This is a genomic window from Cupriavidus sp. 207A1 (assembly GCF_057798955.1).
Genome location: NZ_JBYOJO010000003.1, coordinates 333,591 through 445,994, shown reverse-complemented (window position 1 = coordinate 445,994; position 112,404 = coordinate 333,591). Strand labels below are relative to the sequence as shown.

Here is a 112,404-nt window from a genome sequence, read left to right as displayed (position 1 = left end):
ATTCCGCCGCCGGTTCACGGGCGTGCTGATCCTTGCCGGAGGCATGACGCGCGCACGCGCCGATGGCCTCATCGCCGATGGCCTGATCGATATTGCGGCATTCGGCGAGCCGTTCATTGCCAACCCCGACCTGGTCGCACGCCTCGAGAATGACTGGCCCCTGGCCATGTCCGATCGCGCGCTCCATTATGGCGGCGGCGCCGAAGGCTACACCGACTATCCCGCCTACGACGGCAAGGCCGCGGCATAAGGCACCTGCCAGGATCTGCCACGATGAAATCCAATACCGCACTGCTAGCGCTCGCCATCGGCGCCTTCGGCATCGGCACCACCGAATTCGCCCCGATGGGGTTGCTCCCCGTGATCGCCGAAGGCGTCGACGTCAACATCCCCACCGCGGGGATGCTGATTACGGCGTACGCGGTTGGGGTGATGGTCGGCGCGCCGGTGATGACCCTGCTGTTCAGCCGCTTCGGCAAGCGCACCGCACTGATGGCGCTGATGGCCATCTTCACCGTCGGCAACCTGCTGTCGGCGCTGGCGCCGGGATACGCCACGCTGCTGGCGTCGCGCCTGGTCACCAGCCTCAACCATGGCGCCTTCTTCGGCCTTGGGGCCGTGGTGGCCGCCAGCGTGGTGCCGAAGGAAAAGCAGGCCAGCGCCGTGGCAACGATGTTCATGGGACTGACCATCGCCAACATCGGCGGCGTGCCGGCGGCAACCTGGATCGGGCAGCAGGTCGGCTGGCGCCTGGCATTCGCGGGCACCGCGGTGCTGGGGCTGGTCGCCATTGCCGCGCTTTGGCTGGCGTTGCCGCAGGGCGAGCGCGGCACCCCGCCCAATGTGCGCCGGGAACTGGCGGTGCTCACCCGCCCGCCGGTGTTGCTGGCGATGGCGACAACGGTGCTGGGCGCGGGCGCCATGTTTACGCTCTACACCTATATCGCGCCGGTGCTTGCCGATCTCACCGGCGCATCCGACACCTTCGTCACGCTCTCGCTCGTGCTGATCGGTGTTGGCTTCACGGTCGGCAATCACGTGGGGGGACGGCTCGCGGACTGGTCGCTCGATGGCGCGACGAAGATCGTGCTGTCGGCGCTCGCCGTCATCATGCTGGTGCTCCCCTTCGCCCTCTCCCACCACGTTACCGCGGCCCTTGGACTACTGGCATGGGGAGCCGCGACCTTCGCCGTCGTCCCGCCGGTGCAGATGCGGGTGATGGAAGCCGCGGCGGAAGCACCGGGACTCGCCTCGTCGATCAACGTCGGCGCGTTCAATCTCGGCAATGCCCTGGGTGCCGCGCTGGGTGGCGGGGTCATCAGCCTGGACCTCGGCTACAGCGCAGTGCCAGTCGCCGGCGGCGTGCTGGCTGCGGCGGGATTCCTGGTGGTGTGGCTCAGCCGGGCAGACAGGCGCGCCCTGGTCACGTCGTGAGTGCTGTGCCGGCGCCCACGCGGCGGCAGGAGAAGTGAGAAGTGAGATGTCGCAGACGAGCGCCGTCCAACGCCGCAAAAAGCTATAGTGTCGGCTTTCGGTCCTGTCGTTGCCATGAAGCCGCTGGCTGTCCCTTCCCTCGCCAACATTGCATCGCGCCTTCGCCTCAAGCAGTTGAGGCTGTTGATCGCGCTGGAGAACCATGGCTCGCTGCACAAGGCGGCCGAGGAAATCGCCATCTCGCAACCCGGCGCGACCAAGGTGCTGCGCGAGATCGAGGACATCCTTGGCATGCCGCTGTTCGAACGGCAGCCGAAAGGACTGGTCGCCAATGATCTCGGGCGCTGCGTCACGCGCTATGCGCGCCTGATCTACAGCGACCTGGAACACCTGCACGCCGAGGTCACTGCCCTGACGCAGGGACACGGCGGCCACCTTGCGGTCGGCGTCATCATGGGCGCGGTGCCGCTGCTGACACGGGCGCTGACCGACCTGCGCCATCGTCAGCCGCATCTTTCGATCGAGATCGTGGAGGGGACCAGCACCAGCCTGCTGGCCCTGATCGACGAGGGGCGCGTCGATCTCGCCATCTGCCGCAGCGGCGGCAGCCGGCGTCCGGAGGCTTACGACTGCGTGCCGCTCGAATCCGAGCCGCTGGCGGTGGTGGCCGCGCGCGCGCATCCCCTCGCCCGCAGGAAGACGCTGAGCTTGCGCGACCTCGCGGAGGCGTCATGGGTAGCCTACCCTGTCAACACGCCGATGCGGTTCGCGCTCGAGCGCGCGCTCGCCGATGCCGGCATCGACGTGCCACGCTATCCGATCGAGACCGCATCGACGTTTGCAGCCCTCACCCTGTTGCAGGCGAACGCCGAGCTGGTCGCCGTGATCCCGCGCGAAGTGGCGGCGTTTGGCGAGCAGTTCGGACTGGTGGCGCGCCTGCCGGTCGCGATCCCGGTCATCGAGGAGCCCTACGGCGTGGTGACCCGCGCCGGCGCGCACCTGTCACCAGGTGCAAGGCTGCTTGCCGAGGCGCTGCAGCAACATCTCATCTGATCGGCGAGAACGCCGCCGGCATCAGCAGCTTCGACTCCATCTTCTCGAGCATCGGGAAGGCCTTGGGAATGAATTTCTCGAGCCAGTCGCGATCTTCATAGAGTGCCGCACGCCGCTTGATGCGGTCGTCCAGGCTTTCGTAGGCCCAGATATGGACCACCTGGTTGAGTTCGCCGATCTCCGTGTACCACCAGCCGACGAGCGTGGCATAGCGGGAAATCACCGGCAGGCCTTCTTGTTCGAAGTGCTGCAGGTATTCCTTCATCTTGCCGATCTGGACCGTATAGGTCCGCATTTCATAAAACATGGAGACTCCTGTTTGCTGGGATGATGGATGAAATGACCCGGCCGCTGCGGGCCGCTCAAAGGTTGCCGGCATGCGCGGCGAGGATGATCCGCTCGATATCGCCCGCCGTGGTCAGGCGCGGGTTGACCAGGACGTTGCCGCTGCGCATCGAATCGGCGACCATCTGCGGCAGGTGCTCGAGGTCGACACCGAGCTCGCGGATGTTCGAAGAAATGCCGAGCGCGCGGTTGAGCTCGACGATCTGCGCCACCAGGCGGCGCGCCGCGGTTTCGGCATCGACGCCCGCCACCTCGGCACCGAGCGCGTCGGCAATGTCGCGATAGCGCTCCGGGCAGGCGGGCCCGTTGAACGCGATCACGTAGGGGAGCAGCGCCGCATTGGCGATGCCATGGGCGATGTTGAACACGCCGCCCATCGTGTGCGAGATCGCATGGACGTTGCCCAGCTTCGACTGCGAGAAGGCGACGCCGGCCAGGAACGACCCCAGCAGCATGTCCTCCCTGGCCGCGAGGTCTGAACCGACGTAGTAGGCCTTGCGCAGGCTGCGCCCGATCAGGCGCACCGCGCCCAGCGCCAGCGCCTGGCTGACCGGATTCGCCTGCTTCGATACATAGGATTCGATCGCATGGGTGAGCGCGTCCATGCCGGTCGCGGCGGTGATGGCCGGCGGCAGCTTCAGCGTCAGTTCGGCGTCCAGGATCGCCAGTTGCGGAAACAGCCGCGGACTGATGATCACGGTCTTGAACAGCGTCTCCTTGTTCGTGAAGACCGTCGACGCGGTGCATTCGCTGCCCGTGCCTGACGTCGTCGGAATCGCGAAGATCGGCAGCGGCGCGTTGGGAATCCTGTCGTAGCCTTCGTAATCCAGGATGGTGCCCGCGTTGGTCGCCATCGCGGCGACACCCTTGGCGGTATCGATGCTGCTGCCGCCGCCGACGCCGATCACCGCGGTGCAAGCGTGGTCCTTCAGAAAGGCCACGGCGCGCTCCAGCACGGTGGTGCTGGGATTTGCCTCGACGCCCGAGAAGACGTCATAGGCCACGTCAGCGGTGCTGAGGGAGGCAAAGAATCCTTCCAGCACACCACTCTTGATCAGGCCTTCGTCGGTCACCACCAGCAGCTTGCCGCGGAACAAGGGCTTGAGCAGCTCGCCGGCCCGGTTGGCCAGGCCGTTGCCGAACTTCAGCGTGGTCGGGAAAAAATATTGAAATGGAATCATGGGGCTTTCTCCGTTCGATGTCTCCGAGCCCCGAACAGTACAAAGCCCCCCGCCAATCCCGGTAATGAAAAGAATGGATTGGCCGATAACGGTCCCTTATGCGGTTACCGTGCGGCTACCCGTGCTGCCAGCCAGCGCTGGCCAGCGCCATCCTGCTGGTTATCACGCAATCACGAAGAGTCATTAGGCAAGGCCTGGCGGCGGCCCTACAGTGCCCGGCGGCAATGAAGCAACACGCCGCACCATCACAACGAAGCGAGACAACCATGCCGTCCTTACCCTCCCCTGCCCTGTCATCGCCATCGGCCAGCGAAGCCGTGCGCCCCACCAGCGTGCGCTGGCGCATCTTCCTGATCATGCTGCTGCTGACAGCGATCAACTACATCGACCGGGCCTCGCTGTCGGTCGCGCTGCCGTTGATCGCGCCGGAATTCAATTTGTCTCCGGCGCTCGAAGGCCTGATGCTGAGCGCGTTCTTCTGGTCGTACGCACTGATGCAGATCCCCGCCGGCGTGCTGCTGGACCGGTATCACACGCGCGGCATCATCGCCGCGGCGACGGTTGCCTGGGGTGCCTTCCAGGCGCTCGGTGCCGCCTCCCACAACTGGATCGTGCTGCTGCTCACGCGCATGGGCCTCGGCGTGTCCGAGTCGCCGATCATGCCGGCCGGCGCCAAGCTGATCGGTAGCTGGCTGACCCCGCACGAGCGCGGCCGCGGCGCCGTGCTCGTCGACGGCGGCGCCCCGCTTGGCAGCGCCCTGGGCGCGATCCTGATCTCCGGGTTGATCGCCTGGTTCGGCTCGTGGCGCATCGCGTTCGTGATCGCCGGCGTCGGTACGATGCTGGCGGGCGTGCTGGCGTGGCGCTACATCCGCAATCATCCGTCGGACCACCCCGGCGTCAACGCTGCCGAGCTGGAGCACATCACGCGCGGCAACGCGCGCGCCAGCGCCGCCGCCGCGCGCGTGCCGCTGCGCGAACTGGTGCGGGACCGCTCGGTGCTGGCCATGTTCGCCGGCTACAGCTGCATCCTCGCGGTCTTCTATGGCTTGCTGACGTGGATGCCGAGCTATCTGCACAAGGCGCACGGCTTCAACATCGCCGCCATGGGCGGGGCCACCTTCATCATCTTCATGTCGGGCTTCGTCGGCGAGCTCATCGGCGGCTACATCGGCGACCGGTGGAAGGCGTCGGGCGCATCGCCCAATGTCGTCATGCGCACGATGTTCAGCGGCTCGTCACTGGTGGCAGCGGCCTGCATCCTCGCGGCGGCCTACATCCCCGACTCCGGCACGGTCGTCGTGCTGCTGTGCGTGGCGATGTTCTTCATCCGCTTCTGCGGCATGTACTGGAGCCTGCCGGCCATCGTCGGCGGCCCGGAACGCAGCGGCGTGCTGGGCGGCACCATGAACTTCTGCGGCAACATGGCCGGCGTGGTGGTGCCGATCCTGATCGGCGTGATCGTCCAGTGGTCGGGCTCCTACTTCCTGGCGCTGCTGTTCTTCGTCGTCATGGCGGTGCTGATCGCCGTGTTCTCGAGCCTGATCGACTACCGCCCGCGTGCGCACGGCTAGCCGGCACCGGCGCCTGGCAACGGATATCCGCCACCCCTGCAAAAGGAGAGCAACGAAATGGATCTGGGACTGCATGGCAAGCGCGCGCTGGTCTGCGGCGCAAGCAAGGGCCTCGGCTTTGCCTGTGCCGACGCACTGGCCGCCGAGGGTGTGGATGTGGTGATCGTGGCGCGCAATGCCGATGCACTGGAGCAAGCCGCCAGCGACATCCGTGCGCGCCACGGCCACCGCGTGGTCGCGGTCGCCGCCGACATCACCAGGCCCGAGGGCCGCGCCGCCGCGCTGGACGGGGTGGCTGGCCTGGGCGATCTCGACATCCTGGTCACCAATGCCGGCGGCCCGCCGCCGGGCAACTTCCGCGACTGGGAACGCGACACGTGGATGGACGCGCTCAACGCCAATATGCTGACGCCGATCGACCTGATCAAGGCCACCGTCGACGGCATGATCGCGCGCAAGTGGGGCCGCATCATCAACATCACCAGCGGCGCGGTCAAGGCACCGATCGACGTGCTGGGCCTCTCCAACGGCGCGCGCTCCGGCTTGACGGGCTTTGTGGCGGGACTGGCGCGCGAGGTCGCCCGGCACGGGGTCACGGTGAACAACATGCTGCCGGGGCCGTTCCGTACCGACCGCCTCGGCAAGACCATCGAAGGCGCGGCGCGGCAGGCCGGGCTGACCGCGCAGGCCATGGCAGAGCGCCGCGCCGTCGAGAACCCCACCCGCCGTTTCGGCGATCCCGCCGAGTTCGGCGCCACCTGCGCTTTCCTGTGCAGCCGCCAGGCCGCCTACATCACCGCGCAGAATATCCTGCTCGACGGCGGCGCCTACCCTGGCACGTTCTGAAGCCCCGCGCGGGAACCGGCAGACGGCTGGCGGCCCGGCCTCCAGGTTCTACCGCCACTCACCGCCAACCTGTTCCGCTGGCCGGTGATGATCATCGATAGGTGCCGCAACGCATCTTTGAAAATCAACGCGTTACGGCAACCTTTCGATAGCTGGCGATAGCCCCGAAAGACGTCTTTTCACTCCCACTCGATCGTCGCCGGCGGCTTCCCCGACACGTCATACACGACCCGGTTCAAACCCCGGACTTCGTTGATGATGCGGTTGGAGCAGCGGCCCAGCAGCGCATACGGCAGGTGCGCCCAGTGCGCGGTCATGAAGTCGGTGGTCTGCACCGCGCGCAGCGCGACCACGTAGTCGTAGGTGCGGCCGTCGCCCATCACGCCGACGGACTTGACCGGCAGGAACACGGCGAAGGCCTGGCTGGTGAGGTCGTACCAGCTCTTGCCGACCTGGTCGGGTTCGCACAGGCCGGCGGCGGCGTCGTGTTCGGTGGCGATGGTCTTGCGCAGTTCTTCGATGAAGATGGCATCGGCGCGGCGCAGCAGGTCGGCGTAGTCGCGCTTGACTTCGCCGAGGATGCGCACGCCCAGGCCCGGGCCCGGGAACGGGTGGCGGTAGACCATTTCGGGCGGCAGGCCCAGCGCCACGCCCAGTTCGCGCACTTCGTCCTTGAACAGGTCGCGCAGCGGCTCCAGCAGCTTCAGGCCCAGCGTCTCCGGCAGGCCGCCGACGTTGTGGTGGCTCTTGATGGTGGTGGCCTTCTTGGTCTTGGTGCCGCCCGACTCCACCACGTCCGGGTAGATGGTGCCCTGCGCCAGCCACTTGGCGTTGGTCAGCTTGCGCGCCTCGGCCTGGAACACCTCGACGAACTCGCGGCCGATGATCTTGCGCTTCTGCTCGGGATCGGTGACGCCGGCGAGGTGGCCGAGGAACTGGTCGGAGGCATCGACATGGACCACCTTGGCGTGCAGCCGGCCGACGAACATTTCCATCACCAGCTTGCCCTCGTCCTGGCGCAGCAGGCCGTGGTCGACGAACACGCAGGTCAGCTGGTCGCCGATGGCGCGATGGATCAGCGCCGCGGCCACCGACGAATCGACGCCGCCGGACAGGCCCAGGATGACCTCTTCATCGCCGACCTGCTCGCGGATCCTGGCGACCGCTTCCTCGATATGGTCGCGCATGACCCAGTCAGGCTTGCAGCCGGCGATCTGCAGCACGAAGCGCTCCAGCATCTGGCGGCCCTTGACCGTGTGCGTGACCTCGGGGTGGAACTGCACGGCGTAGTAGTGGCGCGTCTCGTCGGCCATGCCGGCGATCGGGCAGCTCGGCGTGGAAGCCATCAGCTTGAAGCCGGGCGGCAGGCCGGTGACCTTGTCGCCATGGCTCATCCACACCTTGAGCATGCCGTGGCCTTCCGGCGTGCGGAAGTCCTCGATGTCCTTGAGCAGCCCGGTATGGCCATGGGCGCGCATCTCGGCGTAGCCGAACTCGCGATGATCGCTCCACTCGACCTTGCCGCCCAGCTGCACCGCCATGGTCTGCATGCCGTAGCAGATGCCCAGCACCGGCACGCCCAGGTCCCACACCGCCTGCGGCGCGCGCAGCTGGTGGTCTTCATAGGTGCTGGCGTGGCTGCCGGACAGGATGATCGCCTTGGGGGCGAATTCGCGCACGAACGCGTCGCTGACGTCGTTCGGGTGGATTTCGCAATAGACGTGCGCCTCGCGGACGCGGCGGGCGATCAGCTGCGTGACCTGCGAGCCGAAATCAAGAATGAGGATTTTGTCGTGCATGATGGGCCGATGGCGTGTCTTCCGGGATGGGCTCGGTCACGACTTCCGTGCCGGGGCCATAGCCCGGCGGCGGCGTGATGACCGGCTCGCGCCGGTATTCTGGGGTATTCGTGGGGCGCGCCGCGGGGGCAACGCCGGGTTCCTTCCTGCTTTCCTGTTCCTGCAGCGCGCGTTCCATCTTCCGTTGCTGTTCGCGCACGCGCACGCGCTTGGCCGCCGGGATCTGCACCACGGCAAAGAACAGCAGCACCACCGCCATGGTCGGCAGCCAGAGCTTGCCGGCGCCTTCCAGCGGCAGCTCCAGGAACACCATCCAGGCGATGATGAGCACCGCGCTGGCCAGGTTCACGTAGCCTGCGGTGCGCGCCACCGGCACCGTCAGCTGGCCATTGAAGGCGGCCTGCCACAGCAGTACCGACAGCCCCACCAGCGCCACGCCCAGCAGCTGCCCGAACAGCGCCGGCTGCGGCTGCGGCAGCTGCAGCGCCGCGTACAGCGTGGTGAACGGGGACATCAGCAGCAGCACGCCCAGCAGCAGGTCCACCAGGGCATCGAAAAACAGCACGGCTCGCAGCAACACCTTCATTGGCGCTCCTCGTCTTGGCCCCGGCCGGTGGTGCGGCGGGCATCAGGACAACGCCTGCGTGGCGCGCGGCCAGGTTCGGATGGGATGGCGGGTCGGGCGCGGGCACGCGCCGGCGCGCCCTCGCCCCGATGCCGGCGGGGGGGCCCCCCCCGGGCCGGCCCGGGCGCGGCGCCGGGGGGGCGAGCGTGGAGTGGGTGGGGGCGCGCCCTCGCCCCGATGCCGGCGGCCGCGCACCGCCTGCAGGGACGGTGCGCGGCCGCGGGGCATCAGTCGATATGGTAGTTCGGCGCTTCCTTGGTGATCTGCACGTCGTGCACGTGCGATTCACGCATGCCGGCCGCCGTGATCTGGACGAACTGGGCGCTCTCGTGCCAGTCGGCAATCGACTTGCTGCCGCAATAGCCCATCGAGGCGCGTACGCCGCCGGTCAGCTGGTGGATGATGGCCATCACCGAACCCTTGTACGGCACGCGCCCTTCGATGCCTTCGGGCACCAGCTTGTCGACGTTGGCGGTGTTGTCTTCCTGGAAGTAGCGGTCGGCCGCGCCGTCCTTCATCGCGCCCACCGAACCCATGCCGCGGTAGCTCTTGAACGAGCGGCCCTGGAACAGGAAGGTCTCGCCCGGCGCTTCCTCGGTGCCGGAGAACATGCCGCCCATCATCACGGTGTGCGCGCCGGCCGCGAGGGCCTTGGCCACATCGCCGGAATAGCGCACGCCGCCGTCGGCGATCAGCGGCACGCCGGTGCCCTTGAGCGCTTCGGCCACGTTGGAGACGGCGGTGATCTGGGGCACGCCGACGCCGGCAACGATACGCGTGGTGCAGATCGAACCGGGGCCGATGCCGACCTTGACGCCGTCGGCGCCATGCTCGACCAGCGCGCGCGCGGCGTCGCCGGTGGCGATGTTGCCGCCAACCACCTGCACCTGCGGGAAGTTCTGCTTGACCCAGCGCACGCGGTCCAGCACGCCCTGGCTATGGCCGTGCGCCGTATCCACCACAATCACGTCGACGCCGGCCTTGACCAGCAGTTCGACGCGCTCGTCGTTGTCCGGGCCCACGCCGACCGCGGCGCCGACGCGCAGCTGGCCATGGTCGTCCTTGCTGGCGAGCGGGTTGTCCACCGCCTTCTGGATGTCCTTCACGGTGATCAGGCCGCGCAGCTCGAAGGCCTGGTTCACCACCAACACGCGCTCGAGGCGGTGCCGGTTCATCAGCCGCTTGGCTTCTTCCAGCGGCGCGCCCTCGGCCACGGTCACCAGCTTGTCGCGCGGCGTCATCTTGGCGCGCACCGGCGCGTCGAGCTCTTCCTCGAAACGCAGGTCGCGGTTGGTGATGATGCCGACCACGGCCTTGCCCTCGACCACCGGGAACCCGGAAATGCCGTGCTGCTGCGACAGCGCGATCACATCGCGGATCTTCATGTCCGGCGAAATGGTGATCGGGTCACGCAGCACGCCCGATTCGTAGCGCTTGACGCGCGCGACTTCGCGGGCCTGGTCGGCGGGCTTCAGGTTCTTGTGGATGATGCCGATGCCGCCGGCCTGCGCCATGGAAATCGCCAGGCGCGCTTCCGTCACGGTGTCCATCGCCGCGGAGACCAGCGGGATGTTCAGTTCGATGGAGCGGGTCAGGCGGGTGCGGAGGGAAACATCCCGGGGAAGGACGGCCGAATAGGCCGGGACGAGCAGCACGTCATCGAATGTGAGTGCTTTCTGGACAAGACGCATAGCAAATCCTCTAGGCGCAAAACCGAATTATACAGGAATGCGCGATTTGCTGATGCCCGCCAGCGGCCTTTCCGAGGTGCCGTCTGCTATGCTCGTTGTCTTTTTATCCGGGCACGGCGAAGTATGGGAATCGGCGTATTGTGCGGGCTGCTGGCTGGCGCGTTCTGGGGCATGGTGTTCATCGCCCCCAAGCTGCTGCCCGCGTTTTCGCCGTGGGAACTGGCCATCGGCCGCTACCTGGCCTACGGGCTGGTGGCCTGCGTGGCGGCGCTGCCGCTGCTGCGGCGCATCGCGCGCAAGCTGACCCGCGCCGACTGCGTGGCGCTGCTGCGCCAGGCCTTTACCGGCAACCTGCTCTACTACGTGCTGCTGGCCTTCGGCGTGCAGCTGGCCGGGGTCGGCCCGACCTCGCTGATCATCGGCATCCTGCCGATCTCGGTCACCATCATGGGCCGGCGCGACCACGGCGCGGTGCCGCTGGCGCGGCTGCTGTGGCCGCTGCTGGTGGTGGCCGCGGGCATTGCCTGCATCAATATCGACCTGTTCGGCGGCGGCCCGGGCGCCCATGCGGCGGCGGCCGGCGCGGTGGCGCGGCCGGTGTGGCAGAAGCTGGCCGGAGTCGGTTGCGCTGCCGGTGCGCTGGTCTGCTGGACCCTCTATGCGGTGGACAACGCGCGCTATCTGCAGCGCAACCCGCATTACAGCGGCAATGAATGGTCGGCGCTGTACGGGCTGTCGACCGGCGCCGTGTCCGCGGTACTGGCGGCAGTCGGCTGGTTGATTGCCGGCGACACCCTGGGCGCCGCCGACAGCGGCCGCGACTGGCAGTGGTTCTGGATGGTCAACGCCGCGGTGGCGCTGGGCGCTTCGCTGATCGGCAACAACCTGTGGAATATCGCCAGCCGGCGCCTGCCGCTGACGCTGTCGGGCCAGATGATCGTGTTCGAAACGCTGTTCGCGCTGGCCTATGGCTTTGTCTTCGACCAGCGCTGGCCACGCCCGCTGGAAATCGCCGCGATCGTGTTGCTGATGGTCGGCGTGGCCTGGTCGGTGCGCTTGCACGCCACCGACAAGTCTGCGTAGACTAGCGAACCAGGCGCGGGAGTCACACGCGCCGCACAAAAATACCAGGCATTTACCAGGGTCAGACCGGCGCTACGCATTGCATTGCATTGCAAGCAAGCGCCCGAGCAATTGCCGCGGCTTCGTGCCGCGGCCATCGCTAACGCATGCAGCCGGCGGCCCGTGCTTCCAGAGCCACTTTGAGACGTCCCGCCATGCAACGATCGTCCGCGCCGTGCCTGCTTGCCGCTGCCCTTGCCGCCGTTCTGGCCACGCCTGCACCGGCCCTTGCCTACTGGCAGTGGCGCGATGCCAACGGCCACATGGTCTACAGCGACGTGCCGCCGTCCACGGCTGCGGCGAGGGTCTTGCGCGCACCGGGACGCCATGCCGGCGACCTCCAGCCGGTCCAGGCGGCCCAGGCAGCGGACGCCGCCATAGCCGCACCAGCTCCGGCCAAGGCATCGGCCAAGCCCACCGCACCGACGCCCGAGGAAGCCTTCCAGAAGCGCCGCGAAGCCAGCCTGAAAGCCGCCGCCGAAGAGGCCCGCAAGGAAGCCGAGACGGCCGAGCGCGCCGCCCGTTGCGCGCAGCTGCGCAACTATGCCACCGGCCTGCAGCAGGGCATGCGCGCCGCGGTCGCCGGTCCGGATGGCGCGCTGCAGCACCTGAACAGCGAGCAGCGCCAGGCGGAAATCCTCAGGACCAGCGCCAACCTGGAAAAGCACTGCAACTGAAGCCATGAAAAACGGGCCAGCCCGGGCCCGTTTGCGTTGGCGGCAATGCGCGGCTCAGCTGTTGCCGCGCAGCCATTTCTGGCCCTCGCGCGTGCCGCCGGCGCGCTGCTTCTGGACCCGCTTGCGGCGCGCCTGCTTCGGATCCGCCGTCAGCGGCCGGTACACCTCGACGCGGTCGCCGTCGCGCACCACCGTCTCCGGGGTCTTGAGCTTGCCGAAAATGCCCACGCGCATGGTGGCCGGATCGACTTCCGGGCAAGCCTGCTGCAATCCGGAGTTGACGATGGCCGCCGCGATCGTGGTGCCCGTGGGCACGTCGATGGCCTTCAGGAACACGGCTTCCGGACGCGCGTAGCAGACCGCGATATGCACCGTGGCGGCGCTGCGTTCAGCTGGTGCCATACACCACCTCGGCGCGCTTGACGAAGGCATCGACAAAGGTATTGGCGATCATGCTGAAGACCGGGCCGATCAGCTTCTCCAGCAGCAGGCTGGAAAACTCGTAGTGCAGGTGGAACTCGATCTTGCACGCGTCTTCGCGCAACGGCGTAAAGCGCCATGACCCGTTGAAGGTCTTGAACGGCCCGTCGGCAAAGGTCATGTCGATACGCGTCGGACGCTCCTGGGTATTGCGCGTATGGAAGAACTGCTGGATGCCCTTGAAGTGGATATGGATCTTGGCGTCGAGCGTGGTCTCGGTCTGCTCGAACACCTCCACGCCGCCGCACCATGGCAGGAACTTGGGATAGTCCTCCACGCGGGTGACCAGGTCATACATCTGCGCGGCGGAGTAACCGAGCAGGACGGATTTATGGACGTCTGCCATGTAAGGGGAAATCTGGCTTGCGGCCCTGCCGCGCGCGCTGCGCGGCAGGCATGCGCCTGTGCCGGGGGCTGGTTTGCTAGAATCCCGATTTTAGCCGACCCGCGCGCCCCGCGGCATCCCGCCATGTGGCGCTGCAGCGAACCGGCCAGCATCCACCCTACCGCACCCGACCCGCACGCATGACCATTGCAGACAACAAGAAGGCCTTCTTCGACTATTTCATCGAGGAACGATACGAGGCCGGAATCGTGCTGGAAGGCTGGGAGGTCAAGGCGATCCGCGCCGGGCGAGTGCAGATCAAGGAAGGCTACGTGGTCGTGCGCGACGCCGAGATGTTCCTGATCGGCGCCCATATCAGCCCGCTGCAAAGCGCCTCCACCCACGTCAAGCCCGATCCGGTGCGCACCCGCAAGCTGCTGCTCAAGGCCGACGAAATCAAGAAGCTGATCGGCAAGGTCGAGCAGCGCGGCTACACGCTGGTGCCGCTGAACCTGCATTACACGCGCGGCCGCGTGAAATGCGAGATCGGCCTGGCCAAGGGCAAGAAGCAGTTCGACAAGCGCGAGACCGAAAAGCAGCGCGACTGGCAGCGCGAGAAGGCCCGCATCATGAAGGGCGACAACAAGGACTGAACCGCCGCGCCGCGCGCCCTTCGTTCAGCCGCCCTTCGTTCAGCCCTGCCTCAAGCGGCCTTCTGCTGCCCCTTCACGATCTGCAGCGCCGTGGCGATCATGCTGCTCATGTCGCCCATATTGCCCGGCACGATCAGCGTATTGCCCTGCTTGGCCAGGTTGCCGAACGCGGCGACATATTCCTCGGCCACCTTCAGGTTGACCGCATCCATGCCGCCCTCGGTGCGGATCGCATTGCCGATCTTCTGGATTGCCTGCGCATTGGCCTCGGCCACCGCCAGGATCGCGCTGGCCTCGCCCTGGGCCTTGTTGATGGCCGCCTGGCGCTCACCCTCCGACTTCTGGATCGCCGCCTCGCGCGCGCCGGTGGCCAGGTTGATCTGTTCCTGGCGCTTGCCTTCGGAGGCCGCGATCAGCGCGCGCTTTTCACGCTCGGCGGTGATCTGCGCCTGCATCGCATGCAGGATCTCCTTGGGCGGGGTCAGGTCCTTGATCTCATAGCGCAGCACCTTTACGCCCCAGTTGGAGGCAGCTTCGTCCAGCGCATTGACCACGCTGTGGTTGATGAACTCGCGCTCCTCGAAAGTCTTGTCCAGCTCCAGCTTGCCGATCACCGAGCGCAGCGTGGTCTGCGACAGCTGCGTGATCGCGACCACGAAATTGCTCGAGCCATACGACGCCTTCATCGGGTCGGTGACCTGGAAGTACAGCACGCCGTCGACCTGCAGCTGCGTGTTGTCCTTGGTGATGCAGACCTGGCTGGGCACGTCCAGCGGGATTTCCTTGAGCACATGCTTGTAGGCGACGCGGTCGACGAACGGCACCACGATCGACAGCCCGGGAGTCAGGGTCGCGTGATAGCGGCCCAGGCGCTCCAGCACCCAGGCGTGCTGCTGCGGCACGATCTTGATGCCCTTGGCAATCAGCACGATAACGGCGACAAGGATGATCAGCGGCAGCAAACCAAGCTGAAAAGCGAGCATGTAACGACCCTCCAGGCAGAACACATCGGTACGGCGCCGCCGGTCGGCGGCAGGCGGAACACACCGCGGCCGCGGCCGCGATGCGCAAAGGATTCGGAAGACAGGGCTTCAGCGAGGCGACACCACCAGCGTGCTGCCGCGCACCGCGACGATGCGGTAGCGCCCCGGCGCGAGCGCGCGCTCGGGCGGACAATCGGGCGCCAGCTCGACGGTCCAGTCGGCGCCGCGATACGGCACGCGGGCGCGCCGGTTGGCGTCCCACGCCGGTACCTCGAGTTCCTGGCCGATATCGAGGTTGACGTTGGGATCGGCCGCGGCATTTCCGCGCCGCAGCTTGCCGAAGCGGGTGCGGCGCAGCCCGGCGATCAGCACCGCCGCCACCAGCGCCCCGGTCAGGGCCTGCGCCGCGGGCGAGGCGCCAAGCAAGGCCGCCACCCCGGCGGCGGCCAGGCCCACCGCCACCATCAGCAGATAGAAGGTGCCGGTGTTCAGTTCGACGATCACCAGCAGCACCGCCGCCACGAACCAGATGTAGTACGCCATCCAAGCTCCCGTTCGACCACGGATTTCCCGAAAAAGTAAAAACCCCGCAGCGCCATACAGCGTCTGCGGGGCTTTGCAACACCTGACGCAGGGCCGGTGCTTCCGCCGGCTACCCGAAGCGGCCGGCAGTCGTTATTGTGACGTCAAATGCCTCAGGAAGCCAGCTTTTGCCAGGTCTCGACCACCGAGTCCGGGTTCAGCGAGATCGACTTGATGCCTTCCTTGGCCAGCCATGCGGCAAAGTCCGGATGGTCCGAAGGACCCTGGCCGCAGATGCCGACGTACTTGTCCAGCCGGATGCACGCCGAGATCGCGCGCGACAGCATGAAGCACACCGCCGGGTCGCGCTCGTCGAAGTCCTTGGCCAGCAGCTCCATGCCCGAGTCGCGGTCCAGGCCCAGCGTCAGCTGGGTCAGGTCGTTCGAGCCGATCGAGAAGCCGTCGAAGAATTGCAGGAACTCTTCAGCCAGGATCGCGTTGGACGGCACTTCGCACATCATGATGATGCGCAGGCCGTTCTCGCCGCGCTTCAGGCCATGCTTGGCCAGCAGTTCGATGACCTTCTCGGCCTGGCCCAGCGTGCGCACGAACGGCACCATGATCTCGACGTTGGTCAGGCCCATTTCGTCGCGCACGCGCTTCATGGCCTTGCACTCCATCTCGAAGGCTTCGGCGAAGTCTTCGGCGATGTAGCGCGAGGCGCCGCGGAAGCCCAGCATCGGGTTTTCTTCATCCGGCTCGTAGCGCGAGCCGCCGATCAGCTTCTTGTACTCGTTGGACTTGAAGTCCGACAGGCGCACGATCACGGGCTTCGGGTAGAAGGCCGCGCCGATGGTGGCGATGCCCTCGGCCAGCTTGTCGACGTAGAACGCGCGCGGGCTGGCGTGGCCACGGGCCACGCTTTCCACGGCCTTCTTCAGGTCGGCGTCGACTTGCGGGTAGTCGAGGATGGCCTTCGGGTGGACGCCGATATTGTTGTTGATGATGAATTCAAGGCGCGCCAGGCCGACGCCGTTGTTCGGGATCTGCGCGAAGTCGAACGCCAGCTGCGGGTTGCCGACGTTCATCATCAGCTTGACGTCGATTTCCGGCATCTCGCCGCGCTGGACCTCGGTCACTTCGGTTTCGAGCAGGCCGTCGTAGATGCGGCCTTCGTCGCCCTCGGCGCACGACACCGTCACCAGCGTGCCGTCCTTGAGCACGTCGGTGGCATCGCCGCAGCCGACCACCGCCGGCACGCCCAGTTCACGCGCGATGATGGCGGCGTGGCAGGTACGGCCGCCACGGTTGGTGACGATCGCGGAGGCGCGCTTCATCACCGGCTCCCAGTTGGGGTCGGTCATGTCGGCCACCAGCACGTCGCCGGGCTGCACGCGTTCCATCTCGGACGGGTCGTTGATCACGCGCACCGGGCCGGTGCCGATCTTCTGGCCGATGGCGCGGCCGCTGGTCAGCACGGGCGCGGTGCCTTTGAGCTTGAAGCGCTGCTCGGCCTTGCCGGCCGACTGGCTCTTCACCGTTTCCGGGCGGGCCTGCAGGATGTAGATCTTGCCGTCCTTGCCGTCCTTGCCCCACTCGATGTCCATCGGGCGGCCATAGTGCTTCTCGATGATCATCGCGTAGCGCGCCAGCTCGGTCACGTCTTCGTCGGTGATCGAGTAGCGGTTGCGCAGTTCGGCGGGCACGTCGACGGTCTTCACACGGCCGGCTTCGCCCGGCTTGGTGAATTCCATCTTGATCAGCTTGGAGCCGATCGAGCGGCGGATGATCGGGTACTTGCCGGCTTGCAGCGTCGGCTTGAACACGTAGAACTCGTCCGGGTTGACCGCGCCCTGCACCACCGTTTCGCCCAGGCCATAGCTGGAGGTGATGAAGACCACGTCGGGGAAGCCGGATTCGGTGTCGATGGTGAACATCACGCCGGAGGCAGCCAGGTCCGAGCGGACCATGCGCTGGATGCCGGCGGACAGCGCCACCACGTCGTGGGCAAAGCCCTTGTGCACGCGGTAGGAGATGGCGCGGTCGTTGTACAGCGAGGCGAACACGTGCTTGATCTTGTCGAGCACGTCGTCGATGCCGCTGACGTTCAGGTAGGACTCCTGCTGGCCGGCGAAGGAGGCGTCGGGCAGGTCTTCGGCCGTGGCCGACGAACGCACCGCGAACGAGGCCTCGGCGCCTTCGCGCTCGGCCACGCGGGCATAGAACTCGCGGATTTCCTGTTCCAGGCGCGGCTGGAACGGTGCGGAGGCGACCCAGTCGCGGATCTCGGCACCGGCTTCGGCCAGGGCCTTGACGTCGTCGACGTTCAGGGTCTTCAGGCGCTGCGAGATGCGCTCGGTCAGGTTGTTGTGGGCGAGGAAGTCGCGGAAGGCGAGCGCGGTGGTGGCAAAGCCGCCCGGAACGCGGACGCCGGCTTCGGCCAGCTGGGAGATCATCTCGCCCAGCGACGAATTCTTGCCGCCGACGATTTCCACGTCAGCCATGCGCAACTGCTCGAACGGCAGCACATAGGCGCCGTTATCTGCCTGGTTAGTCATGAGAGCCTCAAAACAAAGTAGAAAACTGGTTGCGCATGCCCGGTATGTTGTTGATGTTCTGTTCCCGGACGGATCGCTTGGCTAAGCAACCCCGAACTGGCGCTGCGGACCTGGCGCTACGGCTCTCATCGCGTAGCGCGCATTGTCGACAATTCCGGGCGCGGTTTGTGGCGTGGGCATGTTGCGCAGCCGGCCACCCTATGGAATTGCTTAGCGAAAAGATCGCCGCTATTCTACCGTGCTGCGCCGCACTTTTCTGCGGAAGATTCAATCTATTTATTCCACCCTCCCCATGTCCCAGCCAGAAGCGCCCGGAACGGCGACACCCGGGTCCACGCCTGGAACGCAAGCCGCAACCCCTGCGGCGCCCACGCCCCAGGCGGCCGAGCGCCCCGCGGTGCGCACCGTGTTTATCGTCTCGGATGGCACCGGCATCACCGCCGAGACCTTCAGCCATTCCATCCTGGCCCAGTTCGAAATGCGCTTCCGCAAGGTGCGCATGCCCTTCGTCGATACCCCGGAAAAGGCACATATCGCCGTCGGCAAGATCAACGAGGCGTTCCACAACGAGGGCGTGCCGCCGATCGTCTTCACCACGCTGGTCAACCAGGAAGCGAACAAGGCACTGCGCCGCGCCAAGGCGATGATCCTGGACATGTTCCAGACCTTTATCGAGCCGCTCGAAAAGGAACTTGGCCTGAAGTCCACCCACGCCATCGGCCGCTTCCACCAGAACGCGGACACCGAGGCCTACAAGAACCGGATCGAGGCGATCAACTTCTCGCTGGCGCATGATGACGGCCAGTCACACAAGAACCTGGAAGAAGCCGACGTGATCCTGGTGGGCGTGTCGCGCAGCGGCAAGACCCCGACCAGCCTCTACCTGGCGATGCAGTACGGGCTGAAGGCGGCCAACTATCCGCTGATTCCCGACGACTTCGAGCGCGGCAGGCTGCCGTCGGCGCTGTATGCGTTCAAGTCAAAGATCTTCGGCCTGTCGATCGACCCGCAGCGCCTGACCGAGATCCGCAACGAGCGCCGCCCGGGCAGCAAGTACGCCGCGCTGGAAAACTGCCGCTACGAGGTCAACGAGGCCGAGGCGATGATGCGCCGCGAAGGCATCAAGTGGCTGTCGTCGACGCACAAGTCGATCGAAGAGATCGCGACCACGATCCTGCAGGAGATCAAGGTCGACCGCGACAACTACTGAGGCAGGAAAAGAAAAGCGGCCGCCCGGGCCGCTTTTTTGTGGCCGCGCCGGCGCGGTCAGCCGGCGCGCCGCTGGCGCACCGCCTCGAACAGGCAGATCGCCGTTGCCGCGGCCACGTTCAGCGACTCCATCCCGCCCGGTTGCGGAATGCCGACCTTGCGCGTGACATGCGCCATCCAGCCCTCGCTGACCCCTGCCCCTTCGTTGCCGACCACCCACGCCACCGGTGCGCGCAGGTCGGTATCGAACACCGCGGCCTCGGCGTGCGACGAGGTCGCCAGCAGCGGGATCGCCAGCCGCGGCGCAAGGGACTCGAGCGTGCAATGCTCGACGATATTCAGGTGGAAGTTCGCACCCATGCCGGCGCGCAGGGTCTTGACCGACCACGCGAAGGCGCAGCCGGTGGCGAGGAAGGCGTCGCGGATGCCCGCCGCCGCCGCGCTGCGCAGGATCGAGCCGACATTGCCCGCGTCCTGCACCCCGTCCAGGATGATGCAGTCCTGCTCGATGCGCGCCGGCAGGTGGCCCGCCGGGGTCTCGATCACCAGCATCAGGTCGATGCCGTTGACCACGCCGCTGATCTGCGTGAACAGCGCATCGGCCAGCACCACCACGCGCTCGCTGTCCATCTGGGCCAGCAGCGGCGCCACTTCGGCGTGGTCGTAGTGGCGCTCCGACACCAGGCAGGTCACGGGCTGGCCGCGCGCGGCCACGTAGGCCTGCGCCAGGTGCACGCCGTCGAGCAGCGACTGGCCGGCCTTGCGGCGCTGGTGCGTGGAACCGGCAAGCGCCTTCAGGTGCTTGAACAGCGCGTTGTCGCGCGAGGTGACGTGCTTCACGATGCTTCGGGTGGCAGGAAGGTGCCGAACTGGGTGGCGGCTTCGGTCGCGGCACCGGCGAGGATGCCGGCGTCAGCGACCGCAATGTCGTCGGTCACCGGCGCGGCGGCGACCATGGCGGTAAACAGCGGCCGCTGCGCCAGCGCCTCGCGCACCGGCGCGAACGAGCGGCGATGGTGCGGGGTTGCGCCGAATTCGGCCAGCGCCGCCATATGCTGCGGCGTGCCGTAGCCCACGTGCGAATCGAAGCCGTATTGCGGGTAGGCCGCGTGCAGTTCCATCAGGGCGCGGTCGCGCGCCACCTTGGCCAGGATCGAGGCGGCCGAGATCGCCTTGACCAGCGCATCGCCCTTGACGATGGCTTCGACCGGGTACGCGACCTGCGGACAGCGATTGCCGTCGACCTGCACCAGGTCCGGCACCACGCCGCTGGCGGCCAGGCCCTGCACGGCCCGCTGCATCGCCAGCATGCTGGCGTGCAGGATATTGATCGTATCGATTTCCTCGACCGTGGCGAAGGCGATATGCCAGCCCAGCGCGCGCTCGCAGATCTTCTCGTACAGCGCCTCGCGCTTGGCCGCGGTCAGGATCTTGGAGTCGGCCAGGCCACGGATCGGGCGTTTCGGGTCCAGCACCACCGCGGCGGCATAGACCGGCCCCGCGAGCGGGCCGCGGCCCGCCTCGTCGACGCCGCACAGGCGCTGGATGGCGCCGGCAGCCGGCGCCAGGTCCAGTCCCAGCTGCGGTGATGCGGCATTGCGCCGTGCCATCAGACGGTCCCCCGGCTGCGCATCAGGTCGACCACGACATCGGCCGCCAGTTGCGCGGTGTTGCACTTGAGCGTCTCGTGCATGCGCGTGAAATGCTCGTACAGGAAGGCGGTATTGCCCTCGTCGTTGAGCTGCAGCAGGGTCTCGCGCGCCAGCGCCTCGGGCGTGGCGTCGTCCTGCAGCAGCTCGGGCACGACAAAGCGCCCTGAAAGGATATTAGGCAATCCCACGTAGGGCAGATAACCCTGGCGCTTCATGATCTGCGCGGTCAGCCAGGGCACCTTGTACGAGATCACCATCGGCTTCTTGTACAGCGCCGCCTCGAGCGTGGCGGTGCCGCTTGCCAGCAGCACCACGTCGGCGGCTTCCATGGCCTGGTGCGACTTGCCGTCGACAATGGTGAGGCACAGTTCCGGATGCTGTTGGTGCAGGTCTTCGACGATGGCGCGCAGCGGCGCGCTCGCCGCCGGCAGCACGAACGCCAGCTTCGGGTCCATGCGCTGCATGCGAGCCATCGCGGCGAAAAAGGTGGCGCCGAGATTGCGCACCTCGGACTGGCGGCTGCCCGGCAGCACCGCCACCACGCGGTGCCCGGGCGGCAGCTTGAGCGCCGCGCGCGCGCCGGCGACGTCGGGCACCATCGGGATCACGTCGGCGAGCGGATGGCCCACGTAGGTGGCCGGAATGCCGGCCCTGGCATAGATCTCGGGCTCGAACGGGAACAGGCACAGGATGTGGTCGACCGCGCGCGCGATGGTGCGAATGCGACCGCCGCGCCAGGCCCAGATCGACGGGCTGACGAAATGCACCACCGGGATGCCGGCGCGGCGCAACGGCACTTCCAGGCCGAAATTGAAGTCCGGCGCATCGACCCCGATAAAGCACAGCGGCGGCTCCGCCAGCAGCCATTCGCGCACCGCGCGCCGCGTGGCGAGGATCTCGCGCAGCGAGCCCAGCACCTCGACATAGCCATTGACCGACAGCGTTTCCATCGGCCAGCGCGAGACGAAGCCCTGCGCCATCATGCGCTTGCCGCCGATGCCGGCGTAGTCGACCGCCTCGCCGGTCTCGGCCAGGCGGGCCTGCAGCCCGCCCATCATCAGCGAAGCCAGCAGGTCGCCCGAGGCCTCGCCGGCCACCATGGCGATGGTGCCGCGCTTGCCCGCGGCGCTGCCGTTGCCCGCGGGCAGGTCCTTCCGAATCGCGGCGTCAGCCATGTGGGACCGGTCTCAGCGCACGATGCCGCGCTGGGTGGCGGCAAGGAAGTCGACAAAGGCCTGCAGCGGCGCCGCGGTGCCGGCATCCACCTGCGCCAGCAATGCGGAAATCTCGTTGCGCGCCTCGTCGAAGCTGAGGTCGGACTTGTAAAGCAGCTTGTAGGCCTGGCGCAGCGCGGCGATCTGGCCGGCATCGAAGCCGCGGCGGCGCAGCCCTTCGACATTGATGCCGTGCGGCGTGGCCTTGTTGCCGCTCTTGTCGCTGGCCGCGATCACGAACGGGGGCACGTCCTGCACCAGCGCCGAGGCGCCGCCCAGCATCGCATGGGCGCCGATGCGCACGAACTGGTGCACGCCGCTCATGCCGCCCAGGATGGCCCAGTCGCCCACCTCGACGTGGCCGGCGATCTGCGCGTTGCTGGAGAACACGGTGTGGTTGCCGACCATGCAGTCATGGGCGATATGGACGTAGGCCATGATCCAGTTGTCGTTGCCGATGCTGGTCAGGCCGCGGTCCTGCACCGTGCCGGTGTGGATCGTGGTGAATTCGCGGATGGTGTTGCGGTCGCCGATCTCGAGCCGGGTCGGCTCGTTGCGGTACTTCATGTCCTGCGGCACGCCGCCGACCGAGGCATAGGGGCCGATGGTGTTGCCCGCGCCGATCGTGGTATGGCCCTCGACCGTCGTATGCGAGCCGATCCGGGTGCCGCTGCCGATCCGCACGTTGGGGCCGACGATCGAGAACGGGCCGACGCTGACGTCGGCGGCCAGTTCTGCCTTCGGGTCGACCAGTGCGGTGGGGTGGATTTGCGTCATGCGTACTGTCCTGTGATGGGTCTGGTGGAGGATGGGCCAATGCGCCGGGCAAAGGTTCCCGTCCGGGCCGTGCGCCCCCGCGGCGCGAGTGGGCGCGGAGGATGCGGCAGTCAGCCCGCGGCAGCGCCGCGGGCCGCGGGCGGCCTCACTCGGCCTGCTTCACGGTGCACATCAGCTCCGCCTCGCAGGCCACCTTGTCGTCGACCGTGGCGAACGCCTTGAACTTCCAGATGCCGCGGATATAGCGCTCGACCGTCACGTTCATGTGCAGCTGGTCGCCGGGGTACACCACCTGCTTGAAGCGGGCGCCGTCGATGCCGACAAAGTAGTACAGCGCGCCTTCCTTGCGCTCCATGTCGGCGCCGAAGGTCAGCAGGCCGGCCGACTGCGCCAGCGCTTCCAGGATCATCACGCCCGGCATCACCGGCTGCTCGGGGAAATGGCCCTGGAAGTACGGCTCGTTGATGGTGACGTTCTTCAGGGTCTTGATCCGCTTCTGCGCCTCGAACTCCAGCACGCGGTCGACCAGCAGGAACGGGTACCGGTGCGGCAGCAGCTTGAGGATCTTGCGGATATCGATTTCGGCCGCGCTCATGATGATTTCTCTTTAGTCTTGTGAGGGTTGGGACCCGGCGGCCTGGCCGCGCAGGCGGCGCTCCAGCGCCACCACCCGTTCGCGCAGCTTGCTCAGGCCGCGCACGATGGCTGCATTGCGCTCCCACTCGCCGTGCGGCAAGAACGGGAACACGCTGGTGAAATGGCCGCCGGGCTTGGTAATGGATTTGGTGATCGAGGTGCCGCCCGACACCGTGGTGCGGTCGGCAATGGTCAGGTGGCCGGCAAAGTTGGCGGCGCCGCCGATCACGCAGAAGCGCCCGATGCGGGTGCTGCCCGACACCGCGGCGCAGCCGGCGATGACCGTATGCGCTCCGACCCGCACGTTGTGCGCGATCTGGACCTGGTTGTCGATCTTGCAGCCGTCCTCGATCACGGTGTCGGCCATGGCGCCGCGGTCGATCGCGGTATTGGCGCCGACCTCGACGTCCTGGCCCAGCACCGCGCGTCCGGTCTGCGGGATCTTCACGTATTCGACGCCGGTCGCGCTGATGTCCGGCGCGAAGCCGAAGCCGTCGGCGCCGATCACCACACCGCTGTGCAGGATGGCGCGGGCGCCGACCACGCAGTGGTGGTAGACCGAGACATTGGCGTAGAGCAGTGAATCGTCGCCGATCTGCGCATGCGCGCCGACATAGCCGTTGGCCAGGATGCGCACGCGCTCGCCCAGGCGCGCGCCGGCTTCGATGACCACGTTGGGGCCGATGTAGCACGAGGCCGGCACCACCGCGTCGGGCGCCACGGTGGCGCGCGCGTCGATGCCGGTGCGCGCGTCGGTATTGGCGGCGCGGTCGAAACGCTGCGCCACGCGGGCAAAGCATACGTAGGGATTGCGCGCCACCAGCCAGTTGCGGCCGTCGGCCTTGCCTTCGGCGCGCACGCGCTCGAGGTCGGCGGCCGAGACGATCACGGCGCCGGCCCTGGCATCCAGCGCCTGCTGCAGGTAGAGCGGATTGGACAGGAACGAGAGCTCGCCCGGTCCGGCCTGGTCCAGGGGGGCCAGGCCGGTGATCGCCAGGTCGGGGTCACCCACAACCTGCGCGCCGTTCTCGGTGGCGAGCTGACCCAGTGTGGGTGTCTGCATGGCGGTACTTCCTGATGAAAGAACGAAGGAACGAACGACGAAGCGGCGCAGGCTTACTTGCCGCCGGCGTTCAGCACCTTCATCACGTCGTCGGTGATATCGATGCGCGGATTCACGTACACGGCTTCCTGCACGATCAGGTCGTACTTGCGCTGTTCGGCAAGCTGACGGATCACGCGGTTGGCGCGTTCCAGCACCTGGGCCAGCTCCTCGTTGCGGCGCTGGTTCAGGTCCTCGCGGAATTCGCGCTGCTTGCGCTGGAACTCGCGGTCCAGGTCAGCCACTTCGCGCTGGCGGCGCTGGCGGTCGGAATCGGCCAGCACGGCCGTGTCCTTGTCCAGCTTGTCGGCCATGCCCTTGATCTTCTGGGCCATGTCCTGCAGTTCGCGGTCGCGCTTGGAGAACTCCTGCTCCAGCTTGACCTGGGCCGCCTTGGCCGGCTGCGAATCACGCAGGATGCGCTCGGAATTGACCGCGGCGATGCGCGCTTCCTGGGCCGAGGCCGGCAGCGCGGCACAGAGCGCCGCGCCGGCGAGCGCGGCGGCGCCCAGGGACTTGACCAGTTTGGATGTTGTAGTCATGAAAACAGATCCTTTTTCAGAATCAGAATGCCGTGCCGATCTGGAACTGGAAGCGCTGGACCTTGTCGTTGGTGTCGCGCCTGAGCGGGAAGCCCATGCTGAGCTTCAGCGGCCCGATCGGCGACAGCCACGACATGCCGAAGCCGGTCGAGTACTTCAGCTCGCTGAAGCTCAGCGGCTCGCCTTCCTGATAGACGTTACCGAAGTCGAAGAAGGTGAACAGGCGCAGCGTGCGGTCCACGCCCGAGCCCGGCAGCGGGAAGATGAACTCGATGTTGCCGATCATCTTGGAGGCGCCGCCCACCGGGTTGCCGTTCTGGTCCTTCGGGCCCAGCGTGCTGGTCTGGTAGCCGCGCACCGAGCCGATACCGCCGGCGTAGAAGTACTTGAACACCGGGAACGGCGTGTTGCCATAGCCGTGGCCGTAGGCGACCTCGCCGTTCAGCGCCAGCGTGAAGGCCTTCGAGATCGGGTAGAAGTACTGCTGCTGCACGCTGGCGCGGTAGTACTGCGTATCGCCGCCCGGCAGGCCGACTTCGAGGTTGGCCTGGGTGTACGGCCCCTTGGTCGGGACCAGTGCGCTGTCGCGGCGGTCACGCGCCCAGCCGATCGTGAACGGGAAGTTGTTGATGCCGTCGCCGGAGCTCTTGCCGATCTGGTTCAGCCAGTTCGTGTACTGGGTCGGCGTGTTGACCGAGGTGTACACCTGGGTGCGTTCGTAGCCGATGCCGAAGAACACGGTATCGACTTCCGAGAACGGCACGCCGAACTTGAAGCCGCCGCCGGCCGAGACGATCTTGTAGTCCTGGTCGCCGGTGTAGTACAGCGGGCGCGAGGTACGGTAGTAGATATCGGTCGAGCGGCTGATGCCGTCCACCGTGAAGTACGGGTCGTACTGCGTCAGCGCGATGGTGCGGAACGACTTGGCGGTGTTCACGTCCAGGCCCAGGCTGGTACCCGAGCCGAACACGTTGTCCTGGCGCAGGCCGGCCTGCAGCACCAGCTTGTCGGTCGACGAGAAGCCCACGCCCAGGCTGATCTGGCCGGTCGGCTTTTCGGTCACGTTGACGTTCACATCGACCTGGTCGGGCGCGCCGGGCACGTCCTCGGTGGTGATGTTGGTGTCGGTGAAGTAGCCGGTTCGGTTGATGCGCGCCTGCGACTGCTGCAGCTTTTCGCTGTCGAACCAAGAGCTTTCCATCTGGCGCATCTCGCGCCGCACCACTTCGTCGCGGGTCTTGCTGTTGCCGACCACGTTGACGCGGCGCACGTAGACGCGGCGGCCCGGATCGACCATCAGGGTCAGCGCGACTTCGCGCTTTTCCTTGTCGATCTGCGGCTGCGGGTTGATGGTGGTGAACGCGTAGCCATAGGTGCCGAGCAGGTCGGTAATGGCCTTGGTGCTCTGCGTCAGCTTCTCGGACGAGAAAATATCGCCCTTCTTCAGCTGCAGCAGCTTTTCCATTTCCTCCTGCTTGCCCAGCAGCTCGCCGGCCAGGCGCACGTCGGAAACCTTGTACTGCTCGCCTTCCTTGATGTTCAGCGTCAGGAAGATGTCTTTCTTGTCGGGCGTGATCGAGACCTGAGTCGATTCGATGGCGAATTCCAGGTAGCCGCGGTTCAGGTAGTACGAGCGCAGCGCTTCCAGGTCGGCGGTCAGCTTCTGCTTCGAGTACAGGTCGTTCTTGGTGTACCACGACAGCCAGTTCGGCGTGGACAGCTGCATCTCGTCGCGCAGCGTGCTTTCCTTGAAGGCCTTGTTGCCGACGATATTGATCTGGCGGATCTTGGCGACCGGGCCCTCGTCGACGTTGAACACCACCGAGACGCGGTTGCGGTCCACCGGCGTGATGGTGGTCTGTACATCGGCGGCATAGTAGCCGCGCGCAACGTACTGGCGCTTGAGTTCCTGCTCGGCCTTGTCGATCAGGGCCTTGTCGTAGTAGCGGGCCTCGGCCACGCCGACCGCGCGCAGCGAGCGGCGCAGCGTGTCCTTGTCGAATTCCTTGATGCCGACGAACTCGAGCTGCGAGATGGCCGGACGCTCTTCGACCTGCACCACCAGCACGCCTTCCTCGGCGCGGATCTGCACGTCCTTGAAGAAGCCGGTATTGTAGAGGGCACGGATGGCATCGGCACCCTTGTCATCGGTGAAGGTTTCACCGACGCGCACCGGCAGGTAGCCAAACACGGTACCCGGTTCGACGCGTTGCAGTCCCTCAACGCGGATGTCCCTGACGACGAACGGATCGGCAGCCCAGCCCGCCGGGCTCCAGGCTGCAATAACGGCACTCGCCAGCAAACCCAGCGAAATGCGCTTATGTCTGATCAATGTTGATCCCCTCTTTGATTCCATCCAGGATTGCGCTCCGATGCCTCATTGGACTGCGCCTGGCAAATGGCGTCCCCGGCGACGGTGTCCGACGACACCACCACCCCTTGCCGACACACGTTTCTAGCCGTTCGCCAGAAACATTCGGCTGACGTCATTGAACAAAGCGAGCGAAGTCAGGAGCAAGATGCAAGCGATGCCAACCTTCTGCAGCATTGCCTGCCAGTGGTCTGGGACGGGCCGGCCAGTCAAAAATTCCACGCAATAATACAGCAAATGCCCCCCATCCAGAACCGGAATGGGTAACAAATTGAGTACGCCAAGACTAACGCTGACCAGCGCCAGGAAGCTGACAAAGGCCTGTATGCCGAGGTTTGCGGCACGTCCGGCGTAGTCCGCCACGGTCAGCGGACCGCTCAGGTTCTGCAGCGAAGCCTGCCCCACCAGCATCTTGCCCAGCAGCTTGAGCGACAGCGCGCTGGTATCCCAGACCTGCCCCACCGCGCGCGCCAGCGCCTGGTCCGGCCGGTAGCGCACGGTCTCCATCTGCACCGCCTGGCTCAGCGCCGCGCCCAGCTTGCCCGCGGGCGCGGGCGCGGCGCCGCTGGCATCCGTGGCGCCATCGCGCGCCGCGGCGGTGTCGAGCGTGACCGGCACGTCCAGGCGCTGGCCGTCGCGCTCGATGCCCAGCGTCACGGCCTGGCCCGGCTGGCTGCGCACCGCCTTGATCAGCGCGCTGGCCTGCGTCAGCGGGCTGCCCTGCCAGGCCACGATGCGGTCGCCCTTGCGCAGGCCGGCGCGTTCGGCGGCCGAATCGGGCAGCACCTCGGTGATCGTCACCGGCCCGCCCTTCAGGTTCAGGCCGAGCGTGGCGAGCGGATCCTGCTCGGGATTGCCGCCGGTATTGGGCAGGCGCGGCAGCGTGACGTCGCGCTCGGCGCCGTCGGCGCCGCGCAGGCGCAGCACCGCGCGCGCATCGCCGAAGCCTTCGGCAAACACCGCCATGCGCAGGTCGTTCCAGGAGCGCACCGGCTCGGTGTGGCCGTTGGCGGTCAGCGACAGCACCCGGTCGCCCTCGCGCACGCCGGCCTGCGCCGCCATGGTGCCGGCCGCGGGCGCCGCCACCACCGGCACGGGCTCGCGCATGCCGCCGGCGAACAGCGCGAAATACAGCACGATCGCCAGCGCGAAGTTGGCCAGCGGGCCGGCCGCGACGATGGCGAAGCGCTTGCCCACCGGCTGGCGGTTGAAGGCACGCGGCAGGTCGGCGGGGTCGATGGGAGTGTCGCGCGCGGGATCGAGCTCGCGCTCGTCGAGCATCTTGACGTAGCCGCCCAGCGGGATCATCGCCACCGTCCACTCGGTGCGGTCGCGGCTCTTCGAGATCCAGCGCAGCAGCGGCCGCCCGAAGCCGATGGAGAAACGCAGCACCTTCACGCCGCAGGCGCGCGCGGCCAGGTAGTGGCCCATTTCGTGCACGTAGATCAGCACGCACAGGGCAACGATGAAAGCGAGTACGGTTTGCATGGTGCGGGGACGTCGGTAAGGTCGCTGGGGCCGGCCCGCGCGGTCCCCGGGGGACCGGCCGGCGCAGCCGCTATTGTCGCAGATGCGGCAGACCGGCCCGCCGGATCAGCGGGCCGTGGCGCGCGCGGTGACGCCGGCCCTGGCCGCCTCGCGCGCCAGCGCGTCGGCCGAGAGCACGGCCTCGAGCGTATCGGCGGGTCCGTTCGGTGCTGCCTCAAGCACCTCGCGCACGATGCCGGCGATATCGGTAAAGCGCACCTGGCCGGCGAGGAATGCCTCGACCGCCACTTCATTGGCCGCATTGAGCACCGCCGGCGCCACCCCCGCCGCGCGCAGCGCGTCGAAAGCCAGCCCCAGGCACGGGAACCGCGCCAGGTCCGGCTTCTCGAAATGCAGACCGCCGGCAAGGGTCAGGTCGAGCGGGGTCACGCCCGCGTCGATCCGTTCCGGATAGGCCAGGCCATAGGCGATCGGCGTGCGCATGTCCGGATTGCCCAGCTGCGCCAGCACCGAGCCATCGGCGTAGGCCACCATCGAATGCACGATGCTCTGCGGGTGGATCAGCACCTCGATGCGCTCGGCCGGGGCGCCGAACAGCCAGTGTGCCTCGATCACCTCGAGGCCCTTGTTCATCATGGTGGCGGAGTCGACCGAGATCTTGCGCCCCATGACCCAGTTGGGATGGGCGCAGGCCTGGTCGGGCGAGATATCGTGCAGCGTGGCCGGGTCGCGCGTGCGGAACGGCCCGCCCGACGCGGTCAAAAGCACCTTGGCCACGCCGCGGCCGTAGCGCGGGTCGTCGGCGGGCAGGCACTGGAAGATGGCGTTGTGCTCGCTGTCGATCGGCAGCAGCGTGGCGCCGTGCTCGCGCACCGCGTCCATGAAGATGCGTCCGGACATGACCAGGGCTTCCTTGTTGGCCAGCAGCACGCGCTTGCCCGCGCGCGCCGCCGCCAGCGTCGGACGCAGGCCCGCCGCGCCGACGATGGCGGCCATCACCGCATCGGTCTGGGCATCGGCGGCGATGGATTCGAGCGCGGCTTCGCCGTAGCCGACCTCGGTGGCCACGCCGGCAGCGCGCAGCAGCGTTTCCAGCTCGCGCGCCGCCTCGGCCGTTCCCACCACGGCGCGTGCCGGGCGGAACTCGATGCACTGGTCGGCCAGCTTGCGCACCTGCCGATGGGCGCTGAGCGCATGCGCGGCGTAACGGCCGGGATGGCGCCGGATTACGTCGAGCGTGCTTTCTCCGATGGAGCCGGTGGCGCCCAGGATGGTGATGCGATGCATAGCAGACGGCTTCAGAGAAAAATCAGCATCAGGGCCGCCAGCGGGAACACCGGCAGCAAGGCGTCGATGCGGTCCAGCACGCCGCCATGGCCGGGCAGCAGCCGGCTGCTGTCCTTCTTGCCGACCTGGCGCTTGAGCAGGGATTCGAACAGGTCGCCCACCACGCTGGCCGCGACCAGCAGCGTGGTCAGCACGGCGACATAACCCAAACCGCCGCGATCGCCCATCGCCGAGAACCAGGTCGGGGCAAAGGCGTGGGTGGCCGCCAGCGCGAGGCCGATCACCAGCGCCAGCACCCAGCCGCCGATGGCGCCCTCCCACGACTTGCCCGGGCTGATGCCGGGCGCCAGCTTGCGCCGGCCGATCGCCTTGCCGGTGAAATACGCGCCGATATCGGCGGCCCATACCAGCACCGCGGCGGTCAGCAGCACGCCGATGCCGGCGCCGCGCAGGATCATGGTGGCATGGACGAACGCGGGCAGCATCACCAGCCCCAGCACCGCGCCCAGCGCGGTGAAGGCTGGGGTGGCGGTGCGCACGCCGCGCGCCAGCAGCAGCACGGCCACGCCCCAGCACACCACCGCGGCCTCGAGCAGCCAGGTGGTGGCGTGGCGCAGCGGCAGGTCATGCCAGGTAATGGTGGCGATCAGGCAGGCCAGCGCATAGACATAGGGCCACGGCCCGCGCAGTCCGATCAGGCGACCGAATTCCCAGCCGGCCAGCAGCACGATCACGCCGAGCAGTCCCGCCAGGCCCGCCGGCGGCGCCAGGAACAGGATTGGAAGGATCAGCAGCAACAGGCACAGGGCGGTGATGACGCGGGTGAGGAGCATGCGCTGCGGTCCCGTGAAGAGTTGGAGTGGCCGGGCTCAGGCCGTGCCGGAAAGTCCGGGCGCGACCAGCTGCGCGCTGGTGCGGCCGAAGCGGCGTTCGCGCTGGCGGTACGAGGCAAAGGCCTTGTCGAGTTCCGCGGCGTCGAAATCCGGCCAGTAGACGTCGGTGAAGTACAGCTCGGAATAGGCGAGCTGCCACAGCAGGAAATTGCTGATGCGCTGTTCGCCGCCGGTGCGGATGAACAGGTCCGGCTCCGGCGCATAGGCCATGGCCAGGTGCGGGGCCAGCAGCGATTCGTCGATGGTTTCGGGATCGAGCATGGGCGAGCGCGCCAGCATCTTGCGCATGGCCTGCAGCAGGTCCCAGCGCCCGCCGTAGTTGGCGGCGATGGTGACGGTCAGGCCGGTATTGCCGGCGGTGCGCGCCTCGGCATCCTTGATCAGCCGCTGGATGCGCGGGCTGAAGCGGCTCAGGTCGCCCACCACCCGCAGCCGGATGTTGTTGGCGTGCATCTTCACCACTTCGCGCCGCAGCGACATCATGAACAACCGCATCAGGAACGAGACCTCGTCGGCCGGACGGCGCCAGTTCTCGGAGCTGAACGCGAACAGCGTCAGGTATTGCACGCCCCGTGCGGCGCAGGCTTCCACCACCGCGCGCACGGCGTCCAGCCCCCGGCTGTGTCCCGCCACGCGCGGCAGATGCCGCTGGGTCGCCCAGCGGCCGTTGCCGTCCATGATGATGGCAACGTGCCTGGGCACGTAGGAAGTATCGGGTACGGCAAGCGTCGAGCTGATGTGCTGCATGGGCGTGAGACGGTCGCTGACAGTCCCGGCAAGGCCGGGACGGGCGTCAGACCGTCATGATCTCCTTCTCTTTTTCCGCGACCATCTTGTCGATCTCGGCCACGTACTTGTCGGTCAGTTTCTGCACCTCGTCCTGGCCGCGGCGCTCGTCGTCCTCGGAAATGGTCTTGTCCTTGACCAGCTTCTTGAACTGCTCGTTGGCGTCGCGGCGCAGGTTGCGCACGGCCACCTTGGCACCCTCGGCCTCGCCCTTCACGACCTTGGTCAGCTCCTTGCGGCGCTCTTCGGTCAGTGCAGGCATCGGCACACGGATCACTTCGCCCATGGTGGCGGGATTCAGGCCCAGGTCGCAATCGCGGATGGCCTTCTCGACCGCGCCCACCATTTTCTTTTCCCACGGCTGCACCGTGATGGTACGGGCGTCGGCCAGGCCGATCGCCGCCACCTGGCTGATGGGCACCATCGAGCCGTAGTAATCCACCTGAACGTGGTCGAGCAGGCCGGTATGGGCACGGCCGGTGCGGATCTTGGCCAGATCGGCCTTGAAGGCTTCGATCGACTTCTGCATTTTCTGCTCGACGCTCTTCTTTGTGTCGGCGACGCTCATTTTTACCTCCGGAAATCAGCCAACCAAGATCCCCTCTGGTGGGGATCGAAAATGAATCATTCTACTCTTTGCCCGGCTGGATACCAGCGCCGCGGCGCGGCATCCGTTACCGGACTCACAGATGCGGCTCAGCGATGAAGATCACACATGCACCAGCGTACCCTCATCCTCGCCCAGGATGACGCGCTTGAGCGCGCCGGGCTTCACGATCGAGAACACCTTGATCGGCAGCTTCTGGTCGCGGCACAGCGCGAACGCGGTGGCGTCCATCACTTGCAGGTTGCGCGAGATGGCCTCGTCGAAGCTGATGGTGGTGTAGCGCGTGGCGCTCGGATCCTTCTTCGGGTCGGCGGTGTAGACGCCGTCGACCTTGGTCGCCTTCAGCACGATCTCGGCGCCGATCTCGGAGCCGCGCAGCGCGGCCGCGGTATCGGTGGTGAAGAACGGGTTGCCGGTGCCGGCGGCGAAGATCACCACCTTGCCCTCTTCCAGCTGGCGGATCGCGCGCGGGCGGATATAGGGCTCGACCACCTGGTCCATGCGCAGCGCGGACTGCACGCGGCCTTCGATATTGGCGTGGCGCATCGCGTCCTGCAGCGCCAGCGCGTTCATCATGGTGGCCAGCATGCCCATGTAGTCGGCGGTGGCGCGGTCCATGCCGGCAGCGCCGCCGGCCACGCCGCGGAAGATATTGCCGCCGCCGATCACCACCGCCACCTGCACACCGAGCTTCACGATCTCGGCAATGTCGTTCACCATCGCCTCGATGGTGGAGCGGTTGATGCCGAAGGCATCGTCGCCCATCAGGGCTTCACCGGACAGTTTCAGAAGGACGCGCTTGTAGGCTGGCATGTTCACCCTCGGAAGGAGCAGTTCGCTCGGTTGAGACGGCTCGGTCGAGACGACTCGGTTGAGACACTGGGACGTATGTTTTGGCACCGGCAGCACGGGTCATCGTGCCGCCGGCAGGAGAAAAGCCGGTTTTCGGCGTGCCCCGGCCGAAACCGGACCACCGCGGAAACAGACTGCTGCAATGCAACGCCGGCCGCGCCGTGCTGCACTACTTATGCAGAGGGGCACCTTGCGGCGCCCCTGCGGCATTATAGGCGCCCGCGCCGGCCCTGACGGCCGGCCCGGCGCGCCCCGGACATCAGCCCTTCTGGGCAGCGGCCACCTGGGCGGCCACTTCAGCGGCGAAGTCGTCCTGCTTCTTCTCGATGCCTTCGCCCACCACGTACAGGGTGAAGCCCTTCACGGTCGTGTTGGCGGCCTTCAGCATCTGCTCGACGGTCTGCTTGTCGTTCTTCACGAACGGCTGGTTGAACAGCGAGACTTCCTTCAGGTACTTCTGCACCGAACCTTCGACCATCTTGGCGGCGATCTCGGCCGGCTTGCCCGATTCGGCAGCCTTCTGCTCGGCGATGCTGCGCTCCTTGGCGATCAGGTCGGCCGGGACCTGCTCGGCCGACAGCGACACCGGCTTCATCGCGGCCACGTGCATGGCGACGTCCTTGGCGGCGGCTTCGTCGCCGTCGAACTCGACCATCACGCCGATGCGGGTGCCGTGCAGGTACGAGACCAGCTTGCCGCCGTTGGCGTAGCGGGTGAAGCGGCGGATCGTCATGTTCTCGCCGATCTTGCCGATCAGGGCAGCGCGGGTGGCTTCGACGCTGACGCCGTCGATTTCCAGCGCCGACAGCGCAGCCACGTCGGCCGGGTTCTGCTTGGCGACCAGCTCGGCCACCTTGGCCGAGAAGGCCAGGAAGTCGTCGTTCTTGGAGACGAAATCGGTCTCGCAGTTCAGCTCGACCAGCACGCCGGTGGTGCCGTCGATGAACGATGCCACCACGCCTTCGGCGGTCACGCGCGAGGCAGCCTTGCTGGCCTTGTTGCCCAGCTTGACGCGCAGCAGCTCTTCGGCCTTGTTCAGGTCGCCGTCGGCCTCGGTCAGGGCCTTCTTGCACTCCATCATCGGCGCGTCGGTCTTCGCGCGCAGTTCTGCAACCATGCTTGCGGTAATTGCCGCCATTTGTCACTCCTTGAATGGTTCGCGCCGGCTGCCGGCAGTCGCCCGCGGCACCCGGTCGGTGGGTCTTCAGCGCACCCGCGGCAGATCTTGCCTGGCGCGGATGACAACAATTCAAATTCGAAAAAAGGGGGCGCCAGATGTGCCCCCTTTTTTGCCCTGCTGCCGAAGTACCCCGGCTTGCGCCCTGCGCGCTGCCCGGCGTGCCGGGCGGCAGGCGATGCCTGCCTTGTCGTGTGTTGACGTGCGCGCTATCGGATTCCTTTCAGCAGCGGGCCGGGAGGCTATCAGCCTTCCTGCACTTCGACGAATTCGTCGTCGCCGCGGGCGGCTTCAACGACTTCCTGCACGGCGTTGGCACGGCCTTCCAGGATGGCGTCGGCCACGCCGCGCACGTACAGGGCCACGGCCTTGCTCGAGTCGTCGTTGCCCGGGATCACGTAATCGATGCCTTCCGGCGAGTGGTTGGTATCGACCACGCCGATCACGGGGATGCCCAGCTTGTTGGCTTCGGTCACGGCGATCTTGTGGTAGCCGACGTCGACCACGAAGATCGCGTCAGGCACGCCGCCCATTTCCTTGATGCCGCCGATCGACTTTTCCAGCTTGATCATCTCGCGCTCGAACATCAGCGCTTCCTTCTTGCTCATGGTTTCCAGCGCGCCGGCTTCCTTGGCGGCTTCCATGTCCTTCAGGCGCTTGATCGAGGTCTTGACCGTCTTGAAGTTGGTCAGCATGCCGCCGAGCCAGCGGGCGTCGACGTAGGGCATGCCGGCGCGGCCAGCTTCTTCAGCCAGGATTTCGCGCGACTGGCGCTTGGTGCCCACGAAAAGGATGGTGCCGCGATTGGCCGCCAGCTGACGCACGTACTTCATGGCGTCCTGGAACATCGGCAGCGTCTTTTCGAGGTTGATGATGTGGATCTTGTTGCGATGACCGAAGATGAAGGGGGCCATCTTCGGGTTCCAGAAGCGGGTCTGGTGGCCGAAGTGGCAACCGGCTTCCAGCATTTCGCGCATGGTCACGGACATGTAAATCTCCAAAGGGTTAGGTCTGAAGCCCGCCCCGACATTCCTGAAAAGGAACACCCCGGATAGGCGGGCCAGCGATTTCCAGCGGCAGGAAAGGACCCTGCCAAGTTAACCGACCTGGCCGGCGCAATTGCTGCGACGCAACCAGATCAGCCCGCTATTCTAGCAACAAAAGTACCGCCCGCTCAAGCCGCCGCGCTCTGTTCCGCCTCTGGCGGCCGATTCCGGGCGGCCCGGAACAGGCTGCGATCCGGCCTCGATGGTGCGATAATCCCACTTTGACCCATCGATTCCGGCGTGGCCAGTGGCCCCGCCATCACTTTTTCTGGCGACGCAGCATGAGCATTTACCTGAACACCGCCGAAGACATCGCCCACATGCGCGTGGCTTGCCGCCTTGCCTCCGAAGTCCTCGACTACATCACGCCCTTCGTGCAGCCCGGCGTCACCACCGGCGAACTGGACCGCCTGTGCCACGCCTACATGCGCGACGTGCAGGGCACGGTGCCGGCGCCGCTGAATTATGCGCCCCCGGGCTACCCGCCCTTCCCCGGCGCGATCTGCACCTCGGTCAACGACGTGATCTGCCACGGCATTCCCGGCGAGCGCGTGCTCAAGAGCGGCGACGCCGTCAACCTCGACATCACCGTCATCACCAAGGACGGTTACTACGGCGACACCAGCCGCATGTTCATCGTCGGCGAGGGCTCGATCCTGGCCAAGCGCCTGGCGCAAGTGACCTACGAGTGCATGTGGAAAGGCATCGCGCAAGTGCGCCATGGCGCGCGCCTGGGCGATATCGGCCACGCCATCCAGGTGCATGCCGAAGCCGCCGGCTACAGCGTGGTGCGCGAGTACTGCGGCCACGGCATCGGCAAGAACTTCCACGAAGACCCGCAGATCCTGCACTACGGCCGCCCCGGCACCGGCGCCGAGATCAAGGCCGGCATGATCTTCACGGTGGAGCCGATGATCAACGCCGGCAAGCGCGATATCCGCACCATGCCCGACCAGTGGACCGTGAAGACCCGCGACCGCAGCCTGTCGGCGCAGTGGGAGCACACGGTGCTGGTCACCGAGACCGGCTACGAGGTGCTGACGGTGTCCGCCGGCACCCCGGCGCCGCCGGCCTTCATCACCGATTCCGTGGCGGCCTGACGCCGCGCAGAAGCCAGGGCGCCTGACCGGGCGCCCTTCTTTTTCCAGCCGTGCCGACGAACCCTTCCGCCCTCTCCATGGACACCACGCCGGAACTGCTGCTGGCCGCGCGCGTGCGCGACCAGCTCAAAATCGACAAGCAGGCGCTGTTTGCGGACTTCAACGCCAGCGCCAATGCCGGCACGCTGACCACGCGGCTGCGCCGCGCCGTCGATGCCGCGCTGGGCGAGGCCTGGCGCGGGCTGGCGATGCCGGCGGACGCGGCGCTGGTGGCGGTGGGCGGCTACGGCCGCGGCGAACTGTTCCCGTACTCGGACGTCGACGTGCTGTTGTTGCTGCCCGCCGAGCCCGACCGGGAGACTGCCGGCAAGCTGGAACGCTTTATCGGCCTGTGCTGGGACCTGGGGCTCGAGATCGGCTCGGCCGTGCGCACCGTCGATGACTGCATCCGCGAGTCGCGCCAGGACGTCACCATCCAGACCTCGCTGCTCGAGGCGCGCCTGCTGACCGGCAACCGCAAGCTGTTCGAGGCGCTGCGCAGCCGCTACCAGGCCGACCTGGACCCGGCCGCGTTCTTCCAGGCCAAGCTGCTGGAAATGCGCCAGCGCCACGCCAAGTACCAGGACACGCCCTACGCGCTCGAGCCCAACTGCAAGGAAAGCCCGGGCGGCCTGCGCGACCTGCAGGTGATCCTGTGGATGACCAAGGCCGCGGGCCTGGGCGACAGCTGGAAGGAGTTGTTCGAGAAGGGCCTGCTGACGCAACGCGAAGCCCAGGAACTGGCCCGCAACGAGCGCCTGCTGAAGACCATCCGCGCGCGCCTGCACCTGGTGGCCGGGCGCCGCCAGGACGTGCTGGTGTTCGACCTGCAGACGGCGCTGGCCGAGGCCTTCGGCTACCGCCAGAATGCCCACAAACGTGCCAGCGAGCAGCTGATGCGCCGCTACTACTGGGCCGCCAAGGCGGTGACCCAGCTCAACAGCGTGCTGCTGCTCAATATCGAGGCGATGCTGTTCCCGAGCGAATCGCAGGTGACGCGCGTGCTCAACGAGCGCTTCGTCGAGCGCCAGGGCATGCTGGAAATCACCAGCGACGACGTCTACGAGCGCGACCCCCACGCCATCCTGGAAACCTTCCTGCTGTACGAGCGCACGCCTGGCGTGAAGGGGCTGGCGCCGCGCACGCTGCGCGGCTTGTACAACGCGCGCACGGTGATGGACGCGCGCTGGCGCAACGATCCAGAGAACCGCCGGCTGTTCCTGGCCATCGTGCAGGAGCCGCAGGGCATCACCCATGCGCTGCGGCTGATGAACCAGACCAGCGTGCTGGGCCGCTACCTGATCAACTTCCGGCGCATCGTCGGGCAGATGCAGCACGACCTGTTCCACGTCTACACCGTGGACCAGCACATCCTGATGGTGGTGCGCAACATGCGCCGCTTCGCCATCGTCGAGCACACCCACGAGTTCCCGTTCTGCAGCCAGCTGATGGCCAGCTTCGACAAGCCCTGGGTGCTGTGGGTGGCGGCGCTGTTCCACGATATCGCCAAGGGTCGCGGCGGCGACCATTCGCGGCTCGGCACCGTCGATGCGCGCCGCTTCTGCCGGCAGCACGGCATTGCGCGCGAAGACGCCGACCTGATCTGCTGGCTGGTCGAGCACCACCTCACCATGAGCCACGTCGCGCAGAAGCAGGACCTGACCGATCCCGACGTGGTCCATGCCTTCGCCGAAGTGGTCGGCAGCGAACGCTACCTGACCGCGCTCTACCTGCTGACCGTGGCCGATATCCGCGGCACCAGCCCCAAGGTGTGGAATGCGTGGAAGGGCAAGCTGCTGGAAGACCTGTACCACATCACGCTGCGCGTGCTGGGCGGCGCGCGGGTCGACTCGCATTCGCTGTGGTCGCAGCGCAAGCAAGACACCATCTCGGAGCTGCGCCTGAAGGCCTTCGACCCGGCGCTGGGCAAGTCGCTGTGGGCGCAGCTGGACGTGGCCTTCTTCCTGCGCCACGATTCGCACGATATCGCCTGGCTGACGCGCCACCTGTACAACAAGGTCGACAGCCCGGTGCCGGTGGTCAAGGCGCGCGTGTCGCCGGCCGGCGAAGGCCTGCAGGTGGCGGTCTACATCAAGGACCAGCCTGACCTGTTCGCGCGCATCTGCGGCTATTTCGAGCGCAAGGCGTTCTCGATCCAGGACGCCAAGATCCACACCACGCGCCACGGCTACGCGCTCGATACGTTCCAGGTCACCGACCCCGGCATGGCCGGCGATGGCGGCAATTACCGCGACATCATCGCGCTGGTCGAGCACGAGCTGTGCGAGCGGCTGCGCCTGCAGGGCGCGCTGCCCGAGCCCACGCAGGGGCGGCTGTCGCGCCAGTCGCGCAGCTTCCCGATCAAGCCGCGCGTCGACCTGCGCCCGGACGAGCGCGGCCAGTATTACCTGCTGTCGCTGTCCGCCAACGACCGCACCGGCCTGCTGTACGCCATCGCCCGCGTACTGGCACGGCATCGCGTGTCCGTGCACACGGCACGCATCAACACTTTGGGCGAACGCGTCGAAGACGTGTTCCTGGTAGACGGCAGCCGCCTGGCCGCCGACAACCGATTGCAGATTCAGCTTGAACAGGACTTGCTCGCCGCCCTCGCCATCTGAGGCGGGCGGGCATCATCAACCTATGACCGACAGCAATTCGCCGAAGCGCAAGACGCTAGGCATCAAGGCCGCCAGCGATACCGGCACGGCCGCGCGCAAGGGCGGCACCCGCCCCGTGCGCGTGTCCGACCTCAACCGCAAGCGCGTGCAGGCCGTCTCCGAGGGCATCAAGCGCGCCCAGCAGCGTGCCGGCAAGACCGGTGCCAGCGGGGACCAGGGCGAAGCGCCGGCGCAGCCGCGCCAGCCGCGCGCGCCCCGCCCTGCCGACGCCGAACGCCAGGCGCGTCCGCGCCGCTTCGAAGGCGGCGAGTCGCGCCCGCCGCGACGCTTTGGCGACGACGACAACCGTCCGCGCCGCACCGGCGACGAGCGCGGCGAAGCGCGCCCGCGCCGCTTCGAAAGCAACGAGTCGCGTCCGCCGCGACGCTTCGGCGATGACGACAAACGTCCGCGCCGTTTCGAAGGCAGCGAATCGCGCCCGCCGCGCCGCTTCAGCGATGACGACAAACGTCCGCGCCGTTTCGAGGGCAGCGAAGCGCGCCCGCCGCGCCGCTTCGGCGACGACGACAACCGTCCGCGCCGTTTCGAAGGCAGCGAATCGCGCCCGCCGCGCCGCTTCGGCGACGACGACAACCGCCCACGCCGCACCGGCGGCGAGCGCGGCGAAGCGCGCCCGCGCCGCTTCGAAAGCAACGAGTCGCGTCCGCCGCGCCGCTTCGGCGACGACGACAATCGTCCGCGCCGCTTCGAAGGCGCCGACTCGCGCCCGCGCCGCCCTGGCGACGACGAACGGCGCCCGCGGCCCGCGCCGTCGGGCGAGCGCCGCCGCGAAGGCACGGTGCCGGCACGCCGCTTCAGCGACGCGGCCGACCGCATCCGCACCGCCGGCCCCGCACGCTCGGAACGCCCGGAACGCGCACCAGCGCCGGCTTCGCGCCGCGAAGCGCCCGCGGCGCCGCGCGACGAATCCAGCCACGACGACGGCCTGGTACGCCTGTCCAAGCGCATGTCCGAACTCGGCCTGTGCTCGCGCCGCGAGGCCGACGAATGGATCCCGCGCGGCTGGGTGCTGGTCGACGGCAAGCCCGTGACCGAACTCGGCAGCCGCATCCGCCCCGACGCCGAGATCGAGATCCTGCAGGAAGCGCGCTCCGAGCAAGGCGAGCGCGTCACCGTGCTGCTGAACAAGCCGGTCGGCTTCGTTTCGGGCCAGGCCGAGGACGGCTACGAGCCCGCCGCGGCGCTGTTTGCCCCCGAGAACCAGTGGGAAGGCGACCCCACGCGCAAGCGCTTTGCGCCGTGGCAGCGCAAGAACCTGGCCCCGGCCGGCCGCCTCGATATCGACTCCACCGGCCTGCTGGTGCTGACGCAGGACGGCCGCGTCGCGCGCGCGCTGATCGGCGAGGATTCGACCGTCGAGAAGGAATACCTGGTGCGCGTGGTCTGGCACTCGCCGCACGGGCCGGTCGAGCGCAACATCAGCGCGGAATTCCCGGCCGATGACCTGGAGCTGCTGCGCCACGGCCTGTCGCTGGACGGCGTGCCGCTCAAGCCGGCCAAGGTCAGCTGGCAGAACGAAGAGCAGTTGCGCTTCGTGCTGCGCGAGGGCCGCAAGCGCCAGATCCGCCGCATGTGCGAACAGGTGGGGCTGCAGGTGGTGGGCCTCAAGCGCGTGCGCATGGGGCGCGTGGTGCTGGGGGATCTGCCGCCGGGCAAGTGGCGCTTCCTGGGACAGTTCGAGAAGTTCTGATAAAAAAAAGCGGCCTTGATGGCCGCTTTTGTTTTGAGGGGTCTTGGCAAATCGCCACCACCTCATCCCTGTACCGATTTGGTACTCCCTCTCCCGCCAGGGGGAGAGGGGAGCAAACCAGCAGCGTGCCGATTGGCATCGCCCTTCAATCGTCGCTGTTCGCCGGCAAATCCGGAAACAGAACCTCGGTAAACCCGAAGTTCGAAAAATCCCTGATCCGCATCGGATAAAGAATCCCCTGCAGGTGGTCGCACTCATGCTGCACCACGCGCGCATGGAAGCCCTCGGCCACGCGTTCGATGCGGTTGCCCATCAGGTCGTAGCCGCTGTACTTCAGGCGCAGGTGGCGCGGCACCACACCGCGCAGGCCCGGCACCGACAGGCAGCCTTCCCAGCCGTCCTCCATCTCGTCGGACTGCATTTCCAGCACCGGGTTGATCAGCACCGTCTTGGGCACGGTGGGCGCGTCCGGGTAGCGCGGATTGCGGTCGAAGCCGAAGATCATCACCTGCAGGTCCACGCCGATCTGCGGCGCGGCCAGCCCCGCGCCGTTGGCGTGGTCCATGGTGTCGAACATGTCTTCGATCAGCGTGCGCAGCTCCGGCGTGTTGAAGCGCTCCACCGGCCGCGCCACCTGCAGCAGGCGCGGATCGCCCATCTTGAGAATCTCGCGGATCATGGTTCCGTTCCCCGGTTATTCCTCGGCCGGCGCGGCGCCGGCTTGCGCCAGCAGGGCCAGCATGCCGGCCTCGTCCAGCACCGGCACGCCCAGCGCCTCGGCCTTGTCCAGCTTGCTGCCGGCCTCGGCGCCGGCGACCACGTAGTCGGTCTTCTTCGACACCGACCCCGCCACCTTGGCGCCGGCGGCTTCCAGCAGTTCCTTGGCGTCTTCGCGCGACAGCGTCGGCAGCGTGCCGGTCAGCACAAAGGTCTTGCCTGACAGCGGCGCCGGCGCCTTTGCCACCGGCTCGCTTTCCGGCCAGTGTACGCCGGCGGCGCGCAGTTGCTCGATGACCTCGACGTTGTGCGGCTCGGCGAGGAAGTTGGCGATCGACTGCGCCACCACCGGGCCGACATCGTTGACCTCGAGCAGCGCCGCTTCGTCGGCCGCCAACAGTGCATCCAGCTTGCCGAAGTGCCGGGCCAGGTCCTTGGCAGTGGCTTCGCCGACGTGGCGGATGCCAAGCGCGAAGATAAAGCGGTTCATGGTGGTCGCGCGCGACTTGTCGATCGCCGTCACCAGGTTGGCGGCCGACTTGTCGGCCATGCGCTCCAGCGCAGCCAGCTTGGCAATGCCGAGCTTGTACAGGTCGGCCGGCGTGCGCACGATGCCCTGGTCAACCAGTTGCTCGACCAGCTTGTCGCCCAGGCCTTCGATATCCATGGCGCGCCGCTGCGCGAAATGCAGCAGCGATTGCTTGCGCTGCGCCGCGCAGATCAGGCCGCCGGTGCAGCGGGCGATGGCCTCGTCCTCGAGCTTCTCGATATGCGAGCCGCACACCGGGCAGGCGGTCGGCATCACGAACGCGCGGGCGTCGGCCGGGCGCCGCTCGGCCACCACGGCGACGACTTCCGGGATCACGTCGCCGGCGCGGCGCACGATCACGGTGTCGCCGACATGCACGTCCTTGCGGCGGATCTCGTCCTCGTTGTGCAGCGTGGCGTTGGTCACGGTCACGCCGCCGACGAACACCGGCCTGAGCCGCGCCACCGGCGTGATCGCGCCGGTGCGGCCGACCTGCACCTCGATGTCCTCGACGATGGTGGTCATTTCCTGCGCCGGGAACTTGTGCGCCAGCGCAAAGCGCGGCGCGCGCGAGACAAAGCCCAGGCGCTCCTGCTCGGCCAGCGCGTTGACCTTGTAGACCACGCCGTCGATGTCGTAGGGCAGTTCGTCACGGCGCTTGCCGATGTCGCGATAGAAATCGAGCAGCCCCTGCGCGCCCTTCACCACCGCACGGTCCTTGCACACCGGCAAACCCAGCGCGGCAAAGCCGTCGAGCATGGCGCTGTGGGTCGGCGGCCGCTCCACGCCCTGCAGTTCGCCCAGCCCGTAGGCGAAGAACGACAGCGGACGCCGCGCCGTGATGCGCGGATCGAGCTGGCGCAGGCTGCCGGCGGCAGCATTGCGCGGATTGACGAAGGTCTTCTCGCCGGCCTCGGCCTGGCGCGCGTTGAGCTTGTCGAAGTCGCGGCGGAACATGAAGACCTCGCCGCGCACCTCCAGCACCGCTGGCGCCTGGCCCCGCAGCTTGAGCGGAATTGCCTTGATGGTGCGCACGTTGACGGTGACATCCTCGCCGGTCTCGCCATCGCCCCGGGTCGCGGCCTGCACCAGGCGGCCGTCTTCATAACGCAGCGACATGGCCAGGCCGTCGAACTTCAGCTCGCACGCGTACTCGACCGCGTCGGCGGCGCTGAACAGGTCGGCCTCGCCCGCCGCGGGCGCGCTGCGGCCCAGCCCCTGCGCGCAGCGGCGGTCGAAGTTCAACACATCGTCGTCGGCGAAGGCGTTGTTGAGCGACAGCATCGGCACCCGGTGCCGCACCGAGTCGAACGCCGCCAGCGGCTCGCCGCCCACGCGCTGCGTGGGCGAGTCCGGCGTCTGCAACTCGGGATGCTCGAGCTCCAGCGCCATCAGCTCGCTGAACAGCGCATCGTATTCCGCATCGGGAACGGTGGGCGCGTCCAGCACGTAATACTGGTAGTTGTGGCGGTCCAGCTCTTCGCGCAGCCAGGCCACGCGGCTGGCGGCGGCGTCGGCCGGCAAGGCGCCGGCGGGCGCGGAGGCATCTGCCTGCGCGCCGCGGTGTGTTGCGGTCATGGCAGGCTCCGGCTAGTTGCTGAACAGTCGCAGCGCCACCGGCGAACCGGCCGGCATGCCGCGCGCTTCCAGCTTCTGGTACAGCGCCTCGAGCTGGTTGAAGATGGCGACGAACGACGCTTCGGTCAGCGGCCGCATATTGTCGTCGACCAGTTGCGCGCCCATGCGCTGGGCCAGCGTATGGCCGTACTCGCACACGGTCTTGAACGGCCTGGCGGCCTGGTCGGCCACCGGCACGTCGAGCAGCAGCGTGATCTGGCGGCCGGACTTGACGGTGAGGTCGTCGCGCAGGAAGTTGGTGTCGCCGAACTGCAGCGTGAACAGCGGGCGCTGCACGCCCTCGGCATTGGCCTGGTAGCGGATAAAGCGGGTGCCGTCGCGCGACAGCACCAATCCGTCCTGCGTCGCCACGTTCTGCACGTAGGCGGCCGACCATGGCGCGCCGTCGGAGATCACGTTGACGCCCAGCTGCACGTCGCAGGCGGCGGCAAAGGCGTCGAGCTCGCGCGCGTTGGCGACGGTCTCGCCCATGTCCGGCAGGTCGGCCGAGGCGTCGAGCGACTCGGCCAGCGACTCGACCGCGGTGACGAATTCGGAGAACTCCAGCGCATTGAGCGGGCCGCCGCGGTTGGCCAGCTGCACGCCGACCTGCAGGTCTTCGTACTGATGGCCGGCGGTGACGGGCTCCCACGCGTTGGCTTCGGCACGCAGGCCTTCGATATGGACCGGCTTGGTGCCGGCGCGGCGCAGCCGGCCGGTCAGCGGCAGGATACGGTCGCCGGACGCCTTGCGTTCCAGGTGCAGCGGCACGATGCAGTCGATCAGCGGATCGACGATGGCTGGCGCGGGCTGGCCGTCCGGTACCGCAGCGACCGGAGCCGGTGCAGGCGCCGGCTCGGGCGCAGGCGCAGGCGTGGGAGCGGGAGCTGGCGCCGGTGCCACGGCGATAGCGGCATCCGCCTCGTCCTCCGATGCGCGCGACGCCGCGGCCCCGACCGCGACTTCCTCGGCGACGGCTTCGTCGGCATCGGCGCTGCTGGCCGCCGCGGCCGCGGCCGCGGCGACGTGGTTGTTGCCGGCCACGGCGGCACCGGTGCCGGCCGGTGCCTGCGCCAGCGTGGGCTCGCGCCGCGGCGGCTGCTCGGCGGCGGCTTCGTGCAGGCGCGCGGCGGTTTCCGGCGCGGTGCTCTGGCCGACCACCGGCTCGCGCATCGGCGGCAGGTCGTCTTCGGGCCGCAGCTCGCGCGGGCGGCGCGCCTTGCGGATCTGCCACTGGTTGTAGCCGAACACCAGCACCACGAAAACCAGGCCCGCGACGATCAGCGCGGTCTGCAGGTCCATATTGAGCTTCATGCTGCCTCCGCCATCGACACGGCTGCATCCATATCCACGGCCACGATCCGTGAAACGCCCTGCTCCTGCATGGTCACGCCAATCAGTTGATGAGCCATTTCCATGGCGATCTTGTTATGTGAGATAAAAACGAATTGGGTCTTGTCCGACATGCGCGCCACCATATTGGCGTAGCGCTCGGTATTGGCGTCGTCCAGCGGCGCATCCACCTCGTCCAGCAGGCAGAACGGCGCCGGGTTCAGCTGGAACATCGCGAACACCAGCGCGATCGCGGTCAGCGCCTTCTCGCCACCCGACAGCAAGTGGATGGTCGAGTTCTTCTTGCCCGGCGGCTGCGCCATCACCTGCACGCCGGCATCGAGGATTTCCTCGCCGGTCATGATCAGGCGCGCCTGGCCGCCGCCGAACAGCGACGGGAACAGCTCGCCGAAATGGTGGTTGACCTGGTCGAAGGTGCCTTGCAGCAGCGCGCGGGTTTCCTGGTCGATCTTGGCGATCGCGTCCTCGAGCGTGCCGATGGCGTCGTTCAAGTCGGCCGACTGCGCGTCGAGGAAGGTCTTGCGCTCGCGCGCCGCGGCCAGTTCGTCGAGCGCGGCCATGTTGACCGGGCCGAGCGCGTTGATGGCGTTGTTGATGCGCGTGACTTCGCCCTGCAGGTAGGACGGCTTGAGCTCGCCGGTCAGCTTTTCAGCCAGCGCGGCCTCATCCACCGCGGCGGCGCTCAGCTGCTCGCTGAACTGCTCCTGGTTCAGGCGCGCCGCCTGTTCCTTGAGCTGCAGCTCGGTGATGCGGTCGCGCAGCGGCTGCAGGCTGCGCTCGGCGGCCAGGCGCTGCTCGTCGTGCTGGCGCAGCTGCGCCGACAGCGCATCGAGCTCGGTGCGCGCGATGGTCAGCTTCTCTTCCTTCTCCGCACGGCGCTCCAGCGCTTCCTGCAGGCCGGTATGCGCGGTCTGCTCGTTGATGGTCTCGAGTTCGGCGCGGGCGTTCTCCAGCGATTCGGCGATGCGCTCGGCCTGGTCCGCCGCCACCTGGATATTGCGGCGCAGCTCGTCGATGCGGCTGGCCAGGTTGCGCTCCGCGAACAGCGCCTCCTGCGCGGCGCGCTCGAGGTCGCGCAGCTGGTGGCGCGCGCCGGAGAGCTTGCTGTCCAGCGCCTCGAAGGCCATCTGCTGGTCTTCGTGGGTGGCCTGCATCTCGGCCAGCGCGGCGTCGTGCTGCTCGAAGCTGGCTTCGGATTCTGCGCGGATCGCGCGCTGCTCTTCGATCTGCGCGTGGATCTCTTCCAGTTCCTGGCGGATCTGGCCGCTGCGGGCGGCATAGCGCTCCATCGCCTGCGACAGCTTGAGCACGTCCATCTGCAGCGTGTGCACGCGGCGGGTGGCCTGCTCGGCGCGGGCACGGGCGTCGCCCAGCGCCTGGCTGGCCTGGGTGTAGGCCGCTTCGGCGCGCACCGCTTCGGTCTTGGCTTCGTCGGACAGCAGCAATTGCGCGCGCGCCTGCTTGTGCAGGTTTTCGATTTCCTGCTCGCGCGCGAGCATGCCGGCCTGCTCGGAATCGGCGGCGTAGATCTGGATCGCGTTGCGGCCCACCAGGTGGCCTTCGGCGACCACGAACGAGGCGCCTTCGGGCAGCGTGTTGCGCGCGGCCAGCGCCTGCGCCATGTCGGTGGCGACATAGACGTCGGCCAGCCAGTCCTGCATCACCGCGCGGATCCCCGGCTCGGTGATCTGCACCAGCGCCATCAGCGGGCGCAGGCCCGCAGGCGTTTCCAGCGGACGGGCCGCGGCCGGCGGCGAGTAGAACGCCAGCTTGGCCGGCGGCGCGTCGGACAGGAAGGCCTTGACCCAGTCCAGGTTCGACACTTCCAGCGCGGCCAGCTTCTCGCGCAGCACGGATTCGAGCGCGTTCTCCCAGCCCGGCTCGATATGCACCTTCTTCCACAGCCGCGGCAGCTCGGCGAGTTCATGTTTGGCGAGCCACGGCTGTACCTTGCCGTCGGTCTGCACGTTTTCCTGCAACTGGCGCAGCGCCGACAGGCGCGCCTCGAGCGTGGCGATGGCGGCGGCTTCGCTGTGCACGCGCGCCTGCGCGGCGCGGCGCGCCTCATCCAGGCGCGGCACGTTCTCTTCGGCGTCGGCGAGCACGGCCTGGGCTTCCTCGACCAGCGCTTCCTGCTCGGCCAGTTCGGCCCGGGCCTGCTCCAGCCGGGTTTCGTCGGGGCGGTCCAGGCCCTTGTCTTCGGCCGACAGCCGTTCGCGGCGCTGTTCCAGCTGCTGCAGCATCTGGTCGGCGCTGCGCTGCTGCGCGGCTTCCAGCTTCAGCGCCTGCTCGGCCTGCATGATGCCGGCGCGCTGCTCGTTGAGCAGCTGCTGGGCGTCGCGCCATTGCGCTTCCAGCGTCGGCAGCTCGTCGTTCTGCTGCGCCACGGCCTCCTGCGCCTCGACCGTGCGGCCTTCGGCCACGGCCAGGTTTTCCTCGGCCTGCGCGAGCTCGTCGGTGGCCTGCTCGGCCTTGCCCTGCCATTGCTCGCGCTGCGCGATCAGCGCGGCGATCTGGGCCTGCACGCGGTTGCGCGACTCGACCACGTAGCGGATCTCGGCCTCGAGCTTGCTGACCTCGGCATTGGCTTCGTACAGGGCGCCCTGGGCCGCGTGCATGCCATCCGACGCGGCATAGTGCGCGGCGCGCATGGTTTCCAGCTCGGCCTCGACATGGCGCAACTGCGCGGTCTGCGCTTCCAGGTCGATCTGGGCCTGCTCGATGGCGCGCTGGTGGCGCTCCTGCTCCTGCTGCGCCTCGCGCTTGCGCAGCAGCCACAGCAGGTGCTGCTTTTCTTCGCCGTCGGCCTGCAGCGTCTTGAAGCGCTGCGCCACTTCGGCCTGGCCTTCGAGTTTTTCGAGATTGCTGCCGAGCTCGCGCAGGATGTCTTCGACCCGGGTCAGGTTTTCGCGTGTGTCGGACAGCCGGTTCTCGGTCTCGCGGCGGCGCTCCTTGTACTTGGACACGCCCGCCGCCTCTTCCAGGAAGATGCGCATGTCATCGGGCTTGGCCTCGATGATGCGCGAGATCATGCCCTGGCCGATGATGGCGTAGGCGCGCGGGCCCAGGCCCGTGCCCAGGAAGATGTCCTGGATGTCGCGCCGGCGCACCGGCTGGTTGTTGATGTAGTAGGACGAGGTGCCGTCGCGGGTCAGCACGCGCTTGACCGCGACTTCGGCGTACTGGCTCCACTGGCCCGCGGCGCGGCCTTCGGCGTTGTCGAACACCAGCTCGACGCTGGCGCGGCCGGCCTGCTTGCGCGCGGTCGAGCCGTTGAAGATGACGTCCTGCATGGACTCGCCACGCAGCTCGGACGCGCGTGACTCGCCCAGCACCCAGCGCACCGCATCGATGATGTTGGATTTGCCGCAGCCGTTGGGACCGACGATGCCGACCAGTTGGCCCGGCACCTGGAAATTGGTGGGATCGACGAATGACTTGAAGCCCGCCAGTTTGATCGAGGATAGTCGCACGGTTTCTCGTGTGGTATCGGCCACTCCGGCGGTAAAGCGGGGGCGGCCTGGTATCGGGTTTCGGGGCTATTGCACGGTTCGGAAAAGCCGGGCTGCGCGGGGACCGGGGCGGCGTGACGCCAGCACCTCAAAACACCCCTCCAGCCCGAGAATTGGGGCTAATCATACCATCGCAGATGCCTTCGCCGGCCCGTTTGGGGTCGTCCCCGGGTGGTCGCCGGGCAGTGGAATTCCCTTGCCTTTCCGACCCTTACAAGCGGTTTCGCAAGCACTTTGGCAGACCACGCGTGGGCAGCCCGCCACGCTTGCCCTGGCCCTCGCCCTGAAACTAATTAGGGTAAATGCTAGTCTCTGCTCTGTCGGCGTGATGCCGGATGCGCTCCGGTCCCACGCGCCATGAACGCCCCTTGCAGCCTTTGGCCAACCAGGAGGACAGAGCATGAGTGAACCGTCAGCGGCCGACCGGCCGTGGTCTGTCGACGACATCCGATACGAGGCGATCGACGTCGCGCGCGTGCGCGGCGATCGGGACCTGTTCTACCTGCTGGTGTCGGCCTCGTTTATCGAGAGCGGCTCCGACACCTATGCCGGCAACCTGGCCACTTATTACGCCCGCGTGCCCGAAGCCGCCGGCTGGCTGTCCGAGCACTGGGAAGCCGAGGAGCTGCAGCATGGCCTGGCGCTGCGGCGCTATGTCGAGCATGTCTGGCCGGAATTCGACTGGGAGCGAGGCTATGCGCGCTTCTTCGCCGAATACAGCCAGACCTGCTCGATCGACCAGTTCGAGCCCACCGAGGCGCTGGAAATGGCGGCCCGCTGCGTGGTGGAAACCGGCACGGCTGCCTACTACCGGGCGCTGGAGCGGGCCAGCGACGAACCGGTGCTGCGCGACCTGACGCGGCGCATCTCAAACGACGAGGTGCGGCACTACAAGCACTTCCTCCACTTCTTCAACCGCTTCGCCGAGGCCGAGCGCCTGGGCCGGCTGCGCGTGCTGGGTGCGGTGGCGCGCCGGCTGCTGGAGATCAAGAACGAGGACGCGGCGATCGCGCTGCGCAACGTGCTGCGCATGGAACGCGGGGTCGAGTCGGTGCCGGAAGCGGAAGTGCGGGCGCTCAATACGCGCGTGTCAGGCGTGATCCGCCGCAACATCCCGATCGAGATGACGGTCAAGATGCTGCTGCGGCCGCTGCAGCTGCACCGCGGCGTGGAGCGCGCGGTGCGCGCGCCGCTGGTGGCGATGGTGTCGCGGGTGATCCTGCACTGAGTTGCGCCGGAGCTAGTGGCAGGCCGCGGCCTCGGCGCCCGCGGCCGGCGCGGGCGCGGCGCGGCTGCGGTGCACCAGCCCGGACAAGGCGCCGGCGGCGATGATGCACAGGCCGCCCGCGGCCTCCTTCCAGCTCAGCACCTCGGTCGCCAGCCACCATGACGACACCGCGGCGATAACGATCTCGAACAGCATCAGCAGCGACACGCGGTTGGCCGGCAACCGCTGCAACCCGTACTGCACCACCGAGTTGCTGACCACCAGCACCGCCGCCAGCCCCAGCACCAGCATCGCCGCGCTGACCTGCGCGCCCGGCACCACCGCCACCGCCGGACCGTCGAGCAGCAGCGCGGCCGGCACACCGACCACGGTGCAGCCGAGGTAGACCACCACCGTGCGTACGCGGGCGTCGGTGTCCGGAAAGCGCTGCCCGGCGCGGCGCGACAGCACATTGTTGACGGCAAAGCCCATGCCGCCGACCAGCCCCGACCATTCCGCGGCCGAGCCGGGCAGCGGCACGCCGACCTCCGGCGTCCACAGCATCAGCCCGGCGCCGAACAGCGCCAGCCCCACCAGCGCCAGCCCGGCCGCCGACAGCCGCTCGCCCAGGAACAGCCGTGCGAACAGCGCGGTCCAGACCGGCGTCAGGTAGAACAGCAGCAGCACGCGCATCACATGCCCGTTGACGCTGCCCCAGACGAAGCCGGCGTTGGTCACGCCCGCCGCCAGGCCGATCGCCAGGAACAGCCAGTGCGGCCGCAGCCCGCCCAGGTGGCGGCGGAACGCCAGCAGCGACAGCACCGCCGCGACCGCGCTGACCAGCGCCGCGGCATGCATGCCGCCCAGGCCCCAGCCGGCCAGCACGCGGTACGGGAACCAGGCGATGCCCCACACCGAGGCGCCGATCAGGACGGAAAGCGATGCCTTGACCGCATGGCGGTCGGCCGGCGCCAGCGGCGCCGCAACTGAATTTGTGCTCATAAAGGGAATCGGTGCGAGGCGAGCCGGCCCGCCCGCCATGCGCGGCAGGCAGCGTCCGGACGGCGCCGGCGGCATCACCGTGGCGTGATGCCCGCCATCCGTGGCGGCCCAACCCTCGCCAAAGACCGCCTGGCGGGCCGGGCCGGCGCACGGAAACCCGCGCCGTTCCTCTATAATGCGTCGTTTTAACCGGCCCCGACTGACACCGTGAATCCGCGCCTCGACCTGCTCCAGCCCTACCCGTTCGAGAAACTGCGGGTGCTCTTTGCGCAAGTAAAGGCTGCCGACAAGCCGGCCATCAGCTTCGGCATCGGTGAACCCAAGCATCCGACGCCTGCGTTCATCAAGCAAGCGCTGGCAGAGTCGCTTGCGGGGCTGGCAAATTATCCCACAACGGCGGGTTCCGATGCACTACGGCAGTGCATCGCGGGCTGGCTGGAGCGCCGCTACGGCCTGCCCAAGGTCAATGCCGCCACCGAAGTGCTGCCCGTGACCGGCTCGCGCGAGGCGCTGTTCGCCTTCGCCCAGACCGTGGTCGACGGCACCCGGCCGGGCGCGCTGGTGCTGTGCCCGAACCCGTTCTACCAGATCTATGAAGGTGCGGCGCTGCTGGCCGGCGCCACCCCGGTATTCGCCAACAGCGACCCGGCGCGCAACTTCGCCCCGGCCTTCGACCGCATTGCCGACGACGTCTGGCAGAAGGTGCAGCTGCTCTTTGTCTGCACCCCCGGCAACCCGACCGGCGCGGTGCTGTCGCTGGAAGACTGGCGGCAGCTGTTCGCGCTGTCCGACCGCTACGGCTTCGTGATCGCCTCCGACGAGTGCTATTCCGAGATCTATTTCGACGAGGGCCGCGCGCCGCTGGGCGCGCTCGAGGCCGCGCACAAGCTCGGCCGTGCGAACGGGGCCAACCCCTTCGAGCGCCTGGTGGTGTTCTCGAGCTTGTCCAAGCGCTCCAACGTGCCGGGCCTGCGCTCGGGCTTCGTCGCCGGCGACGCCGCGCTGCTGAAGCAGTTCCTGCTCTACCGCACCTACCACGGCGGCGCCATGAACCCGGCGGTGCAGAGCGCCAGCATCGCCGCGTGGAACGATGAAGCGCATGTGCGCGAGAACCGCGCCGCCTACGTGCGCAAGTTCAGCGAAGTCACGCCGATGCTGGCGCAAGTCCTCGACGTGGCGCTGCCCGATGCCGGCTTCTACCTGTGGGCCGACGTCTCGCGCACCGGCCTGTCCGATACGGAGTTCGCCGCGCGCCTGCTGGCCGAGCAGAACGTGACCGTGCTGCCGGGCAGTTACCTGGCGCGCGAAGCCGACGGCATCAACCCCGGCGCCAACCGCGTGCGCATGGCGTTGGTGGCGACGCCGGAGGAATGCGTGGAGGGGGCGCGGCGGATCGTGGAATTCTGCAAAGGGCTCGGCTGAGGCCTGATTGTCCATTTGTGTTCTCCCTCTCCCCTCATGGGGAGAGGGCCGGGGTGAGGGGTGGTTTAGCAAGGCACCACGCCCGTAGAACCGCCCACCCTCACCCCCTGCCCCTCTCCCGCAAGCGGGAGAGGGGAGCAAACAAGAGGTCGAGGCTGAGACTCGACGACCGAACATCAACATCAACCCTGAGAATCCAACCATGACGCAAGCTCTGCAAGCCCTGATCGACCAGGCCTGGGAAGACCGCACCAGCCTGTCGCCGAAGTCCGCCCCCAATGACATCCGCGAGGCCGTCGCCAACGTCATCGGCCAGCTCGATGCCGGCACGCTGCGCGTGGCCGAGAAGCAAGGCAAGGACTGGATCGTCAACCAGTGGGTCAAGAAGGCCGTGCTGCTGTCGTTCCGCCTGGAAGACAACGCGCCGATGAGCGCCGGCGGCTTCGCCCAGTTCTACGACAAGGTGCCGACCAAGTTTGCCAACTGGAGCGGCGACGACTTCGCCAAGGCGGGCTTCCGCGTGGTGCCGCCCGCGGTGGCGCGCCGCGGTTCGTTCATTGCAAAGAACGCGGTGCTGATGCCGTCGTACGTCAACATCGGCGCCTATGTCGATGAAGGCACCATGGTCGACACCTGGGCCACGGTCGGGTCGTGCGCGCAGATCGGCAAGAACGTGCACCTGTCAGGCGGCGTGGGCATCGGCGGCGTGCTGGAGCCGCTGCAGGCCAACCCCGTGATCATCGAAGACAACTGCTTTATCGGCGCGCGCTCGGAAGTGGTCGAAGGCGTGATCGTCGAGGAAAACTCGGTGATCTCGATGGGCGTGTACCTGGGCCAGTCGACCAAGATCTACGACCGCGAAACCGGCGAGATCCATTATGGCCGCGTGCCGGCCGGCTCGGTGGTGGTGGCGGGCAACCTGCCGTCCAAGGACGGCAAGTACAGCCTGTACTGCGCCGTGATCGTCAAGAAGGTCGACGCGCAGACCCGCGCCAAGACCAGCCTGAACGACCTGCTGCGCGGCGACTGAGCGCCGCTCGCGGCCCGCATGGGCCGCGACGCCCCGGGGCCTGGCTCCGGGGCTGATTTACCGTCGTCACCCGCCTGGCCAGGCTGAACATGCCCTCCCTCCGCAAGCGACTCATGGCCCTGGATCCCACCACCGTCAGCACCGTGCTTTCCCTGCTGCCCACCATTCTCGAGCAGGCCAACAAGACCCTCGAGAAACTGAAGAAGAACAAGCGCAAGGACGGCACGCCCGAAGGCGCGGTGGCCGACGCGCGCGACCCGGCGGCCCGCATCGCCGAACTGGAAGCCGCGCTGGTGCAGCAGGCCGAGGCCGTCAAGCTGCTGGCCGAGCAACATGCCATCACCATCGACGCGCTGCGCAAGGAAGCTGCCCGGCTGGACCGGCGCCTGCGCCTGATGACGGCGGTGGCGATGGGCGGCGTGGCGCTGGGCCTGGGCGGCCTGGTGATCGCGCTGAACCTGCTGTTGCGCTGAAGCCGCGGGCTTCCCCATCGAACTCCATCAAGACTTGCCATGACCGTCCTGCTCTACGGCATTCCCAACTGCGATACCGTCAAGAAGGCCCGCACCTGGCTGGATGCCAACGGCGTGGCCTACACCTTCCACGACTTCAAGAAGCAGGGCGTGGACGCGGCCATGCTGCGTGGCTGGCTGCGGCACGTGCCGCTGGCCACGCTGCTCAACCGCAAGGGCACCACCTGGCGCGCGCTGTCCGACGCCGACAAGGCTCGCGCCGACGAAGAAGCCGGCGCGATCGCGCTGATGCAGCAAAGCCCGTCGCTGATCAAGCGCCCGGTGCTGGCCCACGATGGCAAGGTGATGGTGGGCTTCTCCGCCGACCAGTACGCCAGCCAGTTCTGATTTTTTATTCCGCCGCCCGATGAACCCCACCCTCGCCCTTACCGAAGACCTGATTAGCCGCCGCTCCGTCACGCCCGCCGACGAAGGCTGCCAGGCCATCCTGGAAACCCGCCTCAAGGCGCTTGGCTTCGATTGCGAAGCGCTGGTCAGCGGGCCCGACGATTTCCGCGTGACCAACCTGTGGGCGGTCAGGCGCGGCACCCAGGGCAAGGACGGCAAGCTGCTGGTGTTCGCCGGCCATACCGACGTGGTGCCGACCGGCCCGCTGGAGCAATGGCATTCCGACCCGTTCGCGCCGACCCACCGCGACGGCAAGCTGTACGGCCGCGGCGCCGCCGACATGAAGACCTCGATCGCCGGCTTCGTGGTGGCGGTGGAAGAGTTCGTCAAGGCCCATCCCGCGCATGCCGGTTCGATCGGCTTCCTGATCACCAGCGACGAGGAAGGCCCCGCGCACGACGGCACCGTCAAGGTGGTCGAGGCGCTGTCCGCGCGCGGCGAACGCCTGGACTACTGCGTGATCGGCGAGCCGACCTCGGTCAACGCGCTCGGCGACATGGTCAAGAACGGCCGCCGCGGATCGCTGTCGGGCAAGCTCACGGTGAAGGGCATCCAGTGCCATATCGCCTACCCGCATCTGGGCCGCAACCCGATCCATGACGCCGCCCCGGCGCTGGCCGAACTGGCCGCCGAAGCATGGGATGCGGGCAACGAGTACTTCCCGCCCACCAGCTGGCAGATGTCGAACATCCACGGCGGCACCGGCGCCACCAACGTGATCCCGGGCCACGTCACCATCGACTTCAATTTCCGCTTCTCGACGGCGAGCACGCCCGACGGCCTGAAGGCGCGCGTGCACGCCATCCTGGACCGCCACAGCCTCGACTACACGCTCGACTGGACCCTGGGCGGCGAGCCCTTCCTGACCCCGCGCGGCGAGCTGTCCGAGGCGCTGTCGTCGGCGATCAAGGCCGAGACCGGCTTCGACACCGAGCTGTCGACCACCGGCGGCACCTCGGACGGACGCTTTATCGCCAAGATCTGCCCGCAGGTGATCGAGTTCGGCCCGCCCAACGCCAGCATCCACAAGATCGACGAGCACGTCGAAGTGCGCTTCATCGAGCCGCTGAAGAACGTGTACCGTGGCGTGCTGGAACGCCTGATCGCCTGATTTTTTTCGCAAAGACAACCATTCCATGGCAACGCCCTCTCCCCTGCGCACCGTGCGCGACCTGCTGCGCCTGGCCGTGTCGCGCTTTACCGCCGCGCGCCTGTCCTTTGGCCACGGCAGCGCCAACGCCTATGACGAGGCCGCCTACCTGGTGCTGCATACGCTCAACCTTCCGCTCGATACGCTCGACCCGTTCCTCGATGCGCGGCTGCTGCCCGAGGAAGTCGAGGCCGTGCTGAAGGTGATCGACCGCCGCGTCAACGAGCGCGTGCCGGCCGCCTACATCACGCACGAGGCCTATATGCACGGCCTGCGTTTCTACGTCGATTCGCGCGTGATCGTGCCGCGCAGCTTTATCGGCGAACTGCTGCAGGAAGGGCTGGAGCCCTGGGTCGGCGAAAGCAGCAGCATCGGCCCGGTGCTGGAGCTGTGCACCGGCTCTGGCTGCCTGCCGATCGTGGCCGCGCATGTGTGGCCGAACGCGAAGATCGACGCGGTCGACATCTCGCCCGACGCGCTTGCCGTGGCGCGCCGCAACGTCGCCGACTACAAGATGGACGACCGCATCCGTCTCTACCAGGGCGACCTGTATGCGCCGCTGCCGCATGGCGCGACCTACGATGTGATCCTGACCAACCCGCCGTACGTCAATGAGGCGTCGATGCAGGCGCTGCCGGCGGAATACCAGGCCGAGCCGCGCATCGCGCTGGCCGGCGGCGACGACGGCATGGACGTGGTGCGGCGGATCATCGCCGGCGCCAGGGCGCGCCTGAATCCGGGCGGCGTGCTGGTGGTGGAGATCGGCAACGAGCATGCCAATGTGGAGGCCGCCTTCCCGGAGCTGGAGATCGTCTGGTTGCCGGTCAGCGCGGGGGATGAGCAGGTGTTCCTGCTGACGTACGACGCCCTGCCGGGCTGATGCGGTAAATCCCGCGCCGGTTTGCTCCCCTCGCCCGCTTGCGGGAGAGGGAGCACCCAATCGGTATCGCAGCGCGTCGCCCGCGCAATCTGGGCGAACACCGGCCAACCGTTGATCCGGCAACGCGCGCAGGCCCTACACTCGCTGCAGAGACAGCGCCACTGACGCCGTGACCCCCAGCAATATCCCCCCTTCCGGAGCGCCTCCAGGCGCCGCCGCCCTGCCCGCGCGCAGCCCGGCCGCGTATGCCGTGCGCGGCATCGCCATCCTGACCTTTGCGTTCGCGCTCAGCCAGTTCTTCCGCTCGTGCCTGGCGGTGATGGCGCCGGAGCTGCAGCACGATTTCGGCTTGTCGCCGGCAGGCTTCGGCGCGCTGTCGTCGTCGTTCTTCCTGGCCTTCGCCGTGGCGCAGATTCCGGTCGGCATCGCCTTCGACCGCTATGGCGTGGGCCGTCCGACCGCGCTGCTGCTGGCGGTGGGCGCGCTGTCGTCGATCCTGTTCGTGCTGGCGCCCAACGGCGGCGCGGCCACGCTGGCGCAGATGGGCCTGGGGCTGGCGTGCGCGCCGGTGTTCATGGGGCTGCTGCATTTCGCCTCGGAGCAGTTGTCCGAGCGCGACTACACCCGCGTGGTCAGCCGCTCCAACGCCACCGGCATGATCGGCTCGCTGTGCGCGACCGCGCCGCTGGGCTGGGCCATCTCGGTGGCGGGCTGGCGGCCGTCGATGGCGGTCTCGGCGCTGGGCATGGTGGCGGCCTGCTATGGCGTGTGGCGCTGCGTGCGCGACCAGGGCCATGCCGAGGCCCGCAGCGCGTCGTGGCCGGCGATGCTGTCGGAAAGCCTGCAGCTGCTGAAGCTGGCGCCGTTGTGGACGCTGATTCCGCTGTGCGTGGCGATGGCCGCCGGCACCGCCTTCCGCAACGCCTGGAGCGGGCCCTACCTGGCCGACGTGTTCAGCCTGGGCTCGGCGCCGCGCGGCGTGGCGCTGACGCTGCTGAGCCTGGCCGGCTTCCTGACCGCCTTCGTGCTGCCGGTGCTGGTGCGGCGCAGCACGCTCAAGGCGACCATCGCCGGCTGGTCGTGCCTTGCCATGGCCGGGGGCGTGGTGCTGTCGCTGTGGCCGGATCGCGGCGTCGGCCATGGCGTGGCGATGATGGCGCTGCTGTCGACCATCGGCATGCTGCATCCGCTGGTGATGGCGCAGGGCCGCGGGCTGATCCCGCCTTCGCAGCGCGGGCGCGGGCTGGGGCTGCTCAATACCTTCGTGTTCCTGGGCTCGGCACTGACCTCATGGGCCTTCGGTCTGATTGCCAATGCCGGCCATGTGCGCGGCTGGCCGCTGCCGTCCACCTATGCGGCCATCTTCCTGTCGGCGGCGGTGCTGATCGCCGCCGCGCTGGTGCCCTACTGGTTCAGCCCGCCGCATCCGACCAGCCATTAGTCGAAACCGGTTGCCGGCCCGCGGATTCCCGGTACCGCTTCGCCCGCAAAAAGCCAGACTTATCGATTTAAGAATTCCGCTGGCAGCCTGACGCCATTACCGTTGGTGACATCCACTTCCCCGCCGGCTCCGGCGCAGGGATCCCGGCTGCGTGCGCGGCCGGCACAACGAGGAGACAACCGATGGCATCCACTCCGCGCCCCGCCCTGGGCCGCCGCGCATGGCTGGCCGCCATGCTGGCCACCGCAGCCGCTGCCCTGCCCGCCAGCGCCGCCAGCGAGACCTGGCCGGCACGTCCGATCCAGCTGCTGATCCCCTACCCGCCCGGCGGCAGCGCCGACTTGCTGGCGCGCCCCGTCGCCGCGAAGCTGCAGGAGCGCCTGGGCCAGCCGGTGGTGCTGGAGTACCGGCCGGGCGCCGGCGGCACCATCGCCAGCCAGGCGCTGGCGCGCGCCAAACCCGACGGCTACACGCTGATCATGGTGCTGGCCGCGCATGCCATCAATGCCAGCCTGTATCCCAAGCTGCCGTACGACACCCGCAAGGATTTCGCGCCGGTGTCGCTGGTGGCCAACCTGCCGATGATCCTGGCCGGCAGCCCGTCGCTGCAGGCCACCAATGTGAAGGAGCTGATCGCCGAGGCCAAGGCCGCGCCCGGCAGGCTGACCTTTGCCTCGGCGGGCAACGGCAATACCGGCCACCTGGCCGGCGAGTTGTTCGATTCGGTGGCGGGCATCAAGATGACTCACGTGCCGTACAAGGGCAGCGCGCAGGTGGTCACGGCGATGCTGTCGGGTGAAGTCCAGCTCACCTTCGACAGTATCTCGACCACGCTGCCGCACGTGAAGAGCGGCAAGCTGCGCGCGCTCGCCGTCACCGGCAGCCAGCGCGCCGCGGTCGCGCCCGAGGTGCCGACGCTGGCCGAGGCCGGCGTGCCCGGCATCAGCATCACCGGCTGGTACGCGATGCTGGCACCGGCCGGCACGCCGCAGCCCGTGATCGACCGGCTCAGCACCGAGATTGCCACCGTGCTGCGCCAGCCGGAGCTCAAGGCCACGCTGGCAGCCAACGGCTATGAACCGGTGGGCTCGACACCCGCCGCGCTGCGCACCCATATCGACGCCGAGATCAACCGCTGGAGCAAGGTGGTGAAGGACTCCGGCGCGCAGATCCAGTAAGGCTTGCCGCATCCACCCACACTGCCCCACATGACCCAACCGACTCCGCTCCAACGTCCTTTCACCACCATGTCCGTGCTCGTGCGCGAGCATGCCGCGCAGCGCCCGGCCCAACCCGCGCTGATGCATGGCGAACGCGTGCTCGACTACGCCGGGCTCGACGCGGCCATGGACCGCATTGCCGCGGCGCTGGCGCGCGATGGCGTGCGGCCCGGCGAAGCCATCGCCATCTGCGCCGCGTCGTCGATCGAATACGCCGCGGTATACCTGGGCGCGGTGCGCGCCGGCGTGGTGGTCGCGCCGCTGGCGCCGTCGTCCACGCCCGACAGCCTGGCGGGCATGATTGCCGACGCTGGCGCGCGCATCTTGTTCACCGACGCCAGCGTCGCCGACGTGCTGGCGCCGGTGCGCGCCAGGCTGGCCGGCACGCCGGTGGTCGCGCTCGACGGCAGCGACGCGGGCGTGCCGTACGCGGACTGGCTGGCGCCCGCCGGCACGCCGGTGGCGGAACCCGAGATCCGCCCGGAGCTGCCGCTCAACATCATCTATTCATCCGGCACCACCGGCGCGCCCAAGGGCATCGTGCAGTCGCACGGCATGCGCTGGGCCCACGTGTCGCGCGGTGCCGCCACCGGCTATGGCACGCACGCGATCACGCTGCTGTCGACGCCGCTGTATTCCAACACCACGCTGGCCAGCTTCTTCCCCACCATCGGCCTGGGCGGCACGGCCATCCTGATGGCCAGGTTCGATGCGGGCCTGTACCTGGCGCTGGCGCAGCGGCATCGCGTCACCCACACCATGCTGGTGCCGGTGCAGTACCAGCGCCTGCTGGCGCATCCGGCGTTCGACCAGCACGATCTGTCCGCCTTCCAGTACAAGTTCTGCACCAGCGCGCCGTGCAGCCCGGCGCTGAAGGCCGAGATCCTGCGGCGCTGGCCCGGCGCGCTGACCGAGCTCTACGGCATGACCGAAGGCGGCGGCGGCTGCCTGCTGTTCGCCGACCAGTTCCCGCACAAGCTGCACACCGTCGGCCGCCCCGCCACCGGCGCCGACGTGCGCATCATCGACGAGGACGGCCGCGAGCTGCCGCCCGGCAGCACCGGCGAAGTGGTGGGCCGCTCGGCGGCGATGATGAACGGCTACCACAACCAGCCCGAAAAGACCGCCGAGACCGAATGGCATGATGCGCAGGGCCAGCGCTTTATCCGCACCGGCGATATCGGCCGCTTCGACGAAGACGGCTTCCTGGTGCTGCTGGACCGCAAGAAGGACATGATCATCTCGGGCGGCTTCAACATCTACCCGAGCGACCTGGAGGCGGTGGTGCGCGAGCACCCGGCGGTGTCCGACGTGTCGGTGGTCGGCGTGCCGTCGGAGCGCTGGGGCGAGACCCCGGTGGCCTTTGTCGCGCTGCGCGCCGGCGGCGGCGCCAGCGCGCAGGAGGTGCTGGCGTGGGCCAATGAACGCCTTGGCAAGACCCAGCGGCTGGCGGCGATCCACGAGGTGGAGAGTCTGCCGCGCAGCGCCATCGGCAAGGTGCTCAAACGCGAACTGCGCGACCGCGTCGCCGCGACCTGACGCGCCGCGCCAGGCACCCACGCAAAAAGTCGCGCGGGGTGCTTGCGCAATCGTAAAGGGCTCTCTATAATTCGCGCCTTCGCTAGGCTCGTAGCTCAGCTGGTTAGAGCACCACCTTGACATGGTGGGGGTCGTTGGTTCGAGTCCAATCGAGCCTACCAACGCACAAGGGAACACGGACGGTACGCATCGCGCACCGTCCGTTTTTCTTTTGCGGATCCGCTTCAGTCGCCGATGCCGAACTCGGCCAGCACCGCCCCGGTATGCTGGCCAAGCACCGGCGCATTCCCTGCCGGCCCCTCTCGTCCAGCCATGCCCGGCAGGTTGGCCCACGGCACCTCGCCTATCCCTGCCAGCGGCAGCCGGCCGAACACGCCCGCCTGCGCGCACTGCGCGCTCTGCAGCAGGTCGCGCGCATGGCCGACGCGCGCGAACAGCACATCGTGCTCGGTCAGCAGCGCCTCCCAGTGCGCCAGCGGCTGCGCGGCCAGCGCCTGCGCCACGCGCCGGCCGAGCTCCGCCGCCCGCGGCAGCCGGCCCGCGCTGCTGTGCAGCGTGGTATCGGCAAGCCAGTCATCGCATCCGAGCAGCGCGGCCAGCCGCAGGAACATCGCGTCGTTGAGCATGCTCAGGTACAGCGCGCCATCGGCCGCCTCGAACAGCCCGGTGGGCGCGTTGGCCGCCGCCAGCTCGGCGTCGGGGAACATGGCGTCGTCCACCATCAGGTAGGACTGCAGCGCGGCGCTGGTCTCCAGCAGCGACAGCCGCACATGCCGGCCGTGGCCACTGCGCGCGGCCTTGTACAACGCCGCCGACGCCTGCTGCGATGCGTACAGCCCGGTGGCCAAGTCGACCATGAAGAAGGCGATGCGGCGCGGCTGGCCGGCGCCATCGCGGTTCAGGTGCATCAGGCCGCTGTAGGCCTGCATGGTGGTATCCACCGCGGGCCGGTTTGCCAGCGGCCCGGCATGGCCGTAGCCCGAGATCGAGACATAGACCAGCGCCGGATTGTGCGCGGCCAGCGCCTCGTAGCCGACGCCCATGCGCTCGGCCACACCCGGGCGGAAGTTCTGGATCACCACGTCGGCGCGCTGCGCCAGCCGGCCGATGGCGGCGCGGCCGTCGGCGCTGCGCGCGTCCAGCACCACGCTTTCCTTGCCCGCGTTGCAGGCGACCGCGATCGCGGTCTGGCCGGCGCGGATGCGCCCCATCTGCCGCGACCAGTCGCCGCCCGGCGGCTCGACCTTGATCACGCGCGCGCCCTGCTGGCGCAGGATCAGCCCGCAGTACGGGCCGGCAATGCCCTGGCTCAGGTCGAGCACGGTCAGGCCGTCGAACATGGCGTGGTCCTCGCTCGCCACGGTTGCATCGTGCATAAGTTGGCTCCGTTCAGATATCCAGCATGACCTTGCCGATGGCACGGCGCGACATGACGGTGTCGACCGCGTCGAGCCAGTCGCCCAGCGCAAAGTGCTGCAGTACCGGCGGCGCCAGCCGGCCGCTGGCGGCCGCCTGCATGATCTCGCCGACCATGGCCTGCACCCGCGGCGCAAAGCGCCGGCGCTCGTCGGTCAGGCCCCAGCCGATGTAGTAGCCGTAGTTGAAGCCGACCAGCGTCAGGTTCTTCACCAGCAGCAGGTTGGCTGGCACCGAGGGGATACGGCCGCTGGCATAGCCGATCGACAGCAGCCGCGCGCCCGGTGCCGCGCAGCGCAGCGAGGCATCGAACAGGTCGCCGCCGACCGGGTCGAACACCACGTCGGCGCCGCCAGCCGGGCACAGCGCCTTGACCGATGCCGCCAGCGTCTCGGCATCGGCAGGCAGTGCATGCGCAGCGCCGTTGGCGAGTGCGGCTTCGCGCTTGGCCGCGGTGCTGGCGGTGGCGATCACGCGCACGCCCATCAGCTTGCCCACCTGCACCGCCGCCGTGCCCAGCGCGCCGCCGGCGCCGTGGACCAGCATGGTGTCGCCCGGCTGCAGCGCCGCGCGCCAGGCCAGCGCGGCCCACACCGTGCCGCAGGTGATCGGCAGCGCGGCGGCGTGCGCGAGGGCGAGCCCATCCGGCACCGGATAAACCGTGTCCGCGGTCGTCACGACTTCTTCGGCAAGGCCGCCCCAGTCCAGCGCCGCCGCCACGCGCTGCCCCACGTGCAGCCGCGTCACGTCCGGCGCGACCTCCAGGATCTCGCCAGCCGCTTCGGTGCCTGGCGTGAACGGCAACGGCGGCTTGCGCTGGTACTTGCCCGACACGAACAGGCTGAGCGCAAAGCCGACGCCCGCATGCCGCACGCGGATGCGCACCTGCCCCGGCCCGAGCGGCTGGCGCGGCAGGCGCTGCAGTTCCAGTTCGCTCCAGTGGCACCAGCGCGAGCAGACCAGTCCCAGGTAGTCGTTGCCTTGCATGGTCAATCCCTTATTCCAGCGTGATGCCGACATCGCGGATGATGCGGCTCCATTTGTCGCGGTCGTTCTTCAGCACCGTGGCGAAGGCCTCCGGCGTGCCGCCCACCGGCACCAGGTTCAGGTCCTGCATCTTCCTGGCGACCTCCGGCAGGCGCACGATGCGCGCGACCTCGCGCGACAGCGCGTCGACCCTCGCCCTGGGCACGCCGGCCGGGAACAGCAGGCCCATCCACGCATCCGGCTCGAAGCCCTGGTAGCCGGCCTCGCGGAAGGTCGGCACCCTGGGCAGCAAGGCCGAGCGCTCGGCACCGGCAAGCGCCACCGGCACCAGCTTGCCGCCCTGCAGCAGCGGCATCGCCGTGCCCACGGCAATAAAGCCGAGCTTCACATGCCCCGCGGCCAGGTCGGTGGCAAGCGGCGCGCCGCCCTTGTAGGCCACGTGCTCCATCTGCAGGCCGGCCTCGCGCTTGAGCAGCTCGCCCAGGATATGCCCGGTGGTGCCGGCGCCGTAGGAACCATACGGGTACTTGCCGGGATTGGCCTTGAGCAGCGCCACCACCTCCGGCAGCGTGCGCGCAGGAAAGTCCGGCGACACCGCCAGCATGGTGGACGAGATCGCCACCTCGCTGACCGGCGTGAAATCCGCGATCGGGTCATAGCCGATGCCGCGGTACAGCGACGGGTTCTGCACGTGCGCGGTGAAAGTCAGCAGCGCGGTGTAGCCGTCCCTGGGCGCCCTGGCGACATACTTGGTGCCGGTGGTGGTGCCCGCGCCAGGCTTGTTGTCGACGATCACGGGCTGGCCCCAGCTTTTGGTCAGTTCCTGGCCGATCAGCCGCGCCACGGCGTCGTTGACGTTGCCCGCCACCGAGGGCACCACGATGGTCAGCGGCCGCGACGGATAGGGTTCGGCAGAGGCGGGATCGGCGGCCGCGGCTGCGGCCGGCATCAGGGTGGGAACGGTGGCCAGCAATATGGCGGCCATGGCTGCGCGCAGCCATGCGAAACGGTATGGCATCGATGGGTCTCCTGTCTGGCTCCCTTCTGTAGTGCCCGCCGCAGTGTCCACTGCAGTGCGATGCGCGAGGGATGCCACGCAGTCTAGGCCAGCGTCCGGGCCGGCGCGATTCCCGCGCGGCGCGAGCCAAGTCCTGGCAGGCATGGCGCTACAATGGCCCGCACCCCCAGCGCCATTCCGCCCATGCGATTCGAGGATCTAGAAGCCTTCCTGGTGGTGATCGACCAGGGTAACCTGCACCGCGCCGCCGACACCCTGGGCATGACCCAGTCCGGCCTGTCCAAGACCCTGGCGCGGCTGGAAGGCGAAGCCGGCATGCCCCTGTTCGAGCGCACCCCGCGCGGGCTGGTGCCGACCGGCGCGGGCCGCACCCTGGCCGCGCATGCGCGCCGGATCTCGCTGGCCGCCGGCGACATGCGCAACGAACTGGCCGAGCAGCGCGCCGCGCGCGCGGGCACGGTGCGCCTGGGCGCCATCCCCTACCTGCTGCCGTCGCTGCTGTCGCCGCTGCTGGCGCAGTTCTTCCTGAGCCGGCCGCTGGCCACGTTCTCGATCGAGACCCACCTGAGCGCGCGCCTGCTGGCGATGCTGCAGAACGGCGAAGCCGACCTGATCCTGGCGGCGCGCCCCGCCAGCGTGCCGGCAGACGTGGCCTGGCTGCCGCTCGGGCCGCTCAGCATGCAGATCGTGTGCCGCAGCGCCCACCCGCGCCGCGACGGCTTCCGCACGCTGGCCGACCTCGCCGGCGAACGCTGGGTGGTGCCGGCCAGCTCGCTGTACCTGCGCCAGTGGCTGGAACAACGGTTTACCGCGGTCGGGCTGCCGCCGCCGCGCGTGGCGGTGGAAAGCACGGCGTCGCCGGTCGCCTTCGGCGAACTGCTGCGGCACTCCGACCTGCTCGGCATCATGCCGCCGCGCATGCTGCGCCAGGCCGAGGGCCAGGGACTGGCCGCGATCGACGCTCCGGGCACGTCCTGGCAGCACGAGCTGGCCGTGCTGTGGCGCGCGGACGGCTACCTGTCGCCGATCTGCCAGGACTTCCGCGATGCCGTGGTGGCGTGGTGCGCGGAAACCGCGCTGTGACGTCGCCGCGGCGCAGCGCTTGCGCTCAGGGCACCCACCAATAGCGCGTGATGTGGAAGAACACCGGCGCGGCGAACACCACCGAGTCGAGCCGGTCGAGCATGCCGCCGTGGCCCTGGATCATGTGGCCCCAGTCCTTGATGCCGCGATCGCGCTTGATCGCCGACATCACCAGGCCGCCGAGGAAGCCCATCAGCGCGATCACCAGCGCAATCGCGCCGGCCTGCCACGGCGAGAACGGCGTGATCCACCACAGCGCGGCGCCCAGCGCGGTGGCGCTGGCAACCCCGCCGACAAAGCCCTCGACGGTCTTGGACGGCGACAGCAGCGGCGCGATCTTGCGCTTGCCACACAGCTTGCCCCACACGTACTGCAGCACGTCGCTGCCTTGCACCACGATCACCAGGAAGGCGATCAGCAGCAGGTTGCGGCCATCGAAGCCCGGGATCGGCAGCGTCAGCAGCGCCGGCACGTGCGAAATGCAGAACACGCACACCATCACTGCCCACTGCACCCCCGCGCAGCGCTCCAGGAAGCGCGTGGTCTCGGACGACAGCGCGGCCAGGATCGGCAGCACCAGGAAGGCATAGACCGGGATCAGGATCGAGAACATGCCGTACCAGCCGATATAGACCAGCACGTACTGCAGCGGCAGGAACACGAAGAACGCGGCGACGATGGCGCGATGGTCGCCGCGCCGCGTGGTGATGATGGTGACGAACTCGCGCAACGCAAAGAACGACAGCAGGTAGAACAGCACGATCACCGCGGTGCGCCCCAGCGCAAAGGCAACGCCCATGATGCCGATCATCCACCACCAGGCCGACACGCGCTGTCCCAGGTTATCGATCACCGCGTGCTGGCCGCCGCCCGCCACGCGCCAGCGCAGCAGCGCGGTCACGGTGGAAGCCAGCAGCAGCACACCGAACAGGCCGCCGAACAGCAGCCAGGTTTCACGGCTCCAGTGCAGGGTGGGCATGGCATTCATTCCAGTTCGGGGGCCAGCGCGAGCAGGCCGTCGCGGCAGCGCGCAAGGAACGCTTCCTTGCTGTCGTCGGCGGCCAGCCGCAGCGGCTGGCCGAAAGTCACGGTGCACAGCAGCGGCACCGGCACCACTTCGCCCTTGGGCATCACGCGGTTCAGGTTGTCGATCCACACCGGCACGAACTCGACCTCCGGGCAGGCCCGCGCCAGGTGGTAGATGCCGCTCTTGAACGGCAGCAGGCGCGCGTCGGTGGTGTTGCGCGTGCCTTCGGGAAACAGGATCAGCGAATCGCCCGCCGCCAGGCCCGCCTGCATCAGTGCCACCGGGTCGCTGCCAGGATCGCTGCGGGTGCGATCGATCAGCAGCGCGCGGAACACGTCCCGGCCGATAAAGCGGCGCAGTGGCGATGTCTGCCAGTAATCCGCGCCCGCCACCGGCCGCGTGGCCGTGCGCAGGTCGGGCGGCAGGCAGCCCCAGATCAGCACGAAATCGCCGTGGCTGCTGTGATTGGCAAAGTAGACGCGCTGCACCGCGGCCGGGATGCAGCCCTGCCAGTTGGCGCGCATGCCCGTCAGCAGCCGGGCGAAGACGATGATGGCGCGCGCGGTCGCGCGGGCAAGCCACATGGTTGGTTACCTCAGGATCAGCGATAGCAAGGCCAGCAGCAGCTGGCACACGGTCAGCGCGGCGCTGGCGCGCACCAGGCGCAGTGCGCCGCGGGCGCGCTCGGGCAACGGGCGTGCGGCGCGCGCGGCGGGCATCCACCCCAGTTCGAGCAGCGCGGCATCGAGCCGGGTCAGCTCGGGCTGGTCCGGGGCGCCGGCCGCGAGCGCGCCGAACAGGCGATGGTCGATGGCAACGCGCAGCAGCAGCCACAGCTGCGGCAGCGCCAGCAGCAGCGCCAGCGCCGCCGGCCAGCGCGCGCTTGCGGCGCCCGCCCCCAGCACGGCCGCCAGCATGGCCAATGCCAGTCCGGCCGCGCCGAGCCACGCGGCCCCCGCCAGCGCGCCCGTCACGGCGTGCGCAATCCAGGCATCGGTGCGGCGCGCCAGGTCAGCGTCCCGGTCAGCCGCCATCGGCAGGCTCCTGCGTGTCAGCACGGTCGAGGCAATGCTGCAGCGCCGCCGCATGTTCCGGACCGAGCACCACGGCGGGCCGATGCTGGCGCAGCGATGCCAGCGCGGCGCCGGCGTCGCGCTGCCCCTGCCGCCGCGCCAGCCAGGCTGCCGCGACCAGCGCGCTGCGCGAATAGCCCAGCGCGCAGCTCACCAGCACGCGGCGTCCCTGCCGCTGCCAGGCATCGAGCTGCGCCACCGCCTGCGCGAGCTGCTGCGGCGTGGGCACGGTCAGGTCCAGCACCGGTACGCAGCGATACGCCAGGCCGGGCAAAGTGGCCGCGCGCGGCAGCTCGGCGCTGAGGTCGAGCACCGCATCCGCGCCGAGCGCGCGCAGCTCGGACGGCGTCGGGTAGCGTCCCACCCAGACCCCCGGCGCGATCGCGCTGGCCTGCGGCGCGCGCCGCGTCCACCAGCGGGAATTGAGAAAGGCGCCCAGCAGGTAAGGCGCCAGCACCCAGCGCGCGCCCGGCGCCATGATGCCGTCGCCGTCCTTCTGGAACCACGCCGGCGCCGCCAGCGCGTAGATGCGTGCCACGCACGCCAGCGCCAGCGCGGCCCACAGCAGCAGGAACGCCAGCGTCACCGATGCCCCCACCGCGAGCACCGCGCACAACAGGGCCACCAGCGCCCCCACGCCGTAGCGGCGCGACAGCTGCCGCGTGCGTGCATCGGGCGCGCCGGCCGCGGCTGCGGGCAGCCGCATCGGCAACAGGTAAACGCACAGCCAGCCCACCAGCGCGCCGGTGGGCACGTCGATCAGGTGATGCTGCCAGGTGGTCAGCACCGACATCCCGATCAGCGCAAACCAGCCATGCAGCAGCCAGCGCCAGCCGCCGCGCAGATGCGCCGCGAATGCGACCCACAGGATCACCAGCAGGCTGATATGCAGCGACGGCGCCTGGTTGAACGGCAGGTCGAAGCCGCCCAGCAGCGTGAACAGCTGGCCCGGGAGGCCGTCGGCAGCGGGCCGCGCGAAGCTGAAGCGCAGCGGGAAGGCGATAAAGCACGCCACCGACACCAGCTGCGCCAGCACCAGCCGCTTCACGTGCGTCAGCAGCGCCGCGTGGCTGCGCCACAGGAAGAACGAGATGCCGTACAGCAGGTCGATCGACCAGTACGGCACGATGGTCCAGGGCAGGAATGGAATGCCGCGCTCCCATTCGTAGTAGAACGATGGCACGTCGGCGCGCTGGCTCGCCAGCCAGTTGGCGAAACCATAGCTGGAGAAGAAGAACGCGCCGGCCAGCGCGAGCAGCAGGCAGGCCAGGCCCCACGGCCGCCGGGGGTGCGCGGCGGCGCCGGCAGGCACCGTGCTCATGCGCCGCGCCTGCGCGCCAGGCTGACGGTGAAGATGCCCCACGGGTCGATGCGCTGCGTGACCTTGTCGAAGCCCGCGGTCCGCACCAGTTCATCCATCTCGGCCTGCGAGCGGCGCCGCATCACCCAGGCGGCGCCGGCGCGATGGCTGGTCAGCGCGCGCGCGATGAACTCCAGCTGCGGATGCCAGGGCTGGCCGGTATAGACCAGGTAGCCTCCCGGCGGCACCGCGCGCGCCAGGCCATCGAGCGAGCGCCGCACCATGGCGTTGTCGGGAAACAGCTCGTACAGGCCGGACACCACCGCCAGGGTCGGTGGCGGCGCCAGCGCGGCCAGGCTGTCGCCGTCAAAGGCATCACCCTGCTCGAAGCGGGCCACGTGCTGCAGGCCCTTGGCAGCGATCAGCGCACGGCCCTGCTCCACGTTCAGCGCGCTGTAGTCGCGCAGCACGATCGACTCGACCGCGGTCGCGCCGCCCTCCAGCGCGCCCAGTGCTTCGAGCACGTAGCGCCCGTGCCCGGCGGCGATATCGAGCATGCGCACCGGCATGCCGGCCGCGCGCAGGCGCCGCACGGCCTCGGCGATCAGCGCCTCGGCGTGGACCTTGCGCTGGCGGATGCCGCGCCAGCCGATCGCGTCGAGGTATTGCCGGTCGGCCAGCCGGCCCAGCGCGCCGCGGCCGGACGGCGTGTTGCGGTAAACGTAGTCGAGCGTGGAGCCCGAGTCGAAGCCGGTCTCATGGCCCAGCCGCACCCCGTCCGACAGCATCCCGCCCAGCTTCAGGTTGGCCCGCGCCGCGCGCCAGTACCATGCGGCCAGTGCGCCCGGCGCCGACGCGAGCCGGTCCGCCTCCTCGCGGAACGGGCCGATCTGGTCGGCATCCAGCAGCGAGCGCGGCACCGACGGCGTGTCGAATTCGCGCAGGATAAAGCCGCGCGCGGCATCGACTGCCCGCTTGCGGTCGCGCTCGCCCAAGGTGTCGTGGTAGAAACCGTCCAGCACGATGCGTTCCTTGGTGCGCGAACCCAGGCGCTCGAAGAAGCGGTCCTGCGGCCCGCGGTGCACGACCCAGTCGGCGCCGGAGATCAGCAGCTGCGTCGGCACCGTGATGGCGGCCGCATCGGCGACGATGCGCTCGGCGGTTTGGTACAGGTCCAGCAGGATATTGACCGCGATCGGGCGCGTGATCAGCGGATCGCTGTCATAGCTGGCAATGCGCCCGGGATCGTGCGTCAGGAATTTTGCCTTGACGTAGCTGTTGACGAAGAACTTTCCGCGCAGGCGCTGCATCAGCTTCAGCCCCGGCCGCGCGAACGGCACGTAGAGCTTGACCTTGAACGCCGGCGACGCCAGCACCAGCGCGCGGATCGGCGGCGCGTAGTCGTGCACCCAGGTCGCGGCCAGCACCGCGCCGACGCTCTGCGCGATCACCGCGGTGCGTTCCAGCGGGATGCCGTGGACTTCGGCGATATGCGCGGTGAAGGTCTGGATGTCGCGCACCGAATCCGCCAGGCTGGGGCTGTAGCCGCGCTCGCCGGGCGATTGGCCATGGCCGCGCGCGTCCCAGGCGAAGATGTCGTAGCCGGGCAGGTTGAGCTCGTCGGCGAGGTGGGCGACCCGGCCGGAATGCTCGTGGCCGCGGTGGAACAGCACCACGGCGCCGCGCGCGGGGCCCTCCACCGCCGGCCAGTGGCGATAGAACAGCGCCTGGCCGTCATGGGTCTCGAATTGCCGCTGCAGCGGCTGGCGGGTCGACAGTCGGTCCATCTCTCGCTACTCCGCAAGGCGGGACTGCGCCTCGGCAATGCCGCGGCGCACCCGGTTGGCCATGGTCAGCAGCGACAGCAGCGACAGCAGCAGCCACAGCCAGCTGGCGGCCGCGCCGAAGCCCAGCCCCAGGCCGGCCCACAGCGCGATCGCGCCCACCGCGAAGGCGCGGTCACTCTTGCCCAGCGGGCCGTCGTAGCGCCGGCTGGCGCCGGCCAGCGGGCCGATCAGTCCGGCCGCTTCGACCATCAGCGCCAGCAGCGCGAAGGTGCCCACCTGCCCGAGGCTGAAACCGGGCAGCGCGGCCAGCGGCAGGATCAGCGCCAGGTCCGAGACCATGTCGCCAAGCTCGTTCAGGTAGGCGCCCAGCACGCTTTGCTGGCCATGCTCGCGCGCCAGCATGCCGTCGATGGCATTGAGCGCCATGCGCGCGAACAACCACAGGGGAAACAGCAGGAACAGCGCCGGCGTTTCGGCCACCAGCATGGCCAACGCGGCCAGCACGCCGACCGCGAGCGAGCCCGCGGCGGCGGCCAGCGTGACCTGGTTGGCGGTCACGCCGCGCTGGGCCAGGTCTTGCACCATGGGACGCAGCCAGGCCTGGAACCTGGGCTTCAGTTCGTAGAGCGTCATCGCACCGGCCTCCCTGCCGAGCTGATGCCGGAAGCGCTCCGCGCGGCGGTCGCGTCCGTCTTGTTCTTGGTGTTGGTATGGCTCCTGGCCCGGCCGCGGCACGCCCCGGCCAGGGCATGGCGGCAGTGCCTGGCTCGGCACTCTATCGCCAAGCCCGGACAATACCAGATGACGCCTGCTGCCTGAACCCCACTCGCTAGGCCGACGCGATCGTGTTGCGCACGGCGTCGGTCACCTGCGCCACCACGCCGTCGCGCCAGTCGTCGGCATCGCCATAGAAGGCGCGCCACATCGCCTGGCGCACCAGCGCGCGCTGGTTCTCGTCGGCCTCGGGGTGCCGGTGCAGCCAGTGGTCGCCGCGCAGGGCATCCAGCACCTCGCCCACCGGCAGCGTGCCGAACTCCAGCGCGATGCCGGCATAGTCCACCGCCGGCAGGGTCTGCGGCACGGCGTGCCAGGCCAGCCCGGTCAGGTTGGCCGAGGTGGACGAGCCATCGTAGATCGAGGTCACGCGCTCGCCCCAGATCGCGCGCGTGCGCGTGATCGATTCGGGCGTGTCCGGGCCCATGTGGATGGGCTCGCCGTAGCCCCACGGGCCCAGGCCGGTATGGACGTCGATCCAGCGCAGTGCCGCGCGGCCGGCGCCGAAGCGCGCCAGGATGCGGCACAGCGTGTAGTTGCTCCAGGTGGCCTTGTCGCCGCCGTAGAACATGCCGCCCGGATCCTGGTACTGGCCGCTGCTGACCGCGGCCTGGTACCACGCCATGCCGCGCTCGGCCACCGCCTTCATCAGCCGTGCCTGGTCGGCCTCGGACGGCGGCCATTGCGCCGGCAGCAGCAGCGGCGCGATCTCGGCATAGGCGGCGTTATGCGGCAGCGGCTGCGTGAAATCCATGAAATTGCGGTTCAGGTCGACGTTGTCCTCGTTGACCCGGCGCAGATGGGAGAAGCCATAGGGATTGACCGCATGCACCAGCAGCAGGCAGGCATCGGCGGCGGCGCAATCGGCAAGCAGCGCCGCGTCGTGCATCAGCGCCGCCTGCGCCCCGGAGCCGGCAAAGCCCTCGGCACCGTGCGTGCCCGAGGTCACCATGATGCAGCGCCCGGCCTCGGGCGCGCCGGCCAGCGCGACGTCGATCGCCAGGTCTTCGCCGGCACTGCCGCGCCGGGTGGGATGCGGAAATTGCGCCAGCGCGGCGCCGGCGCCGCGGGCGGCGTCCAGGAAGGTCTTGCGCGCTTCGGCGTAGCTGCGAGAAAAATGGCTCATGGCGTCACCCGCGGATGCGATGCAGGCATTAGACGCCAATTCGGCGGGTCTCGCCAGTCGCGGCTAGAACAGCGTCCCGGACTGGAATCTGCCCGCCGCGGCCGGCGGTTCGGCTTCCGGCCCCCAGATGCCGGCCGACGTAAACGCCTGCGGATGCATCGCGATCCCGGCCGCGGCCAGTTGCCCCGCGGTCAGCACCAGGTGCCGCGCCAGCCAGTCATGCAGGCTGCGCAGGAAGCGGATGTTGTCGACGCTGGTGGATGCCGCGATCAGCCGTTCCAGCTTCACATGCGCGGTATAGACGTCGAGCAGGTTGATCGCGCGCAGGCGCGGCGGCGTCGACGGGCTGCGCTCGATCGCCAGGATGCGGCGCACCTGCGCCGGCGCGATGTCACCGCTGCGCTGGTATTGCGCGTAGACGTCCTCGAGCGCCGGGAAGCGCACGGTGGGCTGCACGCGCGGCACCGCGGCCACCTTCTCCATGCGCAGCACCAGGTAGCGGATCGCCGCGGCGTGCTCGGCCGCCCGGGCCTGCGCGGGGTCGCGCCGGCGCGGGCCCGGCGCCGGCTCCGGCCAGGCCGTGCGCGGCACCATGTCGCGTTCGGTATAGTCCGGCACCAGCCCCAGCAAGCCCGGCTGCGCCAGCGCGGCGCGCGCGCAGTCCTCGCCGAACGGGTATTCGTGCCCGGCGGCGTCGCGCAGGATGTAGGCGCGGCCATCCGGAAAGCCGTGATGGCGGCGGCTGGCGCCGCGCGCGTGGCAGCGCGTGGCGGGATCGACGAAGTCCTTGCGTACGGGGATCCAGCCCCCGCCGTGTGCCTGGGTCATGCGTTGCGTATTGCCTGCCTGTTGCTCGACCCGCCATTGTCGCCGATCCGCGCGGCGCGCCCCAGGCGGGGCCGGCCTACTTCAGCATGAACGACATCGCCGACAGGCAGTTCAGCATGCGCACCGCGGCCTGCACCGAATCGGCCTGGAACGACAGCGTCACGCCGTCGCGCCGCTCCAGCGTCGGCCACTGGCAGAACAGGTCGGCGTGCGCCGGCGTCTGCGTCTGCAGCGTGCAGGACACCGGCGCGGCGATGCGCAGGCATTGCGCCTGCGCGCGCCCGCGCACCGCGCTCGCTGCCGCCGCGGCAATGGCTTCGCGCGCGGCCGCCGGCGACAGCGAGGCGCCACTGCCGAAGCCGCCCGCGGTCTTGGTCTCGACATAGCGCACCCACGGCATCAGCGCATGGGTTTCCTGGACGAACACGTCGTCGCCGCTGGCCATCAGCACCGGCACGCCGAACTCGCCGGCCAGCGCCGCGTACAGCCCGGCCTCGCCGAGCTCCTTGCCGTTGAGCCAGACCCGCGCAAAGGCGCTGCTGTTGATGGTGTGCGCCAGCACGCCGCGGCTCTGCGCGCGGCCGTGGTAGCCGATCATCAGCACGCCGTCGACGCCGGCCTCGACCCCCGCCATCATGCCCAGGTAGCGCGGCTTGCCCAGCACCACGCGCGCGCGCGGGTCGAGCTGGTCCGGCAGCAGGTTGCGGAAGCCGCCGTGCGAATCGTTGACCAGCACTTCGGCCGCGCCGCCGGCAAAGGCGCCGTCGATGGCCGCGTTGGCCTCGCCGGTCATCCAGGCGCGGGCGCGTTCGTATTCGCCGTTGCCGGCGCGGGTCTGCTCGGCGTGGAACACGCCGGCGACGCCTTCGATATCGGTGGAAACAAGGATCTTCATCTCAGCTCTGGCGCAGTTCAGGCATCAGGTCGAGCAGCGCGGCGCGGTCGTGGCCGTCGCGGCCCTGCACCGGCGCGGCATGCCACAGGGCATGCAGGATGGCTTGCTCGACGCTGTCCGCGGCGGCACGGAACAGCGGGTCGAGCAGGGTTTCATGCAGCAGCGCCAGTGCCGGCATCGGCCGCGCGGCGTCGTCGGGCACGGTGTACGCCGTCGAGAACGCCAGCGCGATATCGCCCGAGCCATGCCCGAACACCGAACCGGTGCGCGCCAGCCCCGCGCCGGCGCGCAGCGACAGCCGGCGCAGCTGGCGCGCGTCCAGCGGCGCATCGGTGGCCACGATCATGATGATCGAGCCCTTCTCCGGTTGCGCCGCGCTGCCGGGCAGCGCCAGTCGCCGCGCCAGCTCCGGGCCGACCAGCCGGCCGGCCACGGTCAGCGATTCCGGCGTGCCGAAATTGGCCAGCACCAGCGCGCCGACGCAATGGCCGCCCGCCAGGCGCGAAGCCGAGCCGATGCCGCCCTTGACGCCGAACGCCGACATGCCGCGGCCCGCGCCCACTGCACCCTGCGCGACCTCGGGTCCCGCGCCGGCGAGCGCTGCGTCGTAGTGTTGGCCGGCTACGGCCATGCGCTGGATATCGTTCAGGTAGCCGTCATTGCACTCGAACACCAGCGGATTGACCGTGGGCAGCGCACGGCCGATGTCCGGATTGGCCGCCACCGCCGCGCGGATCTGCGCCTGCGCCACCGCGCCGACCGCAAAGGTGTTGGTCAGCGCCACCGGTGTCTCCAGCACGCCCAGCTCGTCCACCTGCACCAGCCCCACGCTCTTGCCAAAGCCATTGAGCACGGTGGCCGCGGCGGGCACCTTGTCGCGGTACGGATCGCCGCCATGCGGGCGGATCACGGTCACGCCGGTCTGCACGCCGCCCGCGGCCAGCGTGCAGTGGCCGACGGTGACGCCGGCGACGTCGGCAAGGCTGTCCAGCGGCCCGGCGGGAAGGCTGCCGACGCGCGGCACGCCCAGGGTGGAAGCAGTCATCTTCAGCGGCGGTCGATCTTGGGGTCGAGCGCGTCGCGCAGGCCGTCGCCCAGCAGGTTGAAGGCCAGCACGGTCAGGAAGATCGCCAGGCTGGGGAAGATCGCCACGTGTGGCGCGGTGACCATGTCGGCGCGCGCCTCGTTGAGCATCGCGCCCCATTCCGGCGTGGGCGGCTGCGCGCCCAGGCCCAGGAACGACAGGCTGGCGGCGGTGATGATCGAGGTACCGATCCGCATCGAGAAATACACCACGATCGACGACACCGTGCCGGGCAGGATATGGCGCATCAGGATGGTCCAGTCCGAAGCGCCGATGCTGCGCGCGGCCTCGACATAGGTCAGCCGCTTGAGCATCAGGGTATTGCCGCGCACCAGCCGCGCGAACGCCGGGATGCTGAAGATGGCCACGGCGAAGATCACGTTGGTCATGCCGTTGCCGAGGATGGCGACGATGCCGATCGCCAGCAGGATGCCCGGGAAGGCGAACAGCACGTCGGAGATGCGCATCACGATGCGGTCCCACCAGCCTTCGTAGTAGCCGGCCAGCAGGCCCAGCACGGTGCCGATCACCGCGCCGATGATCACCGACAGGAAACCCGCCGCCAGCGAGATGCGGGTGCCGGCCAGGATGCGGCTGAAGATGTCGCGGCCGAGCGAATCGACGCCCATCCAGTGCGCGGCCGACGGGCCGGCGTTGAGCGCATCGTAGTCGAAGAAGTTCTCGGGGTCGTACGGCACGATGTGCGGCGCCACGATGGCGATCGCCACCAGCACCAGCACGAACGCGCCGGCGCCCAGCGCCAGGTGCTGCTTGCGGAATTTGCGCCAGAACTCGGTCCAGGGTGTGCGCACGGCTTCCGGCGCGGAGGCGGTAGCGGATGCCGCTGGCGCTGCGGCGGGCGTGGAAAGCTCAGTCATGCCGGCCTCACTTGTAGCGGATGGTGGGATTGATCACGGTGTAGAGCATGTCCACCACCAGGTTGATCAGGATGAATTCGAGCGAGAACAGCAGCACCTCGGCCTGGATCACGGGGTAGTCGCGCATCTCGACGGCATCGACCAGCAGGCGTCCCAGGCCGGGCCAGTTGAAGACTTTCTCGACCACGATCGAGCCGCCCAGCAGGAAGCCGAACTGCAGGCCCATCATGGTCACCACCGGGATCATGGCGTTGCGCAGTCCGTGCTTGGCCACCACCAGGGTCTCGCGCACGCCCTTGGCGCGGGCGGTGCGGATAAAGTCTTCCTGCAGCACCTCGACGAACGAGGCGCGGGTAAAGCGCGCCATCACCGCCGCCACCGCGGCGCCCAGCGTGACCGAGGGCAACACGTAGTGCTGCCAGCTGTCCGCGCCGATCGACGGCAGCCAGCCCAGCTGCACCGAGAACACCTCCATCAGCAGCATGCCCAGCGCGAAGGCCGGGAAGGAAATCCCGGAAACCGCCAGCGTCATGCCGAAGCGGTCCGGCCAGCGGTTGCGCCACACTGCCGAGCCGATGCCGATGGCCATGCCGAACACCACCGCCCACGCCATCGACGCCACCGTCAGCAGCAGCGTCGGCATGAAGCGGTCGCCGATCTCCTCGCTGACCGGGCGCTTGGTGCGCAGCGAATGGCCGAACTCGCCGCGCAGCGCGTTCGAGAAGAAGTTGACGAACTGCTCGTGCAGGGGCCGGTCCAGGCCCAGGTCCTTGCGCACCAGTTCGACCGTGGCCGAGTCAGCCTCCGGACCCGCCGCCAGGCGCGCCGGATCGCCCGGCAGCAGGTGGACGAACAGGAACACCAGCACGGCCACGATCAGCAGCGTGGGGATCACGCCCAGCACGCGTTTGAGGAAGTAATTCAGCATCACACACCATGAAGAAAGGCCGCGGGCCGCCCGCCTGCGAACCCCGCGTCGCGAGGCAGGCGGCCGCTCTCGGCTTACTGCTCTACTGCTCTGTTGAATGGCTGGCCGCGGCGCGCGCGAGCCTGGTGCTGCGCGCCGCCGCGCCTCTCACCCCTCACTGCTTGATATCGATCTCATCGAAATTGAACGACCCGTCCGGCATCACATAGGCGCCGCTCATGCGCTTGCTGCGTGCGAACAGCACCTTCTCGGTCACCAGGAAGGCCCACGGCGCATCCTTCCAGATGCGTTCCTGCGCGTCCTTGTACAGGCGCGCCTTCTCGCCGCGGTCGGTGGTGCGCAGTGCGCCGGCGATGTCCGCGTCGACCTGGTCGTTCTTGTAATAGGCGGTGTTCAGCAGCTTGGGCGGCATCGACTCCGAGGCCAGCAGCGGACGCAGTGCCCAGTCGGATTCACCGGTCGACGACGACCAGCCCACGTAGTAGATGCGCACGCCGGCGTCCTCTGGCTTCGGCACGCTCTCGACCTTCTCCACGCGCTGACCGGCTTCCAGCGCCTGCACCTGCGCCTTGATGCCGACCTGCTGCAGCTGCTGCTGCACGAACTGGATCACCTTCTGCGCGGTGGTGTGGTTGTAGGCCGACCACAGCGTGGTCTCGAAGCCGTTGGGGTAGCCGGCTTCCTTCAGCAGCGCGCGCGCCTTGGCCGGGTCGTACGGCCATGGGCCCAGCTTCTCTGCGTAATCCACGCCGGGGGGCACGACGCCTTGTGCCGGCACGGCATAGCCGGCAAACGCAACCTTGGCCAGTGCGTCCTTGTTGATGGCGTAGTTGATGGCCTGGCGCACCCTGGGGTCGTTGAACGGTTTGACCATGGTGTTCATCGACAGGTAGCGCTGCGTGATCGACGGCGCGTCCACCAGGTCGATTTTCGAACTGGCCTTTAGCACCGTGGCCTGCTCGAACGGGATGCGGAAAGCAAAATCGGCTTCGCCCGTTTGCATCACCGCGGCGCGGGTGTTGTTGTCCACTACGGGCTTCCAGGTGATGGTGTCGATCTTCGGATAGCCAGTCTTCCAGTATCCGGCGAACTTCTTGCCCTTGAGGTGATCGGGCTGCTTCCACTCGACGAACTCGAACGGGCCGGTGCCAACCGGATGGAAGGCAATCTCCTTGCCATACTTCTGTAGCGCAGCCGGCGAGATCATCACCGCTGACGGATGCGCCAGCACGTTGATGAAAGGCGAGAACGGCTCCTTCAACGTGACCTTGACGGTGCTGGCGTCCACCACATCGGTCTTGGCGACACGGTTGAACAGCGTGTAGCGTTTGAGTTTGTTGGCCGGGTTGGTGACGCGGTCCAGATTGGCCTTGACGGCGGCGGCATCGAAGACGGTGCCGTCGTGGAACTTGACGCCCTTCTTCAGCTTGATGGTGTAGGTCAGCCCGTCCTTGCTGGCCTCGTAGCTTTCGGCCAGCACGTTGACTAGCTTCATGTCCTTGTCCAGGCCAAACAGCCCCTGGTAGAAGGACTTCGACACCGCTTGCGACAGCGTGTCATTGGAATCGTAGGGATCCAGCGAGGTAAAGGTGGAGTCCACCGCCATCACCGCGTCCTTGGCGGCGAAAGCAGGGCCTGCCGCCAGCGAGCCCAAAGCCAGGCCGCCGGCAATCAGCTTGATCGAAGCCAATCGGTTCAACATCTTTGATTCTCCTTGGAAGAACAACAGACTTCAGTAGGCGCCGCCAACGGCGTGCCGCGCAACAAAATGGCCGAGCGCACCGCTGCCCGCGACCTGCACCAGCGGCTGCACCACCGGCTCGTCGCCGACCGCGCGGATCGGGCTGGGGATCTCGTCGTTGAGCGGCTCGCGCCGCAGGTGGCGCCGCGCCGGGTCGGCGATCGGCACCGCCGACATCAGCTTCTTCGTGTACGGATGCTGCGGGTTCTCGAAGATCGCGCGGCGCGGGCCGATCTCGACGATCTGGCCCAGGTACATCACCGCGACGCGGTGGCTGACGCGCTCCACCACCGCCATGTCGTGCGAGATAAACAGGAAGGCGATGCCGAGCTCGCGCTGCAGGTCCAGCATCAGGTTGACGATCTGCGCCTGGATCGACACGTCGAGCGCCGACACCGACTCGTCCGCCACCACCACCTTGGGGTTCAGCGCCAGCGCGCGCGCAATGCAGATGCGCTGGCGCTGGCCGCCGGAGAACTCGTGCGGATAGCGCGCCGCGTGCGACGGGTCCAGCCCCACCTTGTCGAGCAGCCACGCCACGCGCTGCTCGGCCTCCTTGCCGCTGGCGACCTTGTGCACCAGCAGCGGCTCCATGATCGAATAGCCGACCGGCACGCGCGGATCGAGCGAGGCGAACGGGTCCTGGAAGATGAACTGGATATTGCGGCGCAGGGTCTGCAGCGCCGGCCCTTCCATCTTGCTGATGTTCTGCCCGTTGAATTCGATGGTGCCGCTCTGGCTTTCCACCAGGCGCAGCAGCGAGCGGCCGGTGGTGGACTTGCCGCAACCCGATTCCCCCACCAGTGCCAGCGTCTCGCCGGGATAGAGGTCGAAGCTGACCTGCTCGACCGCATGCACGCGCCGCGTGACGCGGCCGAACAGGCCGCCGGGCACGTCGAAACGCGTGACCAGGTCCTGCACCCGCAGGATCGGCGCCACGCCGGGGGCCACCGTATCCTGCGGCGCGGCCGCCTCGGGGCTGGCGCTGTCCAGGCGCAGCAGCGGGAACTTGGCCGGCAGGTCGGTGCCGCGCATGGCGCCAAGGCGCGGCACCGCCGACAGCAGCGCGCGCGTGTACGGATGCGCCGGCGCGCGGAACACGTCGTCGGAGGTGCCCTCTTCCACCTTCTCGCCGCGGTACATCACCAGCACGCGGTCTGCCACTTCGGCGACCACGCCCATGTCGTGGGTGATGAACACCACGCCCATGTGCATCTCGGCCTGCAGGCTGCGCATCAGCTGCAGGATCTCGGCCTGGATGGTCACGTCCAGCGCCGTGGTGGGCTCGTCTGCGATCAGCAGCGCGGGCTTGCACGACAGCGCCATCGCGATCATCACGCGCTGGCGCATGCCGCCGGAAAGCTGGTGCGGATAGCGCTCGAGCACGCGGCGCGCTTCCGGGATGCGCACCAGCTCCAGCATGCGCAGCGCCTCGGCCCGTGCCGCCGCGCGGCTCTTGCCCTGGTGCAGGCGGATCGATTCCGCGATCTGCTCGCCCACCGGGAACACCGGGTTGAGCGAGGTCATCGGCTCCTGGAAGATCATCGCCACGTCGGCGCCGCGCACGCTGCGCAGGGTGGCGTTGTCGGTGCGCGCGAGGTCGATCACCTCGCCGCCGCGCCGGCGCAGCGCCATGCTGCCCGTCGCGATCTTGCCACCGCCATGCTCGACCAGCCGCATCAGCGCCAGCGAGGTCACCGACTTGCCCGAGCCCGACTCGCCCACCACCGCCAGCGTCTCGCCGCGATCGACATGGAAAGACAGGTTGCGCACGGCCTCGACAGTGCGCTCCGACGTGGCGAAGCGCACGGTGAGCCCGTTTACCTGGACGACGCGTTCGGGCGGCAGGACGATGCCGGAAGCGGGAACGCGCGCTGGCGCTGGGGTAGTGACCACGGGTACTCCTTGTATGGCGGGATGCGGGACGGCCTGGCAGGCGGCGCGTCAGCCGTAGATCGATACGTCGACGGCCTCGCCCACCCGGGCGACACCGCGGTACATGCCTTCGGTGTTGAAGGGCAGCGTGACGTTGCCGGCCCGGTCCACCGCGATCAGGCCACCGCGGCCCTGGATCGCGGGCAGCTTTTCCATCACGACGCGCCGCGCCGCCTCGTCGAGCGGCAGGCCGGCATAGCGCATCTGCGCCGCGACGTCGTGCGCGGCCACGGTGCGGATAAACATTTCGCCGGTGCCGGTGGCGGACACCGCCGCGACATCGTCGGCATAGCAGCCGGCGCCGATCAGCGGGGTATCGCCGACGCGGCCCACCTGCTTGTTGGTGACGCCGCCGGTGGACGTGGCCGCCGCGAGATTGCCACGGCTGTCGCAGGCGACCGCGCCCACGGTGCCGAACTTGCTGTCGGGATCGATCGGTTCCGTGCCGCGCGCCTGCTGCGCGGCCAGCGTCGCGGCGTCGTGGTCGAGCAGCGCCATGCCGGCGTTGCCGCGCGCACGCTGCCACTGGTCGTGGCGGGCGTGGGTGAAGTAGTACTCCGGCGCTACCAGCTCCAGCCCCTGCGCCTGCGCGAAGGCCTCGGCGCCGGCGCCGGCAAACAGCACATGCTCGCTGTGCTCCAGCACCGCGCGCGCGGCCAGCACCGGGTTGCGCAGGCGCGTGACGCAGGCCACCGCGCCGGCATTGAGGGTGGCACCATCCATTACCGCCGCATCCAGTTCATAGGTGCCGGCATGGGTCAGCACGGCGCCCTTGCCGGCGTTGAACAGCGGGCATTCTTCGAGCAGGCGCACCGCCTCGGTGACGGCGTCGAGCGCGCTGCCGCCATCGGCCAGGATGCGCTGGCCGGCTTGCAGCACGTGTTGCAGCGCTTCGATGTATTCGCGTTCGCGGGCCGCATCCATCGCCGCGCGGGTGATGGTGCCGGCGCCGCCGTGGATGGCAATGACAGCTGCTTGCATAAGGAGACTTGGACTCAGGACTTGCGGGTGTTGGACGACCGCGCGCGGCGCGCGCCGGTCTTGGCTTCGGTGGGTTGCACTGGCATCGGCGCGGACCGGCGCGCGGGCTCGGCCTCGGGCGTGCCATATAGCCACGGCAGCAGGAATTCGGTCATTTCGGCGGCGGCCTTGACCGGGCGTTCGGCCCGGTGCGCCACCGCGCCGCACAGCGCCTCGATCAGCGCCAGCACGGTGGCATCCGAGTTGGCCGAGAGCCGGTTGCCGGCCTGCGCATACAGCGCGATATCGGCCAGCGGCGCCAGCGGCGAGGTCGGGCCGTCGGTCAGCGCCAGCACCTGGCCGCCGTGCGCCTTGACGCGCTGGGCCAGTTCGATGGAATCGGTCACATAGCGCGGGAAGGCGATCACGATCAGCAGGTCGCTCGGCTGCAGCTTGAACAGCTGGCGCGCCGCGTGCGAGGCCCCGCCCGCACCGGCGACCGAGGTCACCATGCGGCAGTGCATTTCCAGGCCGTGCTGCAGCAGTCCCGCCAGGAAGCCGCTGGCGCCGAAGCCCGCCACGTAGACGCGCTGCGCCCCAAGGATGGCCGAAACCGCGCGCTCGCACGCCTGCGCATCGATGCCGCGCCGCGTGGCTTCGGCATTGGCGGCCGCGTCCTCGAGCGAGGCGGCGAACACTTCGGCCACGGTGGCGGGTCGTTCCAGCTCGCTGCGCAGCCGCTCCACCGGCGCCAGCGTGGCTTCGAAACCGCGCACCAGCTCGGCCCGGAACTGCGGATAGCCATCGAAGCCGAGTGCGCGGGCAAAGCGGTTGGCCGTCGCTACCGATACCTCCACCGCCGCGGCGAATTCGTCGATGCGCATGGTCGCTGCGCGAAACAGGTTGGCCAGCACGTATTCCGCCATGCGGCGGTGCGCCGGCGTCAGCGACGGCAGGCTGCGTGCAATGCGGTCCGAGATCGAATGGCCAATGGGCATGGTGGAAGCGGTTGATCGACAGCGCATCAGGGTGCGCGTCGTTGTGAAAATGAATTTACACGCAACCGACTTCCAAGAAAATAGAGTTTTGCCAGACCAAGGGTAATCCCTAGATTCACCGTATTTCGCGGCACTTTCACGGTGCATGTATCGACGCGCTTCGACCCGCTGTGGCGCACCCCTTGCACCGGCACGGCGTGCGCCGCACCGGAAACGCTACAATGCGGGCCAGCGCCACAGCGCCGGCCCCGGCCCGCGTTCACGGCGCTTTTTCTGTTTTTCACTCAGGCATTTCCCCTCTCGTGATCCGAATCGACCAGCTAGTCCTTCAGCGCGGCACCAAGGTGCTGTTCGACCACACCAGCGTGACGCTCAACCCGGGCGAGCGCGTGGGCCTCGTCGGCGCCAACGGCAGCGGCAAGTCGACGCTGTTCGCGCTGCTGCGCGGCGAACTGCATCCGGACGGGGGCGATGTCAGCGTGCCGGCGCAGTGGCGCGTCGCCCACGTGGCGCAGGAAACGCCGGCGGTCAGCCGCACCGCGGTGGACTACGTGATCGACGGCGACACCCGGCTGCGCGAGATCGAGGCCGCGATTGCCGCGGCCCAGGCCAGCGGCGACGGCAGCGCCGAAGGCGAAGCCCATGCCGCCTATGCCGACGCCGACGGCTATACCGCGCCGGCGCGCGCCGAGGCCCTGCTGCTGGGCCTGGGCTTCACGCTGGCGCAGGTGTCGCAGCCGGTGGCATCGTTTTCCGGCGGCTGGCGCATGCGCCTGAACCTGGCGCAGGCGCTGATGTGCCCGTCGGACCTGCTGCTGCTCGACGAACCGACCAACCACCTGGACCTGGACGCCATCGTCTGGCTGGAAGACTGGCTGGCGCGCTACCCGGGCACGCTGGTGATGATCTCGCACGACCGCGAATTCCTCGACGCGATCTGCAATGTCACGGTGCATATCGAGAACCAGCAGCTGCGCCGCTACGGCGGCAACTACACGCTGTTCGAGACCCTGCGCCTGCAGCAGATGGCGCAGCAGCAGGCCGCCTACGTGCGCCAGCAGAAGGAAATCGCGCACCTGGAATCGTTCATCACCCGCTTCAAGGCCAAGGCAACCAAGGCACGCCAGGCGCAGAGCCGGGTCAAGGCGCTGGAAAAGATGGAGCGGCTGGCGCCGGTGCACGTCGCCGCCGGCTTTGCCTTCGAGTTCCGCGAGCCCGATGCCGCGCCCAATCCGATGATGGTGCTCGACGGCGTCGATTGCGGCTACGCCGAAGCCGATCCGCCCGTCACCATCCTGCACAACCTGGCGCTGTCGATCCAGAACGGCCAGCGCATCGGCCTGCTGGGCGCGAACGGCCAGGGCAAGTCGACGCTGGTCAAGACCCTGGCCGGCACCCAGGATCCGCTCACGGGCAACCTGCGCCTGGGCAAGGGCCTGCAGATCGGCTACTTCGCCCAGCACCAGCTGGAAACGCTGCGCGACCACGACTCCGCGCTGCAGCACCTCGCGCGCCTGGCGCCCGACGTGCGCGAGCAGGAGCTGCGCGACTTCCTCGGCAGCTTCAACTTCCGCGGCGACATGGCGACCACGCCGATCGAGCCCTTTTCCGGCGGCGAAAAGGCCCGGCTGGCGCTGGCCCTGATCGTCTGGCAAAAGCCCAACCTGCTGCTGCTCGATGAACCGACCAATCACCTCGACCTCGACACGCGCGAGGCGCTGACCATGGCGCTGGCACAGTTCGAAGGCACGCTGATCCTGGTCTCGCACGACCGGCACCTGCTGCGCGCCACCGCCGACCAGTTCATGCTGGTCGCCGACGGCACCATCCGGCCGTTCGACGGCGACCTCGACGACTACCGCGACTGGCTGCTGCAGCAGGCCGCGGCCAAGCGCAATGCCGCCACCGCCGCGCACCAGGCGGAAAACGCCGGCGAGGCCGCGGCTGCGGTCAACCGCAAGGACCAGCGCCGCGCCGAGGCCGACGAGCGCCAGCGCTTGTCGGCGCTGCGCAAGCCGCTGACCAAGGAGCTGGAAAAGGTCGAGAAGCGGATGGCGGTGCTGCAGACTGCCCGGGAGGAGATCGACCGGTTCATGGCCGACGAAGCCAGCTATGCCGAGGCCAACAAGATGAAGCTGATGGAAATGCTCAAGCGCCAGGGCGAGGTCAACGGCGAACTGGAGACGCTGGAAGAGAAGTGGCTGGAGCTGCAGGAGCAGATCGAGCAGATTGCGTGATCGGATTCGGCTTCGAGTCCCCTCCCTTGCATCACCGAAAAAGAGAAACGGCGCCGACGGCGCCGTTTCTCTTTATATCGTTCGCTTATCCCGGGCTCAGCGGAAATTCTTCTCCCTCCGGATCAGCCCCACCGCCAGCGTCAGCGTCAGCACAAACAGCCAGATCAGCGACCATGCCGGCACCGACAGCCCCAGCACCGGCGGCAGCGGCGCGGTGCACAGGCCGTCGGAGTAGAACAGCTGCGGCAGCACCTTGGCGGTGGGCAGCGCATTGACCCAGTTCTCGAGCGGATCGATGCCGCACGAGGCCTTGGGATTGAGCAGCAGCGACACGTGATAGACCGCGACCGCGATGCCGGCGATGCCGGACAGCATGCCCAGGCCCTGCCACAGCGAGCGCGTGTTCTGCGCCACCGCGGCCAGCAGCGAGAACAGGCCGATGCCGATAAAGGCGAAGCGCTGCATCACGCACAGCGGACAAGGCTGGTAGCCCTTTTCGATCTGCAGGTAGAGCGCGACGCCGACCAGGGCGAAGGAGACGATGGCAATCAGCAGGAAATAGGCGCGGGAATTGGCTTGCATCATTGGAACTCAGGTAATCCGGTAAATCGTTGCCGTCAGTGCGAGGGCGCGGCTGTGCTGCGCATTATTACCGATTTTGCCGCGCCTGCCGTCGGCGCCACATCCGCCGTCACATGCGGCGCCACATGCGGCGCCACATGCGGCGCCGGCCTGCTGACCCGCGGCGGATCGACCCATCGGCATCACGTGCCCGCTGCCTGCCACGCCGCGCGCGGCAGGCGGTACAGGCAATGCGGCCGCAACGGGTGTCCCGGCGGCAATGCGGGATGGTCGAAGCCCTCGGCATCCTGGCGCATGCCGAGCCGCTCCATCACCGCCCGCGAGCGGGTATTGGCGAGCGTGGTGAAGGCGACGATCTCTTCCAGCGCCAGGCGGCCGAAGCCATAAGCGAGCGCGCCGCGCGCCGCCTCGGTGGCGTAGCCGTGGCCCCAGGCCGGCCGCGCCAGCCGCCAGGCGATCTCCACGCACGGCGCGAACGGCAGCGCGGCGGCCGGCTCGTGCAGTCCGACGAAGCCCAGGAAGGCATCGTCCGCGCTTCGTTCGACCACCCAGACGCCCCACCCCCTGTCCGCGATCAGGCCGCGGCAGCGCGCGGCCATCGCATCGCTTTCGGCGCGCGTCAGCGGTGCCGGGAAATAGCGCATCACCTGCGCATCGGCATTGAGCGCGGCAAACGGCGCATAGTCTTCATCGCGCCACTGGCGCAGCCGCAAGCGGCTGGTCTCGAAAGCGATGCCGGTGTCCATGGCTCAGTCCAGGTGGCGCACGCGGTCGATGGCCTGCTCGATGCGCTCCACCGCGATCACTTCGAGCCCGTCGATCTTCTGCTTGGGCGCGTTGGCCTTCGGGATCACGGCCAGCGTAAAGCCCAGCTTGGCCGCCTCCTTCAGGCGCTCCTGCCCGCGCGGGCTGGGGCGGATCTCGCCGGCCAGCCCCACTTCGCCGAACACCACCAGGCCCCGCGGCAGCGGCTTGTTGCGCATCGACGAGTGGATCGACAGCAGCACCGCCAGGTCCGCCGCGGGTTCGGTGATCTTGACCCCGCCCACAGCGTTCAGGAACACGTCCTGGTCGAAGCAGGCGATGCCAGCGTGCCGGTGCAGCACCGCCAGCAGCAGGGCCAGCCGGTTCTGCTCCAGCCCCACTGCCAGCCGGCGCGGGTTGGGCACGTGCGCAGTATCGACCAGCGCCTGGATTTCCACCAGCAGCGGCCGCGTGCCTTCCTGCGTCACCAGCACGCACGAGCCCGGCACGGTCTCTTCATGCTGCGACAGGAACAGCGCCGACGGATTGCTGATGCCGCGCAGGCCGCGCTCGGTCATGGCGAACACGCCCAGCTCGTTGACCGCGCCGAAGCGGTTCTTGAAGGCGCGGATCAGCCGGTGCGAAGAATGGGTATCGCCTTCGAAATACAGCACCGTATCGACGATATGCTCGAGCACGCGCGGACCCGCCAGGCTGCCCTCCTTGGTCACGTGGCCGACCAGGATGATGGTGGTGCCGCTGCTCTTGGCGATGCGCGTGAGCTGCGCCGCGCATTCGCGCACCTGCGCCACCGACCCCGGCGCCGAGGTCAGCGCCTCGGAATACAGCGTCTGGATCGAATCGATCACCGCAACCTCGGGCTTTTCCACTTCCAGCGTGGCCTGGATCTTCTCCAGCTGGATTTCGGCGAGCAGCCCCAGCGACGGGCTTTCCACGCCCAGGCGCTGCGCCCGCAGCGCGATCTGCGCGCCGGATTCCTCGCCGCTGACGTAGAGCACGCGGCGTTGTCCGGCCAGGTTGGCCAGCGCCTGCAGCAGCAGCGTGGACTTGCCGATACCGGGATCGCCGCCGATCAGCACCACGCCGCCCGACACCAGGCCGCCGCCCAGCACCCGGTCGAACTCGTCGATGCCGCTGGAAAAGCGCGGCACGTCGGCGGCTTCGATCTCGGCCAGCTTGCGCACCGTGGCCGATGCCGCCAGCGGCTGGAAGCGCTTGTTCGCGGCGGATTCCGCCACGGTCTCCACCAGCGTGTTCCACTGCTGGCAATGCGGGCACTGGCCGGCCCAGCGCGGCGTGGTGCCGCCGCATTCGGTACAGGTATAGACAGTCTTGCTCTTGGCCAACGGAGGTCCTTGCAGAAAGAATCGGGCCGGGCCGGAAACGACCCGGCCCGCGGAGGTAGCGCAGTGGGCTTGGCGGCCTGGGGACGCGTGCAGAGCGTAACCGTGCGGCGCTGCGCCCGCACCGTGCTGCCTAGGTAAGCACGTCAGGCCACATCAGGCGATCGCAGGCGCGGCGCTGTCCGATGCGGTGATGGTCGCCACCGTGGTCGGCACGCGCGGCGCCAGCGCGCACATCAGCTCGTAGCCGACCGTGCCGCTGGCCTGCGCCACCTCGTCGATCGGCAGGCCCTGGCCCCACAGCGTGACCGGGCTGCCGACGCGCGCCTTCGGGCACGGCGTCAGGTCGACGCACAGCATGTCCATCGATACGCGCCCGACCAGTTCGGTGCGCACGCCGTCGACCAGCACCGGCGCACGCTGCTCGCCCCAGCCCGAGGCGTGGCGCGGGTAGCCGTCGGCATAGCCGCAGGCGACCACGCCGATGCGCATCGGCCGCTCCGCGGTGAAGAGCGAACCATAGCCGACGGTATCGCCGGGCTGCAGGTCCTGCACCGCGATCAGCTCGCTGTGCAGCGACATCGCCGGCTGCAACCCGGTGCCGGCGATATCGGCATCGCGGCCGGTGGGCGAGGCGCCGTACAGGATGATGCCGGGGCGCACCCAGGCGCGGTGTGCCTGCGGATGCCACAGCACCGCGGCGGAATTCGACAGGCTGGCCTCGCCCGGCAGGTTGGCGGTGGCGACGTCGAAGGCCTCGACCTGGTGGGCGATGCCGCGCGGGCCGTCGGCATCGGAGAAATGCGTCATATGGACGATGCTGCCCACGCACGGCATGGCGCGCGCGCGCTCCCAGGCGGCGCGGTATTCCGCCGGATGGAAGCCGAGCCGGTTCATGCCGGTGTTGAGCTTGAGCTGGATCGCCAGCGGGCCCTTGGGGCGCGCGCTTTCCAGCATGCGCAGCTGCTCGTCGCAGTGGATCGCGGTAGTCAGCCGGTATTGCTCGATCAGGGCGATGTCCTGCGGCTGGAAGAAGCCCTCCAGCAGCAGGATCGGGCCCTGCCAGCCGAGATCGCGCAGCAGCACGGCCTCATTCAGGTCCAGCAGGCCGAAGCCATCGGCACCACGCAGTGCAGCAAAGACGCGGCGGATGCCGTGGCCGTAGGCGTTGGCCTTGACCACCGCCCAGACGCGCGAGTCAGGCGCCTTGCGGCGGATCGCGTCGAGATTGTTGGCCAGGGCGGGTTGGTGGATGACGGCTTGGATCGGTCTTGGCATTGGAAGTCACATCAGGGTAGCGGACAAAGCCGGCAGCAGCGCGGGCGGCTTATGCGCTCGGCGGGCTGGAGGGACGGCTCTGTCTCAGTATCGATGGCGCAAACGTCACCTGTCGGTGTGCCGCAGCACGGACCGGCGACCCATGCGGGCGACGGCTGCGCGACGGTTGTGGTGACGGATATGCGGGATGCCCTCAATTGGCACGCCCAGGTATCCCAGTCACCATATCTCGCCGGGCGCACACCAGATCAGGGAGAGACCGGTCCGGCGGGCCGCGGTGGCAGCCGTTATTTGAACACATTCGGATGCTGTTGCCGGGGGTCATCGGGGAATCGGCAAGGCAATTTGCGGTCAAAAAGAGCCGTTGCCGGGGTTCGGGAATGTCATGTTTTCGTGATATAAAGCCGGACGCTCCGGCCATGTTCTAAAAGCGAAGCATTATGTCAATGACTGTCAGGCAGGCCTCACGGCGCCGCAGCGCAGCACCTACGACACAATTCGACACGGCCGCGGCACAAGGTTCCCTGCAAACCATGGCCTCTGCGGCCGGCACCAGCCTGCCTACCCTGAATGGAGCGCGCGATGGAGAGAAAGTCGACAGCATGAAGAAGGGTTTTTACACCATCATGGCCGCGCAGTTTTTTTCCTCGCTGGCCGACAATGCCTTACTGATCGCCGCCATCGCCCTTCTCACCGAATTGCATTCCCCGCAGTGGATGACCCCGCTGCTCAAGCTGTTCTTCGTTCTCTCCTACGTCATTCTTGCCGCCTTCGTCGGCGCCTTCGCCGACTCGATGCCCAAGGGTCGGGTGATGCTCATCACCAACGCCATCAAGGTGGTCGGCTGCGCCATCATGATGTTCGGGCTGCATCCGCTGCTGGCCTACGGCGTGGTCGGCTTCGGCGCGGCGGCGTATTCGCCCGCCAAGTACGGCATCCTGACCGAGCTGCTGCCGCCCGAAAAGCTGGTGATGGCCAATGGCTGGATCGAGGGCCTGACGGTCGGTTCGATCATCCTGGGCACGGTGGTGGGTGGCGCGCTGATCTCGGTGCATGTGTCCGGGCTGCTGCTGCGCCTGGACGTGCCTTTCATCAATACCGGCATCGACACGCCGGCCGAGGTCGCGATGGTGGTGATCATGCTGTTCTATGTGATCGCTTCGCTGTTCAACCTGTTTATCCCCGACACCGGCGCGCGCTATCCGGCGCAGGAAAAGAACCCGATCAAGCTGATCGCCGAGTTCGGCGACTGCTTCCTGGCGCTGTGGCGCGACAAGCTGGGCCAGATCTCGCTGGCGGTGACCACGCTGTTCTGGGGCGTGGGCGCGACGCTGCAGTTCATCGTGCTGAAATGGGCCGAGAAATCGCTGGGCCTGAACCTGTCCCAGGGCGCGCTGCTGCAGGCCGTGGTGGCGGTGGGCGTGGCCGTGGGCGCAATCCTGGCGGCGGCGCGCATCCCGCTGCGCAAATCGCTGTCGGTGCTGCCGTTCGGCGTGGCGATGGGCGCCACGGTGATGCTGATGGCGTTCTACACCAAGGACGCGATGCCGCAGGTCACGCTCGACGTGCTCGGCCTGCACATGCCGCTGTACATGGCCATCGCCTACGTGTTCCTGATGCTGGTGGGCGCGATGTCGGGATATTTCGTGGTGCCGATGAACGCGCTGCTGCAGCACCGCGGCCATGTGCTGCTGTCGGCCGGGCACTCGATCGCGGTGCAGAACTTCAATGAGAACGTCTCGGTGCTGCTGATGCTGTGCCTGTACGCGCTGCTGATCAAGCTCAACGTGCCGATCGGCGTGGTCATCATCGCGCTGGGGCTGTTTATCTGCGTGACCATGGCGCTGGTGCTCAAGCTGCACAAGTACAACGTGCGCACCTTCAACTCGCTGGCGATGATCGGCGAGGACAAGCACCACTAGCACCCTCACGGCGCGGCCGCGGCGGCGGCCGGCCAGCCTGCGTCAGGCGGCGTCCTGACCGGCTTGCGGGCCCGCCCGCGGCGGCTCTTCAGTGCGCGCCAGCGCCCGCTCCTGCCATCCCGGCGGCACCACGAACCCGCGCGAGCATTCGCGCCACCAGCCCGGCGCCTGCGGCCCGGCCGGCTCCAGCTCGCACAGCATCACCGGCGACTCGCGGCGCCAGCCGTGATCATGGCGCGGATCGGCAAAGCGCTGCGCCAGGAGCGCGTGCAGCGTGCCGGCGTCAGCCGTGCCGGCTTCCGGCACCAGCGCGCCCGACAGCCACCCCGTACGTGGCAGGCGGCACCAGCGCAAGCCCGGGCGCGCCGCCGCGCGCCCGGCCCAGGCATCGAGTGTGGACCACCAGCCGTGCAAGTGGTCCGGCGCGATCCCCAGCGTTTCCAGTCCGGCCGGCACCTGGCCGTCGCGATAGAACAGCCAGCCCAGCAGGTAGACCTCGCTGCGGTCGACGGTATGGCCCAGCGCGGCCCGCGCTTCGGCGGTATGCCCGAGCGGCAGCTGGCGGTGCACGATATGGCCGAGCTTGTCGCCGAGGCGGTCGACCAGGTTCGGGCCGACGAAATCCTGCGCCCGCGGCCGCTGGCCGCCGGCGGCCGCCATCAGGTAGAACTTGGCCGCCATCTCCCAGTGCACCACCGCGCCCGAGTCCAGCTCGCGCCAGACGAAATCCAGCTCGCCCAGCGTGCGCACCCCGTGGCGGCCGGCGCGCCGCACCGGCACGTTGGCGGCCAGCAGCGACAGCCCCTGCATATGGCGCAAGGCGAAATGCAGCAGCCGTTCGGCATGCCGCCCCAGGCGCAGGCTGCGGTTGGCAGGGTCGTGGTCGGCATCGGCAGCAAGCGCGGCGTGGCCGTCGGCCAGTTCGTCGATGGTGGCGGGCAGCGCGGCGGGATCGGCGCCTTCGAGCCAGCGCTGCCAGGCCTCGAGGGTGCCGGCCGGCCAGCGCGCCAGCGCGGCCCCCGGCACGGCATCCAGCAGCGGCGGCGACAGCGTGGTCCAGGCCAGGTCGCGCGCGCGTGCCGACGCGGCACGGCGCCACAGCGGCGCGTGCGACGGCCCGGGGCCGTCGCCGCCGCGGGTCAGGGAAAGGTCAGGCCCCAGCTCCCGCACGGTCGTGGACCTCACGGGCCAGGCACAGGTCTTCCCAGGCGCGCGCCTTGTCGGTCAGCGTGCGCAGCAGGTAGGCAGGATGGTAGGTCACCACCACGGGGATGCCTTCGTACGCATGCACGGTGCCGCGCAGCTTGCCGATCGGCGTGGTGGTGCGCAGCAGCGATTGCGCCGCGAAGCGGCCCAGCACCACGATCACGCGGGGCCTGACCAGCGCGATCTGCCGGCGCAGGAAGGGCTCGCACTGCGCCACCTCTTCCGCTTCGGGATTGCGGTTGCCGGGCGGGCGGCACTTGAGCACGTTGGCGATGAACACATTGCGCCCGCGCGCCAGCCCGAGCGCGCCGAGCATATTGTCGAGCAGCTTGCCGGCCTGGCCGACGAAGGGCTCGCCTTGCAGGTCTTCGTTCTCGCCGGGGGCCTCGCCCACCAGCATCCATTCGGCCTGGCGCGCGCCCACGCCGAACACGGTGTTGGTACGGGTCTGGCACAGGCCGCAGGCCGTGCAGCCCGCTACCGCGGCCTCAAGCGCCGGCCAGTCCATCGCGGCGATGGCCGCTTCACGCTCCGCTTGCGCAGCGTCGGGCGCCAGCCCGGCGGGAACCAGCGCCGGCGCGGCTCGATCGGGGGCTGGCGGTGCCAACGGGGCAGCCGGCGGAGCCTCGGGATGCGTAACCGCAGCAGCCACCGGAGCAGCCGTCATTGCCGCGGGCGGCTCGGCTGCCGGCATCGCGGCCGGCTGCGCCGCCAGGTCGGGCTGCGCCTCTGCCTGCGCCGCCCGGGACGCGCGCGGCAGCCATTCGGTCGGAATGCCCAGCACCTCGAGGAACTGCGCACGGCGGCTCATGCCCGTCCCTCCGTGCCGTCGTTGGCGGCGGCCTGCGCCGGCCAGGCGCGGCGCAGCACCAGCGCGTCTTCGCGCTTGCCGCCGGGCGCCGGGTAATAGCCCTTGCGGCGTCCGATCTCGGCAAACCCCGCCGCCTGGTACAGCGCGATCGCGCCGGTATTGGAGGGCCGCACCTCCAGCAGCATGGTGTGGATGCGGTGCGCGTGCGAGGTCGCCAGCACCACCGCGAGCATCAGGCGCCCGAGCCCCTGGCGCTGGCGCTGCGGCTCGACCGTGATGTTGAGCAGGTGCATTTCATCGACCACCGGCATCAGCACGGCGTAGGCCACCAGCGTGCCCGCCGGGTCGCGCAGCGTCAGCCCGAGATGCCCGGACTTGACCGAGTTCTCGAAATTGCCGCGCGTCCACGGATGGCTGTAGGCGCGCGCCTCGATGCCCGCCACCGCCTGCAGGTCCAGCGCGCTCATGCGGCCCAGCGACCAGCCCTCGGGCAGCGCCGGCATGGCCGGCACCTCGGGCCAGTCGTGGCGGTCTGCGAGGGGATACGCGGCGCTCACGATGCGCTCCCCGGCCGGGCCGCCGCGCGCGCCGCCGCAACGGCCTCGCGCTCGGCGATGGTCTGGGCGACCTTGTCGCGCAGGTAGACCGGCATGGCCTGGTCGGCGTCGATGGTCTCGCCGCGCGCCAGCGCGCGCAGCGCCAGGGCAACCATCGGCTGCGCATGCGGCATCGCCTCGGACAGCACGCGCGCGGCGCGGCCGAGGCCCGCCAGGCGTTCGCCAAACACCGTGGACGCGTTGCCGGCCAGCCAGAATTCGCCGTCGGGCAAGGCCACGGTTTCGGGCGCGCCGACCTGCATCGGCGTGAGTTCCTCCCACTCCCGCGCGCCCGAGTTCCAGCCGAAGGCCGCCGCATAGGCCTCGTCCATGCGCGCATCCAGCGCCACCAGCACCGCGGTGCCGTCCGGCAGCGCCGGCGTGGCGGCGCGGGCGCGCTCGGCGCAGGCCATCAGGGTGTTGACCGGCACCACCGGCAGGCCGGCGCCGAACGCCAGCCCCTGTGCCACGCCGCAGGCGGTGCGCAGGCCGGTGAACGAGCCCGGGCCGGCGCCAAAGGCGATGGCCGCGCAATCGGCCAGCGCAATGCCGGCTTCGGCGAGCAATTCGCCGGCGGCCGGCAGCACGCGCGCCGACGAGCGTGCGCCGGTGTGCTCATGACGCACCAGGCACTCGAGGCCGGCGTCTGCCGCGCGTCCGAGCGCGACCGAGCACCACTCCGTAGAGGTTTCAACAGCAAGAATCCAGGACATGGCGCGATTGTAGCCGTTGGGCCCGGAATCGAGGGCTTCTTCGGTTTTATACGGACGGCGCGCCCGCGCGGGGCGGCTATCATCGGACTGCATTTTCGCAATCCAAGACAGTCCACACGGAGGAACCCCCATGAGCGACCTGCAGGCACGCTTCGAACAGGCCCAGATCGACGTCAAGCAACTGAGCGAGCGCCCCAGCAATATGTCCCTGCTGCGCCTGTACGCGCTGTTCAAGCAAGGCAGCGAGGGCGATGCGCACGGCGACAAGCCCGGCATGACCGATTTCGTCGGCCGCTACAAGTTCGAGGCGTGGGAAGCGCTGCGCGGCACCGCGCGCGAACAGGCGATGGAGCAGTACATCGCGCTGGTGGAAGAACTGCGCAGCGGCGCCGCCAGCTGAACCATTCCGGCGCGGCCGGCTTCAGGCCGCCGGCGCCGGACGCGGCCGGATGCGCCAGGCCGCCAGCATCGCGCTGGCGATCACCACGCCCACCGCGAGGAAGGTCTCGTCGAAGGCGCGGATGCGCGCCGCCTGGAGCGCGCTGTCGCCGAGCTGGCCCAGCAGTGCGCCATGCTCGGCCAGGCGCCACTGCAGCCCCACCCCCGCCAGGCTCACGCCGATGGCGCCGCCCAGTTGCCGCAGGAAGTTGATGCAGCTGGAACCCTGCGCGATCAGCGTGAAGTCCACGCCGCGCATCGCGCCCAGCGTCAGCGATGGCAGGATGCAGCCCAGGCCGATCCGCCCCAGCACCGCCAGCGCCACCAGCACCAGGTAGGGCGTCGCGCGCGAGCCCAGCGCCATCAGCAGGAACGACAACGACAGCAGCGCCAGCCCGAACGACACCTGCACATGCGGCGGGATCCGGTGCGTGAAGCGCCCCGCCGCCGCAATCGTCAGCGCCAGCATCACGCCCGCCGGGAACAGCACCAGGCCGGCGCGCGACGGGGTGTATTCCAGCGCCATCTGCATATAGACCGGCAACAGGTAGGTCGAGCCGAACAGGCCCGCGCCATAGATGAAGGCCACCACCGCCCCGGCCGCGAACTGCCGGTAGCTGTACAGCCGCATATTCATCAGCGGGTACGCCGCGCGCAGCTGCCACATCACGAAGGCCGCCAGCATCAGCACGCCGAAGCCCGTCAGCGCCAGGCCCGCGGCGACGCTCTCGCGCATCTCGACCACGCCGTTGAGCAGGCTGACAGTGGCGATGCCGGCCAGGCCCAGCCCGCGCCAGTCCAGCGGCTGGCGCTCGCCCATCATGATCGAGTCCACCGCCATGAAGCGGCGCGCCATCAGCACGGCCAGCAGCGTCAGCGGCACCACCACGAAGAAGATCGAGCGCCAGCCGAAGGCCTCGACCAGGAAGCCGCCCAGGCTGGGCCCCAGCGCCGGCGCCAGCACCACGCCGAAGCCGAACAGGCTGATCGCCTTGCCCTGCTCGCGCTCTTCAAACACGCGCAGGATCAGGATATTGGGCAGCGGCTGCATGATGCCCGCTGCGACGCCCTCGGCCACGCGCATGGCGATCATCACGCCGTAGGTGGGCGAGAAACCGCCCACCAGCCCGCCCGCGCCGAGCAGCAGCGACGCGCCCAGGAAGGTGCGCCGCAGCCCGTAGCGATTCAGCAGCCAGGGGGTCAGCAGCATCGACATGGTCATCGCGATCATGAAGCTGGCCGCGACCCATTGCGCGCGCTCCTGCCCCAGCACGAAATGCCGGCTCAGGTCGGGAATCGCCACATTGACGATGGTGGACGAGACGATCGACGAGATCGTGCCCAGCATCAGCGTCGCCAGCACCAGCCAGCGCAGCCGTTCGCCATAGCGCTCGCGCAGCGACTGCCGGGTCGGCAGATCCGACCGCTGGCCGGAACCTTCCGGCGTGGCGGGGCCCTCGCTCACCCCAGCCGCCCGGTGTCGGCGATCTCGCGGATCTTGCGGACGGTGTCGATGTCGGCCGCGTGGTACGCGGACTTGACGATTTCGGCGTAGCGGTCGTCGCCGCTGGCGTCGACGGCCGGCATGGTGGTGTCGTAAATAAAGCGCAGCAGCAGCGCGCCCGGACCCGGGGTCTCGATCGCCATGGTCAGCGTGCCGCCGGCATGCTCGGCGGTGGCCGCGGTCTCATAGCGCACCAGACGGCGCGGCTCGTAGACCACGTGATCCTCGATCGAAGCCTCGCCGAAATGCAGCACCCGGTCGATCCAGTTGTCGCCGCGGCCCACCACTTCGGCGCGGTCCAGGCCCAGCACGAAAAGCTCGGGAGATTCGGCGCGCAGCACCAGGCCCTGCCACACCTGCTCGGCCGTCAGCGGTTCCAGCTGCGGGTTGCCCGGATCATTGATCTCCACCAAGTGCTCAAAACGCAACTTCACTCTCCCATTTGCGATAAGTCGATATTATGAAGTCTCCGCGTATTCGCGAGACCTTTTTGTCTGCGCACTGCAACATTGTGCCGACCCTGGGCCTCTCGGATATCGGCCAGACTCGCGTCGGCTGGAGCCCCCGCGTGAACGCCGCGCCCGGCTGAAACATCACTCCTGACAGCAGCTGTCAGGAGACCCGGCGCACAATGCGGCCGCTTTCACACGGAACGCTGCAGGAGGCTGTGATGGAGTTGCTGATCAATATCGATGTCGACGACCTGGCGCGTGGCATCGACTTCTACGCGCAAGGGCTGGGATTGCGCCTGAACCGCAAGCTGTTCGACGGTTCCGTCGCCGAAATGCTGGGCGGCAATGCCCCGATCTACCTGCTCGCCAAGCCCGCGGGCACGCGCCCGACCACGCGCGCCGCGACCCGGCGCGACTATCGCCGCCACTGGACCCCGGTTCACCTCGATTTCGTCGTCGCCGACCTCGAGCAGGCCATCGAACGCGCGCTCGAGGCCGGCGCCGAGATCGAGGACTGGCCCCAGGAATTCGCCTGGGGCCGGCAGGCCACGCTGTCGGACCCGTTCGGGCACGGGCTGTGTTTTATCGAATGGAAGGGCCAGGGCTACGGAGCGGTCGCCAACTGATTCGGGCGTACCGCGTGGCGCGGGCGTTTTCGGACCATTCGCCTGTTGCCGGCTGCGCCGGGATGTCACATTTCCATGCAGCGTCGTGCCTGCCTGTTTCCTTGATGCCCGCGGTGTAATAACATTGTGCTGACGCCAGTAACTGGCTACACCATGAGCAACAAGACATGAAGGCAACGATCCGCAAGATGGGCAACTCGCAAGGAGTCCTGATTCCCAAGGCAATCCTGGCACAGCTGGGTCTGGAGAATGAAGTGGAAATGGAAATCGTGAATGACACGCTGGTGCTGCGCCGGCCGCGGCAGGCACCGCGGCAAGGCTGGGCCGAAGCCAGCCGGCAGATCGCCGCGGACGGCGACGACACCCTGGTGCTGGGCGAGCTGCCCAACGCCGACGACGCGGAGCTGAAATGGTAGCGCGTGGCGATGTCTGGCTGGTCGCGCTCGATCCCACCGTCGGCAGCGAGATCGAGAAGACGCGCCCCTGCGTCATCCTGTCGCCGCCCGAGATGCACGACTACCTGCGCACGGTGACGGTCGCGCCGATGACCACCGGCAGCCGGCCGGCACCGTTTCGCATACCGGTGACGTTCCAGCGCAAGACCGGCCTGATCCTGCTGGACCAGCTGCGCACCGTCGACAAGTCGCGGCTGGTGAGGCGCGCGGGCGGCCTCAGCGACCGGACCGTGGCAGACACCTTGCGTACCTTGCGCGAATTGTTTGCGGACTGAGCCGCGGCGCCGGGGCATTAAATGCCGGCCCGCGGCCGCTGGCTGGCTTCATAAGCTTATGAAAAAGAAATAGACGCCAGAATCGTCCGCGCCGCGCCATCCGGACGCAATTGCGTTAATCTGTGCCCTCGCTCCGGACAGGCGATCCCTGCCCCTGCGATTGCCTCTCACTCGCCACATCACAACAAGATCTTCACCATTCCTATGCGCACGTCTTTCATCAAGCGTCTGGCGGCAGCTGTATCCGCCGTGGGTTTTATCGCCGCCGGCAGTGCCGGGGCCCAGGAACAGACCATCCGTGTCGGCACGGTCAGCGGGCCGGACGCCGAAGTCTGGCAAGTGGTCCAGAAGGTGGCCAAGCGCAATGGCCTGAACGTGAAGGTGGTCGAGTTCAACGACTACGTGCAGCCCAACGCCGCGCTCGACGCCGGCGACCTGGACGCCAACAGCTTCCAGCACCAGCCGTACCTGGACAGCCAGGTGAAGCAGCGCGGCTACAAGATGCAGAGCGTGGGCTACACCTATATCTCGCCGCTGGGCATCTACTCGAAGAACCTGAAGTCACCCAAGGACCTGCCGCAGGGCGCCAAGGTGGCGGTGCCCAACGACCCCTCCAATGAAAACCGCGCGCTGCTGCTGCTGCAGGCGCAAGGCGTGATCAAGCTGAAGGCCGGCGCCGGCACCAACGGTTCCAATGCCACGCCGCTGGACGTGGCCGAGAACCCCAAGAAGCTGAAGCTCGTCGAACTGGACGCGGCCCAGCTGGCGCGCGCGCTGCCCGATGTCGGCGCCGCCGTGATCAACACCAACTACGCGCTTGCCGCCGGCCTGCAGCCGACCAGGGACGCGATCGCGCTGGAAGACATCCACAGCCCGTACGCCAACATCATCGTGGTGCGCACCCAGGACAAGGACAAGCCGTGGGTCAAGAAGCTGGTGGCCGCGTACCAGTCGGAAGACGTGCGCCAGTTCATGAAGGCGCAGTACAAGGGCGCGATGGTGCCGTCGTTCTGATTGCCGACGCGCGCCGCGATCGCTGCTGAGCACGGTCGTTAAAGTTTTTTTACACGGCGCCCGCGCAAGGGCTTGCAAATTCCGCCGCCTTCGGTAGAATTCGCGGCTCACCACCTGCCCAGGTGGCGGAATTGGTAGACGCACTAGGTTCAGGTCCTAGCGGTGGCAACACTGTGGAGGTTCGAGTCCTCTCCTGGGCACCACAATTTAAAAAAGGTCTGCGCATGCAGACCTTTTTTCTTTTCCGCCCAGGAAGAAAAGCGCTTGAGCGCTTTTCGCGAGGACGAGAAGGGCTGCGCTTGCAAGCGCAGCCGGGGTCGCGCATGCGTGACCGAGTCCTCTCCTGGGCACCAGAGTTTCAGGCAAAGGCCCGCACGACAGTGCGGGCCTTTTGCTTTTGCAGCGTCGAAACCTCTCTCTCCTTCGCCTCCGGGCTACCGATCGCATACAGTAGTTCCATCCACAGGCCACGGCCCGGCCACGCCTGTTCCGCGTCATAACGGAGAACTACCGTGGGCAAACTGCAAGAGCGTCGCCGTTTCCTGGGAGCCGCGCTGGGCGGCCTGCTGGTCCCCGCGCTGCCGGCGTGCGGCGGCGACGACGACGAACCGCCCAAGCCCACGCCACCCGAGCCGGTTCCTCCGGCGCAGATCACCCAGGCCATCGCGCAACTGGACCAGCTGGTTGCGGACCTGATGGCGAGTTCACGCGTACCCGGCATGGCCGTCGCGGTGGTGCGCGGCAACCAGACTGCTTACGCCAAGGGCTTTGGGCGCCGGCTGGTGACCGATCCCGCGCCGGTCGATGCCGACACCGTGTTCCAGCTGGCCTCGGTGTCGAAATCCATCGGCGCCACGGTAGTCGCGCGCCAGGTCGGGCGCGGCGGCATCAGCTGGGATACGCCGGTGCGCACGCACCTGCCCTGGTTCACGCTGGCCGATGCCGAGGTGTCGGCGGCCGTCACCATCGGCGATCTCTACGCCCACCGCTCCGGCCTGCCGGACCACGCCGGCGACCGTCTCGAGGACATGGGCTACGACCGCCAGCAAGTGCTGACGCGCCTGCGCTTCATGCCGCTGCATCCGTTCCGCGCGGTCTACGCGTACACCAACTTCGGCATGACCGCCGCCGCCGAAGCGGTTGCCGTCGCCGCCGACACCGACTGGGCCACGCTGTCGGAACAGGCGCTGTACCAGCCGCTGGGCATGACGCGCACCAGTTCGCGCTTTGCCGACTATGCCGCGCGCGACAACCGCGCGCTCGGTCACGTGCGGGTCAACGGCAACTGGGTGCAGGGATCGACGCGGATGCCCGATGCGCAATCGGCGGCGGGCGGCGTCAGTGCGTCGGTCAACGACATGGCGAAATGGCTGACGATGCTGCTCGCCAAGGGCGAGTTCGGCGGGCAGCGGGTGGTCGATGCCGCCGCGCTGGCGCCCGCGATAAGTCCGCAAATGCAGAGCAACCCGCCCGCAGGCGAGCGCCCTGCCGGCTACTATGGCTATGGCTTCAATGTCGGCACCACCGAACTGGGCCTGACCTCGCTCAACCACTCCGGCGCCTTCGCCCTTGGCGTCGCCACCAGCTTCATGGCGGTACCGGAACTCAACCTGGCCATCGTGACGCTGACCAACGCGCAGCCCATCGGCGTGCCGGAAACCCTGAGCGCCCAGTTCTTCGACCTGGCGCAATTCGGCGCCATCCGCCGCGACTGGGGCAAGCTCTACGGCGATGCGCTGGCACCGCTGCTGGAGCCGGAAGGCCGGCTGGTGGGACAGCCGCGCCCGGCCAATCCGCTGCCGGCGCGCGCGCTGTCGGCCTACACCGGCACCTACCGCAATGACTACTATGGTCCGCTGCAGGTCGCCGACCAGGGCGGCACGCTGGTGATGACGCTGGGCGCGACGCCGCTGGTGCTGCCGCTGAGCCACTGGGACGGCGATATCTTCACCTTCACGCTCGCCAATGAAAACGCCATGCCGGGCACGATCTCGCAGGCCGCGTTTTCCAGCGACCGCGTCTGGCTGGAGTTCTACGACCATGAGGGCCTCGGCATGTTTGTGCGCTAGCCCGCTGCGTTGCATATGGATCCGGTATCGGTCCGGCATCGATCCACTCACGGAGGAAGGACATGCTCAGACACCTTGCGAGGATGCTCGCCGCCGTCATCACGCTCACCGCCCTGCTCGGCGCCTGTGCCGCGCCCACGCCGCCGGCGGACGCCCCGCGCCCGGTAGCGCCCGGCCAGCCCACCGCGGGCAAGGCCGAAGTACTGTGGCTGGGCCAGGCCGCCACGCGCATCACCACGCCGGGCGGCAAGGTCATCGTGATCGACCCGTGGCTGACCAACAATCCGAAGACCCCGCCCGGCTTCAAACAGCTGCCCGCGCTCGGCAAGGTCGACCTGATCCTGGTCACGCATGCCCACAACGACCACCTCGGCGACACCCCCGCGCTGGCCCGGCTGACCAACGCGCCGGTGTACAACGGCGGCGGCCTGGGCCGGGCGCTGGTCAGTCTCGGCCTGGTCCCGGAGGCGCAGGTGCAGCGCTTCGGCAAGAGCGGCACGGTGATGCCGTTTGGCCCGGCGGGCCCGAAGATCACGGCGGTGCATGCGGAACACTCGTCGGAACTGGCGCTGAAGAACCCGGCCACCGGCAAGGACGAGACCCACTACGGCGGCGAGCCGGTGGGCTACATCATCGAACTGGAGAACGGCTTCCGCATCTGGCACATGGGCGATACCGGGCTGTTCGGCGACATGCGCCTGATCGGCGAGATCTACAAGCCGGATCTGGTGCTGATCCCGATCGGCGGGCATTCCACCATGGGACCGCAGGATGCCGCGATCGCCGTGCGCGACCTGATCCGGCCGCGCTTCGCCATCCCGATCCACTACCAGACCTCGCCGCAAGCGAGCGGCACGCCAGAGCAATTCAAGGCGGCGCTCGGTACTGGTGCCGCGGCAAGCGTGATCGTGCCGCAGCCCGGAGAGAAGGTCGACTTCTGAGCGCCGGCGTCAGCCGACGCGGTAGCGCCGGATCACTTCCGGATCCGGGTCGAGGCCCAGGCCCGGGCCGGCGGGCAGCGCGATCATGCCGTCGCGCGGCACCACGGCATCGCCCAGCACTTGCGCGGCCATGTCGAAGTAGCGCCATTCGATCATGGCGTCGGCATCGCCCAGCGCCGCGGTGGCATGCATGGCCGCCAGCAGTCCGGGGCCGTCGTAGAAGGTATGGACCATCACCTGCGCGTTGTGCGCCCTGGCCAGGGCAAAGACATCGCGCAGGGCGCTGATGCCGCCCATCTTGGCCGGGCTCGGCTGCACCACATCGACGGCACCGATGCCAAGCAGGTGCTCGAATTCCATCAGCGTGGTCGCATTCTCGCCGGCGGCGAGCGGAATCGCGCATTGCCGGCGCAGCGCCGCGAGTCCGGCGTAGTTCTCGGGCGGCCACAGCGGCTCTTCCAGCCACCTTAGCGACAAGGGCTGCAGGGCGCGGGCCATATCGATGGCCTCGTGCAGCGTCCACGGGCAATTCGTATCCAGCGTGATCTCGATATCCGGGCCCGCGGCCGCGCGCGCAGCGCGGATCACGGCCAGGTCGACTTCATGCAGCTTCAGGCTGCGGTAGCCATCGGCGATGGCGCGCCTGACGTTGACCGCGATCGCTTCGGCATCGGCATAGCGGATCAGGCTGGCGTAGGCCGGCAGCTGCTCGCGCCGCGCCCCGCCCAGCAGCCGGTAGACGGGTAGTCCCGCCGCCTTGCCGCACAGGTCCCACAGCGCGATATCGAGCGCCGACAGCCCGTAGAACAAGGGCCCGCTGCGCCCGAACACATGGAAGCTGCGCTGCAGGTCGAGGCCGATCGCATCGATCTGGCTCGCGTCACGGCCGATGCAGGCCGGCGCCAGCATCTGCTCGATCGCCGCCCGGGCCGCGGGAACGCCGACAAAGCCGAAAGTTTCGCCCCAGCCGACCAGGCCGTCATCGGTGCTCACCTTGAGCAGCAGCGAATCGGCGGCCTGCATGCCGGCCCCGCCCCAGACGCCCGCGGCCGACACGCCGCCGACCGTGAACGGAATGCGCAGGGCGATGGCTTCGATGCCGGCGATCTTCATGGCGCGCTCCCTGGTCCCGCGGTCGCTCGGGCTACGACAGGCAATGCCGATGCCCATGCCGCGCAGGACTTCAATATAGGCCACAAGGCGGCCCCGCATGACCGTGGACCACCGGCGCGTATTGCAGCCACCCTGTGGAATCCCACAGGGTCGGCGCGCCACCCTGCCCGCCTTTCCCTATTCTCGCCCGTGGCAATTCGCGCCAGCCCCAGGCGTCGCGCCCGCTGCGGCCTCCACAGCGCCGCCATGCCGGCCCCGGCCGCGAATTGATCGTTGAAGAACAAGATCCGAAAGGGAAGACTCAATGCGTAAGACGATTTTGCTGATGGCGATTTGCGCGGCGCTGTCCGCGTGCGGCGGGGACGATAACAGCACGACACCGCAACCCAACCCCGGCAACCCAGGCACCCCGGGTACCCCCGGAACGCCGGGCAACCCCGGCAACCCTGGTCCGGGCAACCCCGGCACGCCCACGCCGGCGGGCTGGACCGATCCGGCGCCCTTTACCGAGGCCGGCGCGGGCACTGTCAACGTCGCCATCGATGCCGCGGGCAATGCCGTCGCGGTCTGGATGCAGCTCGATGCGGGTACCGCCAACGAAAGCGTGCTGGCGAGCCGCTATGTGCCGGGTTCCGGCTGGAGCGCGCCGGTGGCGCTGGAAAACGACGCCGCGGGAGCCACCGACGGCCCGCAGATCGCGATGGACCGCGCCAGCGGCCGCGCCATGGTGGTGTGGGCGCAGCTGACCAGCGCGGGCGCCTACGACATCTGGGCCAGGCCCTTCGATCCGGCCGCCGGCTGGGGCACGCTGGCGCGCATCGAGACCGGCGCCGGGCTGGCCGGGCAGCCGCAGGTCGGCATGGACACCAGCGGCAACGCGGTCGCGGTGTGGAGCCAGCGCGACGGCCAGTTCGGCCCGTTCAAGATCGTCGCGAACCGCTACACCCCCGCCAGCGGCTGGGGCACGGAATCGATGTTCGCGACACCCAATGACGCCGGCATCCAGAACCTGCGCCCGCAGGTTGCCGTGGCCCCTTCGGGCGAGGCGATTGCCGTGTGGGAACTGACCGACCTGGCCAGCAACGGCATCTGGACCAGCCGCTTCAGCGGCGGCAGCTGGGACGCGCCCAGCGAGCTGGTGCGCGACGACAGCATCGACCGCTCGCTCGGCTATCCCGCCATCGCCATGGACGGCAGCGGCAATGCCACGCTGGTATGGGGACAATCCGATGTCGCCAACGGCACCGTGGCAAGCACGCTGTACGCGCGGCGGTTTACCTCGGCCTGGCAGAACCCCGTCGCGGTGGCGCCGCCGGTGGCCGAGGCCTTCATCAGCAAGGCGCGTCTGTCGGTCAATGCGCGCGGCGACGCCATGGTGGCCTGGGGCCGCAACGACAACACGCTGGTGGCCAGCGTGGCCCCGGCCAACGGCGCCTGGGGCAGCGAGACCGTGCTGCTGAGTGCCAGCACGCGCACGCCGAGCCTGCCGACGGTTGGCCTGGACGGCGCCGGCAATGGCTTTGTCGCCTGGACCCAGGCGCCCGACGGCAGCAGCGTGGCCGACCTGTGGACCAACCGCTATGTCGCCGGCACCGGCTGGGGCACCGCCGCGCTGGGCGAGAGCTACGGCGACACCGCCGCGATTCCCGCGCTGGCGGTGAACGAGAAAGGCAATGCGGCGCTGGTCTGGAACCAGTGGAGCGATGCCGGCACCCGTATCGCCGGCCGCTATTACACGCCGGCCAACTGACGCGCGGTCGTCGCGCCGACTGCAAGCCCCGGGGGAAGGTGTTGCCCCGGGGCTGCTCCGCGTTAACCGCCGGCCGCCCGGTCAACGCCGCATTGGTGTCAGATCGACAGCAGCCCCAGCGCCACCGCGCGCGCGCAGGTGGCCTGGCGCCCGCGCGTATTGAGCTTGCCGGCGGCAACGTTGAGGTGGAAGTAGACGGTGCTCTCGCTGATGCCGAGGATGCTGGAGATCTCCCATGTGGTCTTGCCGATCGCCGCCCAGTGCAGGATCTCGCGCTGGCGCCGGCTCAGCGCCGGGCGCGCGGCCTCGCCTTGCAGCCGCCGCAGCGCCGAATGCAGGCAGTGCGCAAAGTAGCTCATCGGTGCCAGCGTGGTGCGCAGCGCGCGCAGGTCGGAGGTGGCATCGGTGGTCAGCGTCATGAAGGCCCAGTCGATGCCGGGTGTCCATAGCGGAATGGTCAGGCCTGCGTTGAGCCCGTGCTCGCCCGCGCTGCGCAGCAGCTTGCGCGCGCTCTGTCCGATATCGCGACGCGTGTGGTCGACCTCGCCCAGCGCATTCCACGACGTCGCCGGCATGCCCGCGCGCACGTGCGCCACGCGGGCGTCGCCATCCTCGTGCCGCTTCGCGCGCAGCGGCTCGTAGCGCGCCCGCGCCCAGTCCGCCGAAAAATCGTGGAAGCAGACGAAGTCGTTGTCGTCGTGCGAGCCGAGCGCGGGCTGCTTCATGACGTAGGCATGGTGGTTGAAGCCCATGGCCCGGGCCGCGCGCAGTGCCACCTGTGCCACTTCCTGCGGCGTGCGCGCGTTCAGGACGGTCTCGGCATATTGCCAGTCACGAAGCGGATCTACCTTCATGCAATCTCCGGCAGGATGCGCGCCCGTCGCGGGTGCGATCGTGAAGACGCGGCCGTGCGGCAACTGGCCGCCGGCCAATGAAGCTTGCGAGGGTATGCGAATTCCGCTGCCATGGAACGCCCCGTTCGGGGGAAGCGCTTCGGCATGCGCGGGGCGCGCGGCACCTGGCTAAGGCTTCCACCCCGGCAGCGCCGCGGCCTGCCGGATCCAGTGCGCCAGCAGCGCCTCGTCGAAGGCCTCGCCTTCGTGGATATGGAAATAGCGCGTGTCCTTGTCCCGGGATTCGACCGGCGGCACCGGATCCAGCGACATGCCGCGGAAAAACGCCACCTTGATGTAGCGGGTCATGCAATGGAAGCTGAGAAACCAGCCCTGCCCCTGCCTGCCATAGAACGGCGAATTCCAGCGCACCGCCTTGTTCACATCGGGCACGCTGCGCTCGACCAGGGCGTCCAGGCGCCGGCCCGCGTCCTGCTTCCAGCCCGGCATCGCCGCCAGATAGGCTTGCACCGGCGCATCGCCGTCGCCTTTCGGAATCTGCGGATTGCCGCCTGCCAGCAGCACCGGCGTGCCAGTGGCGGGCCCGGCGACGGCTTTCTGCGGGGGCTTGCGCGCGCTCCTTGCAGGGATCCGGGACGTGCTGTTGGCCATGGCTGAACTCCCCTGGTTGACGCTGGTCGGCGAGACCGCACTGAGCGGCTATGATAAGCCGGTCAGCCAGAACCTTGAGGAACGAGCATCGATGCAGCCATCTGAACAGATCGACCAGTTGATCGCGGGCCTGGCCGACTGGCGCGGCCAGACCCTGGCCAGCCTGCGCAAGGCCATCCTCGCCGCCGACAGCGGCATCGTCGAGGAATGGAAATGGATGGGCAGCCCGGTATGGTCGCGCGACGGCATGATCGCCGTCGCCAACGCCCACAAGGCCAAGGTAAAGGTTACCTTTACCAACGGCGCCAGCCTGCCCGACCCGGACCACCTTTTCAACGCCGGCCTGGGCGGCAGCAAATGGCGCGCGATCGACCTCGCCGAGGGCGACAAGATCGATGCGCGCGCGCTCAAGGCCCTGGTCCGCGCCGCGATCGCATTCAACCAGGGCAAGGCGAAGAAAAAAGCGCCGGCGCGCACCCGGGCACAGGCCAGCCAGCAAGACGACGCTTGAAGCGCAGGGAGTTCAGCTTCCCTCGATCTTGAAGCCGATGTCCTTGATGAACTGCCCCCAGCGCGCGTGGTCGGCGCGGACCTGCGCGGCAAACGCATCGGGCGTGACCGCCTGCGGCGGCAGCACGCCCACGCCCGCCAGCCGCTTCTGGTAGGCGGGATCGGCCAGCACCTTGCGCACCGCGGCGGAGACCGCCTCCACCGTCTCGCGGGGCATGGCCTTGGGGCCAAACAGCGCGAAATAGCCGCTGAGCTGCTCCATCTCGGGGTAGCCCAGTTCGCGGAACGTGGGCGCGCCGGGCGCGAGCTCGGAGCGTTCCGGGATGGTGGTGGCCAGCACCTTGGTCTTGCCGGCCTGGTACAGCGGCACGCCGGTGGTCAGGCCGTCGATCATCAGCGGCACCACGCCGCCCACCAGATCCTGCGTGGCGGGCGCGGAACCCTTGTACAGCACCGGTTCGAGATTGGTGCCGGCGAGCCGGTTGAACAGCAGCGGGCCGAAGTGCGACGACGTGCCCGGACCGTACGAGGCCGAGTGGATCGGCTTGCCCGGATTCGCCTTGGCGTAGGCGACCAGTTCCTTCAGCGTGTTGTACGGCGCGTCCTTGTTGGCGGCCAGCAGCACCGGCGCGCGGCCGAGTTCGGCGAGCGCGGTCAGGTCGGTCAAGGGATCGTAGGGAACGCGGTTGATATGCGCGCCCGAGGTGGCCGAAGAGCCCAGCGTCACCAGCAGGGTCTGGCCGTCGTTCTTCGCGCGGATCACGTCCTGCGTGGCGGGAATGGTGGCACCGCCGGGCTTGTTCTCCACCACCACCGACTGTCCGACCACGCGCGCGAGGTAGTCGGCGAACAGTCGCGCCACCACGTCGGTGCCGCCGCCCGGCGGATAGGCCACCACCAGCCGGATGGCGCGCGCGGGCCACTGCTGGGCCAGCGCGTGCGGCGCCACGCCGGCGGCCACCGCAAGTGCGGCGGCGCCCAGGAACTGTCGACGATCCATAGATGAAGTCTCCGCGTTATCGTTGTGCGCCGCACCGGCGGCGGGTCTTTCATCTTAGTGAGTGTTCAGGCCGGGGACACGCCCGGGTTTCCACCATGCGCAGCCGCGGCCGCGGCAGCCGGCGGCGGGCCGAACCCTTGCGCATAGGCTCGCCGTGCCCGGAGGGCGCGCAAAAGCGCCGGGCATCGATTTTGCTGGCCTATATTTCAATAGTCATTTTCCGCCGCGCCGTGGTCCACGCCCGAAGCCGTGCCGCGATGTGACGATAATGAAATCCGCTCACCCCGGAGGTGGATTATGAGCGCCGTGCCCGAGCCTCAGGTGGCCGACAGCACTACGCCCCCCGGCAAACGCCCCGCCACGTCGACGCGGCACGTCTGGACCCGCTATTGGGTGATTGCCAAACCCTACTGGGTCTCGCAGGAGCGATGGAAGGCCGGCGGCCTGCTGCTGGTGCTGATCCTGCTGCTGCTGGGCCAGACCCAGGCCGAGGTGCTGATCAACGAGCAGACCGGCGAATTCACCTCGGCGCTGGCGGCGCGCGACGCCGAGCGCTTCTGGGCCTCGATCCGCACCTGCCTGTACATCCTGATCGTCGCCATTCCCGTCTACGCGGTCTATTACTACATTCGCAACACGCTGGGCCTGCACTGGCGGCGCTGGATGACCCACCATTACCTGGACGGATATTTCAAGAACCGCATTTTCTACAAGCTCAATGCGGATGCCGGCATCGACAATCCCGACCAGCGCATTTCCGAGGACATCAACACCTTTACGCGGCAGTCGCTGTTCTTCCTGTCGATCGGCATCGGCGCGCTGCTGCAGCTGATTGCGTTCAGCGCGGTGCTGTGGATGATCTCCAGGGAGCTGGTCTATTTCCTGGTGGTGTACGCGATTGCCGGCACCTTTGTCTCGATCGCCTGTTTCGGGCGGGTGCTGATCGGCCTGAATTTTTACCAGCTCAAGCGCGAGGCCGACTTCCGCTTCAGCCTGATCCGCGTGCGCGAGAACGCCGAATCGATTGCCTTCTATCGCGGCGAGCCGCAGGAGTCATCCCATGTGCGCGGGCGCTTCGGCAAGGCGTTCCAGAATTTCGAGCGGCTGATCCGGTGGCAGCTGGGGCTGAACATGTTCCAGTATGGCTATGGCTTCCTGACCATCCTGCTGCCCAGCGCGATCGTGGCCTCGCGCGTGCTGGACGGCGAGCTCGAGGTCGGCAGCGCGATCCGCGCCGCGGGCGCCTTCGCCGCCGTGCTGAACGCGCTGACGGTGATCGTCGACAACTTTGAAGACCTGAGCCGGTTCGTGGCCGGGCTCGACCGCCTGGACACGTTCTCCAGCACCCTGACCGGGAAAAAAACTACCGCGCCGCGGGCTGCCTCCACCATCGAGTCCCGCCAGGACTCGCGGCTCGCGCTGGAACATGTCACGCTGCAGACGCCCAACCAGGAGCGCACACTGGTCACCGACCTGAGCGTGTCGATCAATCCCGGCGAGGGACTGCTGATCGTCGGCGCCAGCGGCGGCGGCAAGAGTTCGCTGATGCGCGCGATCGCGGGGCTGTGGAACAGCGGCACCGGCCGCATCGTGCGGCCGGCGCCGCAGGACATGCTGTTCCTGCCACAGCATCCGTACATGGTGGTCGGCAGCCTGCGCAGCCAGCTGCTCTATCCCAACCATGTCGGCCGGCAGGTCGCAGACGACGAGCTGCTGCAATTGCTGGATACCGTCAACCTGCGCGACATTGCCGGCCGCTTCGGCGGCCTCGACACGGAAGTGGACTGGAGCAAGGTGCTGTCGCTGGGCGAGCAGCAGCGCCTGACCATCGCGCGCGTGCTGCTGGCAAGGCCGCGCTATGTGATGCTGGACGAGGCCACCAGCGCCCTCGACATCAGCAACGAAGAGGCCTTGTACCAGTTGCTGGGCGGCTTGCAGGCGACGCTGGTCAGCGTCAGCCACCGGCCCACGCTGCTGAAGTACCACCACCAGGTGCTGGAGCTGCCGGGCGACGGCAGCTGGCGCCTGCATCCGGCAAAGGAGTACCGATTCGGCTGGTAACGGGCACCGCGGCGGCAGCGGCTGCACGCGCCCGGATGCGTTGCGCTATGCTGAACAGGTCCCCATCCGCAGTGCTTACCGGAGACCCACCATGCGCCATCGCCTGTCCGTCTGGCTGGCCGCCACCGCGGCGACCCTGCTGTGTGCCTGCGCAACGCTGCAGCCCGTGCAGACCGCGCAGAAAATGATCGGCAGCCCGCAGAGCGCCGTGCGCGATACCTTCGGCGCGCCTTCCGAAACCTACCCGCTCGCCAACGGCACCAGCCGCTGGATCTATTCCAAGCAGCCGCTGGGCTTCGAAGTGTATGCCGCCGACTTCGACGCCGGCGGCAAGCTGACCAGCTTCCGCCAGATGCTGACCGAGAAGGAAATCTACGCCGCCCGCCCGGGCGTGTGGACCAAGCAGGACGTGGCCGAGCACTTCGGCCTGCCGCGCGAGCCGGTCGAGTACTACCCGATGATGAAACGCGAGGCGTGGTCGTACCGGCTCTACGCCGGCGCGTTCCAGCCGGCGCACTTCAGCGCGTACTTCGACGAGCGCGGGGTGCTGGACCGCACCATGATCATCGTCGATGCGATCGGCGGGGATGCGCGCGATGGCAGCAAGTGAGCGGGCCGGCAACAGGCCGCCATGCCATGTCGGCCCTATCCCGGGTCGGCGCGCCTGGCCGGATCCGGCATCATTGGCGCGCCCGGCTTGCGCAGCATCTTCTCGACCTCGCCTGCATGCAGCTCTTCGAGCTGGATCAACTGCCGCGCATACTCCTCCAGCGCAACGGAGCGGCCCTCGACCAGGCCGAGCAGTTCTCGGTACAACGCCAGCGCCTCCTGCTCCGTGGCCAGCGACTCGCGCAGGATCGCGCCGATATCCTGGGTGTGGGCGTCCAGCAGCTCGCCGATGCCGAGCGAGGGATAAGCGCCAAGAGTGGTGATCCATTCGCCGGCCTGCTGCGCATGCAGCAGCGACTCGTTGGCCTGCTCGCGCAGCCACGACAAGATCGGGATGCGCCCGAAGCCGAAGATCAGGAACGAATAGTGCGTGTAGCGCACCACACCGGCGAGCTCGGCCTCGAGGATCCGGTTGAGGACGCCGACAACCTTGTCCTGTTCGATGTCCGCCATGGCAGCACCTCCCTGTGGGTGAAGTCCAGCCGCAGGCCCGCAGCGCGCGCCTGCGCCCTGCTCCCGCGCCATCAGCGGTAGACCAGCACGGGAACCCGGCAGTGGGTCAGCACCTTCTGCGTTTCACTGCCGACCAGCAAGGCATCCAGGCCTCTGCGGCCGTGCGACGCCATGAAGATCACATCACACTCGTGCCTTGCCGCCGCGTCGATGATGCCCTTGTAGGGAACGGTTGCCGTCATGTCGGTGGCGCAGGGTACGCCCGCCGCCCTGGCGGCGGCAACCACCTCTTCCAGCCGCGCCCTGGCCCGTTCGGCTTCCTGCTCTTCGAAGGCCTTGCGCCTGGGATGGCCGGCGTCGCCCGATGCCAGGTAGGGATACTCCTCCATGCAGGTATAGGCAGTCAGCCTGGCGCCATCGGCCTTGACAAAGCCGATCGCCGCTTCCATCGCCATCCTTGAAAGTTCCGAGCCATCGGTGGCCAGCAAGATGTGCTTGAACACGATTCCCTCCCAATGCGTTGGTTCGCGGCGGAGGTGAGGCGCTCCGCCGGCCAAGCTTCAGTATGGACAAGAATCCGGCCTGCGGCGGAACGCAGCGATAGCCGGCGGCCGACGCCGGGCCGGCGCGCTTGCGACATGGGAAGCATGGACGGAAGCGGGCCAGGACCCTTGCCGGGATCCTGGCACCGTCTTCCTTACTGCATGTGCTGCCCGCCGTTGATGGCGATATTGGAGCCGGTCACATAGGCCGCGTCCTCGGAGCACAGGTAGGCGATCAGTGCGGCCACTTCCTCCGGCTTGCCGACGCGGCCCACCGGGATCTGCGGCAGGATCTTGGTCTCCATGATCTCCCTGGGCACGGCGTTGACCATCCTGGTGGCCAGGTAGCCCGGCGAGACCGTGTTGACGGTCACGCCCTTGCGCGCCACTTCCAGCGCCAGCGACTTGGTGAAGCCGTGCATGCCGGCCTTGGCCGCGGCATAGTTGGTCTGGCCGAACGCCCCCTTGGAGCCGTTCACCGACGAGATATTGATGATGCGGCCCCAGCCGCGCTCGACCATGCCCTCGCACAGCGGCTTGGTGAGATTGAACACCGAATCGAGATTGGTCCGCATCACCGCATCCCAGTTCGGCTTGTCCATCTTCTTGAACGCCATGTCGCGCGTAATGCCGGCATTGTTTACCAGGATGTCGACCTGGCCGACGTCGGCCAGGATGCGCGCGGCGCAGGCCTGGCAGGCGTCATAGTCGGATACGTCGACCTCATAGGCGCGCATCTCGCGGCCGCTGGCCGCCATCGAGGCCAGCCACTCCCCGGCGTTGGCATTGCCGGGCGAGTGCGTCACCACCACGGCATGGCCGGCGTCGTGCAGCCGGATGCTGATGGCTTCGCCGAGTCCACCCATGCCACCTGTTACCAATGCGATTCTCTTCGTCATGCTGATTGCGTCGTTCGTGAGTTGAAAGACCCCTGCCTTGCAGGAGGGGACATTCCCCCGGTAGTCCCCGAGCAAGTTCCCGCTACCGTCGCGCAGGCAAAGCGCGGCCATGCCGGGCCGGACCGTGCCGGGTCCCGGTGCGCATGGATGAGGCGGGAAGATATGGTGTCGCAGTGCCACGGGCCCGGGAACGCTGGGTTCCCGGGCCTGCATGCCTGCGATCTGTGTGCAGCGCGCGCTCCGGCCTGGCCGGGCCAGCGCTGTGTTCGCGGTGCTGTTAC

104 protein-coding genes and 2 tRNA genes (2 of these 106 running past the window's edge) are annotated in these 112,404 nt (G+C 68.4%); 38 read left to right on the top strand and 68 right to left on the bottom strand.

Annotation, left to right across the window (positions count from 1 at the left end):
* The 3 genes from AC3FMM_RS07700 to AC3FMM_RS07690 form a co-directional block, all read left to right on the top strand.
* On the top strand, positions 1 to 250 hold the end of the coding sequence (locus AC3FMM_RS07700; RefSeq protein ID WP_488686365.1) for an alkene reductase. It extends 860 nt beyond the left edge of the window; the window shows 250 of its 1,110 coding nt (coding positions 861–1,110); its start codon lies off the left edge, out of view; the stop codon is at positions 248 to 250.
* Between the two features lie 23 nt (positions 251 to 273).
* On the top strand, positions 274 to 1,434 hold the full coding sequence (locus AC3FMM_RS07695; RefSeq protein ID WP_488686364.1) for an MFS transporter: 1,161 nt from the start codon (positions 274 to 276) through the stop codon (positions 1,432 to 1,434).
* Between the two features lie 114 nt (positions 1,435 to 1,548).
* Positions 1,549 to 2,487, top strand: coding sequence for a LysR family transcriptional regulator (locus AC3FMM_RS07690; RefSeq protein ID WP_115703325.1), 939 nt, complete (start codon positions 1,549 to 1,551; stop codon positions 2,485 to 2,487).
* Here the strand turns inward: AC3FMM_RS07690 and AC3FMM_RS07685 are convergent.
* Positions 2,480 to 2,794 carry an NIPSNAP family protein gene (locus AC3FMM_RS07685; protein ID WP_115680348.1) on the bottom strand — a complete coding sequence of 105 codons (315 nt, stop codon included), beginning with the start codon at positions 2,792 to 2,794 and terminating at the stop codon, positions 2,480 to 2,482. The genes AC3FMM_RS07690 and AC3FMM_RS07685 overlap by 8 nt on opposite strands.
* 55 nt (positions 2,795 to 2,849) lie before the next feature.
* The gene (locus AC3FMM_RS07680) at positions 2,850 to 4,013 is read right to left on the bottom strand and encodes an iron-containing alcohol dehydrogenase (RefSeq protein ID WP_488686363.1); all 1,164 of its coding nucleotides are present in this window, start codon (positions 4,011 to 4,013) and stop codon (positions 2,850 to 2,852) included.
* A 266-nt stretch (positions 4,014 to 4,279) separates the two neighbouring features.
* Here AC3FMM_RS07680 and AC3FMM_RS07675 point away from each other — a divergent pair, with 266 nt between their 5' ends.
* Complete coding sequence (locus AC3FMM_RS07675; protein WP_116312651.1) at positions 4,280 to 5,587, top strand: MFS transporter; 1,308 nt, start codon at positions 4,280 to 4,282, stop codon at positions 5,585 to 5,587.
* Between the two features lie 57 nt (positions 5,588 to 5,644).
* Positions 5,645 to 6,433, top strand: coding sequence for an SDR family oxidoreductase (locus tag AC3FMM_RS07670; protein ID WP_473704356.1), 789 nt, complete (start codon positions 5,645 to 5,647; stop codon positions 6,431 to 6,433).
* A 179-nt stretch (positions 6,434 to 6,612) separates the two neighbouring features.
* On the opposite strand, the gene guaA is transcribed toward AC3FMM_RS07670, so the two are convergent.
* From guaA to guaB, 3 genes are all read right to left on the bottom strand, one after another.
* On the bottom strand, positions 6,613 to 8,232 hold the full coding sequence (gene guaA, locus AC3FMM_RS07665; RefSeq protein WP_116312653.1) for a glutamine-hydrolyzing GMP synthase: 1,620 nt from the start codon (positions 8,230 to 8,232) through the stop codon (positions 6,613 to 6,615).
* Positions 8,207 to 8,818: a hypothetical protein gene (locus AC3FMM_RS07660; protein WP_115680353.1), complete on the bottom strand. Its 612-nt coding sequence runs from the start codon at positions 8,816 to 8,818 to the stop codon at positions 8,207 to 8,209. The genes guaA and AC3FMM_RS07660 overlap by 26 nt, the downstream gene beginning before the upstream one ends.
* A gap of 266 nt (positions 8,819 to 9,084) precedes the next feature.
* Positions 9,085 to 10,548 carry an IMP dehydrogenase gene (gene guaB, locus AC3FMM_RS07655; protein WP_115703336.1) on the bottom strand — a complete coding sequence of 488 codons (1,464 nt, stop codon included), beginning with the start codon at positions 10,546 to 10,548 and terminating at the stop codon, positions 9,085 to 9,087.
* A gap of 123 nt (positions 10,549 to 10,671) precedes the next feature.
* Between guaB and AC3FMM_RS07650 the strand changes: the two genes are divergently transcribed.
* Both AC3FMM_RS07650 and AC3FMM_RS07645 read left to right on the top strand, forming a co-directional pair.
* The gene (locus AC3FMM_RS07650; protein ID WP_116312654.1) at positions 10,672 to 11,631 is read left to right on the top strand and encodes a DMT family transporter; all 960 of its coding nucleotides are present in this window, start codon (positions 10,672 to 10,674) and stop codon (positions 11,629 to 11,631) included.
* Between the two features lie 194 nt (positions 11,632 to 11,825).
* Positions 11,826 to 12,347, top strand: a complete 522-nt coding sequence (locus AC3FMM_RS07645) for a DUF4124 domain-containing protein (RefSeq protein ID WP_326346903.1) — start codon at positions 11,826 to 11,828, stop codon at positions 12,345 to 12,347.
* Positions 12,348 to 12,401: 54 nt separating this feature from the next.
* On the opposite strand, the gene AC3FMM_RS07640 is transcribed toward AC3FMM_RS07645, so the two are convergent.
* Together AC3FMM_RS07640 and AC3FMM_RS07635 are read right to left on the bottom strand one after the other, a co-directional pair.
* The gene (locus tag AC3FMM_RS07640) at positions 12,402 to 12,749 is read right to left on the bottom strand and encodes an RnfH family protein (RefSeq protein WP_488686362.1); all 348 of its coding nucleotides are present in this window, start codon (positions 12,747 to 12,749) and stop codon (positions 12,402 to 12,404) included.
* A complete protein-coding gene (locus AC3FMM_RS07635) occupies positions 12,736 to 13,173 on the bottom strand; it encodes a type II toxin-antitoxin system RatA family toxin (protein ID WP_062800100.1) in 438 nt (145 codons plus the stop codon). The genes AC3FMM_RS07640 and AC3FMM_RS07635 overlap by 14 nt, the downstream gene beginning before the upstream one ends.
* Positions 13,174 to 13,352: 179 nt before the next feature.
* Here AC3FMM_RS07635 and smpB point away from each other — a divergent pair, with 179 nt between their 5' ends.
* Positions 13,353 to 13,805, top strand: coding sequence for an SsrA-binding protein SmpB (gene smpB / locus AC3FMM_RS07630; RefSeq protein ID WP_062800102.1), 453 nt, complete (start codon positions 13,353 to 13,355; stop codon positions 13,803 to 13,805).
* Between the two features lie 50 nt (positions 13,806 to 13,855).
* On the opposite strand, the gene AC3FMM_RS07625 is transcribed toward smpB, so the two are convergent.
* The 3 genes from AC3FMM_RS07625 to ppsA all read right to left on the bottom strand — a co-directional run bounded on the left by AC3FMM_RS07625 (position 13,856) and on the right by ppsA (position 17,868).
* The gene (locus AC3FMM_RS07625; RefSeq protein WP_115680358.1) at positions 13,856 to 14,788 is read right to left on the bottom strand and encodes an SPFH domain-containing protein; all 933 of its coding nucleotides are present in this window, start codon (positions 14,786 to 14,788) and stop codon (positions 13,856 to 13,858) included.
* Positions 14,789 to 14,896: 108 nt separating this feature from the next.
* Entirely contained in the window at positions 14,897 to 15,331 is a 435-nt protein-coding gene (locus AC3FMM_RS07620) for an NfeD family protein (RefSeq protein ID WP_115680359.1), read from the bottom strand.
* Positions 15,332 to 15,483: 152 nt separating this feature from the next.
* The gene (gene ppsA, locus AC3FMM_RS07615) at positions 15,484 to 17,868 is read right to left on the bottom strand and encodes a phosphoenolpyruvate synthase (RefSeq protein ID WP_115709707.1); all 2,385 of its coding nucleotides are present in this window, start codon (positions 17,866 to 17,868) and stop codon (positions 15,484 to 15,486) included.
* Positions 17,869 to 18,274: 406 nt separating this feature from the next.
* On the opposite strand from ppsA, the gene ppsR reads away from it, so the two are divergent.
* Positions 18,275 to 19,078 carry a posphoenolpyruvate synthetase regulatory kinase/phosphorylase PpsR gene (gene ppsR, locus AC3FMM_RS07610; protein ID WP_172581740.1) on the top strand — a complete coding sequence of 268 codons (804 nt, stop codon included), beginning with the start codon at positions 18,275 to 18,277 and terminating at the stop codon, positions 19,076 to 19,078.
* Between the two features lie 56 nt (positions 19,079 to 19,134).
* Here ppsR and AC3FMM_RS07605 read toward each other — a convergent pair whose 3' ends face one another.
* The 16 genes from AC3FMM_RS07605 to rpsB all read right to left on the bottom strand — a co-directional run bounded on the left by AC3FMM_RS07605 (position 19,135) and on the right by rpsB (position 35,450).
* On the bottom strand, positions 19,135 to 19,917 hold the full coding sequence (locus AC3FMM_RS07605; protein ID WP_115709712.1) for a TrmH family RNA methyltransferase: 783 nt from the start codon (positions 19,915 to 19,917) through the stop codon (positions 19,135 to 19,137).
* The gene (gene rnhB, locus AC3FMM_RS07600; RefSeq protein ID WP_115680362.1) at positions 19,914 to 20,687 is read right to left on the bottom strand and encodes a ribonuclease HII; all 774 of its coding nucleotides are present in this window, start codon (positions 20,685 to 20,687) and stop codon (positions 19,914 to 19,916) included. The genes AC3FMM_RS07605 and rnhB overlap by 4 nt, the downstream gene beginning before the upstream one ends.
* Positions 20,687 to 21,829 carry a lipid-A-disaccharide synthase gene (gene lpxB / locus AC3FMM_RS07595; protein ID WP_373429540.1) on the bottom strand — a complete coding sequence of 381 codons (1,143 nt, stop codon included), beginning with the start codon at positions 21,827 to 21,829 and terminating at the stop codon, positions 20,687 to 20,689. Before lpxB ends, rnhB begins: the two co-directional genes overlap by 1 nt.
* An 87-nt stretch (positions 21,830 to 21,916) precedes the next feature.
* A complete protein-coding gene (lpxA, locus tag AC3FMM_RS07590) occupies positions 21,917 to 22,720 on the bottom strand; it encodes an acyl-ACP--UDP-N-acetylglucosamine O-acyltransferase (protein WP_111517880.1) in 804 nt (267 codons plus the stop codon).
* A 145-nt stretch (positions 22,721 to 22,865) separates the two neighbouring features.
* Entirely contained in the window at positions 22,866 to 23,315 is a 450-nt protein-coding gene (gene fabZ, locus AC3FMM_RS07585; protein ID WP_010809590.1) for a 3-hydroxyacyl-ACP dehydratase FabZ, read from the bottom strand.
* A gap of 12 nt (positions 23,316 to 23,327) precedes the next feature.
* A complete protein-coding gene (lpxD, locus tag AC3FMM_RS07580) occupies positions 23,328 to 24,419 on the bottom strand; it encodes a UDP-3-O-(3-hydroxymyristoyl)glucosamine N-acyltransferase (protein WP_116312657.1) in 1,092 nt (363 codons plus the stop codon).
* Between the two features lie 53 nt (positions 24,420 to 24,472).
* Positions 24,473 to 25,000: an OmpH/Skp family outer membrane protein gene (locus tag AC3FMM_RS07575; RefSeq protein WP_115680365.1), complete on the bottom strand. Its 528-nt coding sequence runs from the start codon at positions 24,998 to 25,000 to the stop codon at positions 24,473 to 24,475.
* Positions 25,001 to 25,022: 22 nt separating this feature from the next.
* Positions 25,023 to 27,356, bottom strand: coding sequence for an outer membrane protein assembly factor BamA (bamA, locus tag AC3FMM_RS07570; RefSeq protein WP_172581741.1), 2,334 nt, complete (start codon positions 27,354 to 27,356; stop codon positions 25,023 to 25,025).
* Between the two features lie 99 nt (positions 27,357 to 27,455).
* On the bottom strand, positions 27,456 to 28,859 hold the full coding sequence (gene rseP / locus AC3FMM_RS07565; RefSeq protein WP_115680367.1) for an RIP metalloprotease RseP: 1,404 nt from the start codon (positions 28,857 to 28,859) through the stop codon (positions 27,456 to 27,458).
* A 105-nt stretch (positions 28,860 to 28,964) separates the two neighbouring features.
* On the bottom strand, positions 28,965 to 30,146 hold the full coding sequence (gene ispC, locus AC3FMM_RS07560; protein WP_115709716.1) for a 1-deoxy-D-xylulose-5-phosphate reductoisomerase: 1,182 nt from the start codon (positions 30,144 to 30,146) through the stop codon (positions 28,965 to 28,967).
* Positions 30,147 to 30,157: 11 nt separating this feature from the next.
* A complete protein-coding gene (locus tag AC3FMM_RS07555; RefSeq protein ID WP_115680369.1) occupies positions 30,158 to 30,979 on the bottom strand; it encodes a phosphatidate cytidylyltransferase in 822 nt (273 codons plus the stop codon).
* 36 nt (positions 30,980 to 31,015) lie between these two features.
* The gene (gene uppS / locus AC3FMM_RS07550; RefSeq protein ID WP_012352950.1) at positions 31,016 to 31,786 is read right to left on the bottom strand and encodes an undecaprenyl pyrophosphate synthase; all 771 of its coding nucleotides are present in this window, start codon (positions 31,784 to 31,786) and stop codon (positions 31,016 to 31,018) included.
* A gap of 46 nt (positions 31,787 to 31,832) precedes the next feature.
* On the bottom strand, positions 31,833 to 32,393 hold the full coding sequence (gene frr, locus AC3FMM_RS07545) for a ribosome recycling factor (RefSeq protein ID WP_115709719.1): 561 nt from the start codon (positions 32,391 to 32,393) through the stop codon (positions 31,833 to 31,835).
* A gap of 141 nt (positions 32,394 to 32,534) precedes the next feature.
* Positions 32,535 to 33,245 carry a UMP kinase gene (pyrH, locus tag AC3FMM_RS07540; protein ID WP_012352952.1) on the bottom strand — a complete coding sequence of 237 codons (711 nt, stop codon included), beginning with the start codon at positions 33,243 to 33,245 and terminating at the stop codon, positions 32,535 to 32,537.
* 298 nt (positions 33,246 to 33,543) lie between these two features.
* Complete coding sequence (gene tsf / locus AC3FMM_RS07535) at positions 33,544 to 34,422, bottom strand: translation elongation factor Ts (protein ID WP_115709721.1); 879 nt, start codon at positions 34,420 to 34,422, stop codon at positions 33,544 to 33,546.
* Positions 34,423 to 34,706: 284 nt separating this feature from the next.
* The gene (gene rpsB, locus AC3FMM_RS07530; protein WP_012352954.1) at positions 34,707 to 35,450 is read right to left on the bottom strand and encodes a 30S ribosomal protein S2; all 744 of its coding nucleotides are present in this window, start codon (positions 35,448 to 35,450) and stop codon (positions 34,707 to 34,709) included.
* Between the two features lie 338 nt (positions 35,451 to 35,788).
* Here rpsB and map point away from each other — a divergent pair, with 338 nt between their 5' ends.
* From map to AC3FMM_RS07515, 3 genes are all read left to right on the top strand, one after another.
* Entirely contained in the window at positions 35,789 to 36,607 is an 819-nt protein-coding gene (map, locus tag AC3FMM_RS07525) for a type I methionyl aminopeptidase (protein ID WP_111517873.1), read from the top strand.
* Between the two features lie 77 nt (positions 36,608 to 36,684).
* Entirely contained in the window at positions 36,685 to 39,267 is a 2,583-nt protein-coding gene (locus AC3FMM_RS07520; protein ID WP_115709723.1) for a [protein-PII] uridylyltransferase, read from the top strand.
* Between the two features lie 22 nt (positions 39,268 to 39,289).
* Complete coding sequence (locus AC3FMM_RS07515; protein WP_488686361.1) at positions 39,290 to 41,017, top strand: pseudouridine synthase; 1,728 nt, start codon at positions 39,290 to 39,292, stop codon at positions 41,015 to 41,017.
* A gap of 145 nt (positions 41,018 to 41,162) precedes the next feature.
* Here AC3FMM_RS07515 and def read toward each other — a convergent pair whose 3' ends face one another.
* The 4 genes from def to smc are packed head-to-tail and all read right to left on the bottom strand — an operon-like array spanning position 41,163 to position 48,706.
* Positions 41,163 to 41,696 (bottom strand): peptide deformylase, encoded by a 534-nt coding sequence (def, locus tag AC3FMM_RS07510; protein WP_488686360.1) that lies wholly within the window; start codon positions 41,694 to 41,696, stop codon positions 41,163 to 41,165.
* Positions 41,697 to 41,711: 15 nt separating this feature from the next.
* Complete coding sequence (ligA, locus tag AC3FMM_RS07505) at positions 41,712 to 43,841, bottom strand: NAD-dependent DNA ligase LigA (RefSeq protein ID WP_326346907.1); 2,130 nt, start codon at positions 43,839 to 43,841, stop codon at positions 41,712 to 41,714.
* A gap of 12 nt (positions 43,842 to 43,853) precedes the next feature.
* The gene (locus tag AC3FMM_RS07500) at positions 43,854 to 45,194 is read right to left on the bottom strand and encodes a cell division protein ZipA C-terminal FtsZ-binding domain-containing protein (protein ID WP_115680376.1); all 1,341 of its coding nucleotides are present in this window, start codon (positions 45,192 to 45,194) and stop codon (positions 43,854 to 43,856) included.
* Positions 45,191 to 48,706: a chromosome segregation protein SMC gene (gene smc / locus AC3FMM_RS07495; RefSeq protein WP_488686359.1), complete on the bottom strand. Its 3,516-nt coding sequence runs from the start codon at positions 48,704 to 48,706 to the stop codon at positions 45,191 to 45,193. Before smc ends, AC3FMM_RS07500 begins: the two co-directional genes overlap by 4 nt.
* Positions 48,707 to 49,145: 439 nt before the next feature.
* On the opposite strand from smc, the gene AC3FMM_RS07490 reads away from it, so the two are divergent.
* The gene (locus tag AC3FMM_RS07490) at positions 49,146 to 49,973 is read left to right on the top strand and encodes a ferritin-like domain-containing protein (protein ID WP_116312663.1); all 828 of its coding nucleotides are present in this window, start codon (positions 49,146 to 49,148) and stop codon (positions 49,971 to 49,973) included.
* A 12-nt stretch (positions 49,974 to 49,985) separates the two neighbouring features.
* Here AC3FMM_RS07490 and AC3FMM_RS07485 read toward each other — a convergent pair whose 3' ends face one another.
* Complete coding sequence (locus tag AC3FMM_RS07485) at positions 49,986 to 50,954, bottom strand: DMT family transporter (RefSeq protein WP_488686358.1); 969 nt, start codon at positions 50,952 to 50,954, stop codon at positions 49,986 to 49,988.
* Between the two features lie 207 nt (positions 50,955 to 51,161).
* Here AC3FMM_RS07485 and dapC point away from each other — a divergent pair, with 207 nt between their 5' ends.
* From dapC to AC3FMM_RS07435, 10 genes are all read left to right on the top strand, one after another.
* The gene (dapC, locus tag AC3FMM_RS07480) at positions 51,162 to 52,376 is read left to right on the top strand and encodes a succinyldiaminopimelate transaminase (RefSeq protein WP_115709735.1); all 1,215 of its coding nucleotides are present in this window, start codon (positions 51,162 to 51,164) and stop codon (positions 52,374 to 52,376) included.
* 202 nt (positions 52,377 to 52,578) lie between these two features.
* Positions 52,579 to 53,406 (top strand): 2,3,4,5-tetrahydropyridine-2,6-dicarboxylate N-succinyltransferase, encoded by an 828-nt coding sequence (gene dapD, locus AC3FMM_RS07475; RefSeq protein ID WP_012352965.1) that lies wholly within the window; start codon positions 52,579 to 52,581, stop codon positions 53,404 to 53,406.
* 89 nt (positions 53,407 to 53,495) lie between these two features.
* Positions 53,496 to 53,879, top strand: coding sequence for a hypothetical protein (locus AC3FMM_RS07470; protein WP_115680381.1), 384 nt, complete (start codon positions 53,496 to 53,498; stop codon positions 53,877 to 53,879).
* A 39-nt stretch (positions 53,880 to 53,918) separates the two neighbouring features.
* Positions 53,919 to 54,266, top strand: coding sequence for an ArsC family reductase (locus AC3FMM_RS07465; RefSeq protein ID WP_115709737.1), 348 nt, complete (start codon positions 53,919 to 53,921; stop codon positions 54,264 to 54,266).
* 19 nt (positions 54,267 to 54,285) lie between these two features.
* Positions 54,286 to 55,437: a succinyl-diaminopimelate desuccinylase gene (gene dapE / locus AC3FMM_RS07460; RefSeq protein ID WP_115709738.1), complete on the top strand. Its 1,152-nt coding sequence runs from the start codon at positions 54,286 to 54,288 to the stop codon at positions 55,435 to 55,437.
* A 25-nt stretch (positions 55,438 to 55,462) separates the two neighbouring features.
* A complete protein-coding gene (gene prmB, locus AC3FMM_RS07455; RefSeq protein ID WP_115680384.1) occupies positions 55,463 to 56,356 on the top strand; it encodes a 50S ribosomal protein L3 N(5)-glutamine methyltransferase in 894 nt (297 codons plus the stop codon).
* A gap of 169 nt (positions 56,357 to 56,525) precedes the next feature.
* Positions 56,526 to 57,797, top strand: coding sequence for an MFS transporter (locus tag AC3FMM_RS07450; RefSeq protein ID WP_115709740.1), 1,272 nt, complete (start codon positions 56,526 to 56,528; stop codon positions 57,795 to 57,797).
* Between the two features lie 182 nt (positions 57,798 to 57,979).
* The gene (locus AC3FMM_RS07445) at positions 57,980 to 58,975 is read left to right on the top strand and encodes a tripartite tricarboxylate transporter substrate binding protein (protein WP_488686357.1); all 996 of its coding nucleotides are present in this window, start codon (positions 57,980 to 57,982) and stop codon (positions 58,973 to 58,975) included.
* A 30-nt stretch (positions 58,976 to 59,005) separates the two neighbouring features.
* Positions 59,006 to 60,556 (top strand): class I adenylate-forming enzyme family protein, encoded by a 1,551-nt coding sequence (locus AC3FMM_RS07440; RefSeq protein WP_488686356.1) that lies wholly within the window; start codon positions 59,006 to 59,008, stop codon positions 60,554 to 60,556.
* 84 nt (positions 60,557 to 60,640) lie between these two features.
* Positions 60,641 to 60,717: transfer RNA gene (locus tag AC3FMM_RS07435), tRNA-Val, on the top strand.
* A 63-nt stretch (positions 60,718 to 60,780) separates the two neighbouring features.
* Here the strand turns inward: AC3FMM_RS07435 and AC3FMM_RS07430 are convergent.
* From AC3FMM_RS07430 to AC3FMM_RS07420, 3 genes are read right to left on the bottom strand one after another with little or no spacing between them, the layout of a single operon-like run.
* Entirely contained in the window at positions 60,781 to 61,932 is a 1,152-nt protein-coding gene (locus tag AC3FMM_RS07430) for a CaiB/BaiF CoA transferase family protein (protein WP_488686355.1), read from the bottom strand.
* Positions 61,933 to 61,945: 13 nt separating this feature from the next.
* A complete protein-coding gene (locus AC3FMM_RS07425) occupies positions 61,946 to 62,959 on the bottom strand; it encodes an NADPH:quinone oxidoreductase family protein (protein ID WP_488686354.1) in 1,014 nt (337 codons plus the stop codon).
* Positions 62,960 to 62,969: 10 nt separating this feature from the next.
* Positions 62,970 to 63,977: a tripartite tricarboxylate transporter substrate binding protein gene (locus tag AC3FMM_RS07420; protein ID WP_115709747.1), complete on the bottom strand. Its 1,008-nt coding sequence runs from the start codon at positions 63,975 to 63,977 to the stop codon at positions 62,970 to 62,972.
* A 183-nt stretch (positions 63,978 to 64,160) separates the two neighbouring features.
* Between AC3FMM_RS07420 and AC3FMM_RS07415 the strand changes: the two genes are divergently transcribed.
* Entirely contained in the window at positions 64,161 to 65,060 is a 900-nt protein-coding gene (locus AC3FMM_RS07415; protein WP_488686409.1) for a LysR family transcriptional regulator, read from the top strand.
* A 25-nt stretch (positions 65,061 to 65,085) separates the two neighbouring features.
* Here AC3FMM_RS07415 and AC3FMM_RS07410 read toward each other — a convergent pair whose 3' ends face one another.
* The 16 genes from AC3FMM_RS07410 to AC3FMM_RS07335 form a co-directional block, all read right to left on the bottom strand.
* Positions 65,086 to 66,048 carry a phosphatidate cytidylyltransferase gene (locus AC3FMM_RS07410; protein WP_018005716.1) on the bottom strand — a complete coding sequence of 321 codons (963 nt, stop codon included), beginning with the start codon at positions 66,046 to 66,048 and terminating at the stop codon, positions 65,086 to 65,088.
* Positions 66,045 to 66,671 (bottom strand): lysophospholipid acyltransferase family protein, encoded by a 627-nt coding sequence (locus AC3FMM_RS07405; RefSeq protein WP_115680389.1) that lies wholly within the window; start codon positions 66,669 to 66,671, stop codon positions 66,045 to 66,047. The genes AC3FMM_RS07410 and AC3FMM_RS07405 overlap by 4 nt, the downstream gene beginning before the upstream one ends.
* A 6-nt stretch (positions 66,672 to 66,677) precedes the next feature.
* Positions 66,678 to 67,121 (bottom strand): hypothetical protein, encoded by a 444-nt coding sequence (locus AC3FMM_RS07400; protein WP_115709748.1) that lies wholly within the window; start codon positions 67,119 to 67,121, stop codon positions 66,678 to 66,680.
* The gene (locus AC3FMM_RS07395) at positions 67,111 to 68,481 is read right to left on the bottom strand and encodes a phosphatase PAP2/dual specificity phosphatase family protein (RefSeq protein WP_488686353.1); all 1,371 of its coding nucleotides are present in this window, start codon (positions 68,479 to 68,481) and stop codon (positions 67,111 to 67,113) included. The genes AC3FMM_RS07400 and AC3FMM_RS07395 overlap by 11 nt, the downstream gene beginning before the upstream one ends.
* A complete protein-coding gene (locus AC3FMM_RS07390) occupies positions 68,478 to 70,247 on the bottom strand; it encodes a bifunctional alpha/beta hydrolase/class I SAM-dependent methyltransferase (protein ID WP_326346917.1) in 1,770 nt (589 codons plus the stop codon). The genes AC3FMM_RS07395 and AC3FMM_RS07390 overlap by 4 nt, the downstream gene beginning before the upstream one ends.
* 6 nt (positions 70,248 to 70,253) lie before the next feature.
* A complete protein-coding gene (locus AC3FMM_RS07385; protein ID WP_116312670.1) occupies positions 70,254 to 70,880 on the bottom strand; it encodes a CDP-alcohol phosphatidyltransferase family protein in 627 nt (208 codons plus the stop codon).
* A 196-nt stretch (positions 70,881 to 71,076) separates the two neighbouring features.
* The gene (locus AC3FMM_RS07380; RefSeq protein ID WP_115709754.1) at positions 71,077 to 72,147 is read right to left on the bottom strand and encodes a M14 family metallopeptidase; all 1,071 of its coding nucleotides are present in this window, start codon (positions 72,145 to 72,147) and stop codon (positions 71,077 to 71,079) included.
* A 63-nt stretch (positions 72,148 to 72,210) separates the two neighbouring features.
* Entirely contained in the window at positions 72,211 to 72,975 is a 765-nt protein-coding gene (locus AC3FMM_RS07375; protein WP_115680395.1) for a hypothetical protein, read from the bottom strand.
* 76 nt (positions 72,976 to 73,051) lie between these two features.
* Complete coding sequence (locus AC3FMM_RS07370; protein ID WP_116312672.1) at positions 73,052 to 73,870, bottom strand: M55 family metallopeptidase; 819 nt, start codon at positions 73,868 to 73,870, stop codon at positions 73,052 to 73,054.
* A gap of 1 nt (position 73,871) precedes the next feature.
* A complete protein-coding gene (locus AC3FMM_RS07365) occupies positions 73,872 to 74,915 on the bottom strand; it encodes a DmpA family aminopeptidase (RefSeq protein ID WP_326346918.1) in 1,044 nt (347 codons plus the stop codon).
* 2 nt (positions 74,916 to 74,917) lie between these two features.
* Positions 74,918 to 75,832: a glutathione ABC transporter permease GsiD gene (gene gsiD / locus AC3FMM_RS07360; RefSeq protein ID WP_116312674.1), complete on the bottom strand. Its 915-nt coding sequence runs from the start codon at positions 75,830 to 75,832 to the stop codon at positions 74,918 to 74,920.
* A gap of 7 nt (positions 75,833 to 75,839) precedes the next feature.
* Positions 75,840 to 76,760, bottom strand: coding sequence for a glutathione ABC transporter permease GsiC (gene gsiC / locus AC3FMM_RS07355; protein ID WP_115709763.1), 921 nt, complete (start codon positions 76,758 to 76,760; stop codon positions 75,840 to 75,842).
* A gap of 154 nt (positions 76,761 to 76,914) precedes the next feature.
* Positions 76,915 to 78,462, bottom strand: coding sequence for a glutathione ABC transporter substrate-binding protein GsiB (gene gsiB / locus AC3FMM_RS07350; RefSeq protein ID WP_488686352.1), 1,548 nt, complete (start codon positions 78,460 to 78,462; stop codon positions 76,915 to 76,917).
* A 30-nt stretch (positions 78,463 to 78,492) separates the two neighbouring features.
* On the bottom strand, positions 78,493 to 80,397 hold the full coding sequence (locus AC3FMM_RS07345) for a dipeptide ABC transporter ATP-binding protein (RefSeq protein WP_116312676.1): 1,905 nt from the start codon (positions 80,395 to 80,397) through the stop codon (positions 78,493 to 78,495).
* Positions 80,398 to 80,445: 48 nt separating this feature from the next.
* Entirely contained in the window at positions 80,446 to 81,417 is a 972-nt protein-coding gene (locus tag AC3FMM_RS07340) for an isoaspartyl peptidase/L-asparaginase family protein (RefSeq protein WP_115709768.1), read from the bottom strand.
* A 14-nt stretch (positions 81,418 to 81,431) separates the two neighbouring features.
* Positions 81,432 to 82,394 (bottom strand): MurR/RpiR family transcriptional regulator, encoded by a 963-nt coding sequence (locus AC3FMM_RS07335; protein WP_326346920.1) that lies wholly within the window; start codon positions 82,392 to 82,394, stop codon positions 81,432 to 81,434.
* A gap of 302 nt (positions 82,395 to 82,696) precedes the next feature.
* Between AC3FMM_RS07335 and AC3FMM_RS07330 the strand changes: the two genes are divergently transcribed.
* Positions 82,697 to 84,631, top strand: a complete 1,935-nt coding sequence (locus tag AC3FMM_RS07330; protein WP_116312678.1) for an ATP-binding cassette domain-containing protein — start codon at positions 82,697 to 82,699, stop codon at positions 84,629 to 84,631.
* Between the two features lie 96 nt (positions 84,632 to 84,727).
* Here the strand turns inward: AC3FMM_RS07330 and AC3FMM_RS07325 are convergent, their stop codons facing one another.
* The 4 genes from AC3FMM_RS07325 to alr form a co-directional block, all read right to left on the bottom strand.
* Entirely contained in the window at positions 84,728 to 85,213 is a 486-nt protein-coding gene (locus AC3FMM_RS07325) for a disulfide bond formation protein B (protein ID WP_115681454.1), read from the bottom strand.
* Positions 85,214 to 85,395: 182 nt separating this feature from the next.
* Complete coding sequence (locus AC3FMM_RS07320; RefSeq protein ID WP_488686351.1) at positions 85,396 to 85,959, bottom strand: GNAT family N-acetyltransferase; 564 nt, start codon at positions 85,957 to 85,959, stop codon at positions 85,396 to 85,398.
* A gap of 3 nt (positions 85,960 to 85,962) precedes the next feature.
* The gene (radA, locus tag AC3FMM_RS07315) at positions 85,963 to 87,324 is read right to left on the bottom strand and encodes a DNA repair protein RadA (RefSeq protein WP_012352996.1); all 1,362 of its coding nucleotides are present in this window, start codon (positions 87,322 to 87,324) and stop codon (positions 85,963 to 85,965) included.
* A 153-nt stretch (positions 87,325 to 87,477) separates the two neighbouring features.
* On the bottom strand, positions 87,478 to 88,599 hold the full coding sequence (gene alr, locus AC3FMM_RS07310) for an alanine racemase (protein WP_115709776.1): 1,122 nt from the start codon (positions 88,597 to 88,599) through the stop codon (positions 87,478 to 87,480).
* 602 nt (positions 88,600 to 89,201) lie between these two features.
* Between alr and lplT the strand changes: the two genes are divergently transcribed.
* Positions 89,202 to 90,521, top strand: a complete 1,320-nt coding sequence (gene lplT, locus AC3FMM_RS07305) for a lysophospholipid transporter LplT (protein ID WP_488686350.1) — start codon at positions 89,202 to 89,204, stop codon at positions 90,519 to 90,521.
* Positions 90,522 to 90,563: 42 nt separating this feature from the next.
* On the opposite strand, the gene AC3FMM_RS07300 is transcribed toward lplT, so the two are convergent.
* The 4 genes from AC3FMM_RS07300 to tsaB are packed head-to-tail and all read right to left on the bottom strand — an operon-like array spanning position 90,564 to position 93,847.
* Entirely contained in the window at positions 90,564 to 91,706 is a 1,143-nt protein-coding gene (locus AC3FMM_RS07300) for a DUF1853 family protein (RefSeq protein WP_488686349.1), read from the bottom strand.
* Positions 91,672 to 92,538 (bottom strand): uracil-DNA glycosylase, encoded by an 867-nt coding sequence (locus AC3FMM_RS07295; RefSeq protein ID WP_488686348.1) that lies wholly within the window; start codon positions 92,536 to 92,538, stop codon positions 91,672 to 91,674. Before AC3FMM_RS07295 ends, AC3FMM_RS07300 begins: the two co-directional genes overlap by 35 nt.
* The gene (gene rimI / locus AC3FMM_RS07290; protein WP_115709782.1) at positions 92,535 to 93,095 is read right to left on the bottom strand and encodes a ribosomal protein S18-alanine N-acetyltransferase; all 561 of its coding nucleotides are present in this window, start codon (positions 93,093 to 93,095) and stop codon (positions 92,535 to 92,537) included. The genes AC3FMM_RS07295 and rimI overlap by 4 nt, the downstream gene beginning before the upstream one ends.
* The gene (gene tsaB, locus AC3FMM_RS07285) at positions 93,092 to 93,847 is read right to left on the bottom strand and encodes a tRNA (adenosine(37)-N6)-threonylcarbamoyltransferase complex dimerization subunit type 1 TsaB (RefSeq protein WP_488686347.1); all 756 of its coding nucleotides are present in this window, start codon (positions 93,845 to 93,847) and stop codon (positions 93,092 to 93,094) included. The genes rimI and tsaB overlap by 4 nt, the downstream gene beginning before the upstream one ends.
* A gap of 130 nt (positions 93,848 to 93,977) precedes the next feature.
* Between tsaB and AC3FMM_RS07280 the strand changes: the two genes are divergently transcribed.
* Positions 93,978 to 94,247, top strand: coding sequence for an acyl-CoA-binding protein (locus AC3FMM_RS07280; protein WP_012353003.1), 270 nt, complete (start codon positions 93,978 to 93,980; stop codon positions 94,245 to 94,247).
* 21 nt (positions 94,248 to 94,268) lie between these two features.
* Here AC3FMM_RS07280 and AC3FMM_RS07275 read toward each other — a convergent pair whose 3' ends face one another.
* Together AC3FMM_RS07275 and AC3FMM_RS07270 are read right to left on the bottom strand one after the other, a co-directional pair.
* Positions 94,269 to 95,750 (bottom strand): DHA2 family efflux MFS transporter permease subunit, encoded by a 1,482-nt coding sequence (locus AC3FMM_RS07275; protein ID WP_488686346.1) that lies wholly within the window; start codon positions 95,748 to 95,750, stop codon positions 94,269 to 94,271.
* Positions 95,747 to 96,217 carry an SRPBCC family protein gene (locus AC3FMM_RS07270; protein WP_115661942.1) on the bottom strand — a complete coding sequence of 157 codons (471 nt, stop codon included), beginning with the start codon at positions 96,215 to 96,217 and terminating at the stop codon, positions 95,747 to 95,749. Before AC3FMM_RS07270 ends, AC3FMM_RS07275 begins: the two co-directional genes overlap by 4 nt.
* Positions 96,218 to 96,459: 242 nt before the next feature.
* Between AC3FMM_RS07270 and AC3FMM_RS07265 the strand changes: the two genes are divergently transcribed.
* The 7 genes from AC3FMM_RS07265 to AC3FMM_RS07235 all read left to right on the top strand — a co-directional run bounded on the left by AC3FMM_RS07265 (position 96,460) and on the right by AC3FMM_RS07235 (position 101,621).
* Entirely contained in the window at positions 96,460 to 96,867 is a 408-nt protein-coding gene (locus AC3FMM_RS07265) for a VOC family protein (RefSeq protein ID WP_115709786.1), read from the top strand.
* A gap of 167 nt (positions 96,868 to 97,034) precedes the next feature.
* Positions 97,035 to 97,283 carry an AbrB/MazE/SpoVT family DNA-binding domain-containing protein gene (locus AC3FMM_RS07260; protein WP_025584520.1) on the top strand — a complete coding sequence of 83 codons (249 nt, stop codon included), beginning with the start codon at positions 97,035 to 97,037 and terminating at the stop codon, positions 97,281 to 97,283.
* Complete coding sequence (locus AC3FMM_RS07255; protein WP_488686345.1) at positions 97,277 to 97,597, top strand: type II toxin-antitoxin system PemK/MazF family toxin; 321 nt, start codon at positions 97,277 to 97,279, stop codon at positions 97,595 to 97,597. Before AC3FMM_RS07260 ends, AC3FMM_RS07255 begins: the two co-directional genes overlap by 7 nt.
* Positions 97,598 to 97,801: 204 nt before the next feature.
* Positions 97,802 to 98,611 (top strand): MetQ/NlpA family ABC transporter substrate-binding protein, encoded by an 810-nt coding sequence (locus AC3FMM_RS07250; protein WP_115709788.1) that lies wholly within the window; start codon positions 97,802 to 97,804, stop codon positions 98,609 to 98,611.
* Between the two features lie 116 nt (positions 98,612 to 98,727).
* Positions 98,728 to 98,814 (top strand) — tRNA-Leu (locus AC3FMM_RS07245).
* 309 nt (positions 98,815 to 99,123) lie between these two features.
* Positions 99,124 to 100,680, top strand: a complete 1,557-nt coding sequence (locus AC3FMM_RS07240) for a serine hydrolase (protein ID WP_488686344.1) — start codon at positions 99,124 to 99,126, stop codon at positions 100,678 to 100,680.
* A 62-nt stretch (positions 100,681 to 100,742) separates the two neighbouring features.
* Entirely contained in the window at positions 100,743 to 101,621 is an 879-nt protein-coding gene (locus tag AC3FMM_RS07235) for a metal-dependent hydrolase (RefSeq protein ID WP_326346924.1), read from the top strand.
* 9 nt (positions 101,622 to 101,630) lie between these two features.
* On the opposite strand, the gene AC3FMM_RS07230 is transcribed toward AC3FMM_RS07235, so the two are convergent.
* The gene (locus tag AC3FMM_RS07230) at positions 101,631 to 102,734 is read right to left on the bottom strand and encodes a mandelate racemase/muconate lactonizing enzyme family protein (RefSeq protein WP_115680417.1); all 1,104 of its coding nucleotides are present in this window, start codon (positions 102,732 to 102,734) and stop codon (positions 101,631 to 101,633) included.
* Between the two features lie 304 nt (positions 102,735 to 103,038).
* On the opposite strand from AC3FMM_RS07230, the gene AC3FMM_RS07225 reads away from it, so the two are divergent.
* A complete protein-coding gene (locus tag AC3FMM_RS07225) occupies positions 103,039 to 104,484 on the top strand; it encodes a hypothetical protein (protein ID WP_488686343.1) in 1,446 nt (481 codons plus the stop codon).
* Positions 104,485 to 104,582: 98 nt separating this feature from the next.
* On the opposite strand, the gene AC3FMM_RS07220 is transcribed toward AC3FMM_RS07225, so the two are convergent.
* Together AC3FMM_RS07220 and AC3FMM_RS07215 are read right to left on the bottom strand one after the other, a co-directional pair.
* On the bottom strand, positions 104,583 to 105,338 hold the full coding sequence (locus AC3FMM_RS07220; RefSeq protein ID WP_473704334.1) for a helix-turn-helix transcriptional regulator: 756 nt from the start codon (positions 105,336 to 105,338) through the stop codon (positions 104,583 to 104,585).
* Between the two features lie 168 nt (positions 105,339 to 105,506).
* Entirely contained in the window at positions 105,507 to 105,989 is a 483-nt protein-coding gene (locus AC3FMM_RS07215) for a DUF1801 domain-containing protein (RefSeq protein ID WP_414247498.1), read from the bottom strand.
* 91 nt (positions 105,990 to 106,080) lie between these two features.
* Here AC3FMM_RS07215 and AC3FMM_RS07210 point away from each other — a divergent pair, with 91 nt between their 5' ends.
* Positions 106,081 to 106,500 (top strand): DUF1801 domain-containing protein, encoded by a 420-nt coding sequence (locus AC3FMM_RS07210; RefSeq protein WP_116313274.1) that lies wholly within the window; start codon positions 106,081 to 106,083, stop codon positions 106,498 to 106,500.
* A gap of 12 nt (positions 106,501 to 106,512) precedes the next feature.
* Here the strand turns inward: AC3FMM_RS07210 and AC3FMM_RS07205 are convergent, their stop codons facing one another.
* Complete coding sequence (locus tag AC3FMM_RS07205) at positions 106,513 to 107,499, bottom strand: Bug family tripartite tricarboxylate transporter substrate binding protein (protein ID WP_488686342.1); 987 nt, start codon at positions 107,497 to 107,499, stop codon at positions 106,513 to 106,515.
* A 297-nt stretch (positions 107,500 to 107,796) separates the two neighbouring features.
* On the opposite strand from AC3FMM_RS07205, the gene AC3FMM_RS07200 reads away from it, so the two are divergent.
* Both AC3FMM_RS07200 and AC3FMM_RS07195 read left to right on the top strand, forming a co-directional pair.
* A complete protein-coding gene (locus AC3FMM_RS07200) occupies positions 107,797 to 109,560 on the top strand; it encodes an ABC transporter ATP-binding protein/permease (protein WP_414247499.1) in 1,764 nt (587 codons plus the stop codon).
* Positions 109,561 to 109,651: 91 nt separating this feature from the next.
* Complete coding sequence (locus tag AC3FMM_RS07195; protein WP_115709807.1) at positions 109,652 to 110,170, top strand: hypothetical protein; 519 nt, start codon at positions 109,652 to 109,654, stop codon at positions 110,168 to 110,170.
* A 35-nt stretch (positions 110,171 to 110,205) separates the two neighbouring features.
* Here AC3FMM_RS07195 and AC3FMM_RS07190 read toward each other — a convergent pair whose 3' ends face one another.
* The 4 genes from AC3FMM_RS07190 to phaP3 all read right to left on the bottom strand — a co-directional run.
* Entirely contained in the window at positions 110,206 to 110,682 is a 477-nt protein-coding gene (locus AC3FMM_RS07190; protein WP_488686341.1) for a ferritin-like domain-containing protein, read from the bottom strand.
* Positions 110,683 to 110,753: 71 nt separating this feature from the next.
* Positions 110,754 to 111,185 (bottom strand): universal stress protein, encoded by a 432-nt coding sequence (locus tag AC3FMM_RS07185; RefSeq protein WP_115709809.1) that lies wholly within the window; start codon positions 111,183 to 111,185, stop codon positions 110,754 to 110,756.
* 194 nt (positions 111,186 to 111,379) lie between these two features.
* Positions 111,380 to 112,123 carry an acetoacetyl-CoA reductase gene (gene phbB, locus AC3FMM_RS07180; RefSeq protein ID WP_115709811.1) on the bottom strand — a complete coding sequence of 248 codons (744 nt, stop codon included), beginning with the start codon at positions 112,121 to 112,123 and terminating at the stop codon, positions 111,380 to 111,382.
* Positions 112,124 to 112,400: 277 nt separating this feature from the next.
* Positions 112,401 to 112,404: the 3' portion of a TIGR01841 family phasin PhaP3 gene (gene phaP3, locus AC3FMM_RS07175; RefSeq protein ID WP_115709813.1), read on the bottom strand. 554 nt of this gene lie beyond the right edge of the window; only the last 4 of its 558 coding nucleotides appear in the window; its start codon lies beyond the right edge, outside the window; the stop codon is at positions 112,401 to 112,403.

Bases quoted from the DNA above. Each gene is read 5' to 3' on its own strand.
- AC3FMM_RS07695 (WP_488686364.1), top strand. From the start codon at position 274: ATGAAATCCAATACCGCACTGCTAGCGCTCGCCATCGGCGCCTTCGGC.
- AC3FMM_RS07690 (WP_115703325.1), top strand. From the start codon at position 1,549: ATGAAGCCGCTGGCTGTCCCTTCCCTCGCCAACATTGCATCGCGCCTT.
- AC3FMM_RS07685 (WP_115680348.1), bottom strand. From the start codon at position 2,794: ATGTTTTATGAAATGCGGACCTATACGGTCCAGATCGGCAAGATGAAG.
- AC3FMM_RS07680 (WP_488686363.1), bottom strand. From the start codon at position 4,013: ATGATTCCATTTCAATATTTTTTCCCGACCACGCTGAAGTTCGGCAAC.
- AC3FMM_RS07675 (WP_116312651.1), top strand. From the start codon at position 4,280: ATGCCGTCCTTACCCTCCCCTGCCCTGTCATCGCCATCGGCCAGCGAA.
- AC3FMM_RS07670 (WP_473704356.1), top strand. From the start codon at position 5,645: ATGGATCTGGGACTGCATGGCAAGCGCGCGCTGGTCTGCGGCGCAAGC.
- guaA (WP_116312653.1), bottom strand. From the start codon at position 8,232: ATGCACGACAAAATCCTCATTCTTGATTTCGGCTCGCAGGTCACGCAG.
- AC3FMM_RS07660 (WP_115680353.1), bottom strand. From the start codon at position 8,818: ATGAAGGTGTTGCTGCGAGCCGTGCTGTTTTTCGATGCCCTGGTGGAC.
- guaB (WP_115703336.1), bottom strand. From the start codon at position 10,548: ATGCGTCTTGTCCAGAAAGCACTCACATTCGATGACGTGCTGCTCGTC.
- AC3FMM_RS07650 (WP_116312654.1), top strand. From the start codon at position 10,672: ATGGGAATCGGCGTATTGTGCGGGCTGCTGGCTGGCGCGTTCTGGGGC.
- AC3FMM_RS07645 (WP_326346903.1), top strand. From the start codon at position 11,826: ATGCAACGATCGTCCGCGCCGTGCCTGCTTGCCGCTGCCCTTGCCGCC.
- AC3FMM_RS07640 (WP_488686362.1), bottom strand. From the start codon at position 12,749: ATGGCACCAGCTGAACGCAGCGCCGCCACGGTGCATATCGCGGTCTGC.
- AC3FMM_RS07635 (WP_062800100.1), bottom strand. From the start codon at position 13,173: ATGGCAGACGTCCATAAATCCGTCCTGCTCGGTTACTCCGCCGCGCAG.
- smpB (WP_062800102.1), top strand. From the start codon at position 13,353: ATGACCATTGCAGACAACAAGAAGGCCTTCTTCGACTATTTCATCGAG.
- AC3FMM_RS07625 (WP_115680358.1), bottom strand. From the start codon at position 14,788: ATGCTCGCTTTTCAGCTTGGTTTGCTGCCGCTGATCATCCTTGTCGCC.
- AC3FMM_RS07620 (WP_115680359.1), bottom strand. From the start codon at position 15,331: ATGGCGTACTACATCTGGTTCGTGGCGGCGGTGCTGCTGGTGATCGTC.
- ppsA (WP_115709707.1), bottom strand. From the start codon at position 17,868: ATGACTAACCAGGCAGATAACGGCGCCTATGTGCTGCCGTTCGAGCAG.
- rnhB (WP_115680362.1), bottom strand. From the start codon at position 20,687: ATGGCACGGCGCAATGCCGCATCACCGCAGCTGGGACTGGACCTGGCG.
- lpxB (WP_373429540.1), bottom strand. From the start codon at position 21,829: ATGGTGGCCGGCGAGGCCTCGGGCGACCTGCTGGCTTCGCTGATGATG.
- lpxA (WP_111517880.1), bottom strand. From the start codon at position 22,720: ATGACGCAAATCCACCCCACCGCACTGGTCGACCCGAAGGCAGAACTG.
- fabZ (WP_010809590.1), bottom strand. From the start codon at position 23,315: ATGAGCGCGGCCGAAATCGATATCCGCAAGATCCTCAAGCTGCTGCCG.
- lpxD (WP_116312657.1), bottom strand. From the start codon at position 24,419: ATGCAGACACCCACACTGGGTCAGCTCGCCACCGAGAACGGCGCGCAG.
- AC3FMM_RS07575 (WP_115680365.1), bottom strand. From the start codon at position 25,000: ATGACTACAACATCCAAACTGGTCAAGTCCCTGGGCGCCGCCGCGCTC.
- bamA (WP_172581741.1), bottom strand. From the start codon at position 27,356: ATGGAATCAAAGAGGGGATCAACATTGATCAGACATAAGCGCATTTCG.
- rseP (WP_115680367.1), bottom strand. From the start codon at position 28,859: ATGCAAACCGTACTCGCTTTCATCGTTGCCCTGTGCGTGCTGATCTAC.
- ispC (WP_115709716.1), bottom strand. From the start codon at position 30,146: ATGCATCGCATCACCATCCTGGGCGCCACCGGCTCCATCGGAGAAAGC.
- AC3FMM_RS07555 (WP_115680369.1), bottom strand. From the start codon at position 30,979: ATGCTCCTCACCCGCGTCATCACCGCCCTGTGCCTGTTGCTGCTGATC.
- uppS (WP_012352950.1), bottom strand. From the start codon at position 31,786: ATGCAGCACATCAGCTCGACGCTTGCCGTACCCGATACTTCCTACGTG.
- frr (WP_115709719.1), bottom strand. From the start codon at position 32,393: ATGAGCGTCGCCGACACAAAGAAGAGCGTCGAGCAGAAAATGCAGAAG.
- pyrH (WP_012352952.1), bottom strand. From the start codon at position 33,245: ATGCCAGCCTACAAGCGCGTCCTTCTGAAACTGTCCGGTGAAGCCCTG.
- tsf (WP_115709721.1), bottom strand. From the start codon at position 34,422: ATGGCGGCAATTACCGCAAGCATGGTTGCAGAACTGCGCGCGAAGACC.
- rpsB (WP_012352954.1), bottom strand. From the start codon at position 35,450: ATGTCCGTGACCATGCGCGAAATGCTGGAAGCCGGTTGCCACTTCGGC.
- map (WP_111517873.1), top strand. From the start codon at position 35,789: ATGAGCATTTACCTGAACACCGCCGAAGACATCGCCCACATGCGCGTG.
- AC3FMM_RS07520 (WP_115709723.1), top strand. From the start codon at position 36,685: ATGGACACCACGCCGGAACTGCTGCTGGCCGCGCGCGTGCGCGACCAG.
- AC3FMM_RS07515 (WP_488686361.1), top strand. From the start codon at position 39,290: ATGACCGACAGCAATTCGCCGAAGCGCAAGACGCTAGGCATCAAGGCC.
- def (WP_488686360.1), bottom strand. From the start codon at position 41,696: ATGATCCGCGAGATTCTCAAGATGGGCGATCCGCGCCTGCTGCAGGTG.
- ligA (WP_326346907.1), bottom strand. From the start codon at position 43,841: ATGACCGCAACACACCGCGGCGCGCAGGCAGATGCCTCCGCGCCCGCC.
- AC3FMM_RS07500 (WP_115680376.1), bottom strand. From the start codon at position 45,194: ATGAAGCTCAATATGGACCTGCAGACCGCGCTGATCGTCGCGGGCCTG.
- AC3FMM_RS07490 (WP_116312663.1), top strand. From the start codon at position 49,146: ATGAGTGAACCGTCAGCGGCCGACCGGCCGTGGTCTGTCGACGACATC.
- AC3FMM_RS07485 (WP_488686358.1), bottom strand. From the start codon at position 50,954: ATGAGCACAAATTCAGTTGCGGCGCCGCTGGCGCCGGCCGACCGCCAT.
- dapD (WP_012352965.1), top strand. From the start codon at position 52,579: ATGACGCAAGCTCTGCAAGCCCTGATCGACCAGGCCTGGGAAGACCGC.
- AC3FMM_RS07470 (WP_115680381.1), top strand. From the start codon at position 53,496: ATGCCCTCCCTCCGCAAGCGACTCATGGCCCTGGATCCCACCACCGTC.
- AC3FMM_RS07465 (WP_115709737.1), top strand. From the start codon at position 53,919: ATGACCGTCCTGCTCTACGGCATTCCCAACTGCGATACCGTCAAGAAG.
- dapE (WP_115709738.1), top strand. From the start codon at position 54,286: ATGAACCCCACCCTCGCCCTTACCGAAGACCTGATTAGCCGCCGCTCC.
- prmB (WP_115680384.1), top strand. From the start codon at position 55,463: ATGGCAACGCCCTCTCCCCTGCGCACCGTGCGCGACCTGCTGCGCCTG.
- AC3FMM_RS07445 (WP_488686357.1), top strand. From the start codon at position 57,980: ATGGCATCCACTCCGCGCCCCGCCCTGGGCCGCCGCGCATGGCTGGCC.
- AC3FMM_RS07440 (WP_488686356.1), top strand. From the start codon at position 59,006: ATGACCCAACCGACTCCGCTCCAACGTCCTTTCACCACCATGTCCGTG.
- AC3FMM_RS07430 (WP_488686355.1), bottom strand. From the start codon at position 61,932: ATGCACGATGCAACCGTGGCGAGCGAGGACCACGCCATGTTCGACGGC.
- AC3FMM_RS07425 (WP_488686354.1), bottom strand. From the start codon at position 62,959: ATGCAAGGCAACGACTACCTGGGACTGGTCTGCTCGCGCTGGTGCCAC.
- AC3FMM_RS07420 (WP_115709747.1), bottom strand. From the start codon at position 63,977: ATGCCATACCGTTTCGCATGGCTGCGCGCAGCCATGGCCGCCATATTG.
- AC3FMM_RS07415 (WP_488686409.1), top strand. From the start codon at position 64,161: ATGCGATTCGAGGATCTAGAAGCCTTCCTGGTGGTGATCGACCAGGGT.
- AC3FMM_RS07410 (WP_018005716.1), bottom strand. From the start codon at position 66,048: ATGAATGCCATGCCCACCCTGCACTGGAGCCGTGAAACCTGGCTGCTG.
- AC3FMM_RS07405 (WP_115680389.1), bottom strand. From the start codon at position 66,671: ATGTGGCTTGCCCGCGCGACCGCGCGCGCCATCATCGTCTTCGCCCGG.
- AC3FMM_RS07400 (WP_115709748.1), bottom strand. From the start codon at position 67,121: ATGGCGGCTGACCGGGACGCTGACCTGGCGCGCCGCACCGATGCCTGG.
- AC3FMM_RS07395 (WP_488686353.1), bottom strand. From the start codon at position 68,481: ATGAGCACGGTGCCTGCCGGCGCCGCCGCGCACCCCCGGCGGCCGTGG.
- AC3FMM_RS07390 (WP_326346917.1), bottom strand. From the start codon at position 70,247: ATGGACCGACTGTCGACCCGCCAGCCGCTGCAGCGGCAATTCGAGACC.
- AC3FMM_RS07385 (WP_116312670.1), bottom strand. From the start codon at position 70,880: ATGACGCTCTACGAACTGAAGCCCAGGTTCCAGGCCTGGCTGCGTCCC.
- AC3FMM_RS07380 (WP_115709754.1), bottom strand. From the start codon at position 72,147: ATGAGCCATTTTTCTCGCAGCTACGCCGAAGCGCGCAAGACCTTCCTG.
- AC3FMM_RS07375 (WP_115680395.1), bottom strand. From the start codon at position 72,975: ATGACCCAGGCACACGGCGGGGGCTGGATCCCCGTACGCAAGGACTTC.
- AC3FMM_RS07370 (WP_116312672.1), bottom strand. From the start codon at position 73,870: ATGAAGATCCTTGTTTCCACCGATATCGAAGGCGTCGCCGGCGTGTTC.
- AC3FMM_RS07365 (WP_326346918.1), bottom strand. From the start codon at position 74,915: ATGACTGCTTCCACCCTGGGCGTGCCGCGCGTCGGCAGCCTTCCCGCC.
- gsiD (WP_116312674.1), bottom strand. From the start codon at position 75,832: ATGACTGAGCTTTCCACGCCCGCCGCAGCGCCAGCGGCATCCGCTACC.
- gsiC (WP_115709763.1), bottom strand. From the start codon at position 76,760: ATGCTGAATTACTTCCTCAAACGCGTGCTGGGCGTGATCCCCACGCTG.
- gsiB (WP_488686352.1), bottom strand. From the start codon at position 78,462: ATGTTGAACCGATTGGCTTCGATCAAGCTGATTGCCGGCGGCCTGGCT.
- AC3FMM_RS07340 (WP_115709768.1), bottom strand. From the start codon at position 81,417: ATGCAAGCAGCTGTCATTGCCATCCACGGCGGCGCCGGCACCATCACC.
- AC3FMM_RS07335 (WP_326346920.1), bottom strand. From the start codon at position 82,394: ATGCCCATTGGCCATTCGATCTCGGACCGCATTGCACGCAGCCTGCCG.
- AC3FMM_RS07325 (WP_115681454.1), bottom strand. From the start codon at position 85,213: ATGCAAGCCAATTCCCGCGCCTATTTCCTGCTGATTGCCATCGTCTCC.
- AC3FMM_RS07320 (WP_488686351.1), bottom strand. From the start codon at position 85,959: ATGGACACCGGCATCGCTTTCGAGACCAGCCGCTTGCGGCTGCGCCAG.
- alr (WP_115709776.1), bottom strand. From the start codon at position 88,599: ATGCCAAGACCGATCCAAGCCGTCATCCACCAACCCGCCCTGGCCAAC.
- lplT (WP_488686350.1), top strand. From the start codon at position 89,202: ATGAAGAAGGGTTTTTACACCATCATGGCCGCGCAGTTTTTTTCCTCG.
- AC3FMM_RS07295 (WP_488686348.1), bottom strand. From the start codon at position 92,538: ATGAGCCGCCGTGCGCAGTTCCTCGAGGTGCTGGGCATTCCGACCGAA.
- tsaB (WP_488686347.1), bottom strand. From the start codon at position 93,847: ATGTCCTGGATTCTTGCTGTTGAAACCTCTACGGAGTGGTGCTCGGTC.
- AC3FMM_RS07280 (WP_012353003.1), top strand. From the start codon at position 93,978: ATGAGCGACCTGCAGGCACGCTTCGAACAGGCCCAGATCGACGTCAAG.
- AC3FMM_RS07265 (WP_115709786.1), top strand. From the start codon at position 96,460: ATGGAGTTGCTGATCAATATCGATGTCGACGACCTGGCGCGTGGCATC.
- AC3FMM_RS07260 (WP_025584520.1), top strand. From the start codon at position 97,035: ATGAAGGCAACGATCCGCAAGATGGGCAACTCGCAAGGAGTCCTGATT.
- AC3FMM_RS07255 (WP_488686345.1), top strand. From the start codon at position 97,277: ATGGTAGCGCGTGGCGATGTCTGGCTGGTCGCGCTCGATCCCACCGTC.
- AC3FMM_RS07250 (WP_115709788.1), top strand. From the start codon at position 97,802: ATGCGCACGTCTTTCATCAAGCGTCTGGCGGCAGCTGTATCCGCCGTG.
- AC3FMM_RS07235 (WP_326346924.1), top strand. From the start codon at position 100,743: ATGCTCAGACACCTTGCGAGGATGCTCGCCGCCGTCATCACGCTCACC.
- AC3FMM_RS07230 (WP_115680417.1), bottom strand. From the start codon at position 102,734: ATGAAGATCGCCGGCATCGAAGCCATCGCCCTGCGCATTCCGTTCACG.
- AC3FMM_RS07225 (WP_488686343.1), top strand. From the start codon at position 103,039: ATGCGTAAGACGATTTTGCTGATGGCGATTTGCGCGGCGCTGTCCGCG.
- AC3FMM_RS07220 (WP_473704334.1), bottom strand. From the start codon at position 105,338: ATGAAGGTAGATCCGCTTCGTGACTGGCAATATGCCGAGACCGTCCTG.
- AC3FMM_RS07215 (WP_414247498.1), bottom strand. From the start codon at position 105,989: ATGGCCAACAGCACGTCCCGGATCCCTGCAAGGAGCGCGCGCAAGCCC.
- AC3FMM_RS07210 (WP_116313274.1), top strand. From the start codon at position 106,081: ATGCAGCCATCTGAACAGATCGACCAGTTGATCGCGGGCCTGGCCGAC.
- AC3FMM_RS07205 (WP_488686342.1), bottom strand. From the start codon at position 107,499: ATGGATCGTCGACAGTTCCTGGGCGCCGCCGCACTTGCGGTGGCCGCC.
- AC3FMM_RS07200 (WP_414247499.1), top strand. From the start codon at position 107,797: ATGAGCGCCGTGCCCGAGCCTCAGGTGGCCGACAGCACTACGCCCCCC.
- AC3FMM_RS07195 (WP_115709807.1), top strand. From the start codon at position 109,652: ATGCGCCATCGCCTGTCCGTCTGGCTGGCCGCCACCGCGGCGACCCTG.
- AC3FMM_RS07190 (WP_488686341.1), bottom strand. From the start codon at position 110,682: ATGGCGGACATCGAACAGGACAAGGTTGTCGGCGTCCTCAACCGGATC.
- phbB (WP_115709811.1), bottom strand. From the start codon at position 112,123: ATGACGAAGAGAATCGCATTGGTAACAGGTGGCATGGGTGGACTCGGC.